Below are 111,377 nucleotides of genomic sequence, written 5' to 3'. Positions count from 1 at the left end.
TCCTGCAACGGCTGGCTGAACTCGGTGGCATTGCCCAGTGCGCGGTCGACGAACGCATCGCCCATCACTTGGCGACGCACTTCAACGCCGGGCTTCTTGTTATCGGTCATGGCACATCCCTCTTGTGGTGTTGGCGGCGCCAGGCGCGCAGTGATGTGAACAGCAAGAACGCCACCAGCGCCGGCAGGACGAAAATCAGCATCAGGTGTTCCAGCTTGCCGGCCAGAGGCATGCCGGTGGTGAACGACACCACGTGCAACCCATACGCCAGGTACAAGCCGAGAAACAGCAGGCCTTCGGCCCGGGTCACCCGATAACCGGAATAGAACACCGGCAGGCACAGCACGGCGACGCCGAGCATCACCGGCAGGTCGAAATCCAGGGCGTTCGGCGAGACCGACAGCGGTGACGGCGCCACCAGGGCGGTAAAGCCCAGGACGCCCAACAGGTTGAACAGGTTGCTGCCGATCACGTTGCCCACGGCGATCTCCCGCTGACCGCGCAAGGCAGCGATCAGCGAGGTGGCCAGTTCCGGCAGCGAGGTGCTGATGGCGACGATGGTCAGGCCAATGACGCGCTCCGACAGCCCGAGGTCGGTGGCCACTGACACGGCGGCGCCCAGCAGCAAATGGCCGGCATACACCAGCATCGCCAGCCCGGCGACGATCATCAGCAGACTGGTGAACCATGGTGCCGGTGTTGTTTCTTGACTGGACGGCGGCCGGGCCGAGTGCCGCGACTGGCGCAGCAGCAAACCGAGGTAAACCACCAGCGCGGCCAGCAGGATGACGCCGTCGGTGCGGGTCAGTTCCTCATTCCAGGCCAATACACAGACCAGCAGGCTGGCGCCGATCATCAGCGGAATATCCAGCCGTACCAGCTGGCGCGAAACCCGCAACGGAATGATCAGCGCCGAGAGGCCGAGGGTGACGAGGATGTTGAAGATGCTGCTGCCGATCACGCTGCCGACGGCGATGTCAGGGTTTTGCGCGAGCATGGCTTGCAGGCTGACCGCCATTTGCGGGGCGCTGCTGCCGAGGGCGACGATGGTCAGGCCGATGATCAGCGGCCGTACATGCAGGCGCGCGGCCAGGCGCACGGCGGCGCGCACCATCAGCTCGGCACCGGCGATCAACAGAACCAGGCCGCCGAGCAGTTCGATCACGCTCAGCAGGGGGATGTCTTCTAATCCGTAAATGGTCGGGGCTCCGTCAATCGTCGAGGGCTTGCACGCGAACCTTCGCGGTGCCGCTGCCGATCATGCCCAGGCGCACGGCCGCAGCATGGGACACGTCGATCATGCGCCCACGGGTGTGCGGGCCGCGATCATTGATGCGCACCACACAGGATTTGTCGTTATTCAGGTTGGTGACCTTCACTCGCGTGCCAAAGGGCAACTGGCGATGGGCGGCGGTCAGGGAATTCTTGTCGAAACGCTCGCCACTGGCGGTGCGTTTGCCTTGGTGTTTGGCCCCGTAATAGGACGCGGTGCCGGTCTTGTCGTAACCGTGTGGGTCGATGATGTCGTTGCTGGCGCAACCGGCCAGCAGGGAGAGCAGGGCGCAGGCGCCCAGTAGACGCTTCATTCAAAAGCTCCCAAGTGATCGTTCCCACGCTCCCGCGTGGGAACGCATCCCGTGACGCTCTGCGTCACATTGCGATGGACGCGGAGCGTCCGGGGCGGCATTCCCACGCAGAGCGTGGGAACGATCCTCGGGCGCAAGACCACGGTTTAGCCTTCGAGCTTGCTTTTCAGCAGTTCGTTGACCTGTTGCGGGTTGGCCTTGCCTTTGGAGGCTTTCATGGCCTGGCCGACGAAGAAGCCGAACATCTTGCCGCGTTTGGCTTCGTCTGCCGCGCGGTATTGCTCGACCTGTTCGGCATTGGCCGCGAGCATCTCGTCCAGCACCGCCGAGATGGCGCCGCTGTCGGTCACTTGCTTCAAACCGCGCTTGTCGATGATCTCGTCCGCGCTGCCTTCGCCGTTGGCCATCGCTTCGAACACCACCTTGGCGATTTTGCCGGAGATGGTGTTGTCGGTGATGCGCAGCAACATGCCGCCCAGTTGCTCGGCCGAGACCGGCGACTGGTCGATGTCCAGGCCCTGTTTGTTCAACAGGCTGCCCAGTTCAACCATCACCCAGTTGGCCGCCAGTTTGGCGTCGCCGCCGATGCTTACGACTTTCTCGAAGTAATCGGCTTGCTCGCGGCTGGTGGCCAGGACGCTGGCGTCATAGACCGACAGGCCGAACTGCGCCTGGAAACGCTCGCGTTTTTGCGGCGGCAATTCCGGCAGGGTGGCGCGCACGTCATTGAGGAACGAGTCCTCGATCACCACCGGCAGCAGGTCCGGATCGGGGAAGTAACGGTAGTCGTTGGCTTCCTCTTTGCTGCGCATCGGACGGGTTTCGTCCTTGTTCGGATCGTACAGGCGCGTTTGCTGGATCACCTTGCCGCCGTCTTCGATCAGCTCGATCTGACGCTGCACTTCGCTGTTGATCGCCTTCTCGATGAAACGGAACGAGTTGACGTTCTTGATCTCGCAGCGGGTGCCGAATTCAACCTGGCCTTTCGGACGGATCGACACGTTGCAGTCGCAACGCAGCGAGCCTTCGGCCATGTTGCCGTCGCAGATGCCCAGGTAACGCACCAGCGCATGGACGGTCTTGACGTAGGCCACGGCTTCCTTGGCACTGCGCATGTCCGGCTCGGAAACGATTTCCAGCAGCGGTGTGCCGGCACGGTTCAGGTCGATGCCGGTGGCGCCGTTGAACTCTTCGTGCAGGCTTTTACCGGCGTCTTCTTCCAGGTGCGCACGGGTCACGCCGACACGTTTGATCGTGCCGTCTTCCATGGCGATGTCCAGGTGGCCCTTGCCGACGATCGGCAATTCCATCTGGCTGATCTGGTAGCCCTTGGGCAGGTCCGGATAGAAATAGTTTTTACGGGCGAACACGTTGTGCTGGCCGATCTCGGCATCGATGGCCAGGCCGAACATCACCGCCATACGCACCGCTTCCTGGTTCAGCACCGGCAGTACGCCGGGCATGCCCAGGTCTACCAGGCTGGCCTGGGTATTCGGCTCGGAGCCGAACGTGGTGGAACTACCGGAAAAGATTTTCGACCGGGTGGTGAGCTGGGTATGAATCTCCAGCCCGATCACGACTTCCCATTGCATGTGTTTCTCCTCAGAAGCCGGTTGGGGTGCGGGTGTGCCAGTCAGTGTTGAGCTGATACTGGTGGGCAACGTTCAACAGGCGACCTTCCTGGAAATACGGGGCGAGCAATTGCACGCCGACCGGCAGACCGTCGACAAAACCGGCCGGCATCGACAAGCCCGGCAGACCCGCGAGGTTGGCGGTGATGGTGTAGACGTCTTCCAGATAGGCAGCGACCGGGTCGCTGTTCTTGGCGCCGAGTTTCCAGGCCGGGTTTGGCGTGGTTGGGCCGAGGATGATGTCGACTTCATTAAAGGCCGCCATGAAATCGTTCTTCACCAGGCGACGGATTTTCTGCGCCTTCAGGTAGTAGGCGTCGTAGTAACCGGCGGACAGCGCGTAGGCACCGACCATGATCCGGCGCTGCACTTCCGCGCCGAAACCTTCGCCACGGGAGCGCTTGTACAAGTCTTCGAGGTTTTTCGGGTCGTCGCAGCGGTAGCCGAAACGCACGCCGTCGAAGCGCGACAGGTTGGAGGACGCTTCCGCCGGGGCGATCACGTAGTACGCAGGAATCGCGTGCTGCATGTTCGGCAGGCTGATTTCCTTGATCACGGCACCGAGTTTTTCCAGCTCTTTAATGCTGGTGTGGATCAGCTCGGCAATGCGCGGGTCGAGACCGGCGCTGAAGTATTCCTTCGGCACGCCGATGCGCAGGCCTTGCAGCGAGGTATTGAGGCTGGCGCTGTAATCCGGCACCGGTTCGTCGATGCTGGTGGAGTCATTGGCATCGAAACCGGCCATGCCTTGCAGCAGGATTGCGCAGTCTTCGGCAGTGCGCGCCAACGGGCCGCCCTGATCGAGGCTGGAGGCGTAAGCGATCATGCCCCAGCGCGAAACGCGACCGTACGTCGGTTTCAGGCCGGTGAGGTTGGTGAACGCCGCCGGTTGGCGAATCGAGCCGCCGGTGTCGGTGGCGGTCGCCGCCGGCAACAGACGAGCGGCCACTGCGGCAGCCGAACCACCGGACGAACCGCCCGGCACGTGTTCCAGGTTCCACGGGTTTTTCACCGCGCCGTAGTAGCTCGACTCGTTGGCCGACCCCATGGCGAATTCGTCCATGTTGGTCTTGCCCAGGGTCACGGCACCGGCAGCCGCCAGTTTGGCGACCACGGTGGCGTCGTACGGGGCTTTAAAGTTGTCGAGCATCTTCGACCCGCAGCTGGTGCGGATGCCCTGGGTGCAGAACAGGTCTTTGTGGGCGATCGGTGCGCCAAGCAGGGCACCGCTTTCACCATTGGCCCGGCGTGCGTCAGCGGCTTTCGCCTGCTGGAGCGCCAGGTCTTCGGTGAGGCTGATGAAACTGTTGAGCTGTGGATCGAGCTGGGCGATGCGCGCCAGCAGGACTTTGGTCAGCTCTTCGGAAGAAAACTTTTTATCGGCGAGTCCGCGGGCGATCTCGGCCAGAGTCATTTGATGCATTGCAGGCTCTTTCCCTTTAGTCGATGACTTTCGGAACCAGGTACAGGCCGTTTTCGACCGCTGGTGCGATGGACTGATAGGCCTCGCGATGATTGGTCTCGGTGACTACGTCTGCACGCAGGCGCTGGCTGGCTTCCAGTGGGTGGGCCAGCGGCTCGATACCATCGGTATTGACCGCCTGCATTTCGTCGACCAGGCCGAGAATGCTGTTCAGGGCCGAAGTGATGTGTGGAAGATCGGCATCATTCAGGCCAAGGCAGGCCAGATGTGCGATTTTTTCCACGTCGGAGCGTTCAAGCGCCATTGCGATTCTCCAGTGGAAAACAGAACGGACGGCGTCCGTGTGTTAGATTGTCGGAACACTACCGCATTTCTACGGTCATAAGGCCGCGATTGTGGGGGTTGGTGCACAGAAAAGCGGCCAATTTAACATATTGGCGCCTTGCCCAAAATCCCTGTCGTTGTTAGAGTTTGCCGCACTTTTTTACCCACGCGTTGCCTAGGGTCCCTTTCCCATGTTCAAGAAACTGCGTGGCATGTTTTCCAGCGATCTTTCCATTGACCTGGGCACTGCCAACACCCTTATTTACGTGCGCGAGCGCGGAATCGTCCTGAATGAGCCCTCCGTTGTGGCTATTCGGACACACGGTAACCAGAAAAGTGTCGTCGCTGTCGGCACCGAAGCCAAGCGTATGCTTGGCCGTACGCCGGGCAACATTGCTGCCATTCGTCCGATGAAAGACGGCGTCATTGCCGACTTCAGCGTTTGCGAAAAGATGCTGCAGTACTTTATCAACAAGGTTCACGAAAACAGCTTCCTGCAGCCTAGCCCTCGTGTGCTGATCTGCGTTCCTTGCAAATCGACCCAGGTTGAGCGTCGTGCCATCCGTGAATCGGCCCTTGGTGCCGGTGCCCGTGAAGTGTTCCTGATCGAAGAGCCGATGGCTGCAGCGATCGGTGCCGGCCTGCCGGTTGAAGAAGCACGCGGTTCGATGGTTGTCGATATCGGTGGCGGTACCACTGAAATCGCGCTGATCTCCCTGAACGGTGTGGTTTACGCCGAATCCGTACGGGTTGGCGGCGACCGCTTCGATGAAGCGATCATCACTTACGTGCGTCGCAACTACGGCAGCCTGATCGGCGAATCCACCGCCGAACGCATCAAGCAGGAAATCGGTACTGCCTACCCGGGCGGCGAAGTTCGTGAAGTCGACGTTCGTGGCCGTAACCTGGCTGAAGGCGTACCACGCGCATTCACCCTGAACTCCAATGAAGTGCTGGAAGCTCTGCAAGAGTCCCTGGCCACCATCGTTCAGGCTGTGAAAAGTGCCCTGGAGCAATCGCCGCCGGAACTGGCGTCCGATATCGCCGAGCGAGGCCTGGTGCTGACCGGTGGTGGCGCCTTGCTGCGTGACCTCGACAAGTTGCTGGCCCAGGAAACCGGTCTGCCGGTGATCGTTGCCGAAGATCCGCTGACCTGCGTTGCTCGTGGCGGTGGCCGTGCCCTGGAAATGATGGATAAACACACCATGGACCTGCTCTCCAGCGAATAAGTCGCCGGATTGCCTCTATGCTGTTGAGCGCGCAGGCAGCACTTTGCAGTGCTGCCTGTTCGCGTTTATCTTCTGTCGTCTGCATCCAGGCCGGTTTGATGCCGTATGAGTAAAGAGAACATTTGCCTGGGAGGAGCGGCTTATTAAACCGCTTTTCTCTAAAGGTCCCTCACTGGGCGTGCGCTTGTTGGTGCTGGTCGTGCTTTCGATCGCGCTGATGGTGGTCGATGCCCGCTTCACACTGCTCAAGCCAGTGCGTAGCCAGATGTCGCTGGTGCTGATGCAGTCTTACTGGATCACCGACCTGCCGCAGCGGCTATGGCAAGGTGTGGCCAGCCAGTTTGGCAGCCGTACCGAACTCGTCGCCGAAAACGAAAAACTCAAGACCGAAAACCTGCTGTTGCAGGGCCGCATGCAAAAGCTTGCCGCCCTCACCGAGCAGAACGTTCGGCTGCGCGAGTTGCTCAATTCCTCCGCGCTGGTCAACGAGAAGGTCGAAGTGGCCGAGTTGATCGGCATGGACCCCAACCCCTTCACCCATCGCATCATCATCAATAAAGGTGAGCGCGACGGTGTGATCCTCGGCCAGCCGGTGCTCGATGCTCGTGGCTTGATGGGCCAGGTGGTGGAGTTGATGCCATACACCTCCCGTGTGCTGTTGTTGACCGACACGACCCACAGCATTCCCGTGCAAGTGAACCGCAACGGTCTGCGCGCGATTGCCAGCGGCACCGGCAACCCGGAACGCCTGGAATTGCGTCATGTGGCCGACACCGCCGACATTAAAGAAGGCGATCTGCTGGTCAGCTCCGGCCTCGGCCAGCGGTTCCCTGCGGGCTACCCGGTGGCGACGGTCAAGGAAGTGATTCACGATTCCGGCCAGCCGTTTGCCATCGTCCGTGCTGTGCCGACCGCGGCCTTGAACCGCAGTCGTTATCTGTTGCTGGTATTCAGCGATGGCCGCACCGCCGAAGAACGCGCCAACGAAGCCGCCCAGGCCCAGGAAGCGCTGGACCAGCACGGCGGCGGCCCGATCATTCCGGCCACTGTGCCGAAACCGATTCCTGCGGTGGTGCCAGCTCCGGCCGTTGCTGCGCCAGCGACCACGCCAGCGGTCACAACGCCTGCTGCAACGACGCCGGCCAGCACCCGTCCGGCCAAGCCTGTCGCCAAGCCGACTGCGCCGAAACCTGCTGCCAAACCGCCTGTCTCTGCACCGGCCACCACTGGGGGACGCGAATAATGCCGGGTGCTACTTCATCGCGAAACGGCTGGATCGTCTGGTTGACCTTCGCCATCGGCCTGCTGCTCAGCGTTTCGCCGCTGCCGCAGTTCATGGAAATCCTGCGTCCCCTGTGGCTGGCTTTGCTGCTGGCGTTCTGGGCGCTGGCCTTGCCGCAAAAGGTCGGCATGGTCACCGCGTTTTGCCTGGGGCTGGCTGAAGACGTGCTCTACGGCACCTTGCTGGGCCAGAATGCATTGATCCTGACGCTCATCACCTTTCTCGTGCTGTCGCTGCAACAACGGCTGCGCATGTTCCCGATGTGGCAGCAGTGCCTGGTGATCCTGGTGATCTTCGGCCTCGCCCAACTGGTCCAATTGTGGCTCAGCGCCTTGACCGGTAACCGTCAGCCAACATTGGCGCTGGTACTTCCGGCACTGGTGAGTGCGCTGCTCTGGCCGTGGATCAGCTTCGGTTTGCGTGGACTGCGTCGGCGTTACAAAATCAATTAATTCGGTCAGGCATTTGCCCGCACCTCGACAAGGGAGATGTCTGGATGAAATTGCTTTACCTCGCCTCAGGCTCGCCGCGTCGGCGTGAACTGCTCACGCAGATCGGCGTGCCGTTCTCCGCCATCAGCGCGGACATCGATGAAACCCCTTTAAGTCACGAAACCCCATCGGCCTATGTCGAGCGCCTGGCGCGCGGCAAGGCCGAGGCCGGGCGGCGCACGGTCGTGTCCGATGCGGCGTTCTGCGTATTGGGCGCGGACACCGCCGTGGTACTGGACGGGAAAATTCTCGGCAAGCCGGTGGACGAAGCCGATGCTTGCGCCATGCTTATGATGTTGGCGGGGCATGAACACGAAGTGCTGACGGCGATTGCCGTGCTCGATGGTGAGCGTTGCGAATCCCGGGTAGTGCGCAGCCTTGTGCGGTTTCGCGACATCAGCCGCGAGGAAGCAGCGGCCTACTGGGCCAGCGGCGAACCCCGGGACAAGGCGGGAGGCTATGGCATTCAAGGACTGGGCGCGGTGTTTGTCGCCGGGCTCGATGGCAGCTATTCGGCGGTGGTCGGATTGCCGTTGTGCGAAACCGCAGAACTCCTCGGCCATTTCGGCATACCCTGTTGGCAAACCCTAAACGCGCGCTAAGCGTCGTACTGACTAGATGCGGCCATTTTCGTGAACATGCCTGAACGAGACCCTGCCATGAGTGAAGAGATTCTGATCAACATCACGCCGATGGAATCGCGCGTGGCGGTGGTCGAAAACGGTGTTCTGCAAGAGGTTCATGTCGAACGCACGCAAAAGCGCGGGATCGTCGGCAACATCTATAAAGGCAAGGTCGTGCGGGTTCTGCCGGGCATGCAGGCGGCCTTCGTCGACATCGGCCTGGACCGCGCCGCCTTCATTCACGCCTCGGAAATCTCCCTGCGCGAAGGCCCGGCGGTAGAAAGCATCAGCAGCCTGGTGCACGAAGGCCAGAGCCTGGTGGTGCAAGTCACCAAGGACCCGATCGGTTCCAAGGGCGCGCGCCTGACCACGCAACTGTCGATCCCGTCGCGCTATCTGGTGTACATGCCGCGCACGGCCCACGTCGGCATTTCCCTGAAGATCGAAGACGAAGCCGAGCGCGAACGCCTCAAGCAAGTGGTCACCGATTGCGTGGCCAAAGAAGGTATCAAGGAAGCCGGCGGTTTCATCCTGCGCACTGCTGCCGAAGGCGCTGGCGCCGATGAAATCCTCATGGACATCCGCTACCTGCGCCGGCTGTGGGACCAGATCAACGCCCAGATCAAAACCATCGGCGCCCCGAGCGTGATCTACGAAGACCTCGGCCTGGCGCTGCGCACCTTGCGTGACCTGGTGAGCCCGAAGATCGAAAAGATCCGGATCGACTCCCGGGAAACCTTCCAGAAAACCACACAATTCGTCGCCGAACTGATGCCCGAGATTGCTGACCGGCTCGAGCATTATCCGGGCGAGCGGCCGATTTTCGATTTGTACGGCGTCGAAGACGAAATCCAGAAAGCCCTGGAACGCAAAGTGCCGCTCAAGTCCGGCGGCTATCTGGTGGTCGACCCGGCGGAAGCCATGAGCACCATCGACGTCAACACCGGGGCGTTCGTCGGCCATCGCAATCTCGAAGAAACCATCTTCAAGACCAACCTCGAAGCGGCCACCGCCATCGCTCGCCAACTGCGCCTGCGCAACCTCGGCGGGATCATCATCATCGACTTCATCGACATGGAAGATGAAGAGCACCAGCGCCAGGTGCTGCGCACGCTCGAGAAGCAACTGGAGCGCGATCACGCCAAGACCAACATCATCGGCATCACCGAGTTGGGCCTGGTGCAGATGACCCGCAAGCGCACCCGCGAAAGCCTCGAACAGGTGTTGTGCGAACCGTGCAGCAGTTGCCAGGGCCGCGGCAAACTGAAGACACCGGAAACGGTCTGCTACGAAATTTTCCGCGAAATCCTGCGCGAAGCCCGCGCCTATCAGGCCGAAGGCTATCGTGTATTGGCGAATCAAAAAGTGGTGGATCGCTTGCTCGATGAAGAGTCGGGCAACGTCGCCGAGCTGGAAGGGTTTATCGGCCGCACCATTCGGTTCCAGGTCGAAACCATGTATTCCCAGGAACAATACGACGTGGTGCTGCTCTGAATCTCCAGGTTTCACCGCGACTAGAACGGCTGGCCTCAGCTTTTTGCAGTATTTTTGCCATGGGAGCCACCTGACATGGACCGTCTGACACGCATTTTGGCCGCACTGACCCGCTGGGGACTGGGCCTGTGTGCGTTGGCTCTGGTGCTGATGGCGTTGTACGTCAGCCTCGGCCGGGAGCTGGCGCCGCTGGTGGCCGAATACCGCACCGACATCGAGAGCAAAGGCACTGATGCGCTGGGCATGCCGCTGCAAATCGGCAAGCTGGAAGGCAGCTGGAGCGGTTTTGCGCCGATCCTGCTGGCGCATGACGTAATGGTCGGCGCGGGCACCAATGCCCTGCGCCTGGATAACGTGCGTGCGGTTCCGGATCTCTGGGCCAGCCTGTTGGCTCGCGAAGTGCGCATTGCACATCTGGAACTCAATGGCCTGAAGGTCAGCCTCAAGGAAGGCGCGGACGGCCAGTGGGCGCTGGAAGGTTTGCCGGTGCAGCAAGACCAGCCGATGGATCCTGCACAGTTGCTCAATCGCATGCAGATGGTCGAACAGCTGTCGGTGCTCGACAGCCAGATCACCTTGCAGCCGCTGGACCATGCGCCGCTGACCTTGACTTACGTCGGCTTGAATCTGCAAACCGGTGCCTCCCGCCAGCGACTCGACGCGCGCCTGACCCTGCCCGATGGCCAGCCTGTGGCCATGAGCCTGCGCACCCGTGTGCGCGCCAATGCATGGAAGGATGGCGAGGCGCAGGCTTACCTGAGCCTGCCGCAAAGCGACTGGTCGAAATGGTTGCCCGGGCGCCTGACCCGGCAGTGGAATTTCTCCGAGATCAAGGCGGGCGGCGAGCTCTGGCTGAGCTGGGGGAAAGGCGCTGTGCAAAGCGCAGCAATTCGCCTCAATGCCCCGCAATTGAAGGGCGCCTACGCCGAGCGCAAGCCAATCCAGATCAACAATTTTGCCCTCAACGGCTACTTCCAGCGCAGTGACGAAGGCGCCTTGGTGACCCTTGATTCCTTGTCGATGAACTTTGGCGACACGCGCTGGGAAACTCATCTGCAACTCAAGCAAAGCGTTGCCACGGACAAGACCGATGAGCTCTGGCACCTGCAAGCCGACCGTCTCGACCTGACCCCGCTGACGCCGCTGCTCAATGCGCTGGGGCCGTTGCCGGAAGGCGTGGCCACCGCCGTCGAGAAGCTCAAGGTCACCGGTGCCCTGCGTAACGTATTGATGGATTTTCGGCCCAACGCCACCGACGACAGCAAATTCGGTTTCGCCGCCAACCTGGAGCGTGTCGGCTTCGATGCCTATCACGGCGCACCGGCGGCGCGAAATGTCAGCGGCAGCATCAGCGGTGACCTCGGTCACGGCGAGCTGCGCATGGACAGCAAGGATTTTTCCCTGCACCTGGACCCGATTTTCGCCAAGCCATGGCAATACATCCAGGCCAATGCCCGGCTGACCTGGAAACTCGATAAAGACGGCTTCACCCTCGTCGCGCCGTACCTGAAAGTGCTGGGCGAAGAGGGCAAGATTGCCGGTGACTTCCTGATCCGCCTGCATTTCGACCGCACCCAGGAAGACTACATGGACCTGCGGGTCGGCCTGGTGGACGGCGACGGCAAATACACCGCCAAGTACCTGCCAACGGTGCTCAGCCCGGCGCTGGACGAATGGCTGCGCACGGCGATCCTCAAAGGCGCGGTGGACGAAGGTTTCTTCCAGTACCAGGGTTCGCTGAACCATGGCGCCGCCGATACCGCCCGCAGCATCAGCCTGTTTTTCAAGGTGCATGACGCCGAACTGGCGTTCCAGCCGGGCTGGCCGCATGTCAGCAAGGTCAGTGGCGACGTGTTCATCGAAGACAGCGGCGTGCGGATTCTGGCCAGCAAGGGGCAGTTGCTCGACACCCAGGTCAGCGATATTTACGTCAATATCCCCCATGTGCCGGCCGGGCAAAACGTCCACCTGTTCCTCGACGGCGGGTTTGCCGGCGGCTTGGGCGATGGCCTGAAGATTCTCCAGCAAGCCCCGATCGGTACCGCCGACACCTTCGCCGGTTGGGAAGGCGAGGGCGACCTGCAGGGCAAGCTCAAACTGGATATCCCGTTGGCCAAGGGCGAACTGCCGAAAATCCTGGTCGATTTCAAGACCGCCAAGGCACGGCTGAAACTGGCCGAGCCGACCCTGGAACTGACGCAGCTCAAGGGCGATTTCCGTTTCGACAGCACCAAGGGCTTGAGCGGACAGAACATCACCGCACGGGCGTTCGACAAACCGGTGAGCGCGCAGATATTTGCCGATGGCAGCCCGGGCAAGCTCAACACCCGGGTCGCGGCGTCCGGCCAGGTCGAGGTGAAGAAACTCACCGACTGGCTGAACGTGACCCAGCCGTTGCCCGTGTCCGGTGTCGTTCCTTACCAGTTGCAACTGAGCCTCAATGGCGCCGACAGCCAACTGGTCGTCAGTTCCAATCTCAAAGGCGTCGCCATCGATTTGCCGGCGCCGTTCGGCATGGCCGCCGATGTGGGCCGTGACACGGTGTTCCGCATGTCCCTGCAAGGGCCGGAGCGGCGTTACGGTGTCACTTATGGCGACCTGGCGAATTTCACCTTTGCGGCACCGCCCGGTAATTTTGCCGACGGTCGCGGAGAATTGTTCCTCGGCAACGGCACCGCCGTGTTGCCGAACGCCAAGGGTCTGCGCATCAGCGGCGTGCTGTCGGAGCTGGATGTCGGTCCGTGGAAGGAGCTGGCGGACAAGTACGCCGGCCAGGACCCGGGCGGCAGCGCCAAGCAGTTGCTCAGCGGCGCGGACTTCAAGGTCGGCAAGCTCAGTGGCATCGGGCCGACGCTCGATCAGGTGTCGGTGCAGTTGAACCGCAAACCGTCGGCCTGGGCCTTGCAGCTCGACAGTCAGCAGGCCAGGGGCAGCGCGACGATCCCCGATGCGAAAGCCGCGCCGATAGCGATCAATCTGCAATACGTGCGGTTGCCGGCGCCGGATCCGACCGTGCTGGCCGACGAAAACTCGCCGGACCCGTTGGTCGGCGTGGATCCGACCAAGATCCCGGCGCTGGATATCACCATCAATCAGCTGTTCCAGGGCAATGACCTGGTCGGCGCCTGGTCGCTGAAAGTCCGCCCGACCGCCAAGGGCATCGCCCTCAATACGCTGGACATGGGCCTCAAGGGCATCCTGTTGCAAGGCAGCGGTGGTTGGGAAGGCACGCCGGGCGCGACTAACAGTTGGTACAAGGGCCGGATCAGCGGCAAGAACCTGGCCGATGTGCTCAAGGGCTGGGGCTTTGCGCCGAGCGTCACCAGTGAAGAGTTTCATATGGATGTCGACGGTCGCTGGCCCGGCTCGCCGGCGTGGCTGGCCACCAAGCGTTTCTCCGGCAGCCTCGATGCTTCGCTGAATAAAGGCCAGTTTGTCGAAGTCGAGGGCAGCGCCCAGGCGTTGCGGGTGTTTGGCCTGCTCAACTTCAACTCCATCGGCCGTCGCCTGCGCCTGGACTTCTCCGACCTGTTCGGCAAAGGCTTGAGCTACGACCGGGTCAAAGGCCTGCTGGTGGCCAGCAACGGCGTTTACGTAACCCGCGAGCCGATCCTGTTGACCGGCCCGTCGAGCAATCTGGAGCTCAACGGCACCCTCGATTTGGTCGGCGATCAGGTCGATGCCAAGTTGCTGGTGACTTTGCCTCTGACCAACAACCTGCCGATTGCCGCGTTGATTGTCGGCGCACCCGCCATTGGTGGTGCGCTGTTCCTGATCGACAAACTGATTGGCGACCGTGTGGCGCGTTTCGCCAGCGTCAAGTACACCGTCAAGGGGCCATGGAAAGAGCCGAAGATCACCCTGGACAAGCCTTTTTGAGTTCTTTTTTGAAAAAGCACACACCAGGGCTATGGAGTAGCATGGTCCGTCTGCCCTTGTAAAAAGCGAAGAAGGAGCGCGGCATGTCTGTAGCGGTGATTCAAATGGTCAGCCAGAACGATGTGCTGGCCAATCTGGCCCAGGCCAGGCGCCTGCTTGAACAAGCGGCAAACGCTGGCGCACGGCTGGCGGTGCTGCCGGAAAACTTCGCCGCCATGGGCCGACGCGACATTGCCGATATCGGCCGCGCCGAAGCCATGGGCGACGGCCCGATCCTGCCGTGGTTGAAACAGACCGCCCGCGCCCTCAAGTTATGGATAGTCGCCGGCACGTTGCCGTTGCCGCCGGTGGATCAGCCGACGGCGAAGGTGCATGCCTGCTCGCTGCTGGTGGATGACCAGGGCGAAACCGTTGCACGGTATGACAAGCTGCACCTGTTCGACGTCGATGTGGCGGACAATCGCGGGCGTTACCGTGAATCCGATGACTATGCTTATGGCAGTGGCGTTGTGGTGGCGGACACGCCCGTCGGTCGAGTCGGCCTGACGGTGTGTTATGACCTGCGCTTCCCGGAGTTGTACAGCGAATTGCGTGCTGCCGGTGCGGAGCTGATTACCGCACCATCGGCCTTTACCGCCGTGACCGGTGCGGCCCATTGGGATGTGCTGATCCGCGCACGGGCCATCGAGACCCAGTGTTATGTGCTCGCGGCCGCCCAGGGTGGCACCCATCCGGGGCCGCGAGAGACGTATGGGCATGCTGCCATCGTCGACCCGTGGGGTCGCGTGCTGGCGCAACAGGATCAAGGCGAGGCCGTGTTGCTGGCCGAACGCGATAGCAGCGAACAGGCGTCCATCAGGGCGCGGATGCCGGTGTCCAGTCACCGGCGCTTTTTCTCGCAGGGCGCCCAGCGACCTGCCTCAGAACGTGAATTTAAGGCGTAAAGCATATGAGCGAGTTGTTGTCCTCAGTCAGTGACCACCTGTTAGCGCCCGGCGGCGTGACGATCGAGAGTCTGCAAAGTGTGCTCGGCGATCTGGCCGGCCCGGGCATCGATGCTGCCGATCTGTATTTCCAGGGCCAGATTTCCGAGTCCTGGGCGCTGGAAGACGGGATCGTCAAGGAAGGCAGCTTCAACCTCGACCAGGGCGTCGGCGTGCGCGCGCAATCGGGTGAGAAGACCGGTTTTGCCTACAGCAATGCCATCACCCTCGAAGCGTTGGGCGCGGCGGCTCGTGCGGCCCGTTCGATCTCCCGCGCCGGGCAGAACGGCACCGTGCAAGCGTTCACCACCCAGGATGTCGCCCAGTTGTACGGGCCGGACAACCCGTTGGAAGTGATGACCCGCGCCGAGAAAGTCGAATTGCTCAAGCGTATCGACGTCGCGACTCGCGCCCTCGATCCACGTATCCAGCAAGTCACCGTGAGCATGGCCGGGGTTTGGGAGCGCATTCTCGTCGCGTCCACCGACGGCAGCCTGGCGGCGGATGTGCGGCCGCTGGTGCGCTTCAACGTCAGCGTGATCGTCGAGCAGAACGGGCGCCGCGAACGCGGCGGCCATGGCGGCGGCGGTCGTACCGATTACCGTTATTTCCTCAGCGATGACCGCGCGATGGGCTATGCCCGTGAAGCGTTGCGTCAGGCGTTGGTGAACCTGGAGGCGATTCCGGCGCCGGCCGGCACATTGCCGGTGGTGTTGGGTTCGGGCTGGTCCGGCGTGCTGCTGCACGAAGCGGTCGGTCATGGCCTGGAGGGCGACTTCAACCGTAAAGGCAGTTCGGCCTACAGCGGGCGTATGGGCGAGATGGTTGCCTCCAAACTGTGCACCATCGTCGATGACGGCACGATCGCCGGTCGCCGGGGCTCGTTGAGCGTCGACGACGAAGGCACCCCGACCGAGTGCACCACGCTGATCGAAAACGGCGTGCTCAAAGGCTATATGCAGGACAAGCTCAACGCGCGCCTGATGGGCGTGGCCCGTACCGGTAACGGTCGTCGCGAATCCTACGCGCACTTGCCGATGCCGCGGATGACCAACACCTACATGCTGGCCGGCCAAAGCGACCCGGAAGAAATCATCGCCTCGGTGAAGCGCGGCATCTACTGCGCCAACCTCGGCGGCGGTCAGGTGGACATCACCAGTGGCAAGTTCGTGTTCTCCACCAGCGAGGCGTACCTGATCGAAGACGGCAAGATTACTGCCCCGGTCAAAGGCGCGACGTTGATCGGCAACGGCCCGGAAGCCATGAGCAAGGTGTCGATGGTCGGTAACGACCTGGCGCTGGACAGTGGTGTGGGGACGTGCGGGAAGGATGGGCAGTCGGTGCCGGTGGGTGTCGGCCAGCCAACGCTGAAAATCGATGCGATCACTGTGGGTGGCACAGGATCCTGATGGATGGAGCTTCGGGTGAACCGCGTGGCGGCTCACCCGATTTGAGATTTAACGCAGACCGCGTTGAGTCTCGTCCAGCTCACGGATGTACTTGAAGACTTTACGGCTCGATGCCGGTGGCTTGTTGGTCGCCAGTTCGTGCTGGGCCTGACGGATCAGGGAGCGCAACTGTTGACGATCAGCCTCCGGGTAGTCGAGCACGAACTTCTCCAGGACTGCATCGTCGCCCGCGATCAAGCGATCGCGCCAGCGTTCCAGGCCGTGGAAACGTTCGTTGTACTGCCGGGTGGAGGCATCGAGTTGATCGAGCAGCTTGAAAATGGCGTCAGTGTCCTGATCGCGCATCAGTTTGCCGATGAACATCAGGTGCCGTTTACGCGCGATATTCGCGGTGTGCTTGGGCGCATCGGCCAGGGCCCGGCGCATAGCGTCGGTCAACGGCAGTTTTGCCAGCAAGTCAGGCTTGAGCGTTGTAAGGCGTTCGCCGAGGTCAACCAGAGCATGCAGCTCGCGTTTAACCTGGGATTTGCTTTTTTCTCCCGTATCGAGGGAGTCGTCGTAAGAATCAACCATGGTGGCCGTCCGCAAAGAAACGCCGCCATGATAACCAGTCGGGGGCCGCTTGTCCGGCCCGGTCGCTCGAAGGCCCCAGCCGAAAGCAGAATTTGAGTGGAGAACAGCATGAGTGCAGTTGAAAGCGTCGGCCCACAAGCGTTGCCGGCACTGCAAGAGCAAGTCGAGCAGATCATCGCTGAAGCCAAGCGCCAGGGTGCCAGCGCCTGTGAAGTCGCGGTGTCGCTGGAGCAGGGCCTGTCCACTTCGGTGCGTCAGCGGGAAGTCGAAACCGTCGAATTCAATCGCGATCAGGGTTTTGGCATCACCTTGTACGTCGGCCAGCGCAAAGGCTCGGCCAGCACCTCGGCCAGCGGTCCGGAGGCGATTCGCGAAACCGTCGCTGCCGCACTGGCCATTGCCAAACACACCTCGGAAGACGAAGCCTCCGGCTTGGCTGATGCCGCGCTGATGGCCAAGGATCTGCGGGATTTCGACCTGTTCCACGAGTGGGACATCACCCCCGAGCAAGCCATCGAGATGGCCCTGAGCTGTGAAGCGGCGGCGTTTGCCACCGACAGCCGGATCAAGAACGCCGACGGCACCACCCTCAGCACGCATCAGGGCTGCCGCGTCTACGGCAACAGCCACGGCTTTATCGGTGGCTACGCATCGACTCGTCACAGCCTGAGTTGCGTGATGATCGCCGAGGCCGAAGGCCAGATGCAGCGCGATTACTGGTACGACGTGAACCGTCAAGGCAACTTGCTGGCTGACCCGGTGAGCATCGGCCAGCGTGCCGCGCAACGGGCAGCGAGCCGTCTGGGCGCCCGCCCGGTGCCGACCTGCGAAGTGCCGGTGCTGTTTTCGGCGGAGTTGGCCGGTGGTTTGTTCGGCAGCTTCCTGTCGGCGGTGTCCGGCGGCAGCCTGTATCGCAAATCGTCGTTCCTCGAAGGCACCCTGGGGCAGAAGCTGTTCCCGGAATGGCTGACCCTGGATGAGCGTCCGCATTTGATGCAAGCGATGGGCAGCTCGGCGTTCGATGGCGATGGTCTGGCGACCTATGCCAAACCGTTCGTCGAAAATGGCGTTTTGGTGTCGTACATCCTCGGCACCTATTCCGGTCGTAAACTGGGCATGCCAAGCACCGCCAACGCCGGCGGCGTGCACAACCTGTTCGTCACCCATGGCGACGAAGACCAGGCCGCGCTGTTGCGTCGCATGGGCCGTGGCTTGCTGGTCACCGAATTGATGGGCCAGGGCTTGAACATGGTCACCGGTGACTATTCCCGTGGTGCGGCGGGTTTCTGGGTCGAGAACGGCGAAATCCAGTTCGCGGTCCAGGAAGTGACTATCGCCGGCAACATGCGCGACATGTTCAAGCAGATTGTGGCGGTGGGGAATGACCTGGAACTGCGCAGCAACATTCGCACCGGTTCGGTGTTGATCGAGCGGATGACGGTGGCGGGCAGCTGACCCGAACCCGTTACACAAAAGGCGCGCCATCCATTGGATGGCGCGCCTTTTTTTGTGCCTCACACGCCGAACTGTAGGAGCAAGCTTTGCTCCCACAGAGACGGTGACAAACAATAGCGGGGTTGTTTTGGTTCTCATTATCATCTAATAATAAATCTCATTACCGAATGAGCCCGGATTATGAGTTCTGCCTTGCACGAGCAGCCTTACCTCGAAAGCTGGCGCTGGATGAGTCGCCAGATTCGTTGCGCGATGGATCCCGACGAACCGCGCCTGATCGAACATTACCTGGCCGAAGGCCGGTATCTGGCCTGTTGCACGGCCACCTCACCCTGGACCATCTCTGAAACCTCCTTCCGTTTGTTGCTCGACACCGCCGCCGATGTCGCGCTGCCGTGGCACTGGCGCACCTTGTGTCTCGACCAGGCCTGGCGCCCATTGCGCGAGCTGGAACGCCTCTCTTTGTGCAAATGCCGCCTAAAGCGCTGGCAGAGCTACACCTGGCAACTGGCGACCTGCGAGTTGCAGCCCTCGATTCCCCTCATAGAACTGGTGCAAGGATTTCCCGATGAGTAACACTCGTATCGAACGCGACAGCATGGGCGAGCTGCAAGTCCCGGAGGCTGCCCTCTACGGCGCGCAAACCCAACGTGCAGTGGATAACTTCCCGATCAGCGGCAAACCGATGCCGGTGCAGTTCGTCCGCGCGTTGATCCTGGCCAAGGCTGCTGCCGCCCGGGCCAACGTCGAGCTCAAGCAGATCAGCGAATCCCAGGGCAAAGCCATCGTCGATGCCGCTCAAGGCCTGATCGAAGGCGATTTCATGCAGCACTTTCCGGTGGATATCTTCCAGACCGGTTCCGGCACCAGCTCCAACATGAACGCCAATGAAGTGATCGCCACCCTGGCCAGTCGATTGCTGGGTGAGCCAGTAAACCCCAACGATCACGTCAACTGCGGCCAGAGCAGCAACGACATCATCCCGACCACCATTCACGTCAGTGCCGCACTGGCCTTGCATGAGCAACTGCTGCCGGCGCTGGTGCATCTGGTGCAAGTGATCGAACACAAGGCCGAGCAGGTTCATCACCACGTCAAAACCGGGCGCACGCACCTGATGGATGCGATGCCGGTGCGCATGAGCCAGGTGCTCAACGGCTGGGCGCAACAGCTCAAGGCCAACATCGGCCACCTGCAAGACTTGCTACCGAGTCTGCAATCCCTGGCGCAGGGCGGCACGGCAGTGGGCACCGGAATCAACGCACATCCGCAGTTCGCGGCGCGTTTCAGCCAGCAATTGAGCAAATTGACCCAGGTGCAATTCCAGCCGGGCAAGGACCTGTTTGCGCTGATCGGCTCCCAGGACACGGCAGTCGCCGTGTCTGGCCAGCTCAAGGCCACCGCGGTGTCGCTGATGAAAATTGCCAACGACCTGCGCTGGATGAACTCCGGGCCATTGGCCGGCCTCGGCGAAATCGAACTCGAAGCCTTGCAGCCGGGCTCCTCGATCATGCCGGGCAAGGTCAACCCGGTGATCCCGGAAGCCACGGCGATGGTTGCCGCTCAAGTGATCGGCAATGACACGGTGATCACCATCGCCGGCCAGTCGGGCAACTTCGAATTGAACGTGATGCTGCCGATCATCGCCCAGAACCTGCTGAGCAGCATCGAATTGCTGGCCAACTCCAGCCGTCTGCTGGGCGACAAGGCCATCGCCAGCTTCAAGGTCAACGAGGCCCGGCTCAAGGAAGCGCTGTCGCGCAACCCGATTCTGGTCACGGCACTCAACCCGATAATCGGTTACCAAAAAGCCGCGGAGATCGCCAAGAAGGCGTATCAGCAGGGCCGTCCGGTGATTGATGTCGCCCTGGAACACACCGACCTGTCGCGTAGCCAACTGGAAGAGTTGCTCAATCCAGAAAAGCTCACTGCCGGCGGCGTGTAATCACCGCTACCGCTTTGGAGGCTCACCATGGAGCACTGGAAACGCACAATCGAAAGGGCCAATCGCCATTTCATGCTGGGCGAGTTCGTCGATGCCCGCGAGGCTTACTTGCAGGCTCTGGCGCTGGCCCAGGTGTTGTTCGAGCGCTGGGCGGATGCCGACGAAGCGGTGGCCGCTTGCGTGATTTCCCACCACAACCTCGCGGACCTGCATTTGCGCCTGAACCAGCCGGAGGAGAGCGCCGAGTACCTGTGCGCCATCCACCAACGCTTGTTGCAGACCATGCAGGACCCGCGCCTGACCCCGGCCCTGCGCGAAGCCGCGCTACGCCAGAGCAGCAAAACTTACGTCGAGCTGCTGAATTTCATCAGTGAACACGGCGAATACCCGCGCACCCATCGTTTGCTGCACATGGATGCTGCGTCGCCGCGGCACCCGTCTGCCCCTCTTCAATATGGAGTCCATTGAAATGGCTTTTACCTTGCCTGCCTTGCCGTACGCCTACGACGCCCTGGAACCGCACATTGATGCGCAAACCATGGAAATCCACTACACCAAGCACCACCAGACCTATATCAACAACCTCAACGCGGCCGTTGAAGGCACCGAGTTTGCCGAATGGTCGGTGGAAAAACTGGTGGCCAGCGTCCAGCAACTCCCGGAAAAACTGCGCGCCGCGGTGATCAATCAGGGCGGCGGTCACGCCAACCATTCGCTGTTCTGGGAGGTCATGGCGCCTAACGCGGGCGGCAAGCCTGATGGCACGCTGGCCAAGGCTATCGATGAACAACTGGGCGGTCTCGACAGCTTCAAGGAAGCCTTTACCAAAGCCGCGCTGACTCGCTTCGGCAGTGGCTGGGCGTGGTTGAGCGTGACGCCGCAAAAGACCCTGATCGTGGAAAGCAGCGGCAACCAGGACAGCCCGTTGATGAACGGCAACACGCCGATCCTTGGCCTCGACGTCTGGGAACACGCCTATTACCTGCGTTATCAGAACCGTCGCCCGGAATACATCAACGCGTTCTACAACGTGATCAATTGGCCCGAAGTCGCGGCGCGCTATCAGGCTGCGCTGGTTTAAGTCTTCTATAAAAACAATCCAAGGCTGACTATGGGCACTGAAACACTGGCGATCGGTAGCGGACGAATGTTTCGTTACGCGTTGGGATCGCTGTTACTGCTGGCGGGTATGACGTTGTTGGTCGCCCAGGGATTGGCGTGGCTGGACCTTGAGCCGAAGTTGCTGCGCGCCCTGCAAGGTGGCGCGATTTGCGCCTTGGGCACCGCGCTCGGGGCAGTGCCGGTCCTGGTGATTCGGCGCATGCCCCAGGCGCTCAGCGATACCCTGCTGGGTTTCGGTGCCGGTGTGATGCTTGCAGCGACGGCGTTTTCGCTGATCGTCCCGGGCATCTCTGCGGCCGAAAGCCTGGGGCTGACGCCTTGGGCGGCCAGCGGTTTGATCAGTTTCGGCATCATGCTCGGCGCGTTCGGGTTGTTCCTGGTGGATCGCAAGGTCTCCGGGGCCAGCCCGGAAATGCTCGTCGGCACCTTGGAACGCCCGGTGATTCCGCCGCGGATCTGGTTGTTCGTGTTCGCCATCATTGCCCACAACATTCCCGAAGGCATGGCGGTCGGCGTTTCGGCCGGCGGCGGCATGCCCGACGCCGATAGCCTGGCCATGGGCATCGCCTTGCAGGATGTGCCCGAGGGACTGGTGATTGCGTTGGTGTTGGCCGGGGCAGGGATGTCGCGGGTCAAGGCGTTCCTGATCGGCGCGGCATCGGGGCTGGTGGAGCCGGTCTTCGCGCTGTTGTGTGCGTGGCTGGTGAGCCTGGCGGAATTGCTGCTGCCGTTGGGACTGGCGCTGGCGGCCGGGGCGATGCTGCTGGTGGTGACCCATGAAGTCATCCCGGAGTCGCGGCGCAATGGTCACGACAAGCTGGCCAGCCTGGGATTGTTGATGGGGTTTTGTTTGATGATGGTGATGGATACAGCGTTGGCCTAGCAGGGACGTACGGCCTTGTAGCAGCTGGCGAAGCCAGCGTTCGGCTGCAAAGCAGTCGTAAAATCAGATACTGCGGTCCTTCAGGCAAACCTTGTATGCCGGATTTACGACTGCTTCGCAGCCGAACGCAGGCTTCGCCAGCTGCTACACGGGGCTGTGGTTATCCGCCTTCGCCGAAGTAGTCGTTGATCAGCGCCACCAATGCCTGGAGCGCCTCTTCAGCCTGTTCGCCTTCAGTGCTCAGGTGGATCATGGTGCCCTTGCCAGCCGCCAACATCATCATGGCCATGATGCTTTTACCGTCGACTGTGGATTCCGGCGTGCGCCCGACCCGGATCGAACAGTCCTTGAACTCACCAGCAACACCGACGAATTTTGCAGAAGCACGGGCATGCAGGCCCAGTTTGTTGATGATTTCAATTTCCAGAGCAGGCATCGCGTTGTGAATCCTTTAGCTGAGGTCGCGGTGGCGGACCTGGACGTTCTTCAGGGATTGTTGCAGGGCCTGGCCCAGACGTTCGGTCAGGTAGACGGAGCGGTGATGCCCGCCGGTACAGCCAATGGCAATGGTGACGTAGGCGCGGTTACTGGCAGCAAAACGCGGCAGCCACTTGAACAGGTAATTGTAAATATCCTGGAACATCTCTTCGACATCCGGCTGTGCGGCCAGGTAATCGGCCACCGGTTGATCGAGCCCGGACTGTGCCCGCAGCTCCGGCTTCCAGTAGGGATTGGGCAGGCAGCGCACGTCGAACACCACATCGGCATCCACCGGCATGCCACGCTTGAACCCGAACGACTCCACCAGGAACGCAGTGCCGGGTTCCGGCTGGTTCAACAGGCGCAGCTTGAGGGTGTCACGCAGCTGGTACAGGTTCAGGTTGGTGGTATTGATCTTGAGGTCGGCGAGGTCCGCAATCGGCCCCAGCAGCTGGGTTTCGTCGTCGATCGCCTCGGCCAGTGAACGGTTGGCGTTGCTCAGCGGGTGGCGGCGACGGGTTTCCGAGAAACGCTTGAGCAGGGTTTCCTCATCGGCATCCAGATAGAGCACGTCGCACTGGATATGCCGGCTACGCACTTCTTCAAGCAGTTCGGGAAAGCGCGACAGGTGGCTGGGCAGGTTGCGGGCGTCGATAGACACCGCGACCAGCGGCTGTGCCAGCTCGGTATGAATCAGGGCGCGCTCGGCCAGCTCCGGCAACAGGCCGGCGGGCAGGTTATCGATGCAGTAGTAGCCATTGTCCTCAAGGACATTGAGCGCGGTACTTTTACCTGAGCCGGAGCGGCCACTGACGATGATCAAGCGCATGATTAATGACCGTTTTGCTCGCTCAGGACAACCTGATACAAGGCTTCGTTGCTCGGGGCACTGCGCAGTTTCTCGCGTACTTCCTTGCGGTCAAGCATGCTGGCGATCTGGCGCAGCAACTCCAGGTGCGCATCGGTGGCGGCTTCCGGGACCAGCAGTACAAACAGCAGGTCCACCGGGGCGCCGTCGATGGCGTCGAAATCGATAGGTGCGTCAAGGTGCATCAGGGCGCTGATAGGCGAAATACAGCCCTTCAAGCGACAGTGAGGGATAGCGATGCCGTTGCCAAAACCGGTGGAACCGAGTTTTTCACGGGCAACCAGACTCTCGAAGACATCCTGCATGGCCAGATCCGGCACTTCGCGGTGGATTAGGTTGGCAATTTGCTCGAGGGCTTTCTTTTTACTGCCGCCCGGCACGTTCACGAGGGAACGGCCGGGGGTCAGGATGTTTTCAAGTCGGATCATGAGTGGGGAGTGTTAACGACCGGTTGCGCCCTGGAGGAGGCTCTGGGTCTTTTCCTTATGCTTTTTGAGTTGTTTATCCAGCTTGTCGGTCAATGCGTCGATCGCCGCATACATATCGGTATGTTCCGCGTTGGCGACCACTTCATTGCCGGGAATATGCAGGGTGGCTTCGATTTTCTGCTTCAGCTTCTCGACCGTCATCGTCACCTGTACGTTGGTGATCTTGTCGAAATGCCGCTCTAATCGTTCGAGTTTTTCGCCGATGTAGGCGCGCAGGGGTTCGGTCACTTCCAGTTGGTGTCCACTGATGTTGACTTGCATACAGCTTCTCCTTCGTTGCCAGTGCATAAAGCGGCAGGCAGAAATGCCTGCCACTGGAACGCTGTGCCGTGGCTTACATCAACCGCTTGCGTTCGCTCGAAGGCGCGATCCCCAGGGATTCGCGGTACTTGGCGACGGTGCGGCGAGCCACCTGAATGCCTTGTGCCTCCAGTAAACCAGCGATCTTGCTGTCACTCAACGGCTTTTTCTGATTTTCCGCGGCAACCAGTTTTTTGATGATCGCGCGGATCGCTGTGGACGAGCATTCGCCGCCTTCGGAGGTGCTGACATGGCTGGAGAAAAAGTATTTCAGCTCATATATGCCCCGTGGGGTATGCATGAACTTTTGGGTAGTCACCCTTGAAATCGTCGACTCGTGCATGCCAACCGCTTCGGCGATGTCATGCAGGACCAGCGGTTTCATGGCTTCGTCGCCGTACTCCAGGAAGCCGCGCTGGTGCTCGACGATCTGGGTAGCGACTTTCATCAGGGTTTCGTTACGGCTTTGCAGGCTTTTGATGAACCAGCGAGCTTCCTGCAACTGATTGCGCATGAAGGTGTTATCGGCGCTGGTGTCGGCGCGGCGCACGAAACCGGCGTACTGGGCATTGACCCGCAGGCGTGGCACCGACTCCTGGTTCAACTCCACCAGCCAGCGCTCGTTGTCCTTGCGCACGATCACGTCGGGCACGACATACTCGGCTTCGCTGGACTCGATTTGCGAGCCGGGACGCGGGTTCAGGCTCTGGACCAGTTCGATGACCTGGCGCAGTTCATCTTCCTTGAGTTTCATGCGACGCATCAGCTGGCTGTAGTCGCGGCTGCCGAGCAGGTCGATGTAATCGCTGACCAGGCGCTTGGCCTCGGCCAGCCAAGGGGTCTTGGCGGACAGTTGGCGCAATTGCAGCAACAGGCATTCGCCCAGGTTGCGCGCGCCAATTCCGGCCGGTTCGAATTGCTGGATGCGGTGCAGGACGGCTTCGATTTCGTCCAGTTCGATGTCCAGTTCCGGATCGAAGGCTTCGAGGATTTCCTCGAGGGTTTCGTCCAGGTAGCCCTGATTGTTGATGCAATCGATCAGCGTCACGGCGATCAGACGATCGGTGTCGGACATCGGCGCCAGGTTCAGTTGCCAGAGCAGGTGGCTTTGCAGGCTTTCGCCGACCGATGTGCGAGTGGTGAAATCCCACTCGTCGTCATCGTTGCTCGGCAGGCTGCTGGCGCTGGTCTGGTAGACGTCTTCCCAGGCGGTGTCGACGGGCAGTTCGTTGGGGATTCGCTCGTTCCAGTCGCCTTCCTCAAGGTTGTCCACCGTCGGGGCGGTTTCCTGGTAGGAGGGTTCTGAAACATCGGCGTTGGGTTGCTGTTCGGCTTTGTCGGCCAAGGGATCGGCGTTATCGAAGTCGTCGCCTTCTTCCTGGCGTTCGAGCATCGGATTGGACTCCAGGGCCTCCTGGATTTCCTGTTGCAGGTCCAGGGTCGACAATTGGAGCAGGCGGATGGCCTGTTGCAGCTGAGGTGTCATCGTCAGCTGCTGGCCCATTCTCAAGACTAGCGATGGTTTCATGGCAGGGGCTTAACACCTTATTCGCCGGCGCGCATGCGCCATCCACTACAGGGCGCCGGAGCGCCAAACTTAAGCAAATTATATGCCCGAAACCGCAGCGTTTGCCTAGAGCGCTGTAACAATAAAAAAGCTTTATCGAAACCGGCGCTCGGGCAATCAGCCAGACACCTCAATGCTTAAAGGCGGAACTCGTGACCCAGATACACTTCCTTGACCAGTTCGTTGGCCAGGATGGTGGCGGAGTCACCTTCGGCGATCAGTTGGCCATCGTTAACGATGTAGGCTGTTTCGCAGATATCCAGGGTTTCACGGACGTTGTGGTCGGTGATCAACACGCCAATGCCCTTGGCCTTGAGGTGGTGGATAATCTGCTTGATGTCGCCCACCGAAATCGGGTCCACGCCGGCGAAAGGTTCGTCGAGCAGGATGAATTTCGGGTTGGTGGCCAGTGCGCGAGCGATTTCCACCCGGCGGCGTTCGCCACCGGACAGGCTCATGCCCAGGTTGTCGCGGATATGGCTGATGTGGAATTCCTGCAGCAGGCTTTCCAGTTCCTTGCGACGACCGGCCTTGTCGAGTTCCTTGCGGGTCTCGAGGATAGCCATGATGTTGTCGGCAACCGACAGTTTGCGGAAGATCGACGCTTCTTGCGGAAGATAGCCAATACCGGCCTTCGCACGACCGTGCATGGGCTGGTGGCTGACGTCCAGGTCGTCGATCAGCACGCGTCCCTGATCGGCCTGCACCAGGCCGACGATCATGTAGAAGCATGTGGTCTTGCCGGCGCCGTTCGGGCCCAGCAGGCCGACGATCTGACCGCTGTCGATGGACAGGCTGACGTCACGCACGACCTGGCGGCTCTTGTAGCTCTTGGCCAGATGCTGAGCTTTCAGGGTTGCCATTAATTGGCCTTTTTCTGGTCGGATTTCGGCTTCGGCTGGATCACCATGTCGATGCGCGGACGCGCCTCGGTGACCTTGCTACCCGTGGCACGGCCGGCGCTCGCCAGTTTCTTGACCGTGTCGTAGACGATTTTCTCGCCCTGGGTGGTGTTGTTGTCCTTGTCGACGACTTTGGCCTTATCGATCAGTACAACGCGGTTTTGCGCGGCATGGTACTGGATGGTCACGCCCCAGCCCTGAACAGGCTTGGTGTCACCAGCGGTCTGCAGTTGCTCGAAGTAGGCAAGGTTGCCCACCGAGGTCACCACGTCGATGTCGCCAGCCGGGGTGCGGGTGATGGTCACGGTGTTGCCGGTGACCTTCATCGAACCTTGCGTAATGATCACGTCACCTTTATAGGTGGCAACGCCATTCTTGTCGTCCAGTTGGGCATCGTCGGCCTGAATGCGGATAGGCTGCTCTTGATCGTTCGGCAGAGCCCAGGCGCTCACGCTTCCCAGTGCTGCGCCCAGACTGAGCAAAATAGGGAGAGTTTTAACGAGCCTCATACTGTCCTCTTACGTTCGATAGCAGGTGTATCCTGCTTTCTTTCAAATACGCTTTCATTCCGTTGCCAGTCGACACACCGCCAGCGCCGTCGATTCTAACGGGTTGATCGGTCTGCGCATATTGCTGCTGCGGGAACACTGTCATACGGGTGCTGGTAACGATCAAATTGCGGTTCTTTTCATCGGTGCGTGCAATACGGACCGAATCGATCAGTTCGACCTGGGTGCCGTCCGCGTTCACTTCACCGCGCAAGCTGGTGACGTGCCACGGGAAGTCGGTGCCGCGGTACATGTTCAGGTCGGGGTTGGTCAGCAACGACACGTCGGTCGCCTTGAGGTGCTCGACCTTGTCGGACGTCAAGTCATACTGCAGGCCGCCGTCGGGTAAATACTGAACGCTGTGGGCGTTGAGTGCGTAATAGTCGATCGCGCTTTCGTCGACTTTTGCCACTGGCTTGTCGAGGAAGCGTTCCGGGCTGATGTTCCAGTAGCCGACCGCCGCGAATATCGCCGCGATGCAACCGAACAGCAGGAATCTGCGAAACTTTTTGCTCAGAATAAACATAAATGGCTCACAAGTACGCGGCGTTGGCCGCATCTAGGCGGCCCTGGGCGCGCAGGATCAGTTCGCAGAATTCGCGGGCGGCACCTTCGCCGCCACGGGCCAGGGTGACACCGTGGGCGTGTTCGCGCACGAAGCTGGCGGCATTGGCCACCGCCATGCCCAGGCCGACGCGGCGAATCACCGGCAGGTCTGGCAGGTCGTCACCGAGGTAGGCAACCTGTTCATAGCTTAGGTTGAGTTGCGCAAGAAGCTCGTCGAGCACCACCAGTTTGTCTTCACGACCCTGATACAGGTGTGGAATGCCAAGGTTTTTCGCTCGACGTTCAACCACCGGGGTCTTGCGGCCGCTGATGATAGCGGTCTGCACGCCGGCTGCCATCAACATCTTGATGCCTTGGCCGTCGAGGGTGCTGAACGTCTTGAATTCGCTGCCGTCTTCGAGGAAGTACAGGCGTCCGTCAGTGAGGACGCCGTCGACGTCAAAGACAGCCAGTTTGATGTTCTTGCCGCGTTGCAGCAGGTCGTTGCTCATCACATTACTCCGGCACGCAGCAGGTCGGACAGGTTGAAGGCGCCCACCGGGCGGTCTTCCTTGTCGACGACTACCAGCGCGTTGATTCGATGGTCTTCCATGATTTTCAGGGCTTCGGCTGCCAGCATATCGGCCCGGGCGGTCTTGCCATGAACGGTCATGACTTCATCAATGGTCGTGTGGTGGATGTCGATGGTGCGGTCGAGGGTGCGGCGCAAGTCGCCGTCAGTGAAAATCCCGGCCAGTTTGCCGTCGGGTTCCACGATTGCAGTCATGCCCAGGCCCTTGCGGGTCATTTCCATCAAGGCGTCCTTGAGCAGCGTGCCGCGTTGCACCTGGGGCAGTTCGGCGCCGGCGTGCATCACGGTTTCCACTTTCAGCAGCAGACGGCGGCCAAGCGCGCCACCGGGATGGGAAAAGGCGAAGTCTTCCGCCGTGAAGCCGCGGGCTTCCAGCAGCGCAACGGCCAGGGCATCGCCCATGACCAGTGCGGCGGTGGTGGAGGAGGTCGGCGCCAGGTTCAGTGGGCAGGCCTCATGCTCGACGTGAACGTTGAGATTGATCTCGGCGGCCTTGGCCAGCGCCGAGTCGGGGTTGCCGGTCATGCTGATCAACTGGATGCCCTGGCGCTTGATCAGCGGCAGCAGGGTCACGATTTCGTTGGTGGAGCCGGAGTTCGACAGCGCCAGGATGATGTCGTCGCGGGTGATCATGCCCATGTCGCCGTGACTGGCTTCGGCCGGATGCACGAAGAACGCCGTGGTGCCGGTGCTGGCCAGGGTGGCGGCAATCTTGTTGCCGATGTGCCCGGATTTGCCCATGCCGAGCACGACCACACGGCCTTTGCTGGCCAGAATCATCTCGCAAGCGCGTACGAAATCCGCGTCGATATGGGGCAGCAAGCCTTGTACGGCTTCCACTTCGAGACGGATGGTGCGTTGTGCCGATTGAATCAGGTCGCTGGATTGGCTCATGTCAGAATCGTATAGCCCGATGAAAAGGCGGCGATTATAGCGGTAATGATCGAAACCCTCACGCTAGTTCGTCGTGCTTTGTAAATAGCTGTTACCGAATCCCTCTAAATCAGTGCATTTGCCTGTCCTGTTGCTGAACATGCCCCGGCTTGGGCCTTGGGCGCTTGGCCTTTGCAGTGATATAGTTCGCCGCCAGTTCGGCCTGCCCGGGGAGGTATGTGCTTTCGTCAGAGAGCCAGGCGTCCGAGTGAGAGGCTGCATCGCAAGGAGTTTAGATGAGTGCCGATAACGCCTACGCGGTCGAGCTGAAGGGACTGACCTTCAAGCGCGGTACGCGCAGCATTTTCAATAACGTCGATATCCGTATCCCACGCGGCAAGGTCACCGGCATCATGGGGCCTTCCGGGTGTGGCAAGACCACCCTGTTACGGCTGATGGGCGCACAGTTGCGACCTTCCAGCGGTGAAGTCTGGGTCAATGGCCAGAACCTGCCCACGTTATCTCGCAGCGACCTGTTCGATGCACGCAAGCACATGGGCGTGCTGTTCCAGAGCGGTGCATTGTTTACCGATCTCGATGTATTCGAGAACGTTGCCTTTCCGCTGCGCGTTCATACCGAGCTGCCGGAAGAAATGATCCGTGACATCGTCCTGCTCAAATTGCAGGCGGTGGGCTTGCGTGGCGCCATCGACCTGATGCCTGACGAATTGTCCGGCGGCATGAAGCGTCGTGTCGCGCTGGCGCGGGCCATCGCCCTTGATCCGCAGATCCTCATGTATGACGAGCCCTTTGTCGGGCAGGACCCGATCGCCATGGGCGTGCTGGTGCGCCTGATCCGTCTGCTCAATGATGCCCTGGGCATCACCAGTATCGTGGTTTCCCACGACCTGGCCGAGACCGCGAGCATTGCCGATTACATTTATGTGGTGGGCGAGGGGCAAGTATTGGGGCAGGGCACGCCTGAAGAACTGATGAACTCGGAAGAACCGCGTATCCGTCAATTCATGACGGGCGAACCCGACGGTCCGGTCGCCTATCACTTTCCAGCGACGGATTACCGCGCAGATCTTCTGGGGAAGCGCTGATGCGCAAGATTTCACTAATAGAAAGAGTGCGCCGGTTCGGCCACGCGGCCATCGATGCCGTGGGGGTGTTCGGGCGGGCGGCGATTTTCCTGTTCCATGCGTTGCTGGGTCGTGGTGGCATTGGCGGTGGTTTCGGCTTGCTGATCAAGCAACTGCATTCGATCGGCGTGATGTCCCTGGTGATCATCGTGGTCTCCGGGGTGTTCATCGGCATGGTATTGGCGCTGCAAGGCTTCAATATCCTGTCCAGCTACGGTTCGGAACAGGCTGTCGGGCAGATGGTTGCCCTGACATTGCTGCGTGAACTGGGGCCGGTGGTGACGGCATTGCTGTTCGCCGGGCGCGCCGGTTCAGCCCTGACGGCGGAAATCGGCAACATGAAGTCCACCGAGCAGTTGTCCAGTCTGGAAATGATTGGTGTCGACCCGCTCAAGTACATCGTTGCCCCGCGCCTGTGGGCCGGCTTCATTTCCCTGCCGGTGCTGGCGATGATTTTCAGCGTCGTCGGGATCTGGGGTGGTTCGTGGGTCGCAGTCGACTGGCTGGGCGTCTACGAAGGCTCCTACTGGGCGAACATGCAAAACAGCGTGACGTTCAATGGCGATGTGCTTAACGGCATCATCAAAAGCATCGTTTTCGGGTTTGTCGTGACCTGGATTGCCGTATTCCAAGGCTATGACTGCGAGCCCACTTCCGAGGGGATCAGTCGTGCCACAACCAAGACCGTGGTGTATGCCTCTTTGGCAGTGCTCGGCCTGGACTTTATTCTGACCGCCTTGATGTTTGGAGATTTCTGATGCAAAACCGCACCCTGGAAATCGGTGTCGGCCTTTTCCTGCTGGCTGGCATCCTGGCTTTGCTGCTGCTTGCGTTGCGGGTCAGTGGCCTGTCCCCGAGCGCGACCACCGAGTCATATAAACTTTATGCCTATTTCGACAATATCGCCGGTTTGACGGTCAGAGCTAAAGTGACCATGGCCGGTGTGACCATCGGCAAGGTCACGGCGATCGATCTGGACCGCGACAGTTTCACCGGTCGGGTGACCATGCAGCTGGAAAAGCGCGTAGATAATCTGCCGACTGACTCCACTGCATCTATCCTCACGGCTGGCCTGTTGGGCGAGAAATACATCGGTATCAGCGTGGGCGGGGAACAAGCCTTGCTCAAGGATGGTGGGACCATCCACGACACCCAGTCGTCGCTGGTGCTCGAGGACCTGATCGGTAAATTCCTGCTCAATACCGTTAGCAAAGACGCCAAATGAGGAGCTTTTGAATGATCTCTACCTTGCGACGTGGCCTGTTGGTATTACTCGCGGCCCTGCCGTTGATGGCTAACGCCGTGGCGGCACAGTCGGCGCATGATCTGGTCCAGGACACCACGACCCGGATGCTCGCCGACCTGTCGACCAATAAAGAGAAGTACAAGCAGGATCCAGCAGACTTTTACACGGCGTTGAACACCATCGTCGGGCCTGTGGTGGATGCCGAAGGTATTTCCAAAAGCATCATGACGGTCAAGTATTCGCGCAAAGCCACACCCGCGCAGATGCAGACCTTCCAGGAAAACTTCAAGAAAGGCCTGTTCCAGTTCTATGGCAACGCCTTGCTTGAGTACAACAACCAGGGCATCACCGTTGACCCTGCCAAGGATGAGTCAGGCGACCGCACCAGCGTCGGCATGACCGTCAAGGGCAGCAATGGCGCGATTTATCCGGTGCAGTACACCCTGGAGAAAATCAACGGCGAGTGGAAGCTGCGCAACGTGATCATTAACGGCATCAACATCGGCAAGCTGTTCCGCGATCAGTTTGCTGACGCGATGCAGCGCAATGGCAACGACCTGGACAAGACCATCAACAATTGGGCCGGGGAAGTCGCTAAAGCCAAGGAAGCCACAGAGAAGAAGGCCCAATGAGTGAGTCGGCCGTTCGCATGGGCGAAACCGGCGAGTTGCTACTCAGCGGCGTGCTGGATTACCGCACCGGCCCTGGCTTGCGCAAGCAGGGACAGGCGCTGATCAAGGCCAGCAAGGCTGCCGCCGTAGTGGTTGATTGTTCGGCGGTGGTGAAGTCCAGCAGTGTCGGCTTGTCGCTGCTGCTGTGCTTCATGCGTGATGCAGAGGCGGCCGGCAAGGCCGTCAGCATCCGGGCAATGCCCGAAGACATGCGCGAAATCGCTCAGGTCAGTGAACTGACCGAGCTGTTGGCGCACCCCTAACCGGCATCTATAAAGAAGCCCCCCGTCAGAGTCCTGTGAATGCGGGGTTCGCAGGCGCGGGGCTTTTTTGTATGATGTCCGACCCGCGCGCACAGGGCGCCGATTGAGGTTGAGCATGCAGGCCGTAGAAGTGAAGAGCTTCCTTGAAGGAAAGCTGCCCGGAACGCTGGTAGAAGTTGAGGGCGAAGGCTGCAACTTTCAGCTGAACGTGATTAGCGATGAACTGGCGGCGTTGAGCCCGGTGAAGCGTCAGCAGCAGATCTATGCCCATTTGAACCCATGGATCACCGATGGCAGCATCCATGCGGTCACTATGAAATTTTTCAGCAGCGCGGCCTGGGCCGAGCGCACCTGAGCCCAAGGGCGTCGAGATTCTTATGGATAAATTGATTATTACCGGTGGCGTTCGTCTTGATGGCGAAATCCGCATTTCCGGGGCAAAGAACTCTGCCCTGCCGATCCTGGCCGCCACCTTGCTGTGCGATGGCCCGGTCACCGTGGCCAACCTGCCGCACCTGCACGACATCACCACCATGATCGAGCTGTTCGGTCGCATGGGCATCGAGCCGGTGATCGACGAGAAACTCAGCGTCGAAATCGACCCGCGCACCATCAAGACCCTGATCGCACCGTACGAACTGGTGAAAACCATGCGTGCCTCGATCCTGGTGCTCGGTCCGATGGTTGCCCGTTTCGGTGAAGCCGAAGTCGCACTGCCTGGCGGTTGCGCCATCGGTTCGCGTCCGGTCGACCTGCACATCCGTGGCCTCGAAGCCATGGGCGCGGTCATCGACGTCGAAGGCGGCTACATCAAGGCCAAGGCGCCGGAAGGCGGCTTGCGCGGTGCGCACTTCTTCTTCGACACCGTCAGCGTGACCGGTACCGAAAACATCATGATGGCCGCCGCTCTGGCCAAGGGCCGCAGCGTTCTGGCCAACGCCGCACGCGAGCCTGAAGTCATCGACCTGGCGAACTTCCTGATCGCCATGGGCGCCAAGATCACCGGCGCCGGCACCGACACCATCACCATCGATGGCGTCGAGCGTCTGCACCCGGCCACCTACAAGGTGATGCCGGACCGGATCGAGACCGGCACCTACCTGGTCGCCGCTGCCGTGACCGGCGGTCGCGTGAAGGTCAAGGACACCGATCCGACCATCCTCGAAGCCGTTCTGGAAAAACTCCGTGAGTCGGGTGCCGAAATCACCTGCGGCGAAGACTGGATCGAGCTGAACATGCACGGCAAGCGGCCAAAAGCCGTCAACGTGCGAACCGCTCCGTACCCGGCGTTCCCGACCGACATGCAGGCGCAGTTCATCTCCCTCAACGCCATTGCCGAAGGCACCGGTGCCGTGATCGAGACGATCTTCGAAAACCGCTTCATGCACGTGTACGAACTGCACCGCATGGGCGCCAAGATCCAGGTCGAAGGCAACACCGCCATCGTCACCGGCACCGAGAAGCTCAAGGGCGCGCCAGTCATGGCCACCGACCTGCGTGCTTCGGCCAGCCTGGTGATCTCGGCGCTGATCGCCGAAGGCGACACCCTGATTGATCGCATCTACCACATCGACCGTGGTTACGAGTGCATCGAAGAGAAACTGCAGATGCTCGGCGCCAAAATCCGCCGCGTACCGGGCTAGTTCCGGCTGCATGGGCGCAGGGACGCGCCCGTTGAATTCGTTTCGAATCGAGGCTGGCGACGGCCTCGATGTGTGTCCGGCGCCGTTTGCGACCGGGCATGAGTACCTTGATAAGGACTGACGTTTCCCATGTTGACCATCGCACTGTCCAAGGGCCGCATCCTTGACGACACCCTGCCGCTTCTGGCTGAAGCGGGCATCGTGCCGACCGAGAATCCGGACAAGAGCCGCAAGCTGATCATCCCCACGACCCAGCCCGACGTACGTCTGCTGATCGTGCGCGCCACCGACGTGCCGACCTATGTCGAGCATGGTGCCGCGGACCTGGGCGTCGCCGGTAAAGATGTGCTGATGGAATACGGCGGCCAGGGCCTCTACGAGCCACTGGACCTGCGCATTGCCCTGTGCAAGCTGATGACCGCCGGCAAGGTCGGTGCCATCGAGCCCAAGGGCCGTCTGCGTGTCGCCACCAAGTTCGTCAACGTTGCCAAGCGTTACTACGCCGAGCAGGGTCGTCAGGTCGATATCATCAAGCTCTATGGCTCGATGGAACTGGCGCCGCTGATCGGTCTGGCCGACAAGATCATCGACGTGGTCGACACCGGCAACACGCTGCGGGCCAATGGCCTGGAGCCACAGGATTTCATCGCTGACATCAGCTCCCGGCTGATCGTCAACAAAGCGTCGATGAAAATGCAGCACGCCCGTATCCAGGCGTTGATCGACACCCTGCGCAAGGCAGTGGAGTCTCGACACCGCGGCTGATTCACCTGCGCGACCTTGAGTCGCGCCCGTCTATCCGCCTCATAGCCAGAATTCTCAGGTGCCCAAGCGGAAACGACTGCTAAGTTAGGGCGCCTGAGTTTTTGCCATTCCTATGAGGCTCTCGCTATGACCGCACCGACTGCAATTCGCCGACTCAACGCTGCTGACCCGGATTTCGCGCATCATCTGGATCATCTGCTGAGCTGGGAAAGTGTGTCTGACGACTCGGTCAATCAGCGGGTGCTGGACATCATCAAGGCCGTGCGCGAGCGTGGCGACGCGGCGCTGGTGGAATTCACCCAGAAGTTCGACGGCCTGCAAGTCGCCTCCATGGCCGACCTGATCCTGCCGCGCGAACGCCTGGAACTGGCCCTGACCCGCATCACCGCGCCCCAGCGCGAAGCGTTGGAAAAAGCCGCGGCCCGGGTGCGCAGCTACCACGAAAAACAGAAACAGGACTCCTGGAGCTACACCGAGGCCGACGGCACGGTGCTGGGCCAGAAAGTCACGCCGCTGGATCGCGCCGGTCTGTACGTGCCGGGCGGTAAGGCGTCGTACCCGTCATCGGTGCTGATGAACGCGATACCAGCCAAGGTGGCCGGCGTGACTGAAGTGGTCATGGTCGTGCCGACCCCGCGCGGTGAAATCAATGAATTGGTGCTGGCCGCGGCTTGCATCGCCGGTGTGGACCGGGTGTTCACCATCGGCGGCGCCCAAGCGGTTGCCGCGCTGGCTTACGGCACCGAAAGCGTGCCGAAGGTCGACAAAGTGGTTGGTCCGGGCAACATCTATGTCGCCACCGCCAAGCGCCACGTGTTTGGCCAGGTCGGCATCGACATGATCGCCGGTCCTTCCGAGATTCTCGTGGTGTGCGACGGCCAGACCGATCCGGACTGGATCGCCATGGACCTGTTCTCCCAGGCCGAGCACGACGAAGACGCCCAGGCGATCCTGGTCAGCCCGGACGCCGAGTTCCTCGACAAAGTCGCCGCCAGCATCAGCAAACTGCTGCCGACCATGGAGCGCGCCGAGATCATTGAAACCTCGATCAATGGCCGTGGTGCGCTGATCCTGGTCCGCGACATGGAACAAGCCATCGAAGTGGCCAACCGCATCGCGCCGGAGCATTTGGAATTGTCGGTCGCCGATCCGCAAGCCTGGCTGCCGCTGATCCGCCACGCTGGCGCGATATTCATGGGTCGCCACACCTCCGAAGCCCTGGGCGACTACTGCGCCGGCCCGAACCACGTGTTGCCGACGTCCGGCACCGCGCGCTTCTCGTCGCCGCTGGGTGTGTACGACTTCCAGAAACGCTCGTCGATCATCTTCTGCTCCGAGCAGGGGGCTTCAGAGCTGGGCAAGACCGCGTCCGTGCTGGCCCGTGGCGAGTCGCTGACCGCCCACGCCCGCAGCGCCGAATACCGCATCGTTGACGACAAGAAGGGGAACTGAACATGAGTAAATTCTGGAGCCCGTTCGTCAAGGATCTGGTGCCTTACGTGCCGGGCGAGCAGCCGAAACTGGCGAAACTGGTGAAGCTCAACACCAACGAAAACCCGTACGGCCCATCGCCAAAAGCCTTGGCGGCGATGCAGACCGAACTGAACGACAACCTGCGCCTGTACCCGGACCCGAACAGCGATCTGCTGAAGAACGCGGTGGCCAAGTACTACGGCGTACAAAGCAACCAGGTGTTCCTCGGCAACGGTTCCGACGAAGTCCTGGCGCACATTTTTCACGGCTTGTTGCAACACGACAATCCGGTGCTGTTCCCGGACATCAGCTACAGCTTCTACCCGGTGTACTGCGGGTTGTACGGCATCCAGTTCGATGCAGTGCCGCTGGACGCCCAGTTCCAGATCAACCCGGCGGACTACGCCAAGCCGAACGGCGGGATCATCTTCCCCAACCCGAACGCACCGACCGGTTGCCTGCTGGCGCTGGACGCCGTGGAGCAGATCCTCAAGGCCAGCCCGGATTCGGTGGTGGTGGTCGATGAAGCCTATATCGACTTCGGCGGCGAAACCGCGATCAGCCTGGTGGACCGTTACCCGAACCTGCTGGTGACCCAGACCTTGTCCAAGTCCCGCTCATTGGCGGGCCTGCGAGTCGGTCTGGCGGTGGGGCACCCGGACTTGATCGAGGCGCTGGAGCGGATCAAGAACAGCTTCAACTCCTACCCGCTGGATCGCCTGGCGAATGTCGGGGCAGCGGCGGCGTTCGAGGATCGCGAGTACTTCGACAAGACTTGCCGCTTGGTGATCGAGAATCGCGAGAAGGTTGTCGCGCAGTTGGAAGGGAAGGGCTTTGAAGTCTTGCCGTCAGCGGCCAACTTCATTTTCGCTCGGCACCCGCAGCATGATGCGGCTGGCTTGGCGGCGAAGTTGCGTGAGCAGGGCGTGATCGTTCGGCACTTCAAGCAGGAGCGGATTGCCCAGTTCCTGCGGATATCCATCGGCACGCCAGAGCAGAACCAAGCCTTGATTGACGGCCTCGGCGACCTCTAAACCAACACCGATGATCGTTCCCACACTCTGCGTGGGAATGCCGCCATGGACGCTCTGCGTCCGCTGTGACGCGGAGCGTCACGGGATACATTCCCACGCAGAGCGTGGGAACGATCAGTCGGGGCTGGTTATTCTTCTTCCTTGACCGGTGCCGGCGGTGGATGCGGGCCAGTCTCCAAGACTGTCTATCAATAAAGTTTATCAACGCTTGATGAAATTGAAATTGCCCTTCAGTTCCTTGCCGTCGTCGAGTACGAAGGTAAAGTGCCCGGAGTACTGCTTGAGGGGGCTATTGATTGTGATGTTTAGAGTCCCCGTTTCTGCGTCTCTGGAAACGCCGTTCAGGTTGAATTCCCAAACGACGGGATACATCAGGGAACCCTTGTTATAAGTGAATTTATTTAGACCTTCCTCGGCGGTGTCAGGGTAGCTAAGCGCAACAAATGAATTTTTGGGCGAATCCTCTTTGTTTCCGACGATCCAGGAGGCGGCGTGATAAACAGCCGTGGCCACGAATTCCTCTTCGCCTGCTACTTGTGCAGTCAATTCGCCGTCCGCAGGCTCTGCTTTTTTTAGATCTTGTGGGTCGATATGGCGGAAAGTTTTCGACATTAGAAGTTCCTCTGATAGAAAGTGGGTAAGTGCCACTTACGTTAAATAGAGGTTTCTAAAGGGGCTACTGTCAGAAATAACAGTGGGAAAGGCTGTTTTGGAATAAACGGAAGGAGTTCTAATACCTGTAGGAGCGAGGTCCGCGAAGGCGGTCGGTCAGTCGACATCATCGCTGACTGAACTGACGCCTTCGCGGGCAAGCCTCGCTCCTACACATGATCGTTCCCACCAGAGCGTGGGAACGATCAGTCGAGGCTGGTTATTCTTCTTCTTTCACCGGCGCCGGCGGCGGACGCAAACCGATCTCTGCGCTCAGCTTCAGTTCCTTGCCGTTACGCATCACCTGAATCGAAACCTTGTCGGTCGGTTTGATCCGCGCCACCTGGTTCATCGAGCGGCGGCCATCGCCGGCCGGTTCGCCGTCGATGCTGAGAATCACATCACCGAGTTGCAGGCCGGCCTTCTGTGCCGGGCCGTCACGGAAAATCCCCGCAACGACAATACCCGGACGCCCGGACAGGCCAAACGATTCCGCCAGTTCCTGGGTCAGCGGCTGCACTTCAATCCCGAGCCAGCCACGAATCACCTGGCCGTGTTCGATGATCGACTTCATCACTTCCATCGCCAGTTTGACCGGGATCGCGAAGCCGATGCCTTGGGAGCCACCGGACTTGGAGAAGATCGCGGTGTTGATGCCGGTCAGGTTGCCGTTGGCATCCACCAGCGCGCCGCCGGAGTTGCCGGGGTTGATCGCGGCGTCGGTCTGGATGAAGTCTTCGTAGTTGTTCAGGCCCAACTGGTTACGCCCGGTGGCACTGATGATGCCCATGGTTACGGTCTGGCCGACACCGAACGGGTTGCCGATGGCCAGCGCGACGTCACCGATGCGAATGTTGTCGGAACGCCCGATGGTGATCGCTGGCAGGGTTTTCAGGTCGATCTTCAATACTGCAAGGTCGGTTTCCGGATCGCTGCCGATCACTCGAGCCAGGGTCTCACGGCCATCCTTGAGCGCCACGACAATCTGGTCGGCACCAGTGGTCACATGGTTATTGGTCAGGATGTAGCCTTCCGGGCTCATGATCACGCCGGAGCCCAGGCTTGATTCCATGCGTTTCTGCTTGGGCGAGTTGTCGCCGAAGAAGCGGCGGAACTGCGGATCTTCGAACAGTGGATGATTGGGTTTATTGATGACTTTGGTCGTGTAGAGGTTGACCACTGCCGGCGCGGCAATCACCACAGCATCGGCATAGGACACTGGCCCTTGCTGCACGCTGGTTGTTTGCGGGGCTTGCTGAAGGTTGACGTCGAGGCTCGGAAGCCCGACCCACTGCGGGTAACGCTGGATTATCAACAGAGCGATAAGCACGCCGGCCAACAGCGGCCAGCCGGAAAAACGCAGCGCCTTAAGCATTAAGCAAGTCCTGGAAAGGTTGCAGGTGGTATGAGACCGCCCATAATGTCGCGCATTATACGAGGCGAGCGCGCCTCTGAACGGGATATTTAGGAGTCTTTTATGGCCGTCGCCCTGAGCACCCTGGTCGAAGAAGCCGACCGTTACCTTAACAGTTCAAAGATCGCCGACTACTGCCCAAATGGCTTGCAGGTCGAAGGCCGTCCGCAAGTGATGCGCATCGTCAGCGGCGTCACCGCCAGCCAGGCATTATTAGATGCTGCGGTGGACGCCAAGGCTGATCTGGTGCTGGTGCATCACGGTTATTTCTGGAAGGGCGAGAACCCGTGCATCACCGGCATGAAGCAGCGCCGGTTGAAAACCCTGCTCAAGCACGACATCAGTTTGCTGTCGTATCACTTGCCGCTGGACCTGCACCCGGATGTCGGCAACAACGTGCAGCTTGCGCGTCAGTTGGACATCACCGTCGAAGGCCCGCTGGACCCCGACAACCTGAAAGTCGTCGGCCTGGTCGGCTCGCTGAGCGAACCGATGAGTCCCCGGGACTTTGCCCGTCGGGTGCAGGAAGTCATGGGGCGCGAACCGTTGCTGATTGAAGGCAGCGAGATGATTCGTCGGGTTGGCTGGTGCACCGGTGGTGGCCAGGGCTATATCGATCAAGCTGTTCTTGCGGGTGTTGATCTGTACCTGAGCGGCGAAGCGTCCGAACAGACTTTCCACAGCGCCCGGGAAAACGACATCAGCTTCATCGCCGCCGGGCATCACGCCACCGAGCGCTACGGCGTGCAGGCGCTGGGTGATTACCTGGCGCGGCGGTTTGCGTTGGAGCACATCTTCATCGATTGCCCGAATCCGATCTGAGATCGTGATCCCCTGTAGGAGCGAGGCTTGCCCGCGAAGAACGATAACGCGGTCTACCTGATGCATCCCGTAATCGTTCTTCGCGGGCAAGCTTCGCTCCTACAGGGATCACAGCCCAAACGAGGGGGTATATTCATATACCCTTTCGATCTAGTTGGCGTCCTGATTAGAAGGGGGCGCTGTGCTAGGATTCCCCGCTCGAACACGGCCCGCTGGCCGTCCATAAGATCGTTTTCGTGAGTAGCCATGGTCGACAAACTGACGCATCTGAAACAGCTGGAGGCCGAAAGCATCCACATCATCCGCGAGGTCGCCGCCGAGTTCGATAACCCGGTGATGCTGTACTCCGTCGGTAAAGACTCCGCCGTGATGCTGCACCTTGCGCGCAAGGCATTTTTCCCGGGCAAGCTGCCGTTCCCGGTGATGCACGTCGACACCCGGTGGAAGTTCCAGGAAATGTACGCATTCCGCGATCGCATGGTCGAAGAACTGGGCCTGGACCTGATCGTCCACGTCAACCCCGATGGCGTCGCGCAGGGCATCAACCCGCTGACCCACGGCAGCGCCAAGCACACCGACATCATGAAAACCGAAGGCCTGAAACAAGCCCTCGACAAGTACGGTTTCGACGCTGCTTTCGGCGGTGCGCGCCGCGATGAAGAGAAGTCCCGTGCCAAAGAGCGCGTGTATTCCTTCCGCGACACCAAGCACCGCTGGGACCCGAAAAACCAGCGTCCAGAGTTGTGGAACGTGTACAACGGCAACGTCAACAAGGGCGAATCCATTCGTGTGTTCCCGTTGTCGAACTGGACCGAACTGGACATCTGGCAGTACATCTACCTCGAAGGCATCCCGATTGTGCCGCTGTATTTCGCCGCCGAGCGCGACGTTATCGAGATGAACGGCACCTGGATCATGATCGACGACGAACGCCTGCTCAATCACCTGAGCGACGAAGACAAGGCGCGCATCGTCAAGAAAAAGGTGCGCTTCCGCACGCTCGGCGACTACCCGTTGACCGGTGCGGTCGAGTCCGAGGCGACCAGCCTGACCGACATCATTCAGGAAATGCTCCTGACGCGAACTTCCGAACGCCAGGGCCGGGTCATCGACCACGATGGCGCAGGCTCGATGGAAGAAAAGAAACGTCAGGGTTATTTCTAAGGGGTTGTCATGTCGCACGTATCTGATTTGATCAGCGAGGACATCCTCGCCTACCTGGGCCAGCACGAACGCAAGGAAATGCTGCGCTTCCTGACCTGTGGCAACGTCGATGACGGCAAGAGCACCCTGATCGGGCGCCTGCTGCACGACTCCAAGATGATCTACGAAGATCACCTGGAAGCCATTACCCGCGACTCGAAAAAAGTCGGCACCACCGGTGAAGACATCGACCTGGCATTGCTGGTCGACGGCTTGCAGGCCGAGCGGGAGCAGGGCATCACCATTGATGTCGCCTACCGCTATTTCTCCACCGCCAAGCGCAAATTCATCATCGCCGATACCCCTGGCCATGAGCAGTACACCCGCAACATGGCCACCGGTGCATCCACTTGTGACCTGGCGATCATTCTGGTCGACGCCCGCTACGGCGTGCAGACCCAGACCCGTCGCCACAGCTTCATTGCCTCGTTGCTCGGCATCAAGCACATCGTGGTCGCCATCAATAAGATGGACCTCAACGGCTTCGACGAAAGCGTGTTCGAGTCGATCAAGGCCGATTACCTGAAGTTCGCTGAAGGCATCGCGTTCAAGCCGACCACCATGGCCTTCGTGCCGATGTCTGCCCTGAAAGGCGACAACGTGGTGAACAAGTCCGAGCGTTCGCCGTGGTACACCGGCCAGTCGCTGATGGAAATTCTCGAGACCGTCGAGATCGCCAACGACCGTAACTACACCGACCTGCGTTTCCCGGTGCAGTACGTCAACCGTCCGAACCTGAACTTCCGTGGTTTCGCCGGCACCCTGGCCAGCGGCATCGTGCACAAGGGCGACGAAGTCGTGGTCCTGCCTTCGGGCAAGAGCAGCCGGGTGAAATCCATCGTCACCTTTGAAGGTGAACTGGAGCATGCCGGTCCTGGCCAAGCGGTGACGCTGACCATGGAAGACGAGATCGACATCTCCCGCGGCGACTTGCTGGTGCACGCCGACAACCTGCCGCAAGTGACGGATGCCTTCGACGCCATGCTGGTGTGGATGGCTGAAGAACCGATGCTGCCGGGCAAGAAATACGACATCAAGCGCGCCACGTCCTACGTGCCGGGTTCGATTACCAGCATCGTCAACCGCGTTGACGTGAACACCCTGGAAGAAGGTCCGGCCAGTTCGCTGAACCTGAACGAGATCGGCCGGGTCAAGGTCAGCCTCGACGCCGCCATCGCGCTGGACGGTTACGCGAGCAACCGCACCACCGGTTCGTTCATCGTCATCGATCGCTTGACCAACGGCACCGTCGCGGCCGGCATGATCATCGCTCAGCCATCGGCTCATGGCGGCAGCACGCACCACGGCAAATTGGCGCACGTCGCTACTGAAGAACGCGCCCAGCGCTTTGGCCAGCAACCGGCCACCGTGTTGTTCAGCGGTTTGTCCGGCGCGGGCAAAAGCACCTTGGCTTATGCGGTTGAACGCAAGCTGTTCGACTTGGGTCGTGCGGTGTTCGTACTGGATGGCCAGAACCTGCGTCATGACCTGAACAAAGGTCTGCCGCAGGATCGTGCCGGGCGTACCGAGAACTGGCGTCGTGCGGCGCATGTGGCGCGTCAGTTCAATGAAGCGGGCCTGCTGACGCTGGCGGCATTCGTTGCGCCGAGTGCTGAAGGGCGTGAACAGGCCAAGGACCTGATCGGCAAGGAGCGTCTGCTGACGGTCTACGTCCAGGCCTCGCCGACGGTCTGCGCCGAGCGTGATCCGCAAGGGCTGTACGCCGCCGCTGGCGACAACATCCCGGGCGACTCCTTCCCGTACGACGTGCCGCTGGACGCCGACCTTGTGGTCGATACCCAGTCGCTGTCGCTGGAAGAAAGCGTCAAGCAAGTGCTGGATCTGCTGCGTAGCCGCGGCGCGATCTAAGCGTTAGCCGTTCATAAAAAACCCGCCGATGAGTGATCATCGGCGGGTTTTTTTGTGTCTGGTGATGATCGTTCCCACGCTCCGCGTGGGAACGCATCCTGTGACGCTCTGCGTCACGCCTGCGAAGGGACGCGGAGCGTCCCGGGCGGCATTCCCACGCTCCGCGTGGGAACGATCAGTTAACAGGCGCCGGATTACTTCGCCGGATACTCCCGATGCATCTGCGCCAGCAACGCATCCTTGTCTTCCCACAGCTGATTGATCCAGCCCTGAAACTGCAAGCGGTACTCGCCGTCCTGATCGTAGTTCTTGCCAATAAACTGAGGCGGAATCTTCAGCTCCTGGAAATGCACCACCACGTCCTTCACGTTCCCACAGAGCAGATCCCAATAACCTGGGCGGCCAGCGGGGTAGTGAATGGTCACGTTGACGATGGACTCAAGCTGTTCCCCCATCGCATCCAGAACAAACGCAATGCCGCCGGCCTTGGGCTTGAGCAGATGCTTGAACGGCGATTTCTGCTGCGCATGCTTACCCTCGGTAAACCGCGTGCCTTCGACGAAGTTGAAAATCCCCACTGAGCTATTGCGGAACTTGTCGCAAGTCTTGCGGGTGGTTTCCAGGTCTTTGCCTTTCTTCTCCGGGTGCTTTTCCAGATAGGCCTTGGAGTAACGCTTCATGAACGGAAAACCGAGCGCCCACCAGGCCAGGCCAATCACCGGGACCCAGATCAGCTCTTGCTTGAGAAAGAATTTCAGCGGCTGGATACGGCGGTTGAGCACGTATTGCAGGACCATGATGTCGACCCAGCTCTGGTGGTTGCTGGTGATCAGGTACGAGTGCTGATAGTCCAGCCCTTCAAGGCCGCTGAGATGCCAGCGAGTGCGGCAAACCAGGTTCATCCAGGCCTTGTTGTTGCTGATCCAGGCTTCATGGGTGTGGCTCATCAGCCAGCGGGTGAAACGCTGGGTCAGGGCGAAGGGCAGCACTTTGAACAGCGCCACGATGAACAGGAACGAGCACAGCAAAATCGTGTTCAGGGCCAACAGCAGCGAGGCGATGACGCCGCGTACGGGGGCAGGGAGGAAAGCCAGCATTTAAAGATCCATAGGTCGGTTGGCAGCTTGAATCGCGGTCAACGCGATGGTGTAGACGATGTCATCGACTTGCGCGCCGCGCGGCAGGTCGTTCACCGGTTTGCGCAAGCCTTGCAGCATCGGGCCGAGGCTGACGCAATCGGCGCTGCGCTGCACGGCTTTGTGAGTGGTGTTGCCGGTGTTCAGGTCGGGGAACACAAACACCGTGGCGCGACCGGCCACCTGACTGTTCGGCGCCAGTTGCCGGGCCACGGTTTCGTTGGCGGCGGCGTCGTACTGCAACGGGCCGTCGATCAGCAGCGAGTTCTGTTGTTCGTGGGCGAGCAACGTCGCTTCACGGACTTTCTCGACTTCTTCGCCGCTGGCAGATTCACCGCTGGAGTAACTGATCATCGCTACGCGTGGAGTGATGCCGAACGCGGCGGCCGAGTCGGCGCTTTGCAGCGCAATCTCGGCCAGTTCGCTGGCGCTCGGGTGCGGGTTCATCACGCAGTCGCCGTAGACCAGCACTTCCTCGGGGAAGAGCATGAAGAACACCGACGACACCAGGGTGCAGCCCGGCGCCGTTTTAATCAGCTGCAGGGCCGGGCGGATGGTGTTGGCGGTGGAGTGAATGACCCCGGACACCAGGCCATCGACTTCATCCAGCGCCAGCATCATGGTGCCGATCACCACGGTGTCTTCCAGTTGCTGCTCGGCCATCGGCGCGTTGAGGCTTTTGCTCTTGCGCAGGGCCACCATTGGTTCGATGTAGTTACCGCGAATCAGGTCCGGGTCGAGAATCTCCAGGCCCGGCGGCAACTCGATGCCTTGGGCGCGGGCGACGGCTTCGACGTCGGCCGGTTTGGCCAGCAACACGCATCGGGCGATGCCGCGCGCCTGACAGATCGCCGCGGCTTGCACGGTCAGCGGCTCGCTGCCTTCGGGCAAGACGATGCGTTTGTTGGCGGCCTGGGCGCGCTGGATCAATTGATAGCGGAAAACCGCCGGTGACAGGCGCATTTCCCGTGGCGTGCCGCAACGCTGGTGCAGCCATTTGGCGTCGAGGTGGCTGGCGACGAAGTCGGTGATGATCTCCGCTCGCTCGCGATCATCGATCGGGATTTCCTTGTTCAGGCCATTCAACTGGTTGGCGGTGTCGTAGGAGCCGGTGCTCACCGACAACACCGGCAGGCCGGCCTGCAAGGCGCCGCGACAGAGGTCCATGATCCGTGGGTCGGGCAGGGTGTCGCTGGTCAGCAACAGGCCGGCCAGGGGCACGCCGTTCATGGCGGCGAGGCTGACGGCGAGGATGATGTCGTCACGGTCGCCGGGAGTCACCACCAGCACGCCGGGCTTGAGCAGTTCCACGGTGTTGCGCATGGTGCGGGCGCAGATGATGATTTTGGTCATGCGCCGGGTTTCGTAGTCGCCGGCATTGAGAATCTGCGCGCCCATCAGGTCCGCCACGTCGCGGGTGCGCGGTGCATTCAGTTCCGGCTGGAATGGGATGCAGCCGAGCAGGCGGAAATCGCCGGTACGCAGCAACGGCGAATGCTCCTTCAGGCGCGAGGCGAAGGCCTCCATGCTTTCGTCGGTCTTGACCTTGTTGAGGATCACGCCGAGGACTTTCGGGTCTTTTGGCCCGCCGAACAATTGCGCCTGCAATTCCACCCGGCCGGACAGTTCGGTCAGGGCTTCGCTTTCCGGTGCCGAGACCAGGATCACGTCGGCATCGAGGCTTTTGGCCAAGTGCAGATTGACCCGTGCGGCGTAGCTGGCACTGCGGGTCGGGACCATGCCTTCGACCACCAGCACGTCTTTGCCGACGGCCGCTTGCTGATAGAGGGTGATGATTTCTTCGAGCAATTCGTCCAGCTGTCCGTCGCCAAGCATGCGCTCCACGTGGGCCAGGCCCAGGGGTTGCGGCGGCTTGAGGCCGTGAGTGCGCGCCACCAGTTCAGTGGAGCGCTCAGGGCCGGTGTCGCCCGGATGCGGCTGGGCAATCGGTTTGAAAAAGCCGACTTTGAGGCCGGCTCGCTCAAGGGTGCGCACCAGCCCGAGGCTGATGGAGGTCAGACCCACACCAAAATCGGTGGGCGCGATAAAAAAAGTTTGCATGCGAATTCTCTGGAGGTGCATGGCAGTGGTGATCATCTATAACTGACGATCTACCGAAATTCAGTCGCCAAGGTTATCGCTAACCGAGCCTTGTGCGCACCAACCGCAATCAAAGGGCTGGCCTATTTTTTCAATACGCTGCACCGGGTCCTGGACCCAGGCCCGGGATTGCCATGGCGGCTGATGGCGCAGGTTTTGGGTGTGGCCACAGGAAAGCTCGGCGACCCAATGGCCGTCCTCGTCCTGATGGAAGCCTGTGACCGTTGAGGGTTTCATGGCAATCCGTCTGTCCGGGTTGTGTTCGCTTTCGGGCGATTGCTTCGCTAAACTGGGTCTTTCTATATTCTTCTGCAAAAGGTCTCGCCCCATGCTGATCGCCGCCAATAAGGCTGTCTCCATCGACTATACCCTGACCAACGACGCTGGTGAGGTCATCGACAGCTCCGCCGGCGGCGCGCCGCTGGTTTACCTGCAAGGCGCAGGTAACATCATCCCGGGCCTGGAAAAAGCTCTGGAAGGCAAAACCGTCGGTGACGAACTGACCGTCGCCGTTGAACCTGAAGATGCCTACGGCGAATACGCTGCCGAACTGGTCAGCACCCTGAGCCGCAGCATGTTCGAAGGCGTCGACGAACTGGAAGTGGGCATGCAGTTCCACGCTTCCGCGCCGGACGGCCAGATGCAAATTGTCACCATCCGCGACCTGGACGGCGACGACGTCACCGTCGACGGCAACCACCCGTTGGCCGGTCAGCGCCTGAATTTCCAGGTCAAGATCATCGACATCCGTGACGCCAGCCAGGAAGAAATCGCTCATGGTCACGTCCATGGCGAAGGTGGCCATCACCACTGATTTTCTGCGCTAAGCTCAGAGAACTGGAGAGGCGCCCGAGGGCGCCTTTTTTAGTCCGCGGCTGTCCCAGGCGACGCCGCCAAGTGGCTGTTTCGAGAAGAACACGGGAATTTGGAGTTCGTCATGAGTGCTTTCCACGACCTTAAATTGACAGCCCTGGATGGTCAGGAGCTACCTCTGGCGCCCTTCAAGGGGCAAGTCGTGCTGGTGGTCAACGTTGCCTCCAAATGTGGATTGACCCCACAGTACGCGGCACTTGAAAACCTCTATCAGCAATTCAAGGATAAAGGTTTCAGCGTGCTGGGCTTGCCGTGCAACCAGTTTGCCGGACAGGAACCGGGCACCGAGCAAGAGATCCAGGAATTCTGCAGCCTCAACTATGGCGTGAGCTTTCCGTTGTCCAGCAAGTTGGAAGTCAACGGTCATGAGCGTCATCAGCTGTACCGTTTGCTGGCAGGCGAGGGCGCGGAGTTTCCGGGGGACATCACCTGGAACTTCGAGAAATTCCTGCTCGGTAAGGACGGCCGCGTACTGGCGCGTTTTTCGCCGCGCACCGCACCGGATGATCCGACGATTGTTCATGCGATTGAAAAAGCGCTGAGCTGATTCCGCAAGATCAAAAGATCGCAGCCTTCGGCAGCTCCTATGGGTGTTCACATTCCCGCGTAGGAGCTGCCGAAGGCTGCGATCTTTTGCTTTTGACTCTTAATCACCCAAATCAATAGTGCTGTTCAAGCCTTGCGACTCTCCATATTATCGCCGTCATAAAGTCATGTCCCCGTGGAGCGTCCCATGCCTGTCAAAGCCCTGTTCAAACCGTTCCACCTCGGCAGCCTCGAACTGCCGACCCGCGTCGTCATGGCGCCGATGACTCGTTCTTTCTCCCCGGGCGGCGTACCGAACTCCAAAGTGATCGAGTACTACCGCCGCCGCGCCGCTGGTGGCGTGGGCCTGATCATCACCGAAGGCACCACCGTCGGCCACAAGGCCTCCAACGGCTACCCGAACGTGCCGCATTTCTACGGTGAAGCCGCGCTGGCCGGCTGGAAGAAAGTCGTCGACGCCGTACACGCCGAAGGCGGCAAGATCGTTCCGCAGCTGTGGCACGTGGGCAGTGTGCGTCGCATCGGCACTGAGCCGGATGCCAGCGTTCCGGGTTACGGCCCATCGGAAAAATTGAAGGACGGTCAGGTCGTGGTTCACGGCATGACCAAACAGGATATCCAGGACGTGATCGCTGCGTTCGCGCAGTCTGCCAAAGACGCGCAAAGCATCGGCATGGACGGCGTGGAAATCCACGGCGCCCACGGCTATCTGGTGGACCAGTTCTTCTGGGAAGGCACCAACCAGCGCACCGACGAATATGGCGGCAGCCTGGCTAACCGTTCGCGTTTCGCCATCGAATTGATCCAGGCCGTGCGTGCGGCGGTGGGCGAAGGCTTCCCGATCATCTTCCGTTTCTCCCAGTGGAAGCAGCAGGACTACACCGCGCGTCTGGTACAAACCCCGGAAGCGTTGGGCGAATTTCTCAAGCCGTTGTCCGACGCCGGCGTGGACATTTTCCACTGCTCGACGCGGCGTTTCTGGGAGCCGGAGTTCGACGGTTCCGAACTCAACCTGGCTGGCTGGACCCGCAAGCTCACCGGCAAGCCGACCATCACCGTGGGCAGCGTTGGCCTGGATGGCGAGTTCCTGCAGTTCATGGTCAACACCGACAAGGTCGCTCAACCGGCCAGTCTGGAAAAACTGCTGGAGCGTTTGAATAACGATGAGTTCGACCTGGTGGCCGTAGGTCGTGCGCTGCTGGTGGACCCGGACTGGGCGCAGAAAGTGCGCGATGGTCGGGAGGAAGACATCCTGCCGTTCAGCCGTGAGGCGTTGATGACGCTGGTTTAAGCCGCGACTGGAAGGGCCTCTTCGCGGGCAAGCCTCGCTCCTACAGGATTGATGTCGATCACAACCTATCGACACAACTCAACCCGGTAGGAGCAAGGCTTGCCCGCGATGCTTTTCACGGCAATAAAGGTGCACCAGGCAATGGTTGCTCTTGCACACAAGCCCCGCGCAACTGCCCCTCAAACTGCTCGATAATCGCCGCCCACCCCTGACGACTCGCATGCTGGCGCGCATTCAGCCGCACGCAACGCAAGGTTTCCCGTTCCTCCAGCAACCACCGCGCCGCCTCGCAGAACGCCTCCTCATCCCCCGGCATCGCCAATACGCCGTTGTAGCCATGGCGAATGTGCTGACCCGCAGCCGCCATATCGTAGGCCACCACGCCCAGCCCCGAGGCCAGCGCCTCAAGCACCACATTGCCGAAGGTCTCGGTCAGGCTCGGAAACAGAAAGACATCCCCTGATGCATAGTGACTGGCCAAGGCTTCGCCGCGCTGTGAACCGCAGAAGATCGCCTCGGGCAAGGTCTTCTCCAACGCCACCCGCAGCGGCCCGTCGCCGACCACGATCAGCTTCAGGTTTCGCTGTGGATAAGTGTTTTTCAGTGCGTCGAAGCTGCGCTTGAGCAAGCCCAGGTTTTTCTCCGGTGCCAGGCGTCCGACATGGATCACGGCAATGTCATCGTCAGCCAGACCCCACTGCTCACGCAGTGCGTCGAGGCGTTTGGCCGGGTGAAACAGTTGGCTGTCGACACCCCGGGACAACAGCGCCAGGCGCTCGAACTGCCGACGTTCCAGCTCCAGACGCTGACTGATGCTGGGCACCAGGGTGAGGGTCGAGCGGTTGTGAAACCAGCGCAGGTAGTGGGTCAACAGCCGCGTCAGCAGGCCGAGCCCGTACTGGCTCGAGTACTGCTGGAAGTTGGTGTGAAAGCCGCTGACCACCGAAATCCCCAGGCGCCGCGCGGCACGCAAGGCCGACAACCCCAACGGCCCTTCAGTGGCGATGTACAGCACGTCGGGGCGATGGCGTTTCCAGCGCCGCAGCAACTTGTGCATCGACGACTGACCCCACTGCAACCCCGGATAACCCGGCAGCGGCCAGCCGCGGCACAGCAGCAATGCGTCGTCACTGCCCAACTGCCGATCACTGCCCTGGCGCGGTCGAACCAGCTCGACCTGATGCCCGCGCGCGCGCAATCCATCGCACAAGCGGCCAAGGGTATGGGCCACGCCATTGATTTCAGGAGGGAAGGTTTCGGTGATCAGGGTGATATGCAGAGCTGTCGTCATGACCTCAGTGTCGGCTGAGGCCATGTCGTCATTGTGTCAGTGCGATGATGGATTTATGACGCCGCGCGCTGGGGCACCAGGTTTTCCGCGCCACGTTCACGCACCCAGAACAGCGTCGCACCCGCCACGGCGGCCGGCATCATCAGGATGTTGACCACGGGAATCAGCAGCACCAGATAGACGATCCCGCCAAAACTCATGCTCTGCCAGCGCTTCTGGCGCAGCCAGGCGAGCATCTCGTTCCAGCCGAGTTTGTGGTTGTCCGCCGGGTAGTCGATGTACTGGATCGCCATCATCCATACGCCGAACAGCAGCCACAACGGCGCCGCGATGATGTTGACCACCGGGATGAACGAGAGAATGAACAGGCCGAGCGCCCGCGGCAGGAAGTAGCCGAGTTTGCGCATTTCCCGGGCCAGGGTCCGGGGGATCATTTCGATCAGCTCGCCCCAACTGAAGGCCGGGAAATCGTCGGTGCCACGCACCACCACTTCGACCTTTTCCGCGAGAAAGCCGTTGAACGGCGCGGCGATGACGTTGGCGAGCATGGTGAAGGTGAAGAACACCATGAATCCCACCAGCACCACGAAAATCGGCCAGAGGATGTAGCTGAGGAAACTCAGCCAGTCGGGCAGGGATGGCATCAGCGTATCGACCCACATGCTGAACTGATGCCCAGCGAGATAAATCAATCCGACGAACAGCACCAGGTTGATTGCCAGCGGCAACAGGACGAACAAACGCAGGCCCGGACTCAGGACCAGCTTGAGGCCTTCGCGCAGGTATTGCGGGCCGGACAGAACAGGGGCGGGCATAGCGTGCTCCGAGCAAGGGGTAAACGCGCCGACCTTACCGGCTTTGCCTCACAGGCGAAAGCGCGGTCGCAGCATCGACATTCACTGTAACAAAGGCGTCTATAAAATCACCGCATCGGGATAGAGACCGCCTATGAGCTGGATTGTTAAACCGTATTTCCTTAATCTTCGCCCCCTCGATACGCTGCACCCATTCTTTTTACAGGACTGTCGAGCTCAAGCCTTCCCCAAGTGCTTTCAACAGTCCTTTTTTATTCCCGCCGGCAACCCGGCGTTCCGCGCCAGGTAATCCGGGCCGGTCAACAGGAGCAGGTCATGTCTGAAGTCCGTCATTCGCGAGTGATTATTCTTGGTTCCGGCCCTGCCGGTTACAGCGCCGCAGTCTATGCCGCCCGTGCCAACCTCAAGCCACTGCTGATCACTGGCATGCAGGCTGGCGGTCAACTGACCACCACCACCGAAGTCGACAACTGGCCGGGCGACGTCCACGGCCTGACCGGCCCGGCGCTGATGGAGCGGATGAAAGAGCACGCCGAACGCTTTGAAACCGAGATCGTCTTCGATCACATCAATGCCGTGGACTTCGCCGCCAAGCCGTACACCCTGACCGGCGACAGCGCGACCTACACCTGCGACGCCCTGATCATCGCCACCGGCGCCAGCGCTCGTTACCTGGGCCTGCCGTCGGAAGAAGCGTTCATGGGCAAAGGCGTTTCGGCCTGCGCGACCTGCGATGGTTTCTTCTATCGCAACAAGCCAGTGGCTGTGGTTGGTGGCGGTAACACTGCCGTTGAAGAAGCGCTGTACCTGGCCAACATCGCCAGCACCGTGACCCTGATCCACCGTCGCGAAACGTTCCGCGCCGAGAAGATCCTGATCGACAAGCTCAACGCCCGGGTTGCCGAAGGCAAGATCATCCTCAAGTTGAACTCGAACCTGGACGAAGTCCTGGGCGACAACATGGGCGTGACCGGTGCTCGCCTGAAGAACAACGACGGCAGCTTTGACGAACTGACCGTGGACGGCGTGTTCATCGCCATCGGCCACACCCCGAACACGTCGCTGTTCGAAGGCCAACTGACGTTGAAAGACGGCTACCTGGTGGTGCATGGCGGCCGTGAAGGCAACGCCACTGCCACCAACCTGGAAGGTATCTTCGCCGCCGGCGACGTGGCGGACCACGTTTACCGCCAGGCCATCACCTCGGCCGGCGCTGGTTGCATGGCGGCACTGGATGCCGAGCGCTACCTCGACGACCTGCAGAACGCCAAGTTCTGAGAACGTTGAAATGAAAAAACCGGCCTCGGCCGGTTTTTTTGTGCCCACAGAAAATGTGGTCAGCCGCGCAACCGCTCCTGAACAAAATCCATGACCTTCAACGACTGATAGATCGCATTGGCAGCAATCTTCCCGAACGGGCCACCGTTCCAGTCCAGCAGATACGGCTTGAACAGCTCATACCGCGCACTTTCTCCGCACACCGCTTCAGCGATCACCCGGCCGCCAATGGAGCCGGTGTTCAAGCCGTGTCCACCAAATGAAGTGCAGGCCCATACACCCGGCTCCAGCAGTCCCAGGTTAGGCATTTTATTGGTGGAGTAGCCCATCAGGCCGGACCAGGCCAGGTCAATCTTGACCGCAGCCAATTGTGGATAGACCGAGACCATGTCGGCCTTGAGCATCGCCGCCAGGGCTTTTTCATCCTGTTCGTTGCGGGTGGTGATGCGCCCGCCCCAGAGCAGGCGATCGCCTTCGACCACGCGGTAATAGTCCGAAGCGCGGCGGTCATCGGAGAACGCGGCGCCGGAGTCGAGGACGTTCTTGATCCCGTCGCCCAGGTGTTCGGTCAGCACCACGTACGTGGCGATGGGCAGGTAGGCGCGGCTGAGCTTCTGCAATTCCGGGCCGCCGTAGCCGCCGGCGCAGAACACCAGGTCCTGGCAGCATACGGTGCCGTGAGCGGTTCGGACGATTTTGTCGGCGCCCTGGTGCTGCCAGGCGAGCATTTTCGAGTGTTCGAAAATCCGTCCCCCCGCCGCTTCGATGGCGAGGGCCAGGCCCAGGCAATAATTCAAGGGGTGGAAATGCAGGGCGTTGGGGTCTTCGACACCCTGGAAGTAACGCAGGGTGTGCGCCCGTTCGCGCACCTGGGCGGTGTCGAGAAAATTGAGTTCATAGCCGAAGTCCCGGCGCATGGTCTCGATGTGGTTTTTCACTTCGGCGCCGTCGTCGTAACGCTTGACCCGAATGGTACCGGCGGACGGCGCGCACCCGGCTAGAGCCAGTTCGGTGATGTTGTCGCGGACGATCTCCACGCCTTCGGCCGACATCCAGAACAACGCCTTGGTCTGTTCCAACCCGAGTTTTTTGCGGATCGCGCCGGAGCCTTCCGCCCAGCCCGGCGAGACCACGCCGCCATTGCGCCCGGACGCGCCCCAGGCCACTTGGTTGGCTTCGAGGATGATCACCCGTTTGCCGCGCCGGGTCAGTTCCAGGGCGGCCGTGAGGCCGGCGATACCGGCGCCGATGATGCAGACGTCGCAGGTTTCATCACTGTTCAATGCTGGCCTGGCTGCGCGCGGCAGCGAGGTTTGGGAGTACCAGGTGGTTGGAAAGGACATGTTCAATCCTTGAAGAATTGTTTTTTGCGGGAGCGAGCCTGCTCGCTCCCGCAGGGTTCAGGCGATTACTTGATGGTCGAATAATCGACGCCGTACCACTTGTCAGAGAGCTTGGTCAGCGTGCCGTCCTTGTGCATCGCGCCCACGATTTCACTGAGTTTGGCGCTCAGCTCCGGGTCACCCTTGTCGGTGGCAATGGCCAGTGGTTCGTAGAACGCCACGGCGTTGTCGGCGGCGCGCAGCGGGTAGCCTTTCTTGACGGCCGCGTCCAGGGTGCTGCGTTGGGTGAGGATCGCATCCAGCCGCGTGCCGTCGCCCAGGCGTAGATCGTCCAGCGGGCCGACGGAGCCGGAGTAGGTCTTCATTTTTTCGGTTTTGACGTCATACACCACCGGCGGCACGTCTGTGGTTTCAATGGCCAGCGCCTGGCTCAAATAGTCCTCGGACGTGGTGCCGCCTTCGACGCCGATGGTTTTGCCGTTCAGCGCTTTGTGGTCGGTGACTTTGGATTTGTCGTGCACGGCAAAGACGTAGGGCACGTAGTAATAGGTGCCGGGGAAATCGAGGATGCGCGAGCGACTCTTGGTGGCGGTCATCGAGCCCACGGACACGTCCCAGCGTCCGTTCCACTTACCGGCGGTGATCACGTCCCAGTCCGGCGTGATGAACTTGACTGCGACCCCGAGGCGCTTGGCGATCTCTTTGGAGACGTCGATATCGAAACCGTCGATTTCATTCTTGTCGTTGATGAAACCCTGGGGTGGCCAGGTCGCCGAGGTCGCGACGGTCAGGGTCTTGCTGCTCTCGATCTTGTCCAGGACCGCGCCGGCATTGGCGGCGCCGACGAACAACAGCGACAGGGTGGCAGCGAGGGTCAGTGCATGTTTTCTACTGAGCATGTTTATCTCCACTTTTCGTTTTTGTTATGCGGGGTAAAGCCGTTCTCAGTGACCGATGATTTGCGAGAGGAATTTCTGCGCGCGTTCGGTCTGGGGGTTGTTGAAAAAATCGGCCGGGGTGGCTTGTTCGATGACCTGGCCCTGGTCCATGAACAGCACGCGGTCGGCGACTTTGCTGGCAAAACCCATTTCGTGGGTCACGCAAATCATGGTCATGCCGTCGGTGGCCAGTTCGCCCATGACGTCGAGCACTTCGTGGACCATTTCCGGGTCCAGCGCCGAGGTCGGCTCATCGAACAGCATCACTTTTGGGTTCATGCACAGCGCCCGGGCAATCGCTACGCGCTGTTGCTGGCCGCCGGACAATTGCGACGGATATTTGTGGGCGTGCTCGGCAATCCGCACGCGCTCGAGGTAAACCAGCGCGCGTTTTTTAGCCTCGGCGGACGACACGCCTTGCACCAATTGCGGCGCCAGGGTCAGGTTGTCCATCACGCTTAGGTGCGGGAACAGGTTGAAGCTCTGGAACACCATGCCGATTTCCCGGCGCACCGCGCTGACACTTTCCGCCTCGCTGGTGAGGGTGATGCCGTTGACCTGGATGTGGCCTTTCTGGAAGTTTTCCAGGTGATTGATGCAGCGGATCATCGTCGATTTGCCCGAACCCGACGGCCCGCACACCACGAGGATTTCCCCGGCGGCCACGTTCAGGTCGACGTCACGCAAGGCGTGAAAATTGCCGTACCACTTGTTCAGGCCGGTGATCGAAATCATGGAAGGGCTGGTCTGCGCGGCAGGGGCCAGGTCGAGTCGCTCGGCGGTAGTCATCTTGGATCAACCTCTCGCAGTGGATCGGTTGACCCGTTTTTCGATTCGCGCCTGCACCCGTTCGAGGATGAACGACAGCGCCCAGTAAATCATTGCGGCAGTGATTAGCATTTCCAGGTGGCGGAAGTCCGCGCGGCCCTGGGTCTTGGCCAGGTACATCAGTTCCCAGACGCCGATCACCGACACCAGCGAACTGTCCTTGAGCATGGCGATGAACTGGTTGCCGGTGGGCGGGATGATCACCCGCAAGGCTTGCGGCATGATCACCCGGCTCAGGGTTTTGAACGGACTGATGCCCAGCGCCCGCGAGGCTTCCCATTGGCCCACCGGAATGCTCTGGATCCCCGCGCGGAAAATCTCGGTCATGTAGGCGCCGTAGCACAGCGACAACGCAAGGATGCCAGCCGGCACCGCATCGACCACATAACCGAGTTGCGGCAGCCCGAGGTAAATCAGGTAGATCTGGATCAGCAGCGGCACGCCGCGAAAGAACGAGGTGTAGAACGAGGCGATGGCATTCGCCAAGCCATTGTTCGACAGCTTGGCCACTGCGCCGATCAGCGCCAGCACAAAGGCAATCACGATGGCGACGGCGGAGATGTACAGCGTGGTGGCCGCGCCCTGGATGATCAGGAAGCCGATCTTGTCGAGAATAAAGCTGTAGGAGAGGTTGAAGGTGTCGAAGAAGGCGAGGAACAGAATCAGCAGTTCGATCCACACGACGGTGGTTTGCACCTTGAACTTCAAGCGCCCAAGGACGTGGAAGTTCAGCGTGCCGAGCACGGCGATCAGCAATCCAATGGCGATATTGCGCGCGGTCAGGCTGTCGGGGGCATCGCCCAGCAGCGGTTGCAGAAAGTGACTCAGGGCGCTGTTGCCCAGGTTCATCAGGTACGCGCCGAGGAACAACACCACGGCGACGCCAAGCAGGAATTGAGGATCATTGGACTTTTTTTTATAAATTATATTGTCGTGATACATGAATGCCTCGGCTTGTAGGTGGTTACGGTCTCGCTAGATAAAAGGGGTAGTCGGGCAGTATTGCGACGCTAAATCCAGGACCACAAGCGAACATAATTCGCTATGTCAGTCCCGGATCGCAGTTTGCGTTGTCAGGAAAGCTTGGCCAGGCAGGCCTCGAAGATGTCCAGGCCTTCCTCCAGCACCGCCGCTTCAGTGGTCAGCGGTGCCAGCAGCCGAATGATGTTGCGCGACTTGCCGCTGGGCATCAGCAGCAAACCCGCATCGCGCGCCAGGGCCAGCAACTGGGTCAATTGCGCTGAGGCCGGTGTGCCGTCGACGTTGAGCAGTTCGATACCGCGCATCGCCCCGACACCGGTCAGGCGGCCAAGAAACGGGAAAAGCTTGCTGGCACGCCAGGCTTCGTAACGGCTGACGATGGCTTCTTCCTGTTGCGAGCCCCAGGCGTGCAGGTTCGCATCCGTCATCTCGTCCAGGGTTGCCAGGGCCGCAGCGCAGGCGATCGGGTTGCCGGAATAGGTGCCACCGAGTCCGCCCTTGGGCAAGGTGTCGAGCAGTGCCTTGCGCCCGGCTACCGCGCCGAGCGGCATACCGCCGGCGATGCTTTTGGCGAGCAGGATCAGATCCGGTTCAATGCCCAGGCGCGAGAAGGCAAACCGCTCACCGGTACGACCGAAACCGGACTGGATTTCATCGGCGATCAGCAGGATGTTTTTCTCATCACAGAAGCGCCGCAACGCCTGGGCAAACTCCACGTCCATTGCCAGGAAGCCTGCTTCGCCCTGCACGGGTTCGACGATAAAACACGCCACGTCATTCACGTCGATCTCGACGCTGAACAGCCGCTCCATCGCCTTCAACGCCTCGGCGCAGGTCACGCCGTTGTCCTTGCTCGGGAAGGGCAGGTGATAGACCGGACCCGGCAGCACGCCGACTTTCTGTTTGTAGGGCGCGACCTTGCCGTTGAGGTTGAGGGTCGCAAGAGTGCGACCGTGAAAGGCGCCATCAAAGGCAATCACGGCTGTACGGCCAGTGGCACCGCGAACGATTTTCAGGGCGTTTTCCGCCGCTTCCGCGCCGCTGTTGGTGAGCATGCCGCTGACCGGGTAATCCACCGGGATAAAGGTGCAGAGGCGATCCATCAGTTCGAGGTAAGGCCCATGCGGGGCGGCGTTGAACGCGTAGTGGGTCAGCCGGGTGGCTTGTTCGCGAATGGCTTCGACGATGCGCGGATGGCAATGGCCGAGGTTCAGCACGCCGATGCCGCCGACGAAGTCGATGTAGCGTTTGCCCTCGGTATCCCAGACCTCGGCGTTTTTGCCGTGGCTGAGCGTGACGGGATGAACGACGTTGATCGACTGGCTGATGGTTTCGCTGCTCATGGATACCTGACTCGGAAGAAGGGTTGCTTCTTTTTATCTAAGCCGCGAGCAGAGGGGGCCGGCAAACGAAATAAAGTCGCCGGGTCAATCTTAAAAGTCGGGATGTGTTGCGCCCCTTGTAGGAGCACGGCTTGCCGGCGATGGCGTTCTTGAGATCGCCATCGCGGGCAAGCCTCGCTCCTACAGGAAAAAGCGTTTAGCGGCGAGTCAGGGGCTGTTGGGTGAATTTCACACCGGCCAATCCATGGGCAATCAACGCGCGGATATTGCCGTGATCGCTGCCTTCCGGCGTGGCGACAACCGAACGGTAATGCTCGCCAAATGCCAACAGCGCTTCTTCATCGCTCAAGCCTTCCAGCAACGCCAGACCGAGGGTCTTGCACGAACCTTCATTCTGCCCGGCAGCGTTTTCCACGCCACCGTTGTTGAAGGCTTGCGGCTGGTAATCGTAGCCGGCGGCGATGAATGCCAGGGTATCGGCGAAAGCATGTTCGCCGCTGTTGAGGCTGGCGCGCAGGGTGTTCAAATCACTCATTGGGTTTTCCTTTGGCGAACGCCGCTTGTTGTTCGGCGCTGGCTTCTTGCTGGTATTGGGCTTTCCACTCGGCGTAAGGCATGCCGTAAACCACTTCGCGGGCGTCGTCGAGGCTGACCTCGATCTGGCGTTCGTCGGCGGCGGCCTTGTACCACTTGGACAGGCAGTTGCGGCAGAAACCCGAGAGGTTCATCAGGTCGATGTTCTGCACATCCTTGCGGCTGTCCAGGTGCGCGACCAGCCGGCGGAAGGCGGCGGCTTCAAGTTCCAGGCGTTGTTGATCGTTCATGGCGGGCTCTGTGCAATCAAATCGTGGCGCGGATGATAAAAGCCTGACGCCTAATGCGCCAGACGCGCTTAGCGGCTCGCCGCGAGGGTGATCGACACCGACTCGGCAAATCGCAAAGCGTGGGGTTTGTCGACTTCCACTTCGGCGTACAACACCGACTCGTTGACCATGACCAGATCGAGGATTTCCTGGGTCAGGCGTTCGAGCAGGGCAAAGCGATTGCCTTCCACGTGGGCGATGATCGCCTTGGTGATGGTGCGGTAGTTCAGCGCGTGATCGATGTCGTTGTCGCGCACCGCGTCTTGCGCCGCGTAGAGGATGGTCAGGTTGATCAACACATCCTGCTTGTTGAGGATTTCGTCCTCGTTGATGCCGATGAAGGTGCGCAGGCACAGGTCCTTGACCCGGATGCGCGCCATTCCTGGTTGAAGTTGTGGCATTGCTACTTGCTCCGTCCAATCAATTGCAGGAACTCCTGGCGGGTGTTGCTCGACTCGCGGAAGGCGCCGAGCATCACCGAGGTGTTCATGGTCGAATTCTGTTTCTCGACACCGCGCATCATCATGCACATGTGTTTGGCCTCGATCACCACGGCGACCCCGGCGGCGTCCGTGACGTGCTGCACCGCGTCGGCGATCTGCCGGGTGAGGTTTTCCTGAATCTGCAGGCGACGGGCGAACATGTCCACCAGCCGTGCAATCTTCGACAGGCCCAACACTTTGCCCGTCGGAATATAAGCCACATGCGCCTTGCCGATGAAGGGCAGCATGTGGTGTTCGCACAGCGAATAGAGCTCGATGTCGGCGACGATGATCATCTCGTCGGTATCGGACGAAAACAGCGCACCGTTGACGATTTCCTCGACAGTTTGCTCATAGCCATGACACAGGTATTGCATGGCCTTGGCCGCGCGCATCGGGGTGTCTTGCAGGCCTTCGCGGTCGGGGTTTTCACCGAGGCCGATGAGGATGTCGCGGTAGCTCTGGGATAAGGCGTTCTGAGGCAGGGATAACGTCATGAAATATCCTCGCGGGGCGGCTTATTTGACGTGCCGTCCGCCGTTGACGGTCAGGGTCGTGCCGGTGACATAAGGGTTGTCGAGCAGATAGCGCAGGCTCTGGTAGATCACTTCGCTGCCGGGCTCGATGCCCAGCGCGGACTTGGCCAGGGCCTTGGCACGGTACGCCGCGTCGTCGTCGGGATTGAACAATAGCAGGGCTGGGGCGATGCCGTTGACCTTGATCGCCGGCGCATATTTCGCGGCGAAGGACAGGGTCAGGCTGTCGAGCCCGGCTTTGCTGGCGCAATAACCGATATGTTGGCTGCTGCCCTTGCGGGTTACGTCGTCACTGATGTGCACGATGTCGGCCGGGCTCGAGCGTTCGAGCAAGTCAGCGCAGTGCAGGTTGATCAGGTAGGGCGCGAGCATGTGCACGCTGAACATTCGGGTAAAGGCCTGGGCATCGGTGTCCGGGGTTTCGGTCAGCCATTCCGACGCGTTATGCACAATCGCCCGCAGGCTGTCGGTGTGGGTCTTGAGTTCGCCGATGAACGCGAGGATCCCGGCTTCGCTGGCGAAGTCCGCGAACACCGCTATTGCGCCGAGATCGCGCAACACCTGCACGCCGGGGCGTTCGCGGCGGTAGCTGAAGATCACCCGGTGACCGTCTTCGAGCAAACGCTGCGCACAATGCAGGCCGACTCGTTGGCCGGCACCGGTGATGAGGATGGGAGCTGCGGAAGAGGTCATGAACGGCTCGCGTCGCGGTTAGAGCAAAACTATACCAGCGACAAAGCGTGTGGTGGCTTTTGTAAGAGCGAGGCTTGCCCGCGAAGAAGACGCCGCCGGTCTATCTGTCAAACCGTGTCATCGTTCTTCGCGGGCAAGCCTCGCTCCTACAGGGGTTACGGATTTTGGGTGGTGGGCGCGACGGGAATTGGCCGCGTCGGCGTGCTGTGCAGCCAGTTGGCCAGCAAACGGGTCGACAGCGGAATAAAGAAATAGACCATCAATGGCGTCAGGCACAGGGTGCTGACCAGTACCCGAGGCAGCAGGCTCATTTCGCCGAGCAACGGCCCCAGGACAAAATTGAACAGCAGGGAAACCGGAAAGAACGCCAGCCAGATCGCCACCGCCTGTTTCCAGCGCGGCGGGCGATTCCCGGCAGCACCGAACCAGCCTTCGATGCCGCTGACCCGATGTTCGGTCGGGTGGGCGAACAAGTCGCTGCCGCGTGCCAGCCAGGCGGTGCGCGAGGCGGAATGCTCCCAGGCGTGCAGGGTCTGCTCGTCTGCGAAGCGGAAAATGATCTGGAATTCGTCATCGTCGGGCGGCGGAGCGAGCACGCCAGAACCGAGATAACCGGGAAAGTCGGTGGCCAGTTGTTCGCCTTCACGCAACCAGGCGATCAGGTCCTGATAACGTCCATCGGCAACGCGGCGCGCCACCATCAGCGTGACGGGTGAGGTAGACATTTTGTATCTCCGTATGACAAACGCGTCGCTCCGGGTAGGAGTTTCGCCAGGCGCAGCGCCGGGGTAGTGGGCTGCGTCTTTGGACAAGCAAGGATTATTCCCTAATATGAAAATTACACCAGAGACATTCGTCACCCATCAATAACTTGAATGATTGCGGGGGATAGGCGTTAAATGGGATCCAATTTTACTAATGAACGATCGCCCCCCCAATGCCTGTCCTGACTGACAATGTTCCTGGCTTGCTGCCAACTGCTTCCCTGGAACGGGAAGAGCTGTTTCCGATTCGAGAGGTGGCACGCCTGACGGGTATCAACCCGGTCACATTGCGGGCATGGGAACGTCGTTATGGCCTGATCCAGCCCACGCGCACCGAAAGCGGGCATCGGCTGTACTCAATGGCCGATATCGAGACGGTTCGCAGCATCCTCGGCTGGATTGATCGCGGTGTGGCGGTGAGCAAGGTCGGCAAGATTCTGGCGAAGACCGAACCGCTCAAAACGCTCTCGCACATCATCCCCAATGAACTCGTACTGGCCGACTACGCCCAATGGCAGCAGCAGGTCCGGGCCGCTGTCAGCGCGTTTGACGACGTTCAACTGGAGCGGGTGTACGGGCAGATCTTTTCCAGTTACTCGCTGCCCGTGGTGTTCCAGGACATTCTGATGCCGCTGTGGAAGCAACTGGTGCAGCGCCAGGAAGGCTTCGGCCAGACCAGCGAATGGTTGTTCTTCGATGCGTTCCTGCGATCACGCGTGGCACAGCGCCTGCTGCTGATACGTGATGCCTCGCCGCGCCGGATCGTGGTCAGCGCCTTGGCCGGACAGTGCCATGAACTCGAACTGCTGGTCGCCGCGTTGTTTTTGAGCGGGATGGATTCGGGCGTGCGGGTGCTCACGATTGGCCAACCGTTCGATGAGTTGACCCTGGTCTGTGAAAGAATCCAGCCCCTGGCGCTGGTACTGTTCTCCAATCACGTACCTTCCGCCGAGTTGCCACGACGTTTGAATCGCCTGGCCTTGAGTCTGGATTGCCGGCTGATGCTCGCCGGTGATGCGTCCGACCTGGCGCAGGATAGCCTGGCCGGATCATCGATCGGTTGTCTGGGTAACGAGGGTTTGTTGATGCGACAGCGTCTGAAGCAGTTCCTGGCGGGCAACCTGGATACGTGAGGCTCAGACGTGCAGGGCGGGATGGGTCAGGCGATGTTGCTGGAGAATGAACTGACGCAGGCGTTCGGTTTCGTCCTTGTCGCTCTGGCTCAACTGATAGGCGAAGAAGCCGTGCTCGGTTTCCCGTTCGAACGTGCCGCGCAAGGCGATCCGCTCATAACCTGACGGGCTGAACCACAACGCAAAATGCTTCGGCGGCTTGGTCTTGTTGCGAACTTCCAACAGTACCCCTTTGAACGACACTTCGTGAACCCACATCGCGCCGGGCTGGCCCTTGGCATTCTCCAGTGCAACCGGCTCCTCGAGTGTCAGGCGCCAGGGCCGGACCATTGGCCCGTCTTCAAAAATACTCGGCACGCCCAGGCGCAAATGCAGCGCATGGAACTCGTCCTCCACCAGGTGCAGCGGGAAGGTCATTTGCTGATTTTCGAAGTTGGCCTGGATGGTGACCTGCTCATGGGCCGCGAGGCGCGTGAGCAGATCCCGGATCTGCGATCCACCGTTGACGAGCAGGCTCGACGTTGCATCCCGCACATTGAGCTGCGGGTTGTGCTGCATGGTCTGGATAAAATCCAGCTCATCCTGGGTCAGGAGTGCGTCGCGTTGCATGGCTTGCTCGTAAATAAAAGTTACAAAGTCATCGGTGATTGTAGTTAATGACAATTAATTCGCTGTTTTGTTTTCGCCGTCCGTCGCTTTGAGCGCAGCCAGCTCGGCCTGCAGTTCAGCCACCTGTGCTTCCAATTGCGCCACCCGCTGCTGTGCTTTGACTTGAATGGTCACATCTTTTTGTACACCGACAAAATAGGTTTGTCCGTCACTTTCGTTTTTAACTGTCGAAAGGGACAGTTCATTCCAGAACGGTGTGCCGTCCTTGCGGTAGTTACGCAGGATTTCCCGGCATGAACCGCCGCTGTCCAGCGTTTCGCGAATCAACGCCAGCGCTGCTTGATCCCGATCGCCGGATTGCAGGAAGCGGCAGTCCTGGTAAAGGATTTCTTCGCTGGTGTAACCGGTCATGCGTTCGAAGGCCGGGTTGACGTAAATCAGAATGTCGTCTTGCTCGCCTTCCTTTTCGGCAATCACGATGCCGTCGTTGGAGGCGTTGATCACCATTTGCAGCAGTTGAGCGTTGATCATCAGAGAATCCTTTCCAAGTTGATTGAGCGCAGCATTCTAGAAGAACCCAATGAGCTGTCCACTGGCCATCCGCGCTAATTGAGAGGCAATCGCAGGTTTTTGGCCGGTGCTGTTAATATCGCCGGTCTTTTACAGCTTCAGGAACAGATTGATGAAAGTCGCCATCCTTTCCGGCTCGGTGTACGGCACGGCTGAAGAAGTCGCCCGGCACGCTGCGAATATTTTGAAAGACGCCGGTTTCGAGACCTGGCACAACCCTCGCGCCAGCCTGGCTGACGTCCAGGCATTCGGCCCCGACGCCTTCCTGGCGGTGACGTCGACCACGGGCATGGGCGAACTGCCGGACAACCTGCAACCGTTGTATTCGGTAATTCGTGACCAACTGCCTGCAGCATGGCGTGGTTTGCCCGGCGCGGTGATCGGTCTGGGCGATGCGAGTTATGGCGATACCTTTTGCGGCGGTGGCGAGCAGATGCGCGAACTGTTCGGCGAACTGGGCCTGCGCGAAGTGCTGCCGATGTTGCGCCTGGATGCCAGCGAAAGCGTCACGCCGGAAACCGACGCCGAGCCTTGGCTGGCGGAGCTGGTCACGGCTCTGCGGGGCTGACCGGGCACTCGCGCAACAGCGCGAGCCAGGCTTGGGCGGCCTTTGACAGGTACGCGCCGTCGCGCCAGATAAAGGCAATGTCCCAACGCAGATAGGCCGGCGCATTCAAGGTCAGGCGCACCACGCCTGGCCGCACCAGCCCTCGCGCCACAACACTGGGCAACAGCACCACGCCTTGCCCGGCCGCCACCAGCGCGGCGAGAAAATCCGCCTGGCCGCTGCGACCGCCTTCCTTGGGCGTGAAGCCCATCTGTTGGCAGGCTTGCAGCAAGCGGTCATTGAGCACAAAGCTGCGCTGGTACAGCAGGAACGGCGTGTCAGCCAACTCCTCCAACCCAATCACGGTCTTCGTTGCCAGCGGATGATCGGCCGGCAGCAGGGCGTCCAGCGGTTCATCGCAGAACGGCTGAAACGCGAATTGCGGATCCTTGGGCAGCAGACTGCCACCCAGTTCCAGTTCGCCGCTCAACACCGCTTGCTCGATGTTCCGGCTGCCGCCTTCCAGCAAATGAATGCTGATGTTCGGGTAGCGTCGCCGGTATTCGGCGAACAGCCCGGCGAACAATGCGTCACTGCCCAGCAGCGGCAAACCCAGACGCAACTCGCCGCGGGCCAGTTGGCTCAAGTCATCCAGCTCGCTGAGCAACTCATTGCGCAATCTCAGCATGCCTTCGGCCCGTTGCAGCACCACGCTGCCGGCGGCGGTCAGGCGTAACTGCGAGCCGAGACGTTCGAGCAAAGGGGTTCCGAGGCTTTGCTCAAGCTGGGCGACTTGCTTGCTCACCGCCGATTGGCTGATGTGCAAGGTCTTGGCCGCTTGGGTGAAACCACCCTGATGCATCACTTCGACGAAGCTGCGCAGCTGTTTGAATTCCATTACCGTGATTCCATTTTGGAATGGCTTCGAGTCTAACAATTCGCTTCGGGGATAGCAGCCCACTCCGTAAAATGAGCGCCTGTGAGGACCGAAATCATGAAAACATCCACCGTCAAATACCTTTCCCGACTGATCGCCGAGCTGGCCGTGCTGCTGGCGATCTACCTGCTCGGCTGCCAATTGGCCGCCTGGTTTTCCTGGCCGATTCCGGGTGGCGTGATCGGCATGGCGTTGTTGCTGCTGGCGTTCGCCTGCGGTTGGGTCAAGCCCGCGGCGTTGCAGATGGGCGCCGGGTTGTTGATGGCCGAGATGCTGCTGTTCTTTATTCCTGCTTTGATGAGCCTGCTCGATTACGGCGGCCTGCTGCGCGACGACGGCTGGCGGATTCTGCTGGTGATCGGTGTCAGCACGTTGATGGTGATGTTGGTGACCGCGTTTACCGTGGAGTTGGTCGTCCGTTTGAGGAGGCCCCATGAAGCTTGAGCTGATGCCGATGTTCTGGCTGGCGTTCACGCTGCTGGCCTATTTGTTCAGCCGCTGGATCTATCGGCGCACCGGCCGCTATCTATTGTCGCCGCTGATTCTGGTCCCGGCGCTGTTGCTGGCGCTCGCCGTGCCGCTGCACACGGCCTATGCCGAGTATTCGAGCAACACCCATTGGCTGATGCTGGTCCTGGGCCCGGTCACCGTGGCCTTCGCAGTACCGATCTGGCAGCAGCGGCAGATGCTGGCGCGGCACTGGTCGGCGTTGCTGCTCGGGATGCTGGCGGGCAGCGCGGCGTCTATCGGCAGTTCGTTCGGCCTGGCCAAGGCGCTGGCGCTGGACAGCTCGGTGACGATGTCGCTGGTGCCTCGTTCGATCACCACGCCTTTCGCCATGCCGCTGGCCCACGATCTTGGCGGCGTGCCGGAACTGACTGCAGTGTTCGTGATGTTTACCGGGGTCATCGGGGCGATGCTCGGCGGCGTTCTGCTCAAGTGGCTGCCCCTGCGCAGCGCCCTGGCGCGCGGTGCATTGTTTGGTGTCGGGGCTCACGGCGCCGGAGTCAGTCGGGCCCATGAAGTCGGCGGCGAAGAAGGCTCGGTGGCGGGGCTGGTCATGGTTCTGACAGGGCTGCTGAACCTGTTCGCGGCGCCCTTGTTGGCGTCGGTGCTTTGACATGGATCCAAGGTCATGGCGTCTGTGACTCGCTCGGCCATCAAGCTGGCTGCGAATGCAACTACACGAACTCCGAGGGCTGACTAGACTGCTGACACGTGAGTAAAACTATAAGAAAAGAGAGGTCCTTGCCGTGAGTGTCACCCCCGTCCAATCGTCCAACAGTGTCAAAGACCAGGTCAGTGCCGCCGAGTGGCAGACCCGCGTCGACCTCGCCGCCTGTTATCGCCTGGTCGCCTCACATGGCTGGGATGATCTGATCTTTACCCATATTTCGGCCAAGGTGCCGGGCACCGAAGACTTCCTGATCAACCCGTTCGGGCTGATGTTCCACGAGATCACCGCGTCGAGCCTGGTCAAAGTCGATCAGGCCGGCAACAAGCTGATGGACAGCCCCTACGAGATCAATCCGGCGGGCTACACCATCCACAGCGCCGTGCATGAAGTGCGTCACGACGTGGTCTGCGTGCTGCATACCCACACCGCTGCCGGTGTTGCTGTGTCGGCGCAGAAGCAGGGCATCCTGCCGATCAGCCAGCAGTCGTTGTTCGTGCTCTCGAGCCTGGCGTATCACGCCTACGAAGGGGTGGCGCTGAACCACGAAGAGAAGGCACGGCTGCAAGCCGACCTCGGTGAAAACAATTTCCTGATGCTGCACAACCACGGTCTGCTGACCTGTGGCGCTACCATCGCCGATACTTTTTTGATGATGTTCACCTTCCAGCGCGCCTGCGATATCCAGGTGCTCGCGCAAAACGGTGGTGCCGAACTGATCGCCATCGACCCGCAGATTCTGGCGGGCGCCAAGGCGATGATCGCCGGCGTTACCAAAAGTGCTCAAGGGATGGGTGGCGCGCTGGCTTGGCCGGCGCTGCTGCGCAAACTCGATAAACAAGACCCGGGTTATAAACTCTGATGCCTCTCGCCGAGATCCCGCTGTGTGTCTGGCGCAAACACGGCCAGACGTTCGTATTCCGTGGCCAGGCCATCCGCTATTGGACGGCCGGGCAGGGTGAGCCGCTCCTGCTGATCCACGGTTTTCCAACCGCCAGTTGGGACTGGCATTACCTTTGGCAGCCGCTCGCCCAGCGCTATCGAGTGATCGCCTGCGACATGCTCGGCTTTGGCGATTCGGCCAAACCGGTGAACCACGAATACAGCCTGCTGGAGCAAGCCGATTTGCAGCAGGCCTTGCTGGCGCATCTGAACATCGAGCAGCCGGTGCACCTGCTGGCCCACGATTACGGCGACAGCGTGGCCCAGGAGCTGCTGGCCCGGCATCACGAAGCTCAAGTGAATATCGCCAGTTGCGTGTTCCTCAATGGCGGTCTGTTTCCCGAAACCCATCGCCCGTTGCTGACGCAAAAACTTTTGCTCAGCCCACTGGGCTGGATGATCGGCCGCGCCTTCACCCGTGATGCGCTGGTGAAAAGTTTCCGCCAGATCTTCGGCCCCCAGACCCGACCGACCGAAAGCGAGATGGATGATTTCTGGAGCCTGGTCGACAGCAATCGCGGGCCGCGGATCATGCATAAATTGATCGGCTACATTCCTGAACGGCGGGTCCAGCGCGAGCGCTGGATCGGCGCCATGCAGCGCAACGAAGTGCCGTTGCGGGTGATCGATGGCGAAGTCGATCCGATTTCCGGTGCGCACATGGTCGAGCGTTATCGGGAGCTGATCCCCAACCCCGATACGGTGCTGCTGCCGGGCATTGGTCACTACCCGCAGACCGAGGCGCCGGGGCAGGTGCTCAAGCATTACCTGGAGTTTCGGGATCGGCAGGTTTCGGCGCCGCGCAAGGTGGCGTGTTCGTGACCTTCAATACCTGCATGCCCCAATCCCGTAGGAGCAAAGCTTGCTCGCGATAGCGGACTGACAGTCAACATCGACGTCGCCTGATATTCCGCCATCGCGAGCAAGCTGCTCCTACAGCTCCCACATCATCGCGGTCATCATCCCCCAGCCTTATCGCACACCATTCAGCCTCCTCGTCTTGATTGTGACCCGCCGCCCCGTGCCTGACACTCGAGGTCATCGTCCCTTGGCCTGCTGGAGTCCCCCATGAATGAGTCTGTGCGCTTCGAAGATAAAGTCGTGATCATCACTGGCGCCGGTGGCGGTCTCGGCCGGGCGCATGCGTTGCTGTTCGCCAGACAAGGCGCCAAGGTGCTGGTCAATGATCTCGGCGGTACGGCTCAGGGCGAAGGTGCCAACGCGTCGGCAGCCGACCGTGTGGTCGCCGAAATCCGCGAGGCCGGCGGCACCGCCGAGGCCAACCACGACTCCGTCACCGACGGCGACAAACTGGTGCAAAACGCCTTGGACGTGTTTGGCCGTGTCGATGTCGTGGTCAACAACGCGGGCATCCTGCGGGACAAGACCTTCCACAAAATGGACGACGCCGATTGGGACCTGGTTTACCGTGTTCACGTCGAAGGCGCCTACAAAGTCACCCGCGCCGCCTGGCCGCACCTGCGCGAGCAAAACTATGGCCGCGTCATTTTCACGGCTTCGACCTCGGGTATCTACGGCAACTTCGGCCAGTCCAACTACGGCATGGCCAAGCTCGGCCTCTACGGCCTGACTCGCACCCTGGCCATCGAAGGCCGCAAGAACAACATCCTGGTCAACGCCATCGCGCCTACCGGCGGCACGCGTATGACCGAAGGCCTGATCCCGCCGCAAGTGTTCGAACAGCTCAAGCCGGAACTGGTCAGCCCGTTGGTGGTGTACCTGGCCAGCGAAAATTGCCAGGAAACATCGGGGCTGTTTGAAGTCGGCGGCGGCTGGATGGGCAAGGTGCGCTGGGAGCGCAGTCTCGGTGCCGGGTTTGATCCGCGGGTGGGCTTCTCGCCGGAGGATGTGGCGGCGCACTGGGAGCAGATCTGTGATTTCGAAGGCGCGGCGCATCCGAAGGACAACATTGAAGCGCTGAAGGAAATGATGGCGAACTTGCAGAAATATACCCTCTGATCAAGCTTCATCCGGCAGGGCTTGCCTGAGTCCTGCCAATCCCGTCGCTACACCCCTCGTTCAAAAACCATCGCCCATAAAAAAGGCCGCTGCAAACGCAGCGGCCGAAGTAAGACGTAGATCAAGGAGCAATAAATCAACGTCAGTGAACACAGGGCGATGACTCGAAGAAGCTTCAACTCATCTGAAATCTTGCGCGAAAGGCCTGGGGTTCAACACAAGCTTTCGCGTCTTGCTTTGCGCCGGTTTCCCGTGAAAGCCCGGCAAGAATAAGGGTTTGAAGCCCAAGGAAAAACAGCGATTCGTGACATGCACTGTTACGGGGCGTGTAACAGTCCCGGATAACCACGGATCGCCCGCTTTTGTAGCAGCTGCCGAGGTACGAGGCTGCGTTCGGCTGCGAAGCAGTCGTAAAACTTGAGCACGCGGTCTTCCAGAAACACCGCGCCGCCTGATTTCACGACTGCTTCGCAGCCGAACGCAGCCTCGTACCTCGGCAGCTGCTACACCGGACGCAGGCTTCGGCAGTTGCTACAGAGCGGGCGCCAACCCGGCGTCATGCGTTCAGTTGATAACCCGCCATCCAGCCCATCCATACCCCGCGCAAAGCCCCGTCCCGTGCGGGCATTCATCCTTTGGAGGTACAACGCGAATACCTCCTTGGTGCGCTTATCGCTCTCGACGCGCGGCAGTAGGGTGAGGCCTTCTGTCACTCACCGGGGAAGACGCATGACAAAAACAACAATGCGCGCCATCTTCACGCCGCAGGCGCTGGCCGCTGCGGTGGCCTTGGGTTGCTGCGCCCAGGCGCACGCCGTTGCATTCAATATCGGGGAAATCGAAGGGACCTTCGATTCGTCACTCTCCGTCGGCGCGAGCTGGGGCATGCGCGATGCGGACAAATCGTTGGTGGGCACGGTCAACGGCGGGACCGGCCAGTCATCGACCGGTGACGACGGGCGACTGAACTTCAAGAAGGGCGAAACCTTCTCCAAGATCGTCAAGGGCATCCACGACCTTGAGCTGAAATACGGCGACACCGGGGTGTTCGTGCGCGGCAAGTATTGGTACGACTTCGAGCTCAAGGACGAGGACCGCGAGTTCAAGCAGATCAGCGACAGCGGTCGTAAGGAAGGCGCCAAATCTTCCGGAGCGCAGATCCTCGACGCCTTCGTCTATCACAACTATTCCATCGCCGATTTACCGGGCACTGTGCGTGCGGGTAAGCAGGTCGTGAGCTGGGGTGAAAGTACCTTCATCGGCAACTCGATCAACAGCATCAACCCGATCGACGTTTCCGCGTTTCGGCGTCCCGGCGCGGAGATCAAGGAAGGCCTGATCCCGGTGAACATGCTGTTCGGCTCCCAGGGCCTGACCGATCAACTGACCGTGGAAGGGTTCTATCAACTGGAATGGGACCAGACCGTTCTCGACAACTGCGGCACCTACTTCGGTGTCGACGTGGCGGCGGACGGTTGCAACAACAACTACAGCGTCGGCAGCCCGGCGATTGCCCCGTTGGCGCCACTGGCATCGGCGTTTGGCCAGCCGATCCAGGTCACCCGTGAAGGGGTGATCGTGCCCCGTGGCGGCGACCGCGATGCGCGGGATTCAGGGCAGTGGGGCACGGCGTTGCGCTGGCTCGGTGACGATACCGAGTACGGCCTGTATTTCATGAACTACCACAGCCGCACGCCAACCGTCGGCACCACGACCGCCGGCGCATCGACCCTGGCCAGCCTGCCGGGCATGGTCGGCATTGCCAACCAACTGGCGCCTGGCAGCGGTTCGGGTCTGGCCCAGAGCGTGATGCTGGGTCGCGGCCAGTATTACCTCGAATACCCGGAAGATATCCGCCTGTACGGCGCGAGTTTCTCCACCACCTTACCCACCGGCACTGCGTGGACCGGCGAGATCAGCTACCGGCCCAACGCCCCGGTGCAGGTCAATACCAATGACCTGACCCTGGCTTTGATCAATCCGATCGCTGGCGGCGCCGCCTCGCCGATTGCCACCACACCGGGCGCCGACAACAAAGGCTACCGACGCAAAGAAGTGACCCAGATCCAGAGTACCCTGACGCACTTCGTCGACCAGGTGTGGGGCGCCGAGCGCTTGACCCTGGTCGGTGAAGCGGCAGTGGTGCGGGTCGGTGGCCTGGAGTCGCGGACAAAGCTGCGTTATGGCCGTGACTCGGTCTACGGCCAGTACGGTTTCGGCGGTGACACCGATGGCTTCGTCACCTCGACCTCCTGGGGCTACCGCGCCCGGGCGATTCTCGATTACGCCAACGTGATCGGCGGAATCAACCTCAAGCCCAACCTGTCCTGGTCCCATGACGTCAGCGGCTATGGCCCCAACGGTCTGTTCAACGAAGGCGCCAAGGCCATCAGCGTCGGCGTCGATGCCGACTACCGCAACACCTATACCGCGAGCCTGAGTTACACCGACTTTTTTGGCGGTGACTACAACGTTCTGGAAGACCGCGACTTTCTGGCGCTGAGCTTCGGCGTGAACTTCTGATCTGGCTGAGAAGGATGATTTAGATGCGCAAAATAATTCTGCAATGCGGCGCCCTGGCCTTGAGCCTGCTAGCCGCCAACGTGTTGGCGGCAGTGTCGCCCGAAGAAGCCAACAAGCTCGGCACCAGCCTCACGCCGCTGGGCGCGGAGAAGGCCGGCAACGCCGACGGCTCGATCCCGGCCTGGACCGGCGGCATCCCGAAAAACGCCGGGGCGGTGGACAGCAAAGGCTTTCTCGCCGACCCGTTCGCCAGTGAAAAACCATTGTTCGTCATCACGGCGGCAACCGTCGATAAGTACAAGGACAAACTCTCGGAAGGCCAGGTGGCGATGTTCAAGCGCTACCCGCAAACCTACAAGATCCCGGTTTACCCGACCCACCGCACCGTCGCCGTGCCGCCGGAAATCTACGAGTCGGCCAAGCGCAGCGCGTTGAACGTGACCAGCATCAACGACGGCAACGGCCTGGCCAATTTCACCGGCAATCGCTATTACGCGTTTCCGATTCCGAAGAACGGCGTGGAGGTGTTGTGGAACCACATCACCCGTTATCACGGCGGTAACCTCCGGCGCATCATCACCCAGGTGACCCCACAGACTAACGGCAGCTACACGCCGATCCGCTTCGAAGAAGAGATCGCCGTCCCACAATTGATGAAAGACCTGGACCCGGAAAAAGCCGCCAACGTACTGACCTTCTTCAAACAGTCGGTGACCGCGCCGGCACGTTTGGCCGGTAACGTGTTGCTGGTCCACGAGACGCTCGACCAGGTCAAGGAACCGCGCCTGGCGTGGATCTACAACGCCGGCCAGCGTCGTGTGCGCCGCGCGCCGCAAGTGGCGTATGACGGGCCGGGCACCGCCGCCGATGGCCTGCGCACTTCCGACAACTTCGACATGTTCTCCGGTGCGCCGGATCGCTACGACTGGAAACTGATCGGCAAAAAGGAAATGTACATCCCGTACAACAGCTACAAACTCGACTCGCCGAGCCTCAAGTACGACGACATCATCAAGGCCGGGCACATCAACCAGGACCTGACCCGCTATGAACTGCATCGGGTCTGGGAAGTGGTCGGCACGGTCAAGCCGAGCGAGCGGCACATCTACGCCAAGCGTCACATGTACATCGACGAAGACAGCTGGCAAGTGGCGCTGGTGGACCACTACGACGGTCGCGGCCAATTGTGGCGCGTCGCGGAAGGTCACGCCCAGTACTACTACGATCACCAGGCCCAGGCCTACACCCTTGAAGCGCTCTACGACATCATCGCCGGTCGCTACATTGCCCTGGGGATGAAAAACGAAGAGAAGCACAGCTTTGAATTCGGCTTCGAAGCCAAGGCGGCGGATTACACGCCATCGGCGTTGCGCGCGGAGGGCGTCCGCTAAGCAACACCTCATTCCTTGTAGGAGCGAAGCTTGCTCGCGAAAGCGGCTGCCCATCCAACGATGATGTTGGCTGACACGACGCCTTCGCGGGCAAGCCTCGCTCCTACAGGGGCGGCGTTCGGTCCAACAACATCATCGTTGGATGTACCGACGTCTTCGCGAGCAAGCTTTGCTCCTGCGGGTTTGTGCGTGACTGGTGGGTCGCGTGCTTTATGAGGGGCAATCATCGTTCTGAATACTTCTCAACAAGCGCGTTGCACAGGGCTAGGGTTGCGGCACAACTATAAAAAGGCACGCCGCAATGACCGCCATGACCCCGTGTCTGGATCGTCCAGGATTTCTTCCTCGCCTGTCGTCCCACCACTTGCCGAGGGCTCGGTTGAGCGAACCGCTGTTGGCGTCGCCGGCGCGGGTAAAACTGATTTGTGCGCCGGCGGGCAGTGGCAAGAGCGCGCTGCTGGCCGAATGTTTGTTGCAGGCACCAGCGTCGTGTCGGGTGGTGTGGCTGGCGTTGTCCGGTGTGGTGTTGAGTCGGGCGGAGTTCTGTCAACGGTTGGCTGAAGTCCTGGAATTGCCCTCGGTCCACGAGTCCGCCGTGTTGGCGTACTTCGCCCGGGTACAAACCCCTGTCTGGTTGTTTATCGACGATTATTGCCGCGTTCCTGCGCCGGAACTCGATGGCTTGCTTGATCAGCTTCTGGCCGTCAGCAACCCGCTCATTACCTGGTGGCTGAGCGGGCGGCGGCGGCCGCACTGCAACTGGCCGCGCCTGTTGCTGGACGACGAGTTGCATGAGTCCGAAGGGCGAACGCTGGCGTTCACCCAAGCCGAGATCGAGCAGTTGCTGCGTCACGTCGAGGCACCGGTGGCGGCGAAAGCCGCCCGGCGCATTTTCCAGCGCAGCGGTGGTTGGTGCGCCGCCGTGCGCATTACCTTGCTCGATAGTTGCCAATGGGCGCGGGATCAACATTCTCCGGTCCGCTCCACCTTGCTCGATTATTTGCAGCACGAATTGTTCAGCTGCTTGCCCGCAGAACTGGCGGAGGCCTGGCAGGTGCTGGCCCATCTGCCACGGTTCAATGCCAGCTTGTGCGAACACCTGTTCGGCGCCGGGGAGGGCGCTCGCTGGATGCTCGAGTTACAAGTGCGTGGCTGTTTTATCGAAGCCTGGCACGATTCGCCGGACTGGTTGCAGGTGTTCGCCCCGCTAAGCCAATTGATGCGTGATGAGCCGTGGCCGGCCGGGCGTTCCTGGCATCGACGGGCCTGCCAGTGGTTTTGCGCCCAGGAGGACTGGCAAGCGGCATTCGAACAAGCGCTGATGGCCGAAGAATTCGAGGTAGCGGTCAGCCTGTTGCAGCATTTCAGTCTTGAGCATCTGTTTCTCGGCCAGAATGTGGTGTTGCTGCTACGCCTGCATGAGCAGCAGGGTGATGAACTGATGCTCGGCTCGCCGCACTTGGTCGGGCTGGTCACGGCGGCGTTGCTGTTCGCCGGACGTTTTGATCAGGCGGCGAGCTGCATTGCACAATTGGCGCGTTTTGCACCGCAACCGACCGCGCCACGGCAGCGACAATTATTGGCGCGCTGGCAGGCGCAAATGGGTTGGCTGCTGCATTTACAGGGGCGGATGGAAACGGCCCGTGCGCATTTTATCGAGGCGCTGACTGAGCTGGGGCCCGAAGCCTGGGCTGCGCGTTTGCTGTGCCTGTCCGGGCTGACTCAGCAGGCCCTGCTGAACGCCGATCTTGATGCCGCCCAGGCGCTCAACCGTGAAGCGCTGTGCCTGGCGCGGGCACAGAATTCGCTGCTGTTCGAAGGCTTGCTGGAACTTGATCACGCGCAATTGCTGGAGCAGCGTGGCGCCGCCGGGCGCGCCGAAAGCTTGTTGGCCAGCATTCACGAATTGTTGAGTCAGCAACCCGAACCGGCGACGCCTCTGTTGGGGCGTATCGCCTTGCGCCGTGGCCGTCTGGCCCTGAGCCAGGGCCAGGATGAGCGAGCGGCCGGGTTCTTTGATTCGGGCCTGCACGATTGCCTGCGCAGCCAGGACAAACGCGTGCTCTATGGTTTCCTCGGCCAGGCGCAATTGGCCGCCAATCAGGGCGACTATGCCCAAGCCTTTATCCGCTTGCGCGACGCCGAGCGCTTGATGCAGCAGCGGCAGATTCCCGACACGGTTTATCGCGGCGTGCTGTTGCAGGTCAGCAGCCAGTTCTGGTTGCAGCAGGGGCGGCCGGAATTGGCCCTTGAGGCGTTGACGCGGGTGTTGCGCCATTACCAAGGGCCGAATGCGCGGCAGGCTCCACCGGCGACGTTGGAGTTGATTCCGCGGATTGAGTATTTGTTGGTGCTGGCGCAAGTCCGCTTGGGTCATACGCCTCACGTAAAGCTCGATGATCTGCTTCGTCAAGCCAGGCAGCGCGGTATGGCGAACCTGGAAACAGAATTGTGCCTGGCTCAATCAGAAATCGCCTGGCTGGGCGGTGATGAAATGACCGCGTGTGAGGCTTGGCAAAAAGCACAGGAGTTGATTTCCCGATGGCACCTGCAGCAGGCGTTGAGTGATGTGACTCTGCGTCAGCCCGAGTTTGTTCATAGACTGTCCAATTCGAAGACAGAATTATCGTTACCTGTAAACAATATAAATCCTCTGAGCTTGCGGGAGTTGGAGGTGCTTGAGTTGATTGCAATGGGTAACTCAAATCAACAAATTGCCGAGCAATTGTATATCTCGCTCCATACAGTTAAGACCCATGCTCGAAGAATTCACGGAAAGTTGGGTGTGGAACGCAGGACGCAGGCAGTGGCAAAAGCAAAATATCTCGGTATCGTCACATAGAAATAATAAGTCATGCTCTGTTGTCGCTGGTCGAGTAGTTGATTGGTGCGTGCGTGTGCCTTGGTTTTTATGCGGCTGCAGGCATTCTTATTATTTATTACATATTCTTTGAAAAGAATTTAGACTTCTTTTCTTTGTGTGGTCTTTATAAGGTCGGCGCATTCTAGAAGTGGCTTGGTGTCACTTCGAATCAACAAAGGAATGTGCTGGTGAGTAGTCAAGAAAAGAAACTGTCGATGGTCCAGGAAAAGCTGATTGAGCTCAATAAAGTGAACTCGGCGATCGCCGCCGAATGCAACTCTATTCCGGACGTCGGACAGGTAATGCGCACGCTGATAATGGACGCGCTGGGTAGTCTGGATCCACGCCTGAATGTAGATGATATTTACATTAATCAAGTGTCCACGCTTTCACGAGGTAGCTATAACCCGGTGGGTTCGTTGTACCAGGTGATCCATGAATGCCTCGAGAAAAACCTCAAACCTCAATATACGATTGGTGTGTATGGCGTTTTCGATCAGCCGAACTCGACTTCGCAAACGTCACAAGTCAAAGGTATCAGTATCTATGATATTGAAAAACTGATTGAGGGTATCCTCGTAAATCTGGTGCCGGGTTACAACTTTCAGCTGAACAACTATTGGGTGACGCCCGCGAATAAAGACGCTCAAGGACGGCCTTTGCTGGCACCTAAGGACCGGTTCGAACAGCTTTATGCCAGCGCGTTCCGGTCTGAGTTGGAGATGGCCGTACACGCGGGCATGTTCACCGCCGATGACCAAGGCTGGATCAATAAGATGTATTCGGCTTCCAGTGTTTGGCCCCAATCGTTTTTCAAGGTGGCCATTACAGGGCTTAATGGCGAGCCGCAGGTCTTGCCATCGGCATTTGTCATACAAATTAATGGCATCAATAAACCTGAACTTGTTCCGGAAAATGACCGTTACAGCTGTGCACTCTATCTGCCGACTGAAGGGCTCAGGAAATTCAAAGACTCCCTGAGCCTTCATCAGTACGTGACCGCTCTATTGAGCGCTGAAAACAGTCGCAAGACGCTGCTTGATGAGCTACCTGTTGAAGTCGGTCATTCCATGCAGGGCGCGCTTAAAGTCCGTTTTTTCAGTATCAAAGATGATCTTTTTACATTTTGTGTTGCCGGGCAGATTGAAAAGCAAATGCTTGATATTGCCCACTACTGGAAAAAAGTACAGAAAACTGATGACGCCTTTCCAGCGGTCATCGGGCAAATACTGGGCGCACAATGCCTGGGTAATGGGGTGTCCAATGCTGGCGAGCGTGCGGCACGGTATATGGAACAGGCCACCAGGAGTAACTGGCCACAATGGTTGCAAGCCGCCTCCGCAATTGATCAGGACCGTCATATCGCATTGGAACGTGCCCATCTTTTAAGCGACATGGCACTTTATGAGGAGACCAAAACAGCCTCCTCGTTCAAGGCTTTTTCGCGTATTTCAGTGAAAGAATTCCTGTTGTCGGCTCGAGGCTTGGAAGTTGACCCTGATTATATTTTTGTTTTGAAGAAATATGAAATTAGGGTGGGTAATAATACTCGAGAAGCGGTAGGGCAACGTCAGTCGCTGACGGAGGTTTTCATGTGGGGTGTACATGATGAGACGCACCTTTATGATTTGGAACTTGAAGATGCCAAAGCCTTCCCCTCCTTGACGCCATCGTTCCTGCAAGGTGCAATTAAACTTCTGGACCTACGAGTTAAATACGCCGCACAGCGGCAAAGCCTTTATGCCTTGCGAGCGGTGCAGGACGCCATGCGGACGAACCTGAGTTGTGTCACCGCGTTGAGCTTGTTCAGGGCTGGTCTGCAAAAGCAGCTGAGTGCTAAAGCTTATAACCTGGTTGAGTCTTATCACTTGGGCAACCCGGCCAATACCAGCTTCGGCGTAGCCGATGGGAATAGAAAACCTCTGAGGGACGTGGTGGTGTATGCCGTAAGGGGCACAGCGCCAGGACCTAAAATGCATGTGTTGTATATGCCAGGTGGTCCGCTTGGTAGCGAGTGGTTTGAGTTTGATAACTTGCACGATTTGCAGAAAACGCTTCTCAGACTACATCTCTCTGTGCGGGGTAGAGAATACCTGAATAGCCAAACTCATGCTGAATATCGTGAGCCCATGAGTAAATTAGAGATAAGTTTGTCTGATTATATGAGTTGGGGTGATTATCTGAAATATGTACTGGTCGTCCGTCCAGACAATCCAAAGGACGCTTTATTAGCCGGCGTCAAAAACCTCATTGCCTGGGCCGCAGCTGAAGAAGAGGCCGCTACCCCTGCATGGTATAGAAAAGCCAAAGACACTGATCGTCATTTTCATACGCGACTTGGTTCCGATAAAAAAATCATCCTTGAACGCGGAAAGAAATGGTTAGGTCTCGAATCGCTGAGTTCGTTTTCGAGGAACTTGGTGCATAAAGAAATTAACGGGGAGTTGCGTCGGCGAGGTGTGTACGTGGAGATAGATCCTGATCAGGTGAACGTCAAGTTGAGAGGTCAGGAACATATGACGCTCACTCAGCTGTTTATAAATTGGCAATTGTGGGATCGTGTTGATGATCTCACTTGGCCGAAGTCAGATCTTCCTGATTCCCGCTTTCCTAATGCTATGGATCTAAGGTTCGTTAATGGAGGTGCCGTGGAGGGATTGAATTACGCTATAATTAACAAATTTATTGGTTTGCGGCCGGCAGACCAGTATATCGAGTATCTGAAGCGCTTTACTAATACCTCCGACATTTCGCTACTGAACCATCGGCGCGTGTACCACGCTCGACTGAAACAGAATGAAATGCTGATTGGTGCGCTTGAACAAAAAATGCAAGGGTTTCTGAGCGAATCGCAATTCAGTTGGTTGAAAGACATCATCGATGATTTGGATTTGGATCCGGGTACCACCCCTTGGGCATGGTCTCCACAAATAGGTAATACTGGAATTCGCGCGTTTCACATCGCGGGCAGGCGTGTTGAGGGGGCTTATATATTCAGCAATGTTGGAAAGGGTAAGATAGAACATTTTCTTTATCTTCCTGGCGCTCCGAGCGCGCAACGGTTTCGTTCGTATTTGTCATTCATGAGCGATATTCACACCCACGACACACAAGATATGATTCTGAGCGGTGTCGCTACTAAAGATTATGACGCGGTATTCAATTACTTTGAGAGGAAGAACTTTTCTGGTTTGTCGTGGGATGTCTTTACAGAGCAACAAAATCAGGCAGTCAACTTTTACAGGGGCGAGTTTGATAGGGGGGTAAATCGAATAATTTCAGATGTCGACAGTGCGACGCTTAGTCTCTCCGAGTCGATTGTCAATAATGTTTTTATTGCCGTTAATTTGATTGCCGATATCGTTTCTCTGTTTTTCCCTCCCGCAGGTGTGGTGGTGGGTGTTGTGCGCGTTATCGTTGGGGTGATTAACGGTATCATTGCGTATAGTAATGGTGACGATAAGGCCGCTAACGCTTATTTCGCTTCGGCATGGGGTCAGGCTATCAAGATTTACTTGGGCGTTATAGCGCCAGTCGGAATCGAGGCAGTAGGATTCAATGTTCTTTCGCGTATTGAAGATATAGCAAGTATCGTATCAACGATCACGAAAGTTCCGGTAGGTGTCGGCTACATTACTTATGTTGTCGAATGACCCGTTTTCGTTTTGTTTGCTTTGCCAGCTTGAGTCGTCGGATGAGTTAAAGTTTCGCTGTTGCTAAAGAATAGCTATTTGAATGGCTTATTCTTCAGGACGGTTTTGCCTGAACGTTACTGTTCAGGCAAGTACCCCATCCGCCAACTCACGGCCCGGGTCGCCGCTAGCAAACGCTGCGCCGCCGGGCCGTCTTCATCGGCGTGGAACAACGATGTCGGGCCGACGATGGTCAGTACGGCGGCGACGTGGCCGATCGCATTGAACACCGGCGCCGACAACGCATCCACGCCAGGCATCAACAGTCCGTGAACATGGTGCAAGCCACGTTCGCGGATCTGTCCGCGCAATGCGGCGTAGACCTGATCATCGGCCAAGGCATGGGCTTCGCTGGCCTGGATTTCCAGTTCGCGTAAATCCATCGTTTCCCGATCTGGCAAAAAGGCGCCGAACACCAGCCCCGTCGAAGAACTGAGCAACGGCAACACCGACCCCAATTGCGTCACCACCGTCACCGCGCGCACGGCCGGTTCGATGTGCACCACGGTTGCGCCCTGATTGCCCCACACCGCCAAAAAGCAGGTTTCGTTCAAGTCATCGCGCAACTCGGCCAGGGGCAGGGCGGCGACTTTCAGCACGTCCATACTGTTGAGGGCGGCGAGGCCTACGCGCAGGGCTTCACGACCGAGACCATAGTGGTTGGTCGCGGTGTTCTGCTCGGCGAAACCGCTGGCGATCAGCGCCTGCAAATAGCGGTGAACCTTGCTCGCCGGCATCTGCACGTGTTCGGCCAGGCGCGACAATGAGGTCGAGGGCGACAGTTCGGCCAGGGCCTTGAGGATGTCGGTGCCGACCTCGGCCGAGCGGACTTTCTGTTTATCGTTGTTGCGCGGCTTTTCCATGGAGGCGGTGTGATCCCGGGACGAATGGGCGTCTTTATAGCTTGACGGTCAATACCAATCAAATTACGTTAAGCGTAATCCGATTACGATAAAAATAACCCTGGCGTGCCGAGACCTCTGCAACAGAGCGACAGGCCATTGCCTACTCCCTGTTCAGGAGGCTCCATGAACCTCGATTCAACGGCGCCAGCGCTGGCTTACCAGTCAGGCTTCGGCAACGAATTCAGCAGCGAAGCGTTGCCCGGCGCACTCCCCGTCGGCCAGAACTCCCCACAAAAAGTCCCGTACGGCCTCTACACGGAGCTGTTCTCCGGCACCGCGTTCACCATGGTCCGCAGCGAAGCACGCCGGACCTGGATGTACCGCATCCAGCCATCAGCCAATCACCCGGCATTCGTCAAACTGGAGCGGCAACTGGCCGGCGGTCCCTTGGGTGAAGTGACCCCTAACCGCCTGCGCTGGAATCCGCTGGACATCCCGAGCGAGCCGACCGATTTCATCGATGGGCTGGTGAGCATGGCCGCCAACTCAGGCGCGGAAAAACCGGCCGGGATCAGCATCTACAGCTACCGCGCCAACCGTTCCATGGAGCGCGTGTTCTTCAACGCCGACGGTGAACTGCTGTTGGTGCCGGAGCAGGGCCGTTTGCGCATCGTCACTGAACTGGGCGTGCTGGAATTGGAACCCCTGGAAATCGCCGTGCTGCCCCGCGGTCTGAAATTCCGCGTCGAACTGCTCGACCCACAAGCCCGCGGCTACATCGCCGAAAACCACGGCGCGCCCCTGCGCCTGCCGGACCTGGGTCCGATCGGCAGCAACGGCCTGGCCAACCCGCGGGACTTCCTGACCCCGGTGGCCCATTACGAAGACCTCAAGCAACCGACCACACTGGTGCAGAAATTTCTCGGCCAGTTGTGGGGTTGTGAACTCAATCATTCGCCGCTGAACGTGGTGGCCTGGCACGGTAATAACGTGCCGTACAAATACGACCTGCGCCGTTTCAACACCATCGGCACGGTGAGTTTCGATCACCCGGATCCGTCGATTTTCACCGTCCTGACCTCGCCGACCAGTGTCCACGGCCTGGCGAATCTGGACTTCGTGATCTTCCCGCCGCGCTGGATGGTGGCGGAAAAAACCTTCCGTCCACCGTGGTTCCATCGCAACCTGATGAACGAATTCATGGGCCTGATCAAGGGCGAATACGACGCCAAGGCCGAAGGCTTCGTGCCCGGCGGCGCGTCCTTGCACAGCTGCATGAGCGCCCACGGCCCGGATGGCGAAAGCTGCACCAAGGCGATCAACGCCGAGCTCGCCCCGGCGAAAATCGACAACACCATGGCCTTCATGTTCGAAACCAGCCAAGTGCTGCGTCCGAGCCAGTTCGCCCTCGAATGCCCGCAACTGCAATCCAACTACGATGCCTGCTGGGCCACGCTGCCCGTCACTTTCGATCCGACCCGGAGATAACCCATGACTCAGACTTCCACCCTTCGTAGCTGGGTTGCCTCCGCCAACGGCCACACCGATTTCCCGCTGCAAAACCTGCCCCTGGGTGTGTTCAGCGTGAACGGTTCGGCACCGCGCAGCGGTGTGGCCATTGGCGAACATATTTTCGATCTGGAAGCGGCGCTGGACGCCGGCTTGTTCGAGGGCGCCGCGCGCACCGCGGTCGAAGCGACCCGTGGCGGTCAGCTCAATGCCTTCTTCGAACTGGGCCGCGAAGCACGCATTGCCTTGCGCGAACGCCTGCTGGAGCTGTTCACCGAAGGCAGCACCCTGCACGGCAAGATCGAAGCCCAGGGCAAAAAACTGCTGCCACTGGCCGCCGATTGCGTGATGCACCTGCCGGCAAAAATCAGCGACTACACCGACTTCTACGTCGGCATAGAGCACGCACAAAACGTCGGTAAACTGTTCCGCCCTGACAACCCGTTGCTGCCGAACTACAAATACGTGCCGATCGGCTACCACGGCCGCGCCTCGACCATTCGCCCGTCCGGCACCGACGTGCGTCGTCCGAAAGGCCAGACCCTGCCGGCCGGTCAGACCGAGCCGACGTTTGGTCCATGTGCACGCCTGGATTACGAACTGGAACTGGGCATCTGGATCGGCCAAGGCAACGACATGGGCGACTCGATTGCCATCGGCGATGCGGCGGATCACATCGCCGGTTTCTGCCTGCTCAACGACTGGTCGGCGCGGGACATCCAGGCCTGGGAATACCAGCCGCTGGGGCCGTTCCTGTCCAAGAGCTTTATCACCAGCATCTCGCCGTGGGTTGTTACCGCCGAAGCACTGGAACCGTTCCGCCGCGCGCAACCGGCACGCCCTGAAGGTGATCCGCTGCCGCTGCCATACCTCACTGACAAACGCGATCAGGAGGGCGGCGCCTTCGACATCGAACTGGAAGTGCTGCTGCTCACCGAAACCATGCGCGAACAAAACCTGCCGGCCCATCGCCTGACCCTCAGTAACACCAAACATATGTACTGGACCGTGGCGCAAATGGTTGCGCACCACAGCGTCAACGGCTGCCAGTTGCAGGCCGGTGACCTGTTCGGCTCGGGCACTTTGTCCGGCCCGGAAAACGGTCAGTTCGGCAGCCTGCTGGAAATTACCGAGGGCGGTAAAAAGCCGATCGAACTGGCTTCGGGCGAGGTGCGCAAATTCCTTGAGGACGGCGACGAAATCATCCTGCGCGCCCGTTGCAGCCGCGACGGTTTCGCCTCCATCGGTTTCGGCGAATGCCGTGGCAAAGTCGTGCCGGCGCGTTAAGAGGATCGGGTCATGGAACTCTATACCTACTACCGTTCGACCTCGTCTTACCGCGTGCGCATCGCGCTGGCGCTGAAGGGCCTGGATTACCAGGCGCTGCCGATCAACCTGATCGCGCCGCCCGGTGGCGAGCACCGGCAGCCGCCGTACCTGGCGATCAATCCGCAAGGTCGGGTGCCGGCCTTGCGTACGGATGAAGGTGATCTGCTGATCCAGTCACCGGCAATCATCGAGTACCTGGAGGAACGTTATCCACAGGTGCCGCTGCTGTCCAAGGACCTCGCCGCCCGTGCCCGCGAGCGCGGCGTGGCGGCGGTGATTGGCTGCGATGTGCATCCGCTGCACAACGTCAGCGTGCTCAACAAGCTGCGCCAGTTGGGCCACGATGAAGTGCAGGTGGTGGAGTGGATCGGGCACTGGATCAGCCAGGGGTTGGCGACGGTGGAGCAGTTGATTGGTGATGCCGGTTACTGCTTTGGTGAGCAGCCGGGGTTGGCGGATGTGTACCTGATTCCGCAGTTGTATGCGGCGGAGCGTTTCAATATTTCGCTGGAGGCGTATCCGCGGATTCGCCGGGTTGCAGTGTTGGCGGCGACCCATCCGGCGTTCATCAAGGCACACCCGGCGAACCAGCCCGACACCCCGCAGTAAGCTGATCGTTTCCACGCTCTGCGTGGGAATGCATCCCGTGACGCTCCGCGTCACAGAGGACGCGGAGCGTCCATGGCGACATTCCCAAGCGGAGCGTGGGAACGATCGGTCTACAAAACATAAAAACAAATCAGGTACCTCGCGATGCACAACCAGATTGCCAGCTTCCGGGCGGCACTCGACGCCCGTCCTGTGTCCCGTTATCAGTGGTTGCTCCTTTTGCTCCTGGCATTGCTGCTGGTGACCGACGGCTACGACGCGCAAGTCCTCGGCTACGTCGTACCGGCCCTGGCCCAGGATTGGGGTCTGGAAAAAGCCGCGTTCGGCCCCGTGTTCAGCGCTAACCTGTTGGGCCTGACCCTCGGTTCACTGGCCGTCACACCGCTGGCGGATCGCTTCGGCGTGCGGCGGATTCTGCTCGGTTGCGTGCTGATCTACGCCACCCTCACCGTGTTGATGGTGTTCGCCGATTCCCTGAATACCCTGATGGCCGCGCGGTTCATTTGCGGGATCGGCATGGGCGGAGCGATGCCCAGTGCAATGGCGCTGATGTCGGAATATTCGCCGCCACGCCTGCGCACCTTGATGGTGACGTTGGCGGCTTGCGGGTTCTCGTTCGGCGGGGCGGCGGGCGGGTTTGTCGCGGCGGGTTTTATCGACAGCTTCGGCTGGCAAGCGGTGTTCCTCGCTGGCGGCGTCACGCCCTTGCTGCTGTTCCCGTTTCTGGCCTGGTTTCTTCCTGAATCCCTGCCGCGTCTGCTGCGCGATGCGCCACCTTATGTACGCTTGCGCAAAGTCACCGCGCGGATGCTTCCGGATTGGCAACCACCCGCCGCCTCGATGGCGCAAAACGAGCAGGAGCAGGGCAGCAAACTGACGGTGCTGGAATTGTTTCGCAACGGTTATGCGCGCCCGACGCTGCTGATCTGGGCGACCTTTTTCGTCAGCCTGATCCTGCTGTATTTCATGATCAGCTGGTTGCCGACGCTGTTGCTGGAAAGCGGCTTGAAACTCAATCAAGCCAACCTGGTGACCTCGATGTTCCTGTTCGCCGGCACCATTGGCGCGATCTGCATGGCCTGGTTTGCCGACCGCCTCAAAAGCAAGGTGCGACTGCTGGCGGGTGTGCTGACGGCGGCGGCGCTGTGTACGATTCTGCTGGGGCTGAATCACGACAACCCGCGTTATCTGGTGGCCAGCGTCATTGCCGCCGGGTTCTGCATCATCGGCGGGCAACTGACCCTCAATGCCTTCGCCAGTAACTTCTACCCGGCGCACGTGCGCGCCACTGGCACCGGTTGGGCGCTGGGCGTAGGACGTTTCGGTTCGATCCTCGGGCCGTTGTTTGGCAGCATGCTGCTGGCGATGCACATTCCGGTGCAGCAGATTTTCTTCTTCTGCGCGATTCCGGCGGTGATTGCGGCGTTGTTCATCATTCAGGTGCGTTCGCCCCAGGAAGCACCACGGCCCCCTGTAGGAGCGAGGCTTGCCCGCGAAGAACGATAACGCGGTATCCCTGATGGACCGAGGCGCCTTCTTCGCGGGCAAGCCGGGGTCAGTGAACGACGGAATTCGGGGGCAGGTGCCCCAGCCGCTCTGTCAGGCGAATTCTTTGGATCGGATCGTCACTGAGCAACAGCGCATGTTCCAGGTCGAAGCGCTCGGCGTTCGGGCAGTCGAGCCGTTGGTAGAGGCTGGCCCGGGCCAGGTAATCGGCGGCGTTGCCGTTGCCCAGTTCGAGCACACGCTCGGCGTCCACCAGGGCGCCGATAAAATCATCGTTGGTGAGGTGCAACTGGCGCAGGTTGCGCGACAGCCGCTGGAGCATGTGCACCGGGTCGGCGGTCAGCAAATGTTCAGCGCTGAGTTTGATGTTGGGACCGTACTGACGTTGCAGCAGATCACGGCAATCATTGGGGTACAACCGCCGCCCGCCACAGGGGTCGAGCAAGTGATCGGCGCCCTGCACCCGCAGCAGGAAATGCCCGGGGAAATTCACTCCGACCAAGGGAATCTCCAGCCTTCTGGCCAACTCCAGCGCAATCAACCCCAGGGCCAGCGGCTGGCCACGGCGTCGTTCCAGGACCTTGTGGGCCAGCGCCACTTGCGGACGCAACGGGGTGAAGTCGTCCTGGGCAAACCCCAGGTCATTCATGCGCCGCAACAACGGCTGGGCCAACTCGCTCACCGGCAGCATCGGCAGGCCTGAACTGACCCGTTGTTGCAGTTCCATGAAGTCCGTCAGCACTGCTTCGAAGTTCATTTCGGCATCGTGTTCGGCCGCAATCCACAGCGCCGCCTCGAACAGGGCGGGCGGTGAACGTTGCAGGCAGTCGAAGAAGCGTTGGCGCGGGGTCATCTAAATCTCCATGGAATGCCTCGTTTTAGCCCCGCCACCGGCTTTCGTCCAGTCCTGCACACAGGCGACTTCAGGTTATGTCGCAAAGCCCTTAAAGACCCGCGGCTTATTCCGGTGCGCTTCAGCAATTTTCAGGCGCAAGCCTATACTGGCGACTACCAGAAGTGATTCGGGAGCCCGACGATGTTCGCTCTCATGCAAAGCACTCGCCTTGAATCGCTACACCTTAGCGTAGACCCGGTCACCGGGTTGAAGGCGGTGATTGCCATTCATAACAGCCGCCTGGGGCCTGCCCTGGGCGGTTGTCGTTACCTTGCCTACCCCAGCGACGAATCCGCGGTCGAGGACGCGGTGCGCCTCGCCCAAGGCATGAGCTACAAGGCGGCACTGGCCGGCCTGGCACAGGGCGGCGGCGTCGCAGTGATCATTCGCCCGGTCCACGTGGAAAACCGTGGAGCGCTGTTCGAGGCCTTCGGGCGTTGCATCAATCAGCTCGACGGCCGCTACATCACCGCCATCGACAGCGGCACCTCGGTGGCGGACATGGATTGCATCGCCCAACAAACCCAGCACGTCACCAGCACCACGTCCGCCGGCGACCCTGCGCCCCACGCGGCGATGGGCGTGTTCGCCGGTATCCGCAGCACCGCCATGGCGCGGTTGGGCAGTGACAACCTCGAAGGTTTGCGCGTGGCGATCCAAGGCCTGGGCAATGTCGGTTACGCCCTGGCCGAGCAACTGCACGCGGCTGGCGCCGAGCTGCTGGTCAGTGATATCGACCACGGCAAGGTGCAACTGGCCATGGAACAACTGGGCGCCCATCCGATTGCCAACGATGCCTTGCTCAGCACCCCATGCGACATCCTTGCGCCGTGTGGCCTGGGCGGTGTGCTCAACAGCCATAGCGTGACGCAACTGCGCTGCTCGGCGGTGGCCGGTTCGGCGAATAATCAGCTGACGCACCTGGATGTTGCCGATCAGTTGGAACGGCGGGGGATTCTGTATGCGCCGGACTACGTGATCAATTCGGGTGGGTTGATCTATGTGTCGCTCAAGCATCGTGGTGAGGAGTTGGCGACGATCACCGCGCATCTGTCGAAGATCAGTTCGCGGCTGACGGAGGTTTTTGCTCACGCGCAGGCGGAGAAGCGTTCGCCGGCGCGGGTGGCGGATGAGTTGGCGGAGAAGGTTTTGTATCGCTGAAGATCTTTTGATTTTCGGACATTAAAAAGGCCCTGAGCCATTCGACTCAGGGCCTATTCAATTCGGGCGTTGCTTACTTGACGGCTTTGACTGCTTTCGCAGGCTTGACCGGCTCGGCGGCTTCAGCCACCTCAACAGGTTCAGCCACTTCAGCGGGCGCGCTCAGCAACTCGGACAGTGCATCCGGCTGGCTCTTGAACGCCTTGGCGAACACATCGCGATTCTTCGCCATGTAGATCCCGGCTTCTTCCACTTGCTGCTCGCTCAGGGACGGAACGGCTTTTTGCAACACTTCGGCCAGCAGTTCGGCCAGTTCGAGCATTTTGTCATGACGGTCAGCTTCGGCTTTATCCATGAACAAGCGCTCCAGATCTCGGCTGCTGCGGTATACCACTTCGACGGCCATTCACCACCTCACATGCCTTCACATTAAGTTGTCTTTGCGACTACTGTATCTATATACAGCGAAAAGGATAAGCGAATCCCTGCGCTTTGGGTAGTGGCTTTTCAATGTAGACCGAAATTGGCGTTTGTCAGGTAATCCGTGTCGTGCCATTCGCGGGCAAGACACCACAGACGTGTCTCATATCACGCGGCCATCATCTCAACTCCCAGAGCCTGGCCTTTTTTCTGCATGCAGAACAACCGTCACGTCCAACCCGCATCATCCGCTCGAACCGAGCTAAGGAAGAATCATCGTGAAAATCAACTGGGCCGAGAAACTGCGGCAGAACGTGCATCAACTGGCCGAGTCCCTGGGCAACCTGTTCGTCGAGACCTTCCACTACCTGGCGTTGTTCGCCATCGGTGCGGTCACCGCGTGGGCGGCGGTGATGGAATTCCTGCAGATGATCGAGGCGGGGCACATCAAGATCGATGACATCCTGCTGCTGTTCATCTACCTGGAGCTGGGGGCGATGGTCGGGATTTACTTCAAGACCAACCACATGCCGGTGCGTTTCCTGATCTACGTGGCGATCACGGCGCTGACGCGACTGCTGATCTCCAACGTCTCGCACCACAACCCGCCGGACATCGGCATCATCTACCTGTGCGGCGGGATTCTGCTGCTGGCGTTTTCGATACTGGTGGTGCGTTACGCGTCGTCGCAATTTCCCTCGGTGAAGATCGAACACCCGCAGCGCAAGATTGGCACGGGCTCCGGTGAGCATCCCGAGGTCGAGAAGGGCGAGATTTAAAGGCGCATGGCTGGCCGGCTGTGGCCTTTGACGGGTGGCGGCGGCAGGTTGCGATTGTCGCCGTCGGTCATGGCTTCGAGAATGGCCACGGCGCTGTGGCCCTGTTCGATGGCGATGCCGAACTGAATGCTTTGCACCAGGCGCTTGAGGCGCTTGGGGTCATTGCGTTGTTCGGCGCTGATCATCCGTTTGGCGACCACTCGACCACTGTTCGAGAGGGTCAGCATGATGCTGCCGTCCAGACCCTGAATGCTCAGGTTGATCTGATAATCCGGTGCAAAGGCATCGGTAATGAGCTGAAAAGGGTTGTCCATAATGCGTCACCGCCTGATTGAACGTGCAGTTGTTGACCGGCCATGATCAGGATTAGTTCGCAATACCAGACCACCGGCAGGTCGCTCGCTGAGGTTTCAAAAGTCCTTTTGCCTCAGGCAGGAACGTAGCAAGGGCCATGCCGCGAAAACTGTCGAGCAATGATCACGGCCAAAAAGAAGCGGGCACCCTGGCCCGCCTTCTTTTTATCTGCCCGATTCAGGGCAGGAATGAATAGATGATCGCAGACAGTGCAATCAGGCCGATCAGCACCACGAACACATTCGAAGCCTGTCCGGAGTACTGGCGCAAGGCCGGCACCCGGCGGATGGCGTACATCGGCATCAGGAACAGCAGGCACGCGATGATCGGCCCGCCGAGGGTTTCGATCATGCGCAGGATGCTCGGGTTGAACGTCGCCACGGCCCAGCAGCTTAGGATCATGAACAGCGCGGTCACGCGGTTCAGCCAGCTCGATGACATCACCCGGCCACGGCCGCGCAGGCTTTTCACGATCAGGCCCTGAAAACCTTCGCTGGCGCCGATGTAGTGGCCGAGGAAGGATTTGGTGATCGCCACCAACGCAATCAGCGGCGCGGCGTAAGCAATGACTGGCGTCTGGAAGTGGTTGGCCAGGTACGACAGGATCGAGATGTTCTGCGCCTTTGCGGCCGCCAAATCCGCCGGGGACAGGGCTAGCACACAACTGAAGCAGAAGAACATCACCGTCACCACCATCATCCCGTGGGCGATGGCGAGGATGCCGCTGCTTTTACGCTCGGCCTGTGCGCCGTAGCGCTGCTTCTGGTCGACGGCGAAAGCCGAGATGATCGGCGAGTGGTTGAACGAGAACACCATCACCGGAATCGCCAGCCATAACGTCTTGAAGAACAGCGGCAGCGGCATGCCTTCGCTGGCGGTGGCGAAGAATGCGCCGTTCCAGTTCGGGATCAGGCTCAAACCGAGCAGCAGCAATGCCGCGACGAACGGGTAAACCAGCACGCTCATGCATTTGACGATGACGCCCTGACCGCAACGCACGATCGCCATCAAGCCGAGGATCAGCACCAGCGACAGAATCGCCCGGGGTGGCGGCGCGATGTGCAACTGGTGTTCCATGAAACTGCTCAGGGTGTTGGTCAGCGCCACGCTGTACACCAGCAAGATCGGGAAGATCGCGAAGAAATACAGCAGCGTGATCAGCTTGCCGGCGCCGATGCCGAAATGTTCTTCCACTACTTCCGTAATGTCGCCCGAACGTCCGGACAGCACAAAACGCGTCAGGCCACGGTGGGCGAAGAAGGTCATCGGGAACGCCAGCAGCGCCAGCACCAGCAGCGGCCAGAAACCACCGACGCCGGCGTTGATCGGCAGGAACAACGTGCCGGCGCCAATCGCCGTGCCGTAGAGGCCGAGCATCCAGGTGGTGTCGAATTTACTCCAGCCTTTGTGGGCAGTTTCGGTGTTGCGTGTCAGGTCTACAGCGGGATTATCGGCAGCAGGTGTACGTACATCGGTCATCGTTTTTGGCCTCGTTATTATTCTTGCTCGGGCTCACGTGTTACGGACGGTCAGGGAGCGCTCCTCAGCACTCCACCCAGCTCACCGCCAGGCCGCCCCGTGAAGTCTCTTTGTATTTGTCCTGCATGTCGGCGCCGGTATCGCGCATGGTGCGGATCACCCGGTCCAGGGAAATGAAGTGTTTGCCGTCGCCGCGCAGGGCCATTTGCGTGGCGTTGATCGCCTTCACTGCGGCAATGGCGTTGCGCTCGATGCACGGCACTTGCACCAGGCCGCCGACCGGGTCGCAGGTCAGGCCGAGGTTGTGTTCCAGGCCGATTTCGGCGGCGTTTTCCAGTTGCTCCGGGGTGGCGCCGAGCACGTCCGCCAGGCCGGCGGCGGCCATGGCGCAGGCCGATCCGACTTCGCCCTGGCAGCCGACTTCGGCGCCGGAGATCGAGGCGTTTTTCTTGCACAGAATGCCGACCGCCGCTGCGCCGAGGAAGAACGCGACGACGTCATCGTCCGACGCGTCCGGATTGAATTTCATGTAGTAGTGCAGTACCGCCGGAATAATCCCCGCCGCGCCGTTGGTAGGTGCAGTGACCATCCGGCCGCCGGCAGCGTTTTCTTCGTTCACGGCGAGGGCGAACAGGTTGACCCATTCCATGGCCGACAGCGTCGACGTGATGACATTCGGTTTGCCGATTTCCAACAGGCTGCGGTGCAATTTCGCTGCGCGACGCGGAACATTCAGACCGCCGGGCAGGATGCCTTCGTGCAGCAGGCCCTGCTCGACGCACTCGCGCATCACCGACCAGATGTGCAGCAAACCCTGGCGGATCTCGGCTTCGCTGCGCCACGCCAGTTCATTGGCCATCATTAGCTCGGAAACCCGCAGGCCATGCTGGTTGCAGAGCCTGAGCAATTCGGCGGCGCTGGAGAAATCGTACGGCAGCACCACGTCGCTGGTCGGCGCGATGCCGGACTCGGCTTCCGCCGCTTCGATGATGAAACCGCCGCCGACCGAGTAGTACGTTTGCTCGTACAGCTCACCGGTTTCGCCGAAGGCTGTCAGAGACATCGCATTGGGGTGGTAGGGCAGGCTTTCTTCCAGCAGCAGGAGATCGCGGTGCCAGTTGAAGGCGATGGTCGATTGGCCGGCGAGGGACAGCTCGCCGGTTTCGCGCAGATGTTGAATGCGTGCATCGATAGACGTCGGGTCAATGCTATCCGGCCATTCGCCCATCAGGCCCATGACGCAGGCACGATCGGTGGCGTGACCGACGCCGGTCGCGGAAAGGGAGCCGTACAGACGAATTTCTACCCGCCGTACGTCGCCCAGCAATTGTTGGTCAATCAGGGCCTGGGCGAAGGTCGCGGCGGCGCGCATCGGGCCGACGGTGTGGGAACTGGACGGACCGATGCCGACTTTGAAGAGATCGAAAACACTGATAGCCATGCTAAAGCCTATACAAGCAATGGAAGAGAAATCGCTGCCATTTTTGTAGGACAAGCGCAATGTCGGCGATACTGCCCACCTCGGTCCAACGTGACCAACGAAACTTCCTAAGACAGCCTTTAGCAGGACTAAACGATGAGTCGTCAATTGCACGCCCAGACCTACGTCTGGCTGCACGTGTTTTCCTGTGCCGCGCGGCACTTGTCGTTCACTCGTTGCGCCGAAGAACTGCACATTACGCCGGGTGCGGTCAGCCAACAAATCCGACAGCTGGAAGAGCGCCTGGGTTTTCGCCTGTTTCATCGGCGCGCACGTGGCGTGGAGTTGAGCGCTGAAGGCCAGCGACTGGCCATCACCGTCAACGAAGCCTACGGCAGCATCGACGCCGAATTGCGTCGACTGGACGCCGGGATGATCAGCGGGATTTTGCGTTTGCGCTCGATTCCGTCCTTCCTCAGCAAATGGCTAACCCCACGCCTGCCGCGCTTGCAGCAACGTTTCCCGGACATTCAGCTGCGTCTGGTGGCCGAAGACAGCAGCGTGCCGCTGCACGAGGGCGACTTCGACCTGGCCATCGACCTCAACGACGGCAGTTATCCTGGATTGTTATCCACAGCCTTGCTCGACGAGCAGATTTTCCCGGTGTGTGCCCCGAGCCTGCTGCGCGGCCGCCCACCGTTGCACGGCCCGGCGGACCTGATGCATTTTCCGCTGCTGCACGACATCACCGCCTGGCGCGGCAGTTACGAGTACGCGGAATGGGAGTTCTACCTCAATGCTATCGGCTTCGAAGGCGCCGACGTACGGCGCGGGCACACCTTCAATCGCAATCACCTGACCATCGAAGCGGCGATAGCCGGCATGGGCGTGGCGATCGCGCGGCGAACGTTGCTTAACGATGAGCTGGAGCGCGGGACGTTGATTGTGCCGTTCGGGCTGGCGGTGCCGAACCACAAACGCTACGTGCTGCTGTATGCGCCGGGGGCGCTGAGCCATCCGGGCGTGCGTGCGGTGCATGACTGGCTGGTGGAAGAGGCGGGGGTATTCAGGAGTTTGCATCCGCTGGCGGAGCAGCAGATGTGAGCAATTGTGACAAAGAAGCGAGGCGACCCAACTCCCGACCTTAACAGCGCTTTTGCTCCTTGTCCGGCTTTTTTTGCGTCTGAAAAATTATCTTTTTTTAGGGGTTGAATTGTTCACCGCACAGACCGATTGTGTAAGTAAGAGGTCACGGTGATGACGCCCAAGGGCCAGCCGAACGGCCTCTCGCGAGCTAGCTGAAATAAGGGATGAACTATGCAAATCCAAGTCAACAGCGACAATCATATTCAAAGCAGCATCCGACTGGAGGAGTGGGTACGTACTACCATTGAGAGCACGCTCGAACGTTACGAAGAGGACCTGACCCGCGTCGAGGTTCACCTGCGGGACGAAAACGGCGACAAGCCCGGACCGCATGACATGCGCTGCCAGCTGGAAGCGCGGCCTAAAGGCCATCAACCAATTTCTGTGACCCATAAAGCCGATACCCTTGAACAAGCGATCGACGGGGCGGCCACCAAACTGGAACATGCACTGGACCATCTGTTCGGCAAACTGCGGGGCAAACCACGTGCCGCTGTAGTCCCATTTGAACGGGGCGCACATGCTGACGTGCTGCTGGAAGAAGAATTTCTCGAGAACGAACAGGCTGCGCAAAACGGCTGAGGCCTGATTCACTTTTTACCTTTCCACTGACAAACGGGTCTGCTTATGCAGGCCCGTTTTTGTTGATTGTTCCCACGCTCTGCGTGGGAATGCAGCCCGGGACGCTCCGCGTCCCATCCAAAGCCGAACGCGGAGCGTCCGTTGAGGCATTCCCACGCGGAGCGTGGGAACGATCAATGTCGCGTTAGAACGCCACCGACGTCTGCACATAAACCGTCCGCGGTTCCCCCACGTACTTACCCTTGTTGTTGTCATCAAACGAGCGAGTGAAGTACTGGTGGTTGAAGATGTTTTTCACCCCCACCGCCACATTCAGGTCCGACAACTGCGGCCCGAAGTCATACGCCGCGCGGCTGCTGAACAGCATGTAGCCCGGGATCTTGCCCGTGCTGCCGTCGGCGCTTTCTTTCGAGGTATTGGCGTTGTCGGCGAACTGGTTGCTTTGGTAGCTGCTGTCCAGATTCAGCTTCCACGCGCCTTCGGTATAACCGACGCCAATCGTGCCTTTGTGTTTCGAGGAGAACGGTACACGATTGCCCTTGTTCGGCCCGTCTTCGCGGATAGTCGCGTCAACATAGGCGTAGGTGGCGTAGACATCGAAACCAGCCAATGCCGGGTTCAGGTCGTCGAGGGCGTAGTTGATGCTCGACTCGATACCCTGATGACGGGTCTCGCCGCGAGCGATCACCGAATCGTTGGTCTGGTTGCTTTCATACTGGTTGTCGAAGTTGATCAGGAACGCGCCGATTTCCGCCCGCAGCGCGCCGTTGTCGTAGCGAGTGCCCAGTTCCCAGGTCCGCGCCTTCTCCGGTTTGACTTCACCGCTGCTCACCCGGTTTGGCATCTGGCTGTATTGCACGCTGCCGAACGAACCTTCGGTGTTGGCGTACAGGTTCCAATGGTCAGTGACGTGATAGAGCACGTTCAGCGCCGGCAGGGCGGTGTTGTAGTCGCCCTTGTACTTCACGTTCGTCAGGTTGTTGGTCTGTTGCGACTCGATCATTTCGTAGCGAATGCCCGGCGTCAGGGTCCACTGGCCGATGTCGATCCGGTCATCGACGAAGAACGCATTGGCTTCGGTGCCGCCCCGGGTGTCGCGGTCGTTGCGGCTGTTGCTGGTCGGGTAGGTGTTGTTGGCGATTGGCTCGCGATAACGCAGTTCGTGGCCGGCTTCGTTGATGTAGCGATAGCCGATGCCGACTTCATGGCTGGTCGGGCCGACATCGAAACCTTGGGCGAAGCGGGTTTCCAGACCGCGCACCCAATATTCGCGCGGAGATAGCGAGAGGAAGGTGCCCTGGTCCAGATAGCCGCTGCGCAAGGTTTTGGTGAAGAAGGTGTTAGCGGTGAATTCGCGGCGATCTTCCTGATAGCGATAGCCGAAGTTGAACATCGTGCGACGGCCCCAGAACTGGTCTTTCGGGCGTGTGGACTGGTACGGGTCGGCGTCGTAGTCGGCGACGTTCAGGCCGCCGGGCATATCGGCCTTGCCTTCGTAATACTGGGCCATGGCGTTGAAGCTGTTGGCTTCGTCGAGCTGGTATTTGCCCTTGAGGATCAGGTCGTCGATTTCGGTATCGCTGTGTTCACGCCAGTCGCCACCGCGGGTGCCGGAATACAGTAAAGCGCCGCCGAGACCGTTGTCAGCCGTGCCGCCGGCCAGCAGATTGCCGGTGGTCTTGAAGCCGTCGTGGCTGGAGGACGGGCTGGTTTCGGTCTGGAAACCACCCTTGACCGTTGGCGCGTCAGGAATCGCCCGAGTCACGAAGTTGACCACGCCGCCGACGTTCTGCGGCCCGTAACGTACGGCACCGCCGCCGCGCACCACGTCCACCGCGTCCATGTTGCCCATGCTGATCGGTGCGAATGACAACTGCGGCTGGCCATAAGGCGCGAAGGGTACCGGAATGCCGTCCATCAGCACCGTGGAGCGTGAGGCCAGACGCGGGTTGAGGCCGCGAATGCCGAAGTTCAGCGCCATGTCATGGCTGCCGGTGCCGTTGTTGTCCGGGGCATTGACGCCGGGGATGCGGTTGAGCACGTCCTTGACCTGAGTCGCGCCCTGGCGTTCGAATTCTTCGCGGCGGATCACGTCCCGCGCGCCGGGGTGTTCGAACACATTCATCTGCGCCGCATCACCCAGCCAATCGCCGACCACCGTCGAAGTGCCCAATTCCAGGGCAGCATCGCCCACCGGTTGCAGGCTAAAGGCGTTTTCGCCCTCGGCCCGGGCTTGCAGGCCGGTGCCTTCGAGCAAGGCATTCAAACCCTGCTCGGGGGTGTAGTTGCCTTCCAGGCCACGGCTTTTTACGCCGCTGGTGACTTGCGAACCAAAGGAAATCAGCACCCCGGCTTCACGGCCAAACTGGTTGAGGGCGTTTTCCAGTGAGGACGGGGCGATGTGGTACGGCTTGGCGTCGGCGGCTTGGGTGATGGAGGCAGCCGCGAAGCTCAGGCTGATGCCCAGAAGAAGTTGGCGCAGCGGGGTGAGGCGGGTGGGTTGCATGGAGGACGGTCCTGAGAAGGTGGAATCAAGGGGGCTTTCCTTCTCTGTCACGCCAGATCTGAAAAACGGCTCAAGTAGTACGAAAGATCGTTCCCACGCTCTGCATGGGAATGCCTCAACGGATGCTCCGCGTTCGGCTTCGGGTGGGACTCGGAGCGTCCCGGGCTGCATGCCCACGCAGAGCGTGGGAACGATCATTACGCACGGGCCTCCACGGTCACCCAATACCGCGTAAACCGCTTCACCTTCACCGGCAAACTGATTTCCAGCATCTGCAAAATCCGCTCACTGTCATCCAGCGGATACGTCCCGGAAATCAATAAATCGGCCACCTTCGCATCGCAATGAAGCTGCCCGCGACGATAACGACCCAATTCATCAAGAAAATCCCCAAGCCGCATCTGCGCCGCCACCAACATGCCGTCGGCCCAGGCGCCGCTATTGGCGTCCAGGGGCAGGGGAGTGCTGATACCGCGTGGGCCAAAACTCAACTGCCGCGCACTTTGCAGCAGCAACGGCGAGCCGCCATCTGGCGTCAGTTCGACGCGACCTTCGAACACCGCAACCTGAGTCCGATCTGCAAACTGCCGCACATTCATTCGTGCGCCTTGGGTTTTCAACAGACCTTGAGCCGTTCGCACCTCAAAGGCCTGGGCGGCGGTCAGCAAGATTTCGCCTTCGAGCAATCGGATCAGACCGTCAGCCCGCACATCCACCGCAGTCGCGGTGTTGAGCTGCACCTGACTGCCATCGCCCAACGCCACCTTGCGCCGCTGACCCACCGGGCTGCGATAGTCGGCGAGCAACGGCGTTAGCACATTGCTTTCGCGCATGCCCCACGTCACCGCCGAACTGGCACCCAGCAGCAACAACAACTTCAACGCCTGGCGACGGCCGCCGGATTTCGGCGCATTCAGTGCAGCGTGGGCCAAGGGCGAAGACATCCCGCGCAGGCGTTGATTGACCCTTTGGATATGCTCCCACGCTCGCTGATGTTCACTGTGCCCGTCGTGCCATTGCTGCCAGGCAAGTTGTTGACGCGGATTCAACGGCCCTTGCTGCATCTCCAGCAGCCAATGCACCGCTTGCTCGGCGACGTGGGAGGAAAAATCCGGCGGCGGGTTCATAGGGCGAAGTAGCAGCGCATCGCTGCTTTATTCAGGTGCCGTTTGACCGTGGCGATGGAAATCCCCAGTTCGGCAGCGATCTGTGGATAAGTCAGGCCATCGACCTGCGCCAGCAAAAACGCGCGTTTGACCAAACGCGGCAAACCGTCGAGCAACTGGTCCAATTCCATCAGGGTTTGCAGGATGATCGCCCGCTCTTCCTCCGACGGCGCCACACATTCCGGCATCTGCGCCAAGGCGTCGAGGTAGGCGCGCTCCAGATCCTGACGGCGGTAATGGTTGAACAGCACGCGCTTGGCGATGGTGGTGAGGAACGCCCGCGGCTCGATGATCTGCGGTGTTTCCCGAGCGGTCAGCACCCGCATGAACGTGTCCTGGGCCAGGTCAGCGGCGCTGTCCGGGCAGCCGAGCTTGCGCCGCAACCAACCGGTGAGCCAGTTGTGATGGTCGTGATAAAGCACTTCGACAGGATTGGCGGGCTGCAACAGAAGCACTCCGACACAAACGGATACGTTAGAGAACAAGAATTGTTCGCATTGTAAGTGGGCCTACCCGCATCCGGCAATCGGATCTCTTTTGCGTATGAGAATATTTATCATTAATATTGCGCGCTTGTTGGTCTCGCGACGTTCACGGGGCCTCACCCGGTTTCAAGGTCGAAACATGAAAGGCAAAAGCAGCACGCTCCCCGTTTCCTACAGACTGGCGGTCACTTCGCGGGTATTGGCTGCCGTGCTGGGCGGTTATGTCGTCGCCGCGCTGGCCAGTGTCAGCCTGAGCCTGCTGCTGCCCATGGCCCGCGCCGAAGCGGTGATCACCGGGATGATGACCTCGTTTCTCGCCTACCTGATGGCGGCGCTCTGGTGCTTTGCCTGCCGCAGCGCCTGGCAGGCGTGGTTCGGCATGCTCGTGCCGAGCCTGGTGCTGGGCACGGTTTCCGGGCTGGCGTATTGGGCGGGCCAGCCATGAAAGAGGGTTTTCGTCAGGCCATGGCCTGGTTGCACACTTGGGTCGGTTTGATCTTTGGCTGGTTGCTGTTCGCGATTTTCCTGACCGGCACCCTCGCGTATTTCAAAGCCGAGACCAGCCACTGGATGCAGCCGGAAATTCCCGCGCGCTCGGTGTCTTCCGAAGCCAGCCTGACCCTGGCGCAAAATTATCTTCAGCAGCACGCGCCCAACGCATCGCGCTGGCTCATCGACCTGCCGACGGCCCGCGAGCCCGGCCTGACCGTACGCTGGCAGCAAGCCCCGGCGGAACCCGGCAAACGCGGCCAGTTCAGCAAAAAGACTCTCGACCCGCTCACCGGTGCCGAAGTGCAGGGCCGGGAAACCATGGGCGGCGAGTTCTTCTACCGTTTCCACTTTCAACTGCAAATGCCTTATCCGTGGGGCCGTTGGTTGTCGACCGCCGCGGCCATGCTGATGTTCATCGCGCTGATCACCGGCATCATCACCCACAAGAAAATCTTCAAGGAATTCTTCACCTTCCGCCCGCGCAAAGGCCAGCGTTCCTGGCTCGACGGGCACAACGCGGTGGGCGTGCTGGTGTTGCCGTTTCACCTGATGATCACCTACAGCAGCCTGGTAATTTTCATGGCGATGGTGATGCCCGCGGGCATTCTTGCTGCGTACAAGGGTGATGCCGGGGCATTTTTCGACGAGGTGTTCCCGGAGTCCAATACGCCGGCAGTTGCGGGTAAACCGAGCCCATTGGCCCCGTTGGCGCCGTTGCTGGAACGGGCCCGCGAACAGTGGTTAGAAGGGCAAGCCGGGAACCTGGCCGTGAACAATCCAGGCGATGCGAATGCCTCGGTGGTCCTGGAACGCGATAGCGCCGACGGCGTGGTCTACGACTATGGCCGGGCGCTGACCTTTGATGGCGTGACCGGCCAACTGCTCGGCACCACGGCGGAGCGTCCGATTCCGATGGCGATCGCCGGTGGTTTCTATGGGTTGCACATGGGCCATTTCGCCGGTCCGGTATTACGTTGGCTGTACTTCATTTGCGGTATGGCCGGCACGGCGATGATTGGCACCGGGCTGGTGATCTGGCTCGGCAAGCGTCAGCTCAAACATGCCAAGAGCGGTGTGATGCCGTTCGAATTGAAGCTGGTGGAAGTGCTGAACATCGCCAGCATGTCGGGACTGGTGATCGCCGTGGCGGTGTTCTTCTGGGCCAACCGCTTGTTGCCGGTGGCGCTGGCGCAACGGGCGGATTGGGAAGTGAACAGCTTCTTTATCGCCTGGGGCTTGAGCGTGCTGCATGCGATGGTTCGTCGTGGCCGCGCGGCATGGGTCGAGCAACTGGCGTTGGCCGCGGTGCTGTTCTGCGCGGTGCCGCTGCTCAATGGGCTGACCACGCCGTATCACTTGGGCGTGTCGCTGCGCCAAGGCGATTGGGCCATGGCTGGTTTTGATCTGACGTGCCTGGGCAGTGGCCTGTTCCTGGCGTGGGCTGCGTGGAAAATGCAGCGCGTCGGGAAAGCTGCAACCGTCACTCGCCAACGCGCCCGCCCCGTCACCCTTGAGCCTGAGGCGACCTGAATGTTGCTGGCCTTGTTGCTCTGCTACGGCGGATTTACCGCGCTCTGTCTGTCGATGGACCGGCATCACGCCGACCTTCTCGGGCGCAAGCCATCGGCCAAGCGCCGACGGCATATGAAACTTGGCGGCTGGCTGTTGCTGGCCTTGTCGTTGTGGGCGGCAGTGTCCGCGACCGGTTGGGGCCTGGGCCTGGTGGAGTGGTTCTCGGTGTTGATGTTCAGCGCGTTGCTGCTGGTGTTGCTGCTGCCGTATCGCCCGCGCCTGGCCATGTCATTGGCGGTGCTGGGCCTGATTGCCAGCCCCGTTTGCGCAGTGCTGAGCTGATGATCGCCAGCCCTCCGGAATCCCACGACGATGAGCACCGTGGCGCCCGTGCGCATTTTCTCCAGGTGTTCCTGTCCCAGCGTTCGCAGATGGAAGCGCTGGTGAGTCGGCGCGTCGGTTGCCGGGCGACGGCGGCGGATCTGGTGCAGGATTTGTTCCTGCGCTTCTGGCGCCGACCGCTGGTGCAGGTTGAAGAATTGAGCACTTATCTTTTGCGCTGCGCCGGCAACATCGCCATCGACCATTTGCGCAGCGAAGGCACGCGGGTGCGGGTCAACGAAGGCTGGATGCCGGATGCGCCGGACAGCCAGGGCAGCGAACCGCAAGCCGCGTTGGAGGCAGGCAACGATTTGCGCCACGTCGAAGCCGCGTTGCGTGCGTTGCCCGAGCGTACGCGGCAGATTTTCCTGCTCAACCGCATTCACGGCCGCAAGTACGCCGAGATCGCCAAGGCCATGGGTTTGTCCCAAAGCGCCGTGGAAAAACATATGATGCGCGCCCTCGACGCCTGCAAGGCCAGCCTGCGGGAACCCGAACCGCGCACGCCAAGGAAAGCACCGTGAAACACGCCGAACGCGTCACCCCGACGCCCGCCCAGGAACAGGCTGCTTTCGCTTGGCTGAGCCTGTTGCACGATCAGCCGAGCAGTGGCGATCAGCTCACGTTCAGTCACTGGCTGCAGGCCGATCCTGCGCACGCCGAGGCCTACGCTCAGGCGCAAGTGGTGTGGGAGTTGAGCGAAGTGCCGGCGCGCACCTTGGCCGATGAAGACGCATTGGCCCTGCAGGGTTATCTCAATGCGATGGACCGTTCGAAGCGCTCCAGTGTGCGGCGCTGGTCCGGGGCGTTGGCGATGGCCGCGTGTCTGGTGCTGATGGTCGGCCTCGGTGCGGGGTGGCAGCCGCTGCGTTGGGCCGATGATCTGGGCGCGGATTATGTCTCGGCACCGGGGGAAATTCGCACGGTGATCCTGGCGGATCAATCGCAAGTCACCCTCGATGCCGACAGCGCGATTGCCGTGGATTTCAGCCACGGCGAGCGCCATGTTGAGCTACGTCGCGGCGCCGGTTTTTTCAGCGTCACCCACACCGGCGAGCCGTTCGTGGTTGATGCCGAAAAGGGCCAGGCGCGGGTGCTCGGTACTCAGTTTGAAGTGCGCCTGCAACCTCATGGTGCACGGGTGACGGTGTTGTCCGGGCGCGTCGGTGTCACGGCAGATCGCAACGCCGAGCAGCAAATCCTCACCGCTGGCCAGCAGGTCGCGTATGGCGAGGGCTCGGCGGAAAAACTGCAGGCCGTGGACAGTGAGGCGCAGTTGGCGTGGCGTCAGGGTTGGCTCAATTACTACAAGGCGAGCCTGGCGGATGTGGTGCAGGACCTGCGCCGCTATTACCCGGGGCGGATCTTGCTGCTCAACGATGAACTGGCGGCGCGGCGGGTCAGCGGGAGTTTTCCGAGCAAGGATCCGCAGGCGGTGTTGAGTTCGTTGCAGGGGGTGTTGGGGTTTGAGCAGCATCACCTTTTGGGGCAGATGATTATTTTGCGCTGAGGCGACTGGCCCCATCGCGAGCAAACACCGCACAGCGCCAGATAAAAATATTTTCAAAATAATGATGAGGTAAACCCAATCCCCATCCGTGTAGTGACTGAAACTGCGAGTCATTCGCATCCCGCTGCGGTTCTACACAGGTCATGAGTAATGAAGTCCAGGGCAAATTCGGGTTCGGTCAAACAATGGTTCGGTGCCTCTGCGTTGAGTTTTTCGGCATTGGCATTGCTGCCGCTGAGCGTGGCCATCGGCGCTGAAACCGCCAGCACGCAACAGCGCACGCAATTCAATTTCGCCTTGGCCGCCAAACCGCTGCCCCAGGCCCTGAGCGACTTCAGCCGCATCACTGGCACCAGCGTGGTCTACACCGACGAAGCGCCCTACGGCCTCAACGCCCCGGCACTCAACGGGCAGATGAGCGCGGAACAGGCGATCCAGCGTTTGCTCAGTGGCTCCGGCTTCACCTTCCGCCGCACCGACGCCCACACCCTGGCGCTGGAGCCTGTCCCCACCGAAGGCACCCTGAACCTCGGCGCGACCACCATCACTTCGGTGCTTGATCAAACCCAGAGCTACCAGCCACCGCCGACCAGCAATGTGATGCGCAGCTCGGCGTTGCTCCAGGAAACCCCGCAGACCATCAACGTGATCCCGGCCCAGGTCATTCGCGACCAGGCGCCGCGCAATCTCGATGACGCCCTGGCCAACGTCAGCGGCATCACCCAGGGCAACACCCTGGCCAGCACCCAGGATTCGGTGATGACCCGCGGTTTCGGCGACAACCGCAACGGCTCGATCATGCGCGACGGCATGCCGATCGTGCAGGGCCGTGGCATGAACGCCACGGTCGATCGCGTCGAAGTGCTCAAGGGCCCGGCGTCCTTGCTCTACGGCATCCAGGACCCGGGTGGCGTGGTCAACATGGTCAGCAAGAAACCCGAACTGACCCAATACAACGCCCTGACCCTGCGCGGCTCGACCTACGGCGACGGCAAGAACGGCAGCGGCGGCGGCCTCGACAGCACCGGTGCACTGGGCGATTCCGGGTTGGCCTATCGCATGGTCCTGGACCACGAAGACGAAGATTACTGGCGCAACTTCGGCACCCACCGCGAGACCTTGGTGGCGCCGTCCCTGGCCTGGTTCGGCGAGAGCACCAAGCTGCTGTTCTCCTACGAACACCGGGAATTCCTCACCCCGTTCGACCGGGGCACGATCATTGATCCGCGCACCAACCACCCGCTGGACATCTCGCGCAACGAACGCCTCGACGAGCCGTTCAACAACATGGAAGGGCGTTCGGACCTGTATCACTTCGAGGCCGATCACGAGCTCAACGACAACTGGAACGCCCATTTCGGCTACAGCTGGAACCGCGAAACCTACGACGCCAGCCAGGTCCGCGTCACCGCGATCAACACCAGGAATGGCACCCTGACCCGGAGCATGGACGGCACGCAGAATGCGATCAGTACCGACCGCTTCACCACCGCCAGCCTCGAAGGCAAAGTCAATGTGCTGGGCATGCAGCACGACCTGGTGTTCGGCGTCGATGACGAGTACCGCAAGATCTACCGCGAAGACCTGATCCGCCAGAAAAGCCTGAGCACCTTCAGCTACGTCAATCCGGTCTACGGCCGCGAAGTTGCCGGCACTACCGTCAGCGCACCCGACAGTGCCCAGACCGATCAACTGCGCAGCGATTCGATCTTCGCCCAGGACTCGATTCACCTCACCGACCAGTGGATTCTGGTGGCCGGCGGGCGTTTCCAGGAGTACGACCAGTACGCCGGCAAAGGCGTGCCGTTCAAGGCGAATACCGACAACAACGGCCAGAAATTCGTGCCCCGCGCCGGGCTGGTCTATCGCTACACCGATGAGTTGTCGTTCTACGGCAGCTACACCGAATCGTTCAAACCCAACTCGACCATCGCGCCGTTGAGCGGCAGCACCGTGGTGCTCGACGGCAGCATCGCGCCGGAAGAAGCCAAGTCCTGGGAAATCGGCGCCAAGCTCGACATGCCGGGTCGCATCACGGGCGACATCGCCCTGTTCGATATCAAGAAACGCAACGTGCTGATCGCCAACGCCGAAGGCCCGACGACCATTTACAGCGCTGCTGGGGAAGTGCGTTCCCGGGGGCTGGAAATCGATCTGACTGGCCAGCTCACTGACCGCTGGAGCATGATCGGCAGCTATGCCTACACCGACGCCGAAGTCACCGAAGACCCGGACTACAAAGGCAAGAAACTTCAAAACGTCGCCAAGAATACGGGCTCGCTGTCGGCGGTCTACGACTTCGGCACCATTGTTGGTGGGGATCAGTTGCGGGTCGGCGCCGGTGCGCGCTATGTCGGCGAGCGGGCGGGGGATGCGCCGAATGATTTCGACCTGCCGGGTTATACCGTGGCTGACGCCTTCGCTACTTACGACACCAAAGTCGAAGGGCAGAAGGTCAAGTTCCAGCTCAACGTGAAGAACCTGTTCGACCGCACCTACTACACCTCGGCGGCGAGCCGCTTCTTTGTGTCGATGGGGGATTCACGGCAAGTGTCGCTTTCCAGCACATTGGAATTCTGAGCACAGAGCGCGTCATCGTTCTTCGCGGGCAAGCCTCGCTCCTACACGGGTTCATTGTCGAATCGCATTTTCGCGATAAACACACATTCCCTTTAGGAGCGAGGCTTGCCCACGAAGGCGATCTGCCAAACACAAAACATCTCAGGCCTAACGCAAAAACGCCTGCCGATACTCCCCAGGCGTCCCCCCCAACACCTGCCGAAACCGATTGGTGAAATGACTCGCACTGGCAAACCCGCACGCCAGTGCAATCTCCCCCAACGGCTGCGCCGTCGAACGCAACAACTCCCGCGCCCGACTCATGCGCCGCGCCAGCACATATTGATGGGGCGGCAAGCCGAAACTCTCGCGGAACATGCGCGCGAAGTGGTATTCCGACAGCGCGCACAATCCGGCTAATTGCCCCAGGCTAATGGCTTCGGCCAACTGACTGTCGATGAACTCCACCAACTGCCGGCGCTGATGTGCGGCCAGGCCACCCTTGAGCCTTAACCCCTGGCGCAGGCCGACCTGACTCAATAAGGCATGGCTGAGCATTTCATGGGCCAGGCTGCTGGTGAGCACGCGTTCGCCCGGCTCTTCCCAATTCAGCGTGAGCATCTGCCGAAAGCGCTGGGCTTGTTGGGGGTCGTCGATAAAAGTGCCTTCACGCAATTGCAGTTCCCGCGGTTCACGGTCCAGCAGCGTGACGCAGCCGAGGGCGAATTGTTCTGGGCTGAAATACAGGTGGGCCAGGCGAATGTCGCCGTTGATCACCCAGCCTGACTGGTGCTCGGCGGGCAGGATGCACAGTTTGTCCGGGCCGCCCTTGGTACCGGGTTGGTCGCGGCGAAAAGTGCCGGTGCCGCCGGCGATGTAACAGGACAGGGTGTGATGAGTCGGCGCTTCGTAGTCCTGGGCGTCGTGATGATTGCTCCACAAGGCTGCAGCCATGCCGTCACCGAGCTCGGCGCTGTGCTCGAGGCGAGCATTGGGCGAGCGGTTGAGGGCTTGAAAGACTTGCAGGGTTTCCAGTGCGGGCATGATCGTTTTCTCTCCAACGCTTCGCATCCTACTCCGTAGACCTTGGCCTGCCAGCCCGTCGGCCGACAAAAGCGCAAGTTTATGCAAGTGCACCCATCACTGGCGCAGGACACTGGGCACCTATCGAGGAGCCTTTGCCATGAACCTGTCGTTATACCTGTTGACCGTGTTGATCTGGGGCACCACCTGGATTGCCTTGAAATGGCAACTGGGCGTGGTGGCCATACCGGTGTCGATCGTCTATCGCTTCGGCCTCGCGGCGTTGGTGCTGTTTGTGATGCTGCTGCTCAGTCGGCGCCTGCAAGTGATGAACCGTCGCGGGCACCTGATCTGCCTGGCCCAGGGCTTGTGCCTGTTCTGCGTCAACTTCATGTGCTTCCTGACGGCCAGCCAGTGGATCCCCAGCGGCTTGGTCGCCGTGGTGTTTTCCACCGCCACCCTGTGGAACGCCCTGAACGCGCGGGTGTTCTTCGGTCAGAAAATCGCCCGCAACGTATTGATGGGCGGCGCGCTGGGCCTGTTGGGCCTTGGCCTGCTGTTCTGGCCGGAACTGGCCGGGCATACCGCCAGCCCGGAAACCTTGCTCGGCCTGGGCCTGGCCCTGTGCGGCACCTTGTGTTTCTCGGCCGGCAACATGCTGTCGAGCCTGCAACAGAAGGCCGGGCTCAAACCCCTGACCACCAACGCCTGGGGCATGGCCTACGGTGCGGCGATGCTGACCGTGTGGTGCCTGGTCAAAGGCATCCCGTTCGACATCGAATGGAATGCGCGCTACCTCGGATCGCTGCTGTACCTGGTGATCCCCGGCTCGGTGATCGGCTTCACTGCTTACCTGACGCTGGTCGGGCGCATGGGCCCGGAACGCGCGGCGTACTGCACGGTGTTGTTCCCGGTGGTGGCGCTGAATGTCTCGGCATTTGCCGAAGGTTACCAATGGACCGCGCCGGCACTGGCGGGCCTGGTGTTGGTGATGTTGGGTAACGTGCTGGTGTTTCGCAAGCCCAAGGCAACACTAGTGCAGGGCAACGGCAAACTGGCCTGAAGCAATATGAAGATCGGGCGCAAACATCTTCAGCGCTCGATCTTCAGCACCACGAAAATCAACAAGGGAAGAATAAAATCGACGATGTGCCGAGCCCAATCCTTGGCATTCCAGGTTTGTGATTCGTCCATGTTGAACCATTCAACACCGACAACTTGCAAACAGACGTAATAGATGAAAATCGCAATCAGCAGTCCGACGATGGATAACTTCTTGGCTTCATGGAAAGCGTCCGCTGAAGCGTTGATGTTTTTAAGTAATTGATAAGTGCCGATCAGGCAGCAGACGGTATACATAACCTCCAGCGTGATGATGATCCAGTAGATTCGGTGATGAAGCATCGGCGAGGTAATGGCGCGGTCGGTGATGTTGGTATTTTCCCGGGTAGTGTCCATGCTCAGGATGTGTCCGACATATTCGTAGTTGCTGCTGTAGTCGGTGAAGTTGCTATACATCACCAGCAGTCCGAAAAAGCTGAAGAATGCCATGAGAATGAATTTGCTGTAGCGGGTAAGTTGGTCAGTGGTTAGTTGGTTCAATGGGGGCTCTCCGTAGCCAGAACTCGTGTTAGTCGAGTCAATAGTGCGGAGTCTATAGGGTGGATTGATATTTTGGCGGCGGACTGAATGTCAAGGTGTGTATCAACCTTTAGTTGTCCACCGCGACAATTGAACGTTAATAAAAAGCGGGCAGGTGCTGAATACACCTGCCCGTTTTTTTCAGCCTTTCCAGACCTGCGGGTTCACCAGGTCTTGCGGCCGCTCACCGAGCAAGGCGCTGCGCAAGTTGGCCAGGGCACGATTGGCCATGGCTTCTCGGGTTTCGTCGGTGGCGGAGCCGATGTGCGGCAAGGTCACGGCGTTTTTAAGCTGAAACAATGGCGATTCGGCCAGCGGTTCTTTCTCGTAGACATCCAGGCCCGCGCCGCGAATCCGCTTGGTTTGCAGCGCCTCGATCAGCGCCGGTTCATCCACCACCGGGCCGCGAGCGATGTTCACCAGTATTGCGCTCGGCTTCATCAGGGCCAATTCGCGGTGGCTGATCAGGTGTTTGGTCTTCTCGCTGAGCGGCACCACCAGGCAGACGAAATCCGCTTCCGCCAGCAACTGATCGAGGCTGCGGAACTGCGCACCGAGTTCCTGCTCCAGCTCGGTCTTGCGGCTGTTGCCGCTGTAGATAATCGGCATGTTGAAACCCAACCGGCCACGGCGGGCAATGGCCGCGCCGATATTGCCCATGCCGACAATGCCCAACGTCTTGCCATGCACATCGCAGCCGAACAGCGGTGCGCCGACGGTCGCTTGCCACTGGCCGGCCTTGGTCCAGGCATCCAGTTCAGCGACGCGCCGGGCGCTGCTCATGAGCAAAGCGAACGCCAGATCGGCAGTGCTTTCGGTGAGCACGTCCGGGGTGTTGGTCAGCATGATCCCGCGTTCGTTGAAATAGGCGACGTCATAGTTGTCGTAACCCACCGAGACGCTGGACACCACTTCCAGTTTGGCCGCGTTTTCCAGTTGCGCGCGACCGAGTTTGCGACCGACACCAATCAAGCCATGGGCGTGGGGCAGGGCTTCGTTGAACTGGGCGTTGATGTCGCCGTTTTTCGGGTTCGGCACGATCACGTCGAAATCCTGTTTCAAACGCTCGATCATTTCGGGGGTGACACGGCTGAAGGCGAGGACGGTTTTTTTCATGGGAAGCGGCTCGGCGGGCGGTGGTGAATGCCAAGCACGCTAACATTCTTTTTGGGCGTTAGGCGAGGTCCCGAAGATCGTTCCCATGCTCTGAGTGGCTCTGTATGGGACGCGGAGCGTCCCGGGCTGCATTCCCACGCAGAGCGTGGGAACGATCCGATCAGTGCGATCAGTTCAGGTCAGTCCTGCGGATCGAGGTTGTCCAGCGCTCGGTTCACCGACAGTTCGGCCAGCATGATGACTTGCTGGATGCCGAGCATGGTGTTGCGGTGGGTGCCTTCGAGGAATCCGGCAAAGTCACTGGTCATGACGCTGGCCGAGGCGAGGGATTCGCTGGCGTAGACCATCAGGGTTTCGGTGGTGGCGTTGGGGGCGACCTGGAACAGGTGGCTGGGGGTGTGAGGGGGATTCGGTGTGGGCTTGAACATAAGTTCGTTACTCCATGTTGGGATCAATGGAGCTGCCACTTCCGTTTTCCAGACGAGGGGTGGCAGCCGTGCGCGGACTGGAAAAACCGGTCAATCCCAACCAAACCCGGCAGACCCGAAGGTCTCCCGCGCACAGCCGCCATAACATTGCGTGCAGAAAAAAGCGCCGCAGTATGCCATGTGCAGAGGTTGAGAGCCGATTCGGGTTTTCCAGACCCGGTCACTGATGCGTCAGCGACCCCCAAAGCCTACCCATCTCCCTTCCCACACACCAACCGTCAAAACACGTCGGAAACATCCTCAAATATTCGAAATTTGTAAGACTGTCTGTAGGCTCCTACAAGGGGATCAGGCATTGACGATCGTTCCCACGCTCTGCGTGGGAATGCAGCCCGGGACGTTCCGCGTCCCTTCCGGAGCCGAACGCGGAGCGTGGGAACGATCAGCTAACAACGTAATAGACATTCAATTCGCCAACCGCGCCCCACCCAGACTCCCGCTTAATTCATACGCCGCCAACTCCGCCTGATGCGCGGCCAATATCTCCGGCAGCGACCCGCGCAGGTACTCGACCCAGGTCTTGATCTTCGCATCCAGGTACTGCCGCGACGGGTAGATTGCGTACAGATTTAACTCCTGCGAGCGGTAGTTCGGCATCACCCGCACCAGCGAGCCATTGCGCAAGCCTTCAATCGCCGCATACACCGGCAGCACGCCCAGGCCCATGCCGCTGATGATGGCGGTTTTCATCGCGTCGGCGGAGTTGACCAGAAACGGCGAGCTACTAATGGTGACCATTTCCTGGCCATCCGGGCCGTCGAAGGTCCATTTCTCCAGCGGGATCACCGGGCTCACCAGGCGCAGGCACGCGTGGTTGAGCAAGTCGCTGGGCTTGTGTGCGCAGCCGTTGGCTTTCACGTATGCGGGGGAGGCGCAAACGATGCTGTAGGTGATGCCCAGGCGCTGGGAAACGAAGCCCGAGTCCGGCAGTTCGCTGGCGAGCACGATGGACACGTCGTAGCCCTCGTCCAGCAAGTCCGGCACGCGGTTGGCCATGGTCAGGTCGAAGGTCACGTCCGGGTGGGTCTTGCGGTAGCGGGCGATCGCATCAATGACGAAGTGCTGGCCGATGCCGGTCATGGTGTGCACTTTCAGCTGCCCGGCCGGACGGGCGTGGGCGTCGCTGGCTTCGGCTTCGGCTTCTTCGACGTAGGCCAGGATCTGCTCGCAGCGTAATAGATAGCGCTTGCCGGCCTCGGTCAGGGCGATGCGGCGGGTGGTGCGGTTGAGCAGACGGGTTTGCAGGTGGGCTTCCAGGTTGGAGACCGCGCGCGAGACGTTAGCCGTGGTGGTGTCCAGTTGCACGGCGGCGGCGGTGAAGCTGCCGGCCTCGGCCACGTAACTGAAGGCGCGCATGTTTTGCAAAGTGTCCATGGGGTGCTCTCGGGTTCGATGGCAAATTGTGACACGAAGTTTCAGGGTCTGAGACCCCGACCAAGGGATTATCGCAGTAACGGTAACAAAGATTCACAGGAATCCCAGCTTATCGCCAACAAGGCCCACCCCTAGAATTGCTCCTCGCAGGAATAACTCCCCACCTCAGGAATTTTCAGCAGTGCCGCGTCGCATCAACAGAGCGCTCAAGACGCTCAGTGTTTTGGCTTTAACCCTGGCAATCAGCGGCTGCATCGGTACCGCAGGCATTGCCCCGCAAGGCAAAGCGCTGGAGGCCGATTCCCTGGCCACCGACGACGCCATCCAGAACGCTGCACAGGACGCTCACTGGCCCACCGCGCAATGGTGGCAGGCCTATCGCGACCCGCAACTGGACCGCTGGATCGACCTCGCCGTACAAGGCAGCCCGACCATGGCCATGGCCGCCGCGCGGGTGCGTCAGGCCCGGTCCATGGCCGGCATCGCCGAGGCTGCCGAGTCGTTGCAGATCAATGGCGAATCGACCCTCAAGCGCCACAACTGGCCGACCGATCAGTTCTACGGCCCCGGCGAACTGTCCAACACCACCACTTGGGACAACAATGCCGCGCTGGGCTTCAGCTACGCCCTCGACCTTTGGGGCCGCGAAAGCAACGCCACCGAGCGCGCTGTGGACATGGCGCACATGACGGCGGCGGAAGCACGGCTGGCCCAACTCGAATTGCAGAACAACATCGTGCGCGCCTATATCGAACTCTCGCTGCATTACGCGCAACGGGACATCGTCGCCGCGACGCTGAAGCAGCAACAGCAGATTCTCGACCTCGCACAAAAACGTCTGAACGGCGGCATCGGCACCCATTTCGAAGTCAGCCAGGCCGAAACCCCATTGCCGGAAACCCATCGACAGATCGATGCGCTCGACGAAGAAAT

The 111,377-nt window shown here is 60.2% G+C and carries 109 protein-coding genes and 1 pseudogene (2 of these 110 running past the window's edge); 58 read left to right on the top strand and 52 right to left on the bottom strand.

Annotation, left to right across the window (positions count from 1 at the left end):
• The 6 genes from HKK53_RS15950 to gatC all read right to left on the bottom strand — a co-directional run.
• Nucleotides 1–110, bottom strand: the 5' end (the start) of a protein-coding gene (locus tag HKK53_RS15950; protein WP_090175522.1) for a carboxymuconolactone decarboxylase family protein. The gene continues 271 nt to the left of window position 1, outside the view; the window shows 110 of its 381 coding nt (coding positions 1–110); its start codon is at nucleotides 108–110; its stop codon lies off the left edge, out of view.
• Complete coding sequence (locus HKK53_RS15945) at nucleotides 107–1,165, bottom strand: calcium/sodium antiporter (protein ID WP_169371614.1); 1,059 nt, start codon at nucleotides 1,163–1,165, stop codon at nucleotides 107–109. The genes HKK53_RS15950 and HKK53_RS15945 overlap by 4 nt, the downstream gene beginning before the upstream one ends.
• Nucleotides 1,166–1,211: 46 nt before the next feature.
• Nucleotides 1,212–1,586: a septal ring lytic transglycosylase RlpA family protein gene (locus tag HKK53_RS15940; protein WP_169371613.1), complete on the bottom strand. Its 375-nt coding sequence runs from the start codon at nucleotides 1,584–1,586 to the stop codon at nucleotides 1,212–1,214.
• A 146-nt stretch (nucleotides 1,587–1,732) separates the two neighbouring features.
• The gene (gatB, locus tag HKK53_RS15935) at nucleotides 1,733–3,178 is read right to left on the bottom strand and encodes an Asp-tRNA(Asn)/Glu-tRNA(Gln) amidotransferase subunit GatB (protein WP_169371612.1); all 1,446 of its coding nucleotides are present in this window, start codon (nucleotides 3,176–3,178) and stop codon (nucleotides 1,733–1,735) included.
• A gap of 10 nt (nucleotides 3,179–3,188) precedes the next feature.
• Nucleotides 3,189–4,640 carry an Asp-tRNA(Asn)/Glu-tRNA(Gln) amidotransferase subunit GatA gene (gene gatA / locus HKK53_RS15930; RefSeq protein ID WP_133838526.1) on the bottom strand — a complete coding sequence of 484 codons (1,452 nt, stop codon included), beginning with the start codon at nucleotides 4,638–4,640 and terminating at the stop codon, nucleotides 3,189–3,191.
• Between the two features lie 16 nt (nucleotides 4,641–4,656).
• Complete coding sequence (gene gatC / locus HKK53_RS15925) at nucleotides 4,657–4,944, bottom strand: Asp-tRNA(Asn)/Glu-tRNA(Gln) amidotransferase subunit GatC (RefSeq protein WP_007901429.1); 288 nt, start codon at nucleotides 4,942–4,944, stop codon at nucleotides 4,657–4,659.
• 211 nt (nucleotides 4,945–5,155) lie between these two features.
• Here gatC and mreB point away from each other — a divergent pair, with 211 nt between their 5' ends.
• The 8 genes from mreB (at nucleotide 5,156) to tldD (ending at nucleotide 16,354) form a co-directional block, all read left to right on the top strand.
• Nucleotides 5,156–6,193 carry a rod shape-determining protein MreB gene (mreB, locus tag HKK53_RS15920; protein WP_002555108.1) on the top strand — a complete coding sequence of 346 codons (1,038 nt, stop codon included), beginning with the start codon at nucleotides 5,156–5,158 and terminating at the stop codon, nucleotides 6,191–6,193.
• Nucleotides 6,194–6,335: 142 nt separating this feature from the next.
• Nucleotides 6,336–7,436: a rod shape-determining protein MreC gene (gene mreC / locus HKK53_RS15915; RefSeq protein ID WP_169374249.1), complete on the top strand. Its 1,101-nt coding sequence runs from the start codon at nucleotides 6,336–6,338 to the stop codon at nucleotides 7,434–7,436.
• Entirely contained in the window at nucleotides 7,436–7,927 is a 492-nt protein-coding gene (gene mreD / locus HKK53_RS15910; protein WP_169371611.1) for a rod shape-determining protein MreD, read from the top strand. The genes mreC and mreD overlap by 1 nt, the downstream gene beginning before the upstream one ends.
• A 44-nt stretch (nucleotides 7,928–7,971) precedes the next feature.
• Nucleotides 7,972–8,568, top strand: coding sequence for a Maf family protein (locus HKK53_RS15905; protein WP_169371610.1), 597 nt, complete (start codon nucleotides 7,972–7,974; stop codon nucleotides 8,566–8,568).
• Nucleotides 8,569–8,625: 57 nt separating this feature from the next.
• Entirely contained in the window at nucleotides 8,626–10,083 is a 1,458-nt protein-coding gene (gene rng / locus HKK53_RS15900; protein WP_123516354.1) for a ribonuclease G, read from the top strand.
• Between the two features lie 75 nt (nucleotides 10,084–10,158).
• Nucleotides 10,159–13,962, top strand: coding sequence for a YhdP family protein (locus tag HKK53_RS15895; RefSeq protein ID WP_169371609.1), 3,804 nt, complete (start codon nucleotides 10,159–10,161; stop codon nucleotides 13,960–13,962).
• Between the two features lie 83 nt (nucleotides 13,963–14,045).
• On the top strand, nucleotides 14,046–14,906 hold the full coding sequence (locus HKK53_RS15890) for a carbon-nitrogen hydrolase family protein (protein ID WP_169371608.1): 861 nt from the start codon (nucleotides 14,046–14,048) through the stop codon (nucleotides 14,904–14,906).
• Nucleotides 14,907–14,911: 5 nt separating this feature from the next.
• Nucleotides 14,912–16,354 carry a metalloprotease TldD gene (tldD, locus tag HKK53_RS15885; RefSeq protein ID WP_169371607.1) on the top strand — a complete coding sequence of 481 codons (1,443 nt, stop codon included), beginning with the start codon at nucleotides 14,912–14,914 and terminating at the stop codon, nucleotides 16,352–16,354.
• Between the two features lie 48 nt (nucleotides 16,355–16,402).
• Here the strand turns inward: tldD and yjgA are convergent, their stop codons facing one another.
• Nucleotides 16,403–16,927, bottom strand: a complete 525-nt coding sequence (yjgA, locus tag HKK53_RS15880) for a ribosome biogenesis factor YjgA (RefSeq protein WP_133838533.1) — start codon at nucleotides 16,925–16,927, stop codon at nucleotides 16,403–16,405.
• 108 nt (nucleotides 16,928–17,035) lie between these two features.
• Between yjgA and pmbA the strand changes: the two genes are divergently transcribed.
• From pmbA to HKK53_RS15850, 6 genes are all read left to right on the top strand, one after another.
• Nucleotides 17,036–18,382 carry a metalloprotease PmbA gene (pmbA, locus tag HKK53_RS15875; protein ID WP_169371606.1) on the top strand — a complete coding sequence of 449 codons (1,347 nt, stop codon included), beginning with the start codon at nucleotides 17,036–17,038 and terminating at the stop codon, nucleotides 18,380–18,382.
• Between the two features lie 180 nt (nucleotides 18,383–18,562).
• Nucleotides 18,563–18,958: a FagA protein gene (locus HKK53_RS15870; protein WP_169371605.1), complete on the top strand. Its 396-nt coding sequence runs from the start codon at nucleotides 18,563–18,565 to the stop codon at nucleotides 18,956–18,958.
• Nucleotides 18,951–20,327 (top strand): class II fumarate hydratase, encoded by a 1,377-nt coding sequence (locus tag HKK53_RS15865; protein WP_169371604.1) that lies wholly within the window; start codon nucleotides 18,951–18,953, stop codon nucleotides 20,325–20,327. Before HKK53_RS15870 ends, HKK53_RS15865 begins: the two co-directional genes overlap by 8 nt.
• Before the next feature lie 27 nt (nucleotides 20,328–20,354).
• Nucleotides 20,355–20,795, top strand: a complete 441-nt coding sequence (locus HKK53_RS15860) for a hypothetical protein (RefSeq protein ID WP_169371603.1) — start codon at nucleotides 20,355–20,357, stop codon at nucleotides 20,793–20,795.
• 1 nt (nucleotide 20,796) lies between these two features.
• Nucleotides 20,797–21,408 carry a superoxide dismutase gene (locus HKK53_RS15855; RefSeq protein ID WP_169371602.1) on the top strand — a complete coding sequence of 204 codons (612 nt, stop codon included), beginning with the start codon at nucleotides 20,797–20,799 and terminating at the stop codon, nucleotides 21,406–21,408.
• 30 nt (nucleotides 21,409–21,438) lie between these two features.
• Nucleotides 21,439–22,332 carry a ZIP family metal transporter gene (locus HKK53_RS15850; RefSeq protein ID WP_169371601.1) on the top strand — a complete coding sequence of 298 codons (894 nt, stop codon included), beginning with the start codon at nucleotides 21,439–21,441 and terminating at the stop codon, nucleotides 22,330–22,332.
• Nucleotides 22,333–22,492: 160 nt separating this feature from the next.
• On the opposite strand, the gene HKK53_RS15845 is transcribed toward HKK53_RS15850, so the two are convergent.
• The 10 genes from HKK53_RS15845 to HKK53_RS15800 form a co-directional block, all read right to left on the bottom strand.
• A complete protein-coding gene (locus HKK53_RS15845) occupies nucleotides 22,493–22,768 on the bottom strand; it encodes an HPr family phosphocarrier protein (RefSeq protein WP_169371600.1) in 276 nt (91 codons plus the stop codon).
• Nucleotides 22,769–22,783: 15 nt separating this feature from the next.
• Nucleotides 22,784–23,641, bottom strand: a complete 858-nt coding sequence (rapZ, locus tag HKK53_RS15840; RefSeq protein WP_169371599.1) for an RNase adapter RapZ — start codon at nucleotides 23,639–23,641, stop codon at nucleotides 22,784–22,786.
• Nucleotides 23,642–23,643: 2 nt separating this feature from the next.
• On the bottom strand, nucleotides 23,644–24,108 hold the full coding sequence (gene ptsN, locus HKK53_RS15835; protein ID WP_169371598.1) for a PTS IIA-like nitrogen regulatory protein PtsN: 465 nt from the start codon (nucleotides 24,106–24,108) through the stop codon (nucleotides 23,644–23,646).
• Between the two features lie 12 nt (nucleotides 24,109–24,120).
• Nucleotides 24,121–24,429 (bottom strand): ribosome hibernation-promoting factor, HPF/YfiA family, encoded by a 309-nt coding sequence (gene hpf / locus HKK53_RS15830; RefSeq protein ID WP_149657581.1) that lies wholly within the window; start codon nucleotides 24,427–24,429, stop codon nucleotides 24,121–24,123.
• A 73-nt stretch (nucleotides 24,430–24,502) separates the two neighbouring features.
• Nucleotides 24,503–25,996 (bottom strand): RNA polymerase factor sigma-54, encoded by a 1,494-nt coding sequence (locus HKK53_RS15825; RefSeq protein WP_149657580.1) that lies wholly within the window; start codon nucleotides 25,994–25,996, stop codon nucleotides 24,503–24,505.
• A gap of 176 nt (nucleotides 25,997–26,172) precedes the next feature.
• Entirely contained in the window at nucleotides 26,173–26,898 is a 726-nt protein-coding gene (gene lptB / locus HKK53_RS15820) for an LPS export ABC transporter ATP-binding protein (protein ID WP_054049904.1), read from the bottom strand.
• Nucleotides 26,898–27,446 carry a lipopolysaccharide transport periplasmic protein LptA gene (gene lptA / locus HKK53_RS15815; protein WP_169371597.1) on the bottom strand — a complete coding sequence of 183 codons (549 nt, stop codon included), beginning with the start codon at nucleotides 27,444–27,446 and terminating at the stop codon, nucleotides 26,898–26,900. Before lptA ends, lptB begins: the two co-directional genes overlap by 1 nt.
• Nucleotides 27,433–28,005, bottom strand: a complete 573-nt coding sequence (lptC, locus tag HKK53_RS15810; RefSeq protein WP_169374248.1) for an LPS export ABC transporter periplasmic protein LptC — start codon at nucleotides 28,003–28,005, stop codon at nucleotides 27,433–27,435. The genes lptA and lptC overlap by 14 nt, the downstream gene beginning before the upstream one ends.
• 13 nt (nucleotides 28,006–28,018) lie before the next feature.
• On the bottom strand, nucleotides 28,019–28,543 hold the full coding sequence (locus HKK53_RS15805; protein ID WP_169371596.1) for a KdsC family phosphatase: 525 nt from the start codon (nucleotides 28,541–28,543) through the stop codon (nucleotides 28,019–28,021).
• A complete protein-coding gene (locus tag HKK53_RS15800; protein WP_169371595.1) occupies nucleotides 28,543–29,517 on the bottom strand; it encodes a KpsF/GutQ family sugar-phosphate isomerase in 975 nt (324 codons plus the stop codon). The genes HKK53_RS15805 and HKK53_RS15800 overlap by 1 nt, the downstream gene beginning before the upstream one ends.
• A gap of 275 nt (nucleotides 29,518–29,792) precedes the next feature.
• Here HKK53_RS15800 and HKK53_RS15795 point away from each other — a divergent pair, with 275 nt between their 5' ends.
• The 10 genes from HKK53_RS15795 (at nucleotide 29,793) to hisC (ending at nucleotide 37,736) form a co-directional block, all read left to right on the top strand.
• On the top strand, nucleotides 29,793–30,602 hold the full coding sequence (locus HKK53_RS15795; RefSeq protein WP_169371594.1) for an ATP-binding cassette domain-containing protein: 810 nt from the start codon (nucleotides 29,793–29,795) through the stop codon (nucleotides 30,600–30,602).
• On the top strand, nucleotides 30,602–31,399 hold the full coding sequence (mlaE, locus tag HKK53_RS15790; protein ID WP_169371593.1) for a lipid asymmetry maintenance ABC transporter permease subunit MlaE: 798 nt from the start codon (nucleotides 30,602–30,604) through the stop codon (nucleotides 31,397–31,399). Before HKK53_RS15795 ends, mlaE begins: the two co-directional genes overlap by 1 nt.
• Complete coding sequence (gene mlaD / locus HKK53_RS15785) at nucleotides 31,399–31,866, top strand: outer membrane lipid asymmetry maintenance protein MlaD (RefSeq protein WP_133838549.1); 468 nt, start codon at nucleotides 31,399–31,401, stop codon at nucleotides 31,864–31,866. The genes mlaE and mlaD overlap by 1 nt, the downstream gene beginning before the upstream one ends.
• An 11-nt stretch (nucleotides 31,867–31,877) precedes the next feature.
• Complete coding sequence (locus tag HKK53_RS15780) at nucleotides 31,878–32,519, top strand: MlaC/ttg2D family ABC transporter substrate-binding protein (RefSeq protein WP_169371592.1); 642 nt, start codon at nucleotides 31,878–31,880, stop codon at nucleotides 32,517–32,519.
• On the top strand, nucleotides 32,516–32,821 hold the full coding sequence (locus HKK53_RS15775) for an STAS domain-containing protein (protein ID WP_169371591.1): 306 nt from the start codon (nucleotides 32,516–32,518) through the stop codon (nucleotides 32,819–32,821). The genes HKK53_RS15780 and HKK53_RS15775 overlap by 4 nt, the downstream gene beginning before the upstream one ends.
• Nucleotides 32,822–32,936: 115 nt before the next feature.
• Nucleotides 32,937–33,176, top strand: a complete 240-nt coding sequence (locus HKK53_RS15770; protein ID WP_007912386.1) for a BolA family protein — start codon at nucleotides 32,937–32,939, stop codon at nucleotides 33,174–33,176.
• Nucleotides 33,177–33,198: 22 nt separating this feature from the next.
• Nucleotides 33,199–34,464 (top strand): UDP-N-acetylglucosamine 1-carboxyvinyltransferase, encoded by a 1,266-nt coding sequence (gene murA, locus HKK53_RS15765; RefSeq protein ID WP_133838552.1) that lies wholly within the window; start codon nucleotides 33,199–33,201, stop codon nucleotides 34,462–34,464.
• 129 nt (nucleotides 34,465–34,593) lie between these two features.
• On the top strand, nucleotides 34,594–35,229 hold the full coding sequence (hisG, locus tag HKK53_RS15760) for an ATP phosphoribosyltransferase (RefSeq protein WP_092273233.1): 636 nt from the start codon (nucleotides 34,594–34,596) through the stop codon (nucleotides 35,227–35,229).
• A 126-nt stretch (nucleotides 35,230–35,355) separates the two neighbouring features.
• Complete coding sequence (gene hisD / locus HKK53_RS15755; protein WP_169371590.1) at nucleotides 35,356–36,681, top strand: histidinol dehydrogenase; 1,326 nt, start codon at nucleotides 35,356–35,358, stop codon at nucleotides 36,679–36,681.
• A gap of 2 nt (nucleotides 36,682–36,683) precedes the next feature.
• Nucleotides 36,684–37,736, top strand: a complete 1,053-nt coding sequence (gene hisC / locus HKK53_RS15750; protein WP_169371589.1) for a histidinol-phosphate transaminase — start codon at nucleotides 36,684–36,686, stop codon at nucleotides 37,734–37,736.
• A 201-nt stretch (nucleotides 37,737–37,937) separates the two neighbouring features.
• Here hisC and HKK53_RS15745 read toward each other — a convergent pair whose 3' ends face one another.
• Both HKK53_RS15745 and algW read right to left on the bottom strand, forming a co-directional pair.
• Complete coding sequence (locus HKK53_RS15745; protein ID WP_169371588.1) at nucleotides 37,938–38,348, bottom strand: hypothetical protein; 411 nt, start codon at nucleotides 38,346–38,348, stop codon at nucleotides 37,938–37,940.
• A 259-nt stretch (nucleotides 38,349–38,607) separates the two neighbouring features.
• Nucleotides 38,608–39,762, bottom strand: a complete 1,155-nt coding sequence (algW, locus tag HKK53_RS15740; protein ID WP_169371587.1) for a Do family serine endopeptidase AlgW — start codon at nucleotides 39,760–39,762, stop codon at nucleotides 38,608–38,610.
• 102 nt (nucleotides 39,763–39,864) lie between these two features.
• Between algW and HKK53_RS15735 the strand changes: the two genes are divergently transcribed.
• The 3 genes from HKK53_RS15735 to cysN all read left to right on the top strand — a co-directional run bounded on the left by HKK53_RS15735 (nucleotide 39,865) and on the right by cysN (nucleotide 43,695).
• Complete coding sequence (locus HKK53_RS15735; protein WP_169371586.1) at nucleotides 39,865–40,623, top strand: Nif3-like dinuclear metal center hexameric protein; 759 nt, start codon at nucleotides 39,865–39,867, stop codon at nucleotides 40,621–40,623.
• A gap of 246 nt (nucleotides 40,624–40,869) precedes the next feature.
• Nucleotides 40,870–41,787 carry a sulfate adenylyltransferase subunit CysD gene (cysD, locus tag HKK53_RS15730; protein WP_054049875.1) on the top strand — a complete coding sequence of 306 codons (918 nt, stop codon included), beginning with the start codon at nucleotides 40,870–40,872 and terminating at the stop codon, nucleotides 41,785–41,787.
• 9 nt (nucleotides 41,788–41,796) lie between these two features.
• Nucleotides 41,797–43,695: a sulfate adenylyltransferase subunit CysN gene (cysN, locus tag HKK53_RS15725; protein WP_169371585.1), complete on the top strand. Its 1,899-nt coding sequence runs from the start codon at nucleotides 41,797–41,799 to the stop codon at nucleotides 43,693–43,695.
• Between the two features lie 194 nt (nucleotides 43,696–43,889).
• Here cysN and HKK53_RS15720 read toward each other — a convergent pair whose 3' ends face one another.
• The 3 genes from HKK53_RS15720 to HKK53_RS15710 are packed head-to-tail and all read right to left on the bottom strand — an operon-like array spanning nucleotide 43,890 to nucleotide 47,291.
• On the bottom strand, nucleotides 43,890–44,792 hold the full coding sequence (locus HKK53_RS15720) for an acyltransferase (RefSeq protein ID WP_169371584.1): 903 nt from the start codon (nucleotides 44,790–44,792) through the stop codon (nucleotides 43,890–43,892).
• A complete protein-coding gene (gene pta / locus HKK53_RS15715; RefSeq protein ID WP_169371583.1) occupies nucleotides 44,793–46,892 on the bottom strand; it encodes a phosphate acetyltransferase in 2,100 nt (699 codons plus the stop codon). It lies immediately after the preceding gene.
• A gap of 60 nt (nucleotides 46,893–46,952) precedes the next feature.
• On the bottom strand, nucleotides 46,953–47,291 hold the full coding sequence (locus HKK53_RS15710; RefSeq protein ID WP_169371582.1) for a DUF3565 domain-containing protein: 339 nt from the start codon (nucleotides 47,289–47,291) through the stop codon (nucleotides 46,953–46,955).
• On the opposite strand from HKK53_RS15710, the gene HKK53_RS15705 reads away from it, so the two are divergent.
• The 3 genes from HKK53_RS15705 (at nucleotide 47,260) to HKK53_RS15695 (ending at nucleotide 49,641) form a co-directional block, all read left to right on the top strand.
• A complete protein-coding gene (locus HKK53_RS15705; protein WP_008150718.1) occupies nucleotides 47,260–47,745 on the top strand; it encodes an FKBP-type peptidyl-prolyl cis-trans isomerase in 486 nt (161 codons plus the stop codon). The genes HKK53_RS15710 and HKK53_RS15705 overlap by 32 nt on opposite strands.
• A 123-nt stretch (nucleotides 47,746–47,868) precedes the next feature.
• Entirely contained in the window at nucleotides 47,869–48,351 is a 483-nt protein-coding gene (locus tag HKK53_RS15700) for a glutathione peroxidase (RefSeq protein ID WP_169371581.1), read from the top strand.
• A 186-nt stretch (nucleotides 48,352–48,537) separates the two neighbouring features.
• Nucleotides 48,538–49,641, top strand: a complete 1,104-nt coding sequence (locus HKK53_RS15695; protein WP_169371580.1) for an NADH:flavin oxidoreductase — start codon at nucleotides 48,538–48,540, stop codon at nucleotides 49,639–49,641.
• 115 nt (nucleotides 49,642–49,756) lie between these two features.
• Here HKK53_RS15695 and HKK53_RS15690 read toward each other — a convergent pair whose 3' ends face one another.
• Both HKK53_RS15690 and cysZ read right to left on the bottom strand, forming a co-directional pair.
• Complete coding sequence (locus HKK53_RS15690) at nucleotides 49,757–50,956, bottom strand: glycosyltransferase family 4 protein (protein ID WP_169371579.1); 1,200 nt, start codon at nucleotides 50,954–50,956, stop codon at nucleotides 49,757–49,759.
• Nucleotides 50,957–50,985: 29 nt separating this feature from the next.
• The gene (cysZ, locus tag HKK53_RS15685; RefSeq protein ID WP_169371578.1) at nucleotides 50,986–51,747 is read right to left on the bottom strand and encodes a sulfate transporter CysZ; all 762 of its coding nucleotides are present in this window, start codon (nucleotides 51,745–51,747) and stop codon (nucleotides 50,986–50,988) included.
• Between the two features lie 315 nt (nucleotides 51,748–52,062).
• Here cysZ and trxB point away from each other — a divergent pair, with 315 nt between their 5' ends.
• A complete protein-coding gene (gene trxB / locus HKK53_RS15680) occupies nucleotides 52,063–53,025 on the top strand; it encodes a thioredoxin-disulfide reductase (RefSeq protein ID WP_133838567.1) in 963 nt (320 codons plus the stop codon).
• A gap of 59 nt (nucleotides 53,026–53,084) precedes the next feature.
• Here the strand turns inward: trxB and HKK53_RS15675 are convergent, their stop codons facing one another.
• From HKK53_RS15675 to HKK53_RS15625, 11 genes are all read right to left on the bottom strand, one after another.
• A complete protein-coding gene (locus HKK53_RS15675; protein ID WP_169371577.1) occupies nucleotides 53,085–54,368 on the bottom strand; it encodes an NAD(P)/FAD-dependent oxidoreductase in 1,284 nt (427 codons plus the stop codon).
• 65 nt (nucleotides 54,369–54,433) lie between these two features.
• Nucleotides 54,434–55,267, bottom strand: a complete 834-nt coding sequence (locus tag HKK53_RS15670; RefSeq protein WP_169371576.1) for a transporter substrate-binding domain-containing protein — start codon at nucleotides 55,265–55,267, stop codon at nucleotides 54,434–54,436.
• A gap of 45 nt (nucleotides 55,268–55,312) precedes the next feature.
• Nucleotides 55,313–56,041, bottom strand: coding sequence for an amino acid ABC transporter ATP-binding protein (locus tag HKK53_RS15665; RefSeq protein ID WP_169374247.1), 729 nt, complete (start codon nucleotides 56,039–56,041; stop codon nucleotides 55,313–55,315).
• 60 nt (nucleotides 56,042–56,101) lie between these two features.
• Nucleotides 56,102–57,076: an amino acid ABC transporter permease gene (locus HKK53_RS15660; protein ID WP_169371575.1), complete on the bottom strand. Its 975-nt coding sequence runs from the start codon at nucleotides 57,074–57,076 to the stop codon at nucleotides 56,102–56,104.
• A gap of 131 nt (nucleotides 57,077–57,207) precedes the next feature.
• Nucleotides 57,208–58,458, bottom strand: a complete 1,251-nt coding sequence (locus HKK53_RS15655; protein ID WP_169371574.1) for a 2-aminoadipate transaminase — start codon at nucleotides 58,456–58,458, stop codon at nucleotides 57,208–57,210.
• Nucleotides 58,459–58,654: 196 nt separating this feature from the next.
• Nucleotides 58,655–58,993 carry a HopJ type III effector protein gene (locus HKK53_RS15650; RefSeq protein WP_163908458.1) on the bottom strand — a complete coding sequence of 113 codons (339 nt, stop codon included), beginning with the start codon at nucleotides 58,991–58,993 and terminating at the stop codon, nucleotides 58,655–58,657.
• Complete coding sequence (locus HKK53_RS15645) at nucleotides 58,986–59,282, bottom strand: DUF1244 domain-containing protein (protein ID WP_017336573.1); 297 nt, start codon at nucleotides 59,280–59,282, stop codon at nucleotides 58,986–58,988. Before HKK53_RS15645 ends, HKK53_RS15650 begins: the two co-directional genes overlap by 8 nt.
• A gap of 68 nt (nucleotides 59,283–59,350) precedes the next feature.
• Nucleotides 59,351–59,722, bottom strand: coding sequence for a dihydroneopterin triphosphate 2'-epimerase (gene folX, locus HKK53_RS15640; RefSeq protein ID WP_133838572.1), 372 nt, complete (start codon nucleotides 59,720–59,722; stop codon nucleotides 59,351–59,353).
• Between the two features lie 2 nt (nucleotides 59,723–59,724).
• Nucleotides 59,725–60,300, bottom strand: coding sequence for a GTP cyclohydrolase I FolE (gene folE / locus HKK53_RS15635; RefSeq protein ID WP_169371573.1), 576 nt, complete (start codon nucleotides 60,298–60,300; stop codon nucleotides 59,725–59,727).
• 21 nt (nucleotides 60,301–60,321) lie between these two features.
• Nucleotides 60,322–61,032, bottom strand: coding sequence for a dihydromonapterin reductase (gene folM, locus HKK53_RS15630; protein ID WP_169371572.1), 711 nt, complete (start codon nucleotides 61,030–61,032; stop codon nucleotides 60,322–60,324).
• A 155-nt stretch (nucleotides 61,033–61,187) separates the two neighbouring features.
• A complete protein-coding gene (locus HKK53_RS15625) occupies nucleotides 61,188–61,757 on the bottom strand; it encodes an antibiotic biosynthesis monooxygenase (RefSeq protein WP_169371571.1) in 570 nt (189 codons plus the stop codon).
• A gap of 212 nt (nucleotides 61,758–61,969) precedes the next feature.
• Between HKK53_RS15625 and HKK53_RS15620 the strand changes: the two genes are divergently transcribed.
• Nucleotides 61,970–62,929 carry a MerR family transcriptional regulator gene (locus tag HKK53_RS15620; RefSeq protein ID WP_169371570.1) on the top strand — a complete coding sequence of 320 codons (960 nt, stop codon included), beginning with the start codon at nucleotides 61,970–61,972 and terminating at the stop codon, nucleotides 62,927–62,929.
• A gap of 3 nt (nucleotides 62,930–62,932) precedes the next feature.
• Here HKK53_RS15620 and HKK53_RS15615 read toward each other — a convergent pair whose 3' ends face one another.
• Together HKK53_RS15615 and HKK53_RS15610 are read right to left on the bottom strand one after the other, a co-directional pair.
• Nucleotides 62,933–63,538, bottom strand: coding sequence for a hypothetical protein (locus HKK53_RS15615; RefSeq protein WP_169371569.1), 606 nt, complete (start codon nucleotides 63,536–63,538; stop codon nucleotides 62,933–62,935).
• Nucleotides 63,539–63,592: 54 nt separating this feature from the next.
• The gene (locus tag HKK53_RS15610) at nucleotides 63,593–64,069 is read right to left on the bottom strand and encodes a PAS domain-containing protein (protein ID WP_169371568.1); all 477 of its coding nucleotides are present in this window, start codon (nucleotides 64,067–64,069) and stop codon (nucleotides 63,593–63,595) included.
• Between the two features lie 151 nt (nucleotides 64,070–64,220).
• Between HKK53_RS15610 and HKK53_RS15605 the strand changes: the two genes are divergently transcribed.
• Entirely contained in the window at nucleotides 64,221–64,676 is a 456-nt protein-coding gene (locus tag HKK53_RS15605) for a flavodoxin (protein WP_169371567.1), read from the top strand.
• Here the strand turns inward: HKK53_RS15605 and HKK53_RS15600 are convergent.
• Complete coding sequence (locus HKK53_RS15600; RefSeq protein WP_169371566.1) at nucleotides 64,657–65,553, bottom strand: LysR family transcriptional regulator; 897 nt, start codon at nucleotides 65,551–65,553, stop codon at nucleotides 64,657–64,659. The genes HKK53_RS15605 and HKK53_RS15600 overlap by 20 nt on opposite strands.
• A 96-nt stretch (nucleotides 65,554–65,649) precedes the next feature.
• Here HKK53_RS15600 and HKK53_RS15595 point away from each other — a divergent pair, with 96 nt between their 5' ends.
• The 9 genes from HKK53_RS15595 to HKK53_RS15555 all read left to right on the top strand — a co-directional run bounded on the left by HKK53_RS15595 (nucleotide 65,650) and on the right by HKK53_RS15555 (nucleotide 80,118).
• On the top strand, nucleotides 65,650–66,036 hold the full coding sequence (locus HKK53_RS15595) for a CidA/LrgA family protein (protein ID WP_169371565.1): 387 nt from the start codon (nucleotides 65,650–65,652) through the stop codon (nucleotides 66,034–66,036).
• Entirely contained in the window at nucleotides 66,026–66,712 is a 687-nt protein-coding gene (locus HKK53_RS15590) for an LrgB family protein (protein WP_169371564.1), read from the top strand. Before HKK53_RS15595 ends, HKK53_RS15590 begins: the two co-directional genes overlap by 11 nt.
• Before the next feature lie 133 nt (nucleotides 66,713–66,845).
• Nucleotides 66,846–67,628, top strand: a complete 783-nt coding sequence (locus HKK53_RS15585; RefSeq protein WP_169371563.1) for a class II aldolase/adducin family protein — start codon at nucleotides 66,846–66,848, stop codon at nucleotides 67,626–67,628.
• Nucleotides 67,628–68,530, top strand: coding sequence for an alpha/beta fold hydrolase (locus HKK53_RS15580; protein ID WP_169371562.1), 903 nt, complete (start codon nucleotides 67,628–67,630; stop codon nucleotides 68,528–68,530). The genes HKK53_RS15585 and HKK53_RS15580 overlap by 1 nt, the downstream gene beginning before the upstream one ends.
• Nucleotides 68,531–68,776: 246 nt before the next feature.
• Nucleotides 68,777–69,688, top strand: a complete 912-nt coding sequence (locus HKK53_RS15575; protein WP_169371561.1) for an SDR family oxidoreductase — start codon at nucleotides 68,777–68,779, stop codon at nucleotides 69,686–69,688.
• 729 nt (nucleotides 69,689–70,417) lie between these two features.
• The gene (locus HKK53_RS15570; RefSeq protein ID WP_169371560.1) at nucleotides 70,418–72,211 is read left to right on the top strand and encodes a DUF1302 domain-containing protein; all 1,794 of its coding nucleotides are present in this window, start codon (nucleotides 70,418–70,420) and stop codon (nucleotides 72,209–72,211) included.
• A gap of 23 nt (nucleotides 72,212–72,234) precedes the next feature.
• On the top strand, nucleotides 72,235–73,602 hold the full coding sequence (locus HKK53_RS15565; RefSeq protein WP_169371559.1) for a DUF1329 domain-containing protein: 1,368 nt from the start codon (nucleotides 72,235–72,237) through the stop codon (nucleotides 73,600–73,602).
• 301 nt (nucleotides 73,603–73,903) lie between these two features.
• Nucleotides 73,904–76,444 (top strand): LuxR C-terminal-related transcriptional regulator, encoded by a 2,541-nt coding sequence (locus tag HKK53_RS15560; RefSeq protein ID WP_169371558.1) that lies wholly within the window; start codon nucleotides 73,904–73,906, stop codon nucleotides 76,442–76,444.
• Nucleotides 76,445–76,653: 209 nt separating this feature from the next.
• Nucleotides 76,654–80,118, top strand: a complete 3,465-nt coding sequence (locus tag HKK53_RS15555) for a dermonecrotic toxin domain-containing protein (protein ID WP_169371557.1) — start codon at nucleotides 76,654–76,656, stop codon at nucleotides 80,116–80,118.
• Nucleotides 80,119–80,234: 116 nt separating this feature from the next.
• Here the strand turns inward: HKK53_RS15555 and HKK53_RS15550 are convergent, their stop codons facing one another.
• A complete protein-coding gene (locus HKK53_RS15550) occupies nucleotides 80,235–81,020 on the bottom strand; it encodes an IclR family transcriptional regulator (protein WP_169371556.1) in 786 nt (261 codons plus the stop codon).
• A gap of 165 nt (nucleotides 81,021–81,185) precedes the next feature.
• On the opposite strand from HKK53_RS15550, the gene hmgA reads away from it, so the two are divergent.
• From hmgA to HKK53_RS15530, 4 genes are all read left to right on the top strand, one after another.
• Entirely contained in the window at nucleotides 81,186–82,490 is a 1,305-nt protein-coding gene (gene hmgA, locus HKK53_RS15545) for a homogentisate 1,2-dioxygenase (protein ID WP_169371555.1), read from the top strand.
• Nucleotides 82,491–82,493: 3 nt separating this feature from the next.
• Nucleotides 82,494–83,798 carry a fumarylacetoacetase gene (gene fahA / locus HKK53_RS15540; protein ID WP_169371554.1) on the top strand — a complete coding sequence of 435 codons (1,305 nt, stop codon included), beginning with the start codon at nucleotides 82,494–82,496 and terminating at the stop codon, nucleotides 83,796–83,798.
• A 12-nt stretch (nucleotides 83,799–83,810) separates the two neighbouring features.
• Nucleotides 83,811–84,449 carry a maleylacetoacetate isomerase gene (maiA, locus tag HKK53_RS15535; RefSeq protein WP_169371553.1) on the top strand — a complete coding sequence of 213 codons (639 nt, stop codon included), beginning with the start codon at nucleotides 83,811–83,813 and terminating at the stop codon, nucleotides 84,447–84,449.
• A 144-nt stretch (nucleotides 84,450–84,593) separates the two neighbouring features.
• Entirely contained in the window at nucleotides 84,594–85,955 is a 1,362-nt protein-coding gene (locus HKK53_RS15530; protein ID WP_169371552.1) for an MFS transporter, read from the top strand.
• A gap of 49 nt (nucleotides 85,956–86,004) precedes the next feature.
• On the opposite strand, the gene HKK53_RS15525 is transcribed toward HKK53_RS15530, so the two are convergent.
• Nucleotides 86,005–86,808, bottom strand: a complete 804-nt coding sequence (locus HKK53_RS15525; RefSeq protein WP_169371551.1) for a SirB1 family protein — start codon at nucleotides 86,806–86,808, stop codon at nucleotides 86,005–86,007.
• Nucleotides 86,809–86,991: 183 nt separating this feature from the next.
• Between HKK53_RS15525 and HKK53_RS15520 the strand changes: the two genes are divergently transcribed.
• On the top strand, nucleotides 86,992–88,011 hold the full coding sequence (locus HKK53_RS15520) for a Glu/Leu/Phe/Val dehydrogenase family protein (RefSeq protein WP_169371550.1): 1,020 nt from the start codon (nucleotides 86,992–86,994) through the stop codon (nucleotides 88,009–88,011).
• Nucleotides 88,012–88,162: 151 nt separating this feature from the next.
• Here the strand turns inward: HKK53_RS15520 and HKK53_RS15515 are convergent.
• Nucleotides 88,163–88,417, bottom strand: a pseudogene (locus HKK53_RS15515) (YebG family protein); the annotation flags it as partial.
• A 292-nt stretch (nucleotides 88,418–88,709) separates the two neighbouring features.
• Between HKK53_RS15515 and HKK53_RS15510 the strand changes: the two are divergent.
• Nucleotides 88,710–89,210, top strand: a complete 501-nt coding sequence (locus tag HKK53_RS15510; RefSeq protein WP_169371548.1) for a phosphate-starvation-inducible protein PsiE — start codon at nucleotides 88,710–88,712, stop codon at nucleotides 89,208–89,210.
• Here HKK53_RS15510 and HKK53_RS15505 read toward each other — a convergent pair.
• The 3 genes from HKK53_RS15505 to HKK53_RS15495 form a co-directional block, all read right to left on the bottom strand.
• Nucleotides 89,207–89,524: a DUF3509 domain-containing protein gene (locus HKK53_RS15505; RefSeq protein ID WP_169371547.1), complete on the bottom strand. Its 318-nt coding sequence runs from the start codon at nucleotides 89,522–89,524 to the stop codon at nucleotides 89,207–89,209. The genes HKK53_RS15510 and HKK53_RS15505 overlap by 4 nt on opposite strands.
• 217 nt (nucleotides 89,525–89,741) lie before the next feature.
• On the bottom strand, nucleotides 89,742–91,043 hold the full coding sequence (locus HKK53_RS15500) for a serine/threonine transporter (protein ID WP_169371546.1): 1,302 nt from the start codon (nucleotides 91,041–91,043) through the stop codon (nucleotides 89,742–89,744).
• 64 nt (nucleotides 91,044–91,107) lie between these two features.
• Nucleotides 91,108–92,484: an L-serine ammonia-lyase gene (locus HKK53_RS15495; protein WP_169371545.1), complete on the bottom strand. Its 1,377-nt coding sequence runs from the start codon at nucleotides 92,482–92,484 to the stop codon at nucleotides 91,108–91,110.
• Between the two features lie 135 nt (nucleotides 92,485–92,619).
• Here HKK53_RS15495 and HKK53_RS15490 point away from each other — a divergent pair, with 135 nt between their 5' ends.
• Entirely contained in the window at nucleotides 92,620–93,567 is a 948-nt protein-coding gene (locus tag HKK53_RS15490; RefSeq protein ID WP_169371544.1) for a LysR substrate-binding domain-containing protein, read from the top strand.
• A gap of 213 nt (nucleotides 93,568–93,780) precedes the next feature.
• The gene (locus tag HKK53_RS15485) at nucleotides 93,781–94,191 is read left to right on the top strand and encodes an HPF/RaiA family ribosome-associated protein (RefSeq protein WP_149418217.1); all 411 of its coding nucleotides are present in this window, start codon (nucleotides 93,781–93,783) and stop codon (nucleotides 94,189–94,191) included.
• Between the two features lie 184 nt (nucleotides 94,192–94,375).
• Here HKK53_RS15485 and fecA read toward each other — a convergent pair whose 3' ends face one another.
• From fecA to HKK53_RS15470, 3 genes are all read right to left on the bottom strand, one after another.
• Nucleotides 94,376–96,697: a TonB-dependent Fe(3+) dicitrate receptor FecA gene (gene fecA / locus HKK53_RS15480; RefSeq protein ID WP_169371543.1), complete on the bottom strand. Its 2,322-nt coding sequence runs from the start codon at nucleotides 96,695–96,697 to the stop codon at nucleotides 94,376–94,378.
• A gap of 197 nt (nucleotides 96,698–96,894) precedes the next feature.
• Nucleotides 96,895–97,824: a FecR domain-containing protein gene (locus HKK53_RS15475; RefSeq protein WP_169371542.1), complete on the bottom strand. Its 930-nt coding sequence runs from the start codon at nucleotides 97,822–97,824 to the stop codon at nucleotides 96,895–96,897.
• Nucleotides 97,821–98,309, bottom strand: coding sequence for a sigma-70 family RNA polymerase sigma factor (locus tag HKK53_RS15470; RefSeq protein ID WP_169371541.1), 489 nt, complete (start codon nucleotides 98,307–98,309; stop codon nucleotides 97,821–97,823). The genes HKK53_RS15475 and HKK53_RS15470 overlap by 4 nt, the downstream gene beginning before the upstream one ends.
• Nucleotides 98,310–98,487: 178 nt before the next feature.
• Here HKK53_RS15470 and HKK53_RS15465 point away from each other — a divergent pair, with 178 nt between their 5' ends.
• The 6 genes from HKK53_RS15465 (at nucleotide 98,488) to HKK53_RS15440 (ending at nucleotide 104,823) form a co-directional block, all read left to right on the top strand.
• Nucleotides 98,488–98,793: a DUF3649 domain-containing protein gene (locus HKK53_RS15465; RefSeq protein WP_169371540.1), complete on the top strand. Its 306-nt coding sequence runs from the start codon at nucleotides 98,488–98,490 to the stop codon at nucleotides 98,791–98,793.
• On the top strand, nucleotides 98,790–100,370 hold the full coding sequence (locus tag HKK53_RS15460; protein WP_169371539.1) for a PepSY-associated TM helix domain-containing protein: 1,581 nt from the start codon (nucleotides 98,790–98,792) through the stop codon (nucleotides 100,368–100,370). Before HKK53_RS15465 ends, HKK53_RS15460 begins: the two co-directional genes overlap by 4 nt.
• The gene (locus HKK53_RS15455) at nucleotides 100,371–100,694 is read left to right on the top strand and encodes a DUF3325 domain-containing protein (RefSeq protein ID WP_169371538.1); all 324 of its coding nucleotides are present in this window, start codon (nucleotides 100,371–100,373) and stop codon (nucleotides 100,692–100,694) included.
• On the top strand, nucleotides 100,694–101,257 hold the full coding sequence (locus HKK53_RS15450) for an RNA polymerase sigma factor (protein ID WP_149657524.1): 564 nt from the start codon (nucleotides 100,694–100,696) through the stop codon (nucleotides 101,255–101,257). Before HKK53_RS15455 ends, HKK53_RS15450 begins: the two co-directional genes overlap by 1 nt.
• Nucleotides 101,254–102,243 (top strand): FecR family protein, encoded by a 990-nt coding sequence (locus tag HKK53_RS15445; protein WP_169371537.1) that lies wholly within the window; start codon nucleotides 101,254–101,256, stop codon nucleotides 102,241–102,243. The genes HKK53_RS15450 and HKK53_RS15445 overlap by 4 nt, the downstream gene beginning before the upstream one ends.
• A gap of 150 nt (nucleotides 102,244–102,393) precedes the next feature.
• On the top strand, nucleotides 102,394–104,823 hold the full coding sequence (locus HKK53_RS15440) for a TonB-dependent siderophore receptor (RefSeq protein ID WP_169371536.1): 2,430 nt from the start codon (nucleotides 102,394–102,396) through the stop codon (nucleotides 104,821–104,823).
• Nucleotides 104,824–104,970: 147 nt separating this feature from the next.
• Here HKK53_RS15440 and HKK53_RS15435 read toward each other — a convergent pair whose 3' ends face one another.
• Nucleotides 104,971–105,846, bottom strand: a complete 876-nt coding sequence (locus HKK53_RS15435) for a helix-turn-helix transcriptional regulator (protein WP_169371535.1) — start codon at nucleotides 105,844–105,846, stop codon at nucleotides 104,971–104,973.
• Between the two features lie 139 nt (nucleotides 105,847–105,985).
• On the opposite strand from HKK53_RS15435, the gene HKK53_RS15430 reads away from it, so the two are divergent.
• The gene (locus HKK53_RS15430; protein WP_169371534.1) at nucleotides 105,986–106,888 is read left to right on the top strand and encodes a DMT family transporter; all 903 of its coding nucleotides are present in this window, start codon (nucleotides 105,986–105,988) and stop codon (nucleotides 106,886–106,888) included.
• Nucleotides 106,889–106,917: 29 nt separating this feature from the next.
• Here HKK53_RS15430 and HKK53_RS15425 read toward each other — a convergent pair whose 3' ends face one another.
• The 4 genes from HKK53_RS15425 to HKK53_RS15410 all read right to left on the bottom strand — a co-directional run bounded on the left by HKK53_RS15425 (nucleotide 106,918) and on the right by HKK53_RS15410 (nucleotide 110,444).
• Nucleotides 106,918–107,427, bottom strand: coding sequence for a DUF2165 family protein (locus HKK53_RS15425; protein WP_169371533.1), 510 nt, complete (start codon nucleotides 107,425–107,427; stop codon nucleotides 106,918–106,920).
• 180 nt (nucleotides 107,428–107,607) lie between these two features.
• Nucleotides 107,608–108,582, bottom strand: coding sequence for a 2-hydroxyacid dehydrogenase (locus tag HKK53_RS15420; RefSeq protein WP_169371532.1), 975 nt, complete (start codon nucleotides 108,580–108,582; stop codon nucleotides 107,608–107,610).
• A gap of 179 nt (nucleotides 108,583–108,761) precedes the next feature.
• Entirely contained in the window at nucleotides 108,762–109,010 is a 249-nt protein-coding gene (locus HKK53_RS15415; protein ID WP_169371531.1) for a DUF6124 family protein, read from the bottom strand.
• A 465-nt stretch (nucleotides 109,011–109,475) separates the two neighbouring features.
• Nucleotides 109,476–110,444 carry a LysR family transcriptional regulator gene (locus HKK53_RS15410; RefSeq protein WP_169371530.1) on the bottom strand — a complete coding sequence of 323 codons (969 nt, stop codon included), beginning with the start codon at nucleotides 110,442–110,444 and terminating at the stop codon, nucleotides 109,476–109,478.
• Nucleotides 110,445–110,625: 181 nt separating this feature from the next.
• On the opposite strand from HKK53_RS15410, the gene HKK53_RS15405 reads away from it, so the two are divergent.
• Nucleotides 110,626–111,377, top strand: the 5' portion of a protein-coding gene (locus HKK53_RS15405; protein WP_169371529.1) for an efflux transporter outer membrane subunit. 748 nt of this gene lie beyond the right edge of the window; only the first 752 of its 1,500 coding nucleotides appear in the window; its start codon is at nucleotides 110,626–110,628; the stop codon falls past the right edge of the window.

Origin of the sequence: Pseudomonas sp. ADAK7 (genome assembly GCF_012935675.1) — a bacterium.
In the GTDB taxonomy this organism is placed as follows: Bacteria; Pseudomonadota; Gammaproteobacteria; order Pseudomonadales; family Pseudomonadaceae; genus Aquipseudomonas.
Note: the sequence above shows the minus strand (reverse complement) of the source record. Positions and strands in the feature narration are given on the sequence as shown.

What these genes read in the sequence shown, in the direction of transcription:
- HKK53_RS15940 (WP_169371613.1), bottom strand. Translation starts at nt 1,586, where the DNA reads ATGAAGCGTCTACTGGGCGCCTGCGCCCTGCTCTCCCTGCTGGCCGGT.
- gatB (WP_169371612.1), bottom strand. Translation starts at nt 3,178, where the DNA reads ATGCAATGGGAAGTCGTGATCGGGCTGGAGATTCATACCCAGCTCACC.
- gatA (WP_133838526.1), bottom strand. Translation starts at nt 4,640, where the DNA reads ATGCATCAAATGACTCTGGCCGAGATCGCCCGCGGACTCGCCGATAAA.
- gatC (WP_007901429.1), bottom strand. Translation starts at nt 4,944, where the DNA reads ATGGCGCTTGAACGCTCCGACGTGGAAAAAATCGCACATCTGGCCTGC.
- mreB (WP_002555108.1), top strand. Translation starts at nt 5,156, where the DNA reads ATGTTCAAGAAACTGCGTGGCATGTTTTCCAGCGATCTTTCCATTGAC.
- mreD (WP_169371611.1), top strand. Translation starts at nt 7,436, where the DNA reads ATGCCGGGTGCTACTTCATCGCGAAACGGCTGGATCGTCTGGTTGACC.
- HKK53_RS15905 (WP_169371610.1), top strand. Translation starts at nt 7,972, where the DNA reads ATGAAATTGCTTTACCTCGCCTCAGGCTCGCCGCGTCGGCGTGAACTG.
- rng (WP_123516354.1), top strand. Translation starts at nt 8,626, where the DNA reads ATGAGTGAAGAGATTCTGATCAACATCACGCCGATGGAATCGCGCGTG.
- HKK53_RS15895 (WP_169371609.1), top strand. Translation starts at nt 10,159, where the DNA reads ATGGACCGTCTGACACGCATTTTGGCCGCACTGACCCGCTGGGGACTG.
- HKK53_RS15890 (WP_169371608.1), top strand. Translation starts at nt 14,046, where the DNA reads ATGTCTGTAGCGGTGATTCAAATGGTCAGCCAGAACGATGTGCTGGCC.
- tldD (WP_169371607.1), top strand. Translation starts at nt 14,912, where the DNA reads ATGAGCGAGTTGTTGTCCTCAGTCAGTGACCACCTGTTAGCGCCCGGC.
- yjgA (WP_133838533.1), bottom strand. Translation starts at nt 16,927, where the DNA reads ATGGTTGATTCTTACGACGACTCCCTCGATACGGGAGAAAAAAGCAAA.
- pmbA (WP_169371606.1), top strand. Translation starts at nt 17,036, where the DNA reads ATGAGTGCAGTTGAAAGCGTCGGCCCACAAGCGTTGCCGGCACTGCAA.
- HKK53_RS15870 (WP_169371605.1), top strand. Translation starts at nt 18,563, where the DNA reads ATGAGTTCTGCCTTGCACGAGCAGCCTTACCTCGAAAGCTGGCGCTGG.
- HKK53_RS15865 (WP_169371604.1), top strand. Translation starts at nt 18,951, where the DNA reads ATGAGTAACACTCGTATCGAACGCGACAGCATGGGCGAGCTGCAAGTC.
- HKK53_RS15860 (WP_169371603.1), top strand. Translation starts at nt 20,355, where the DNA reads ATGGAGCACTGGAAACGCACAATCGAAAGGGCCAATCGCCATTTCATG.
- HKK53_RS15855 (WP_169371602.1), top strand. Translation starts at nt 20,797, where the DNA reads ATGGCTTTTACCTTGCCTGCCTTGCCGTACGCCTACGACGCCCTGGAA.
- HKK53_RS15850 (WP_169371601.1), top strand. Translation starts at nt 21,439, where the DNA reads ATGGGCACTGAAACACTGGCGATCGGTAGCGGACGAATGTTTCGTTAC.
- HKK53_RS15845 (WP_169371600.1), bottom strand. Translation starts at nt 22,768, where the DNA reads ATGCCTGCTCTGGAAATTGAAATCATCAACAAACTGGGCCTGCATGCC.
- rapZ (WP_169371599.1), bottom strand. Translation starts at nt 23,641, where the DNA reads ATGCGCTTGATCATCGTCAGTGGCCGCTCCGGCTCAGGTAAAAGTACC.
- ptsN (WP_169371598.1), bottom strand. Translation starts at nt 24,108, where the DNA reads ATGATCCGACTTGAAAACATCCTGACCCCCGGCCGTTCCCTCGTGAAC.
- hpf (WP_149657581.1), bottom strand. Translation starts at nt 24,429, where the DNA reads ATGCAAGTCAACATCAGTGGACACCAACTGGAAGTGACCGAACCCCTG.
- HKK53_RS15825 (WP_149657580.1), bottom strand. Translation starts at nt 25,996, where the DNA reads ATGAAACCATCGCTAGTCTTGAGAATGGGCCAGCAGCTGACGATGACA.
- lptB (WP_054049904.1), bottom strand. Translation starts at nt 26,898, where the DNA reads ATGGCAACCCTGAAAGCTCAGCATCTGGCCAAGAGCTACAAGAGCCGC.
- lptA (WP_169371597.1), bottom strand. Translation starts at nt 27,446, where the DNA reads ATGAGGCTCGTTAAAACTCTCCCTATTTTGCTCAGTCTGGGCGCAGCA.
- HKK53_RS15805 (WP_169371596.1), bottom strand. Translation starts at nt 28,543, where the DNA reads ATGAGCAACGACCTGCTGCAACGCGGCAAGAACATCAAACTGGCTGTC.
- HKK53_RS15800 (WP_169371595.1), bottom strand. Translation starts at nt 29,517, where the DNA reads ATGAGCCAATCCAGCGACCTGATTCAATCGGCACAACGCACCATCCGT.
- HKK53_RS15795 (WP_169371594.1), top strand. Translation starts at nt 29,793, where the DNA reads ATGAGTGCCGATAACGCCTACGCGGTCGAGCTGAAGGGACTGACCTTC.
- mlaE (WP_169371593.1), top strand. Translation starts at nt 30,602, where the DNA reads ATGCGCAAGATTTCACTAATAGAAAGAGTGCGCCGGTTCGGCCACGCG.
- mlaD (WP_133838549.1), top strand. Translation starts at nt 31,399, where the DNA reads ATGCAAAACCGCACCCTGGAAATCGGTGTCGGCCTTTTCCTGCTGGCT.
- HKK53_RS15780 (WP_169371592.1), top strand. Translation starts at nt 31,878, where the DNA reads ATGATCTCTACCTTGCGACGTGGCCTGTTGGTATTACTCGCGGCCCTG.
- HKK53_RS15775 (WP_169371591.1), top strand. Translation starts at nt 32,516, where the DNA reads ATGAGTGAGTCGGCCGTTCGCATGGGCGAAACCGGCGAGTTGCTACTC.
- HKK53_RS15770 (WP_007912386.1), top strand. Translation starts at nt 32,937, where the DNA reads ATGCAGGCCGTAGAAGTGAAGAGCTTCCTTGAAGGAAAGCTGCCCGGA.
- murA (WP_133838552.1), top strand. Translation starts at nt 33,199, where the DNA reads ATGGATAAATTGATTATTACCGGTGGCGTTCGTCTTGATGGCGAAATC.
- hisG (WP_092273233.1), top strand. Translation starts at nt 34,594, where the DNA reads ATGTTGACCATCGCACTGTCCAAGGGCCGCATCCTTGACGACACCCTG.
- hisD (WP_169371590.1), top strand. Translation starts at nt 35,356, where the DNA reads ATGACCGCACCGACTGCAATTCGCCGACTCAACGCTGCTGACCCGGAT.
- hisC (WP_169371589.1), top strand. Translation starts at nt 36,684, where the DNA reads ATGAGTAAATTCTGGAGCCCGTTCGTCAAGGATCTGGTGCCTTACGTG.
- HKK53_RS15745 (WP_169371588.1), bottom strand. Translation starts at nt 38,348, where the DNA reads ATGTCGAAAACTTTCCGCCATATCGACCCACAAGATCTAAAAAAAGCA.
- algW (WP_169371587.1), bottom strand. Translation starts at nt 39,762, where the DNA reads ATGCTTAAGGCGCTGCGTTTTTCCGGCTGGCCGCTGTTGGCCGGCGTG.
- HKK53_RS15735 (WP_169371586.1), top strand. Translation starts at nt 39,865, where the DNA reads ATGGCCGTCGCCCTGAGCACCCTGGTCGAAGAAGCCGACCGTTACCTT.
- cysD (WP_054049875.1), top strand. Translation starts at nt 40,870, where the DNA reads ATGGTCGACAAACTGACGCATCTGAAACAGCTGGAGGCCGAAAGCATC.
- cysN (WP_169371585.1), top strand. Translation starts at nt 41,797, where the DNA reads ATGTCGCACGTATCTGATTTGATCAGCGAGGACATCCTCGCCTACCTG.
- HKK53_RS15720 (WP_169371584.1), bottom strand. Translation starts at nt 44,792, where the DNA reads ATGCTGGCTTTCCTCCCTGCCCCCGTACGCGGCGTCATCGCCTCGCTG.
- pta (WP_169371583.1), bottom strand. Translation starts at nt 46,892, where the DNA reads ATGCAAACTTTTTTTATCGCGCCCACCGATTTTGGTGTGGGTCTGACC.
- HKK53_RS15705 (WP_008150718.1), top strand. Translation starts at nt 47,260, where the DNA reads ATGCTGATCGCCGCCAATAAGGCTGTCTCCATCGACTATACCCTGACC.
- HKK53_RS15710 (WP_169371582.1), bottom strand. Translation starts at nt 47,291, where the DNA reads ATGGAGACAGCCTTATTGGCGGCGATCAGCATGGGGCGAGACCTTTTG.
- HKK53_RS15700 (WP_169371581.1), top strand. Translation starts at nt 47,869, where the DNA reads ATGAGTGCTTTCCACGACCTTAAATTGACAGCCCTGGATGGTCAGGAG.
- HKK53_RS15695 (WP_169371580.1), top strand. Translation starts at nt 48,538, where the DNA reads ATGCCTGTCAAAGCCCTGTTCAAACCGTTCCACCTCGGCAGCCTCGAA.
- HKK53_RS15690 (WP_169371579.1), bottom strand. Translation starts at nt 50,956, where the DNA reads ATGGCCTCAGCCGACACTGAGGTCATGACGACAGCTCTGCATATCACC.
- cysZ (WP_169371578.1), bottom strand. Translation starts at nt 51,747, where the DNA reads ATGCCCGCCCCTGTTCTGTCCGGCCCGCAATACCTGCGCGAAGGCCTC.
- trxB (WP_133838567.1), top strand. Translation starts at nt 52,063, where the DNA reads ATGTCTGAAGTCCGTCATTCGCGAGTGATTATTCTTGGTTCCGGCCCT.
- HKK53_RS15675 (WP_169371577.1), bottom strand. Translation starts at nt 54,368, where the DNA reads ATGTCCTTTCCAACCACCTGGTACTCCCAAACCTCGCTGCCGCGCGCA.
- HKK53_RS15670 (WP_169371576.1), bottom strand. Translation starts at nt 55,267, where the DNA reads ATGCTCAGTAGAAAACATGCACTGACCCTCGCTGCCACCCTGTCGCTG.
- HKK53_RS15665 (WP_169374247.1), bottom strand. Translation starts at nt 56,041, where the DNA reads ATGATTTCGATCACCGGCCTGAACAAGTGGTACGGCAATTTTCACGCC.
- HKK53_RS15660 (WP_169371575.1), bottom strand. Translation starts at nt 57,076, where the DNA reads ATGTATCACGACAATATAATTTATAAAAAAAAGTCCAATGATCCTCAA.
- HKK53_RS15655 (WP_169371574.1), bottom strand. Translation starts at nt 58,458, where the DNA reads ATGAGCAGCGAAACCATCAGCCAGTCGATCAACGTCGTTCATCCCGTC.
- HKK53_RS15650 (WP_163908458.1), bottom strand. Translation starts at nt 58,993, where the DNA reads ATGAGTGATTTGAACACCCTGCGCGCCAGCCTCAACAGCGGCGAACAT.
- HKK53_RS15645 (WP_017336573.1), bottom strand. Translation starts at nt 59,282, where the DNA reads ATGAACGATCAACAACGCCTGGAACTTGAAGCCGCCGCCTTCCGCCGG.
- folX (WP_133838572.1), bottom strand. Translation starts at nt 59,722, where the DNA reads ATGCCACAACTTCAACCAGGAATGGCGCGCATCCGGGTCAAGGACCTG.
- folE (WP_169371573.1), bottom strand. Translation starts at nt 60,300, where the DNA reads ATGACGTTATCCCTGCCTCAGAACGCCTTATCCCAGAGCTACCGCGAC.
- folM (WP_169371572.1), bottom strand. Translation starts at nt 61,032, where the DNA reads ATGACCTCTTCCGCAGCTCCCATCCTCATCACCGGTGCCGGCCAACGA.
- HKK53_RS15625 (WP_169371571.1), bottom strand. Translation starts at nt 61,757, where the DNA reads ATGTCTACCTCACCCGTCACGCTGATGGTGGCGCGCCGCGTTGCCGAT.
- HKK53_RS15620 (WP_169371570.1), top strand. Translation starts at nt 61,970, where the DNA reads ATGCCTGTCCTGACTGACAATGTTCCTGGCTTGCTGCCAACTGCTTCC.
- HKK53_RS15615 (WP_169371569.1), bottom strand. Translation starts at nt 63,538, where the DNA reads ATGCAACGCGACGCACTCCTGACCCAGGATGAGCTGGATTTTATCCAG.
- HKK53_RS15610 (WP_169371568.1), bottom strand. Translation starts at nt 64,069, where the DNA reads ATGATCAACGCTCAACTGCTGCAAATGGTGATCAACGCCTCCAACGAC.
- HKK53_RS15605 (WP_169371567.1), top strand. Translation starts at nt 64,221, where the DNA reads ATGAAAGTCGCCATCCTTTCCGGCTCGGTGTACGGCACGGCTGAAGAA.
- HKK53_RS15600 (WP_169371566.1), bottom strand. Translation starts at nt 65,553, where the DNA reads ATGGAATTCAAACAGCTGCGCAGCTTCGTCGAAGTGATGCATCAGGGT.
- HKK53_RS15595 (WP_169371565.1), top strand. Translation starts at nt 65,650, where the DNA reads ATGAAAACATCCACCGTCAAATACCTTTCCCGACTGATCGCCGAGCTG.
- HKK53_RS15590 (WP_169371564.1), top strand. Translation starts at nt 66,026, where the DNA reads ATGAAGCTTGAGCTGATGCCGATGTTCTGGCTGGCGTTCACGCTGCTG.
- HKK53_RS15580 (WP_169371562.1), top strand. Translation starts at nt 67,628, where the DNA reads ATGCCTCTCGCCGAGATCCCGCTGTGTGTCTGGCGCAAACACGGCCAG.
- HKK53_RS15575 (WP_169371561.1), top strand. Translation starts at nt 68,777, where the DNA reads ATGAATGAGTCTGTGCGCTTCGAAGATAAAGTCGTGATCATCACTGGC.
- HKK53_RS15570 (WP_169371560.1), top strand. Translation starts at nt 70,418, where the DNA reads ATGACAAAAACAACAATGCGCGCCATCTTCACGCCGCAGGCGCTGGCC.
- HKK53_RS15565 (WP_169371559.1), top strand. Translation starts at nt 72,235, where the DNA reads ATGCGCAAAATAATTCTGCAATGCGGCGCCCTGGCCTTGAGCCTGCTA.
- HKK53_RS15560 (WP_169371558.1), top strand. Translation starts at nt 73,904, where the DNA reads ATGACCGCCATGACCCCGTGTCTGGATCGTCCAGGATTTCTTCCTCGC.
- HKK53_RS15550 (WP_169371556.1), bottom strand. Translation starts at nt 81,020, where the DNA reads ATGGAAAAGCCGCGCAACAACGATAAACAGAAAGTCCGCTCGGCCGAG.
- hmgA (WP_169371555.1), top strand. Translation starts at nt 81,186, where the DNA reads ATGAACCTCGATTCAACGGCGCCAGCGCTGGCTTACCAGTCAGGCTTC.
- fahA (WP_169371554.1), top strand. Translation starts at nt 82,494, where the DNA reads ATGACTCAGACTTCCACCCTTCGTAGCTGGGTTGCCTCCGCCAACGGC.
- maiA (WP_169371553.1), top strand. Translation starts at nt 83,811, where the DNA reads ATGGAACTCTATACCTACTACCGTTCGACCTCGTCTTACCGCGTGCGC.
- HKK53_RS15530 (WP_169371552.1), top strand. Translation starts at nt 84,594, where the DNA reads ATGCACAACCAGATTGCCAGCTTCCGGGCGGCACTCGACGCCCGTCCT.
- HKK53_RS15525 (WP_169371551.1), bottom strand. Translation starts at nt 86,808, where the DNA reads ATGACCCCGCGCCAACGCTTCTTCGACTGCCTGCAACGTTCACCGCCC.
- HKK53_RS15520 (WP_169371550.1), top strand. Translation starts at nt 86,992, where the DNA reads ATGTTCGCTCTCATGCAAAGCACTCGCCTTGAATCGCTACACCTTAGC.
- HKK53_RS15505 (WP_169371547.1), bottom strand. Translation starts at nt 89,524, where the DNA reads ATGGACAACCCTTTTCAGCTCATTACCGATGCCTTTGCACCGGATTAT.
- HKK53_RS15500 (WP_169371546.1), bottom strand. Translation starts at nt 91,043, where the DNA reads ATGACCGATGTACGTACACCTGCTGCCGATAATCCCGCTGTAGACCTG.
- HKK53_RS15495 (WP_169371545.1), bottom strand. Translation starts at nt 92,484, where the DNA reads ATGGCTATCAGTGTTTTCGATCTCTTCAAAGTCGGCATCGGTCCGTCC.
- HKK53_RS15490 (WP_169371544.1), top strand. Translation starts at nt 92,620, where the DNA reads ATGAGTCGTCAATTGCACGCCCAGACCTACGTCTGGCTGCACGTGTTT.
- HKK53_RS15485 (WP_149418217.1), top strand. Translation starts at nt 93,781, where the DNA reads ATGCAAATCCAAGTCAACAGCGACAATCATATTCAAAGCAGCATCCGA.
- fecA (WP_169371543.1), bottom strand. Translation starts at nt 96,697, where the DNA reads ATGCAACCCACCCGCCTCACCCCGCTGCGCCAACTTCTTCTGGGCATC.
- HKK53_RS15475 (WP_169371542.1), bottom strand. Translation starts at nt 97,824, where the DNA reads ATGAACCCGCCGCCGGATTTTTCCTCCCACGTCGCCGAGCAAGCGGTG.
- HKK53_RS15465 (WP_169371540.1), top strand. Translation starts at nt 98,488, where the DNA reads ATGAAAGGCAAAAGCAGCACGCTCCCCGTTTCCTACAGACTGGCGGTC.
- HKK53_RS15460 (WP_169371539.1), top strand. Translation starts at nt 98,790, where the DNA reads ATGAAAGAGGGTTTTCGTCAGGCCATGGCCTGGTTGCACACTTGGGTC.
- HKK53_RS15455 (WP_169371538.1), top strand. Translation starts at nt 100,371, where the DNA reads ATGTTGCTGGCCTTGTTGCTCTGCTACGGCGGATTTACCGCGCTCTGT.
- HKK53_RS15450 (WP_149657524.1), top strand. Translation starts at nt 100,694, where the DNA reads ATGATCGCCAGCCCTCCGGAATCCCACGACGATGAGCACCGTGGCGCC.
- HKK53_RS15440 (WP_169371536.1), top strand. Translation starts at nt 102,394, where the DNA reads ATGAAGTCCAGGGCAAATTCGGGTTCGGTCAAACAATGGTTCGGTGCC.
- HKK53_RS15435 (WP_169371535.1), bottom strand. Translation starts at nt 105,846, where the DNA reads ATGCCCGCACTGGAAACCCTGCAAGTCTTTCAAGCCCTCAACCGCTCG.
- HKK53_RS15430 (WP_169371534.1), top strand. Translation starts at nt 105,986, where the DNA reads ATGAACCTGTCGTTATACCTGTTGACCGTGTTGATCTGGGGCACCACC.
- HKK53_RS15420 (WP_169371532.1), bottom strand. Translation starts at nt 108,582, where the DNA reads ATGAAAAAAACCGTCCTCGCCTTCAGCCGTGTCACCCCCGAAATGATC.
- HKK53_RS15415 (WP_169371531.1), bottom strand. Translation starts at nt 109,010, where the DNA reads ATGTTCAAGCCCACACCGAATCCCCCTCACACCCCCAGCCACCTGTTC.
- HKK53_RS15410 (WP_169371530.1), bottom strand. Translation starts at nt 110,444, where the DNA reads ATGGACACTTTGCAAAACATGCGCGCCTTCAGTTACGTGGCCGAGGCC.